The organism is Arthrobacter sp. NyZ413, assembly GCF_049390645.1.
Taxonomy (GTDB): domain Bacteria; phylum Actinomycetota; class Actinomycetes; order Actinomycetales; family Micrococcaceae; genus Arthrobacter.
Window position 1 is genome coordinate 4,341,136 of sequence record NZ_CP155434.1, and the last position, 98,801, is coordinate 4,439,936.

The window sequence follows — 98,801 nt, forward strand, 5'->3', positions numbered from 1 at the left end:
GGCTCCTGATCGACGCCAATGAGACCCGCAACGCGGCTTCCGGCCGGGTCCGCCGCAAAATCAGCGACTTGCGCGAGTTGCGGATCATCGCGGGGTCGGCGCTGAGCGTGTCCGCCGTCGAACCCGCCATCCCCGCTGACGCGCCCGATGACCCGCCCGCGAATGCCACGCAGGCCGAGCCCGTCAACGTAGTGTTCGCGACGGAGTCCGGCAACGCTGAACTAGTCGCCGAAGAACTCGCAACGCACCTAGAGAGAACGCATGACGTCCGCATCGTCGACCTCTCGGATGTCGAAGCGGCAGCAATTGACTCCTCACGGTTCACGATCATCGTCTGCTCAACATATGGAGACGGCGAGCTCCCCACCCGCGCCCGCCGCTTCCATGAAGACTTGCTTTCGGCCCGCCCCGACCTCTCTGGACTCCGCTACGCATTGTTCGGCCTCGGCGACCGCAGTTACGCGCAGACTTACTCCCGTGGCAGCGAAATCCTCGACGAAACCTTGCAGTCCCTCGGCGCCTCACGTATCGGCGACGTCGGCCGGCACGATGCCGCCGGACGTGGCCTGGCCCCGGCAGTCGCCATCGACTGGATCCAGAAGGTGTTCGAAGCCGTGCCGGCGTCGGGTGGACCCCGATAGCCTCTACTTAATCCGTCGGCCGAGGACCGGGCCCGGAGTGCCGTCCGGGGTTCCCTTCGCCAGAATCTGTTCGTAGAGGCTGATGTGGTCAGCGACCATGCGTGCCGCGCTGAAGTTCCGCTCGACGGCGGCGCGGCACGCCTTCCGGTCCAGCGCAGTGGCGCGAGGCACCATGCCCGGCAGTTCGTCCACGGACCCCAGGTAGCCGGTGACGCCGTCGGAAATGATCTCCGGTGCCGCGCCGACCGGCGTGCCCACCACGGGAGTTCCCGTGGCCAGAGCCTCGATCATGACCAGCCCGAAAGGCTCGGCCCACCGTATCGGATTGAGGAATACGCTCGCCTCCCCCATCAGCGCGTACTTGTCCGCGTCGCTGATCTCCCCGACCAATTCCTCATTGCTTCCCAACAGCGGTTGTATGACTTCCTTGAAGTAGCGCTTCTCGTCGGGCGCGCGCATTTTCACGGCAATCTTCAGGGGAATCCCGGCTTCCCGGGCGATCGCGATCGCCTCTTCAACGCCCTTGTCGGGAGACATCCGCCCGACGAAGCAGGCATACCCGCCCGTCCCGCTTCCCTCGGGAACGCCGGAGAGATCCATGCCGTGATGGATGATCCTCGCAACCGGAAGCTCCGGAACACGGCTGACCTGGTCACGGGAAATGGCCACGATGCTGGCCGTTTCCGCCGCGGCCCGGTAAACATCGATCGCGTCCGGAGATAGAAGCGAATGAATGGTGGTCACAACGGGCGCCGGGACCAAACGGCTCCCGTAAAGGGGCCCCGCGAGGGTGTGGTCGTGGATGAGATCAACCCCGCCCATCCCACGATACGCACGCACCACATGGCTCAACTCGGAAAGGGTGAAACCTAGCTCTGACGGCTCCGCGGCCCTCATCCCGGGAGCCCGGGGCACCGGGCATTCGCTGTCCGACGGGGTGGCCAGCAGAACCTCGTGCCCGGCCGCGACCAGTCCCCTGGCCAGGCTGTCGACAACCCTCTCCGTGCCCCCGTAAGTAACCGGCGGAACCGTGATCCACGGCCCTGCAATAAGCCCTATGCGCATCCTCGCCCTCCACGGAACGTCAGGACCGCCAGCGGTCCCTCCGTTGATCCTCGCCCCCGATTGCTCCGATAGGCACGAGTGACGACTACTCGGTTTGCCTTCGCGGTGGCGGGCGGGGCCGCCGGTGGGGTGTCGACGGCGGTGCTCCCGACGGCGGGTTCTGCCGCCGATGGGGGTGTCGACGGCGGTGCTGCCGTTGACCGGGCTCCTTGCACGGGCCTAAATTGACGATCAAGATAGCTCATCATTTCGCTTCAGGGCGGAGCGACCGACCTCTCAGCAGACAAGCGAGGACACCGGTGAAGCAGTCCCACATCTCCGACGACGGCGTCGCGGACAACAGCACGCGGAAGCTCACGATCGACCAACTACTACTTGAGAGCCGGGCCGGGCTCGAGCGTGTTCAGCCGGCAGACCTGGAACGTGAGATGTCAGCCGGCGCCCTTGTTGTTGACACACGACCGGCCGAACAGCGCGAACGTGACGGCGATCTACCAGGGGCAGTCGTCATCGACCGGAACGTTCTCGAATGGCGGCTCGATCCATCCAGCCCCCACCGGCTCCCGATCGCCGGCGACCCCGCTCGGCGGATCGTGATCGTCTGCAATGAGGGCTACAGCTCCAGCCTCGCTGCGCACACCTTGCAACGGCTAGGGCTGACCCGGGCAACGGACCTCATCGGCGGCTTCCAAGCCTGGGCGGCGCTGCGCAATAGGCCACACCAGCGTAACGAGTCCCACTGAGTCGGTTGCCTGTCCAGGGTCGCCGACAATCCGCGGCCCCGGGCATCGTGGCCGAATTCCGTTGATTATCAGCATGCTTGCCAATAGGTTGAAGGCATGTCGACAACCATGAACGTCGAATGGGACCCGGGCTTGGAGGCCTACAAGGGGCGGGACACCACAACTTATGTGGCGGTCGCCGCGGCCACAGCCACCGCATGCGCCCAGTGCCGTCAACCTCTATCTGCACAAGGTCCCTTGTCCCTGTCGGTTCACGTCACCGGAGGTCCGGATCGCGACGGCACAGAATATTTCACCTTTGCCCCGGAAATCTGCCACCGCTCCTGCCGCGAGCCCTCTCTCATGTTCACCGCGAAACATGGCGAACCGGTCGAGTTCACCCCGCATGCGGCCAGGCTCCTCCTCGAGGACCGGGCGGCCGCCACCACCATGGCGGTCATCGTCTTTACCTATAAGCCGACAATGTCCTTCCGGGAGCCCGGCGGGGAGATGGCCTCCGCACTCGTCACTGGCCTGATCTCCCAAGGCTTTCAGTTGTCCATGAGCGCTGATATCGGCGAAATCCTCAGCGGTTCAGGACCAGTTGCCGACAGTTTCACATGCAGGATGACCCGCGAGGGGCTACTGACGCTGAACGCGGGCGGGGCAATCGCGTTCCAAGAGCGACTCGATCCGGCCGACCTGGACGAGGCCGCATGGCTGGGGGTGGCGGGGAATGGCACGGTGCTGGTGGTGGGCGGAGACAATCTCACCATCAATGACACGAACATATACCTGGCACCTGCCGCGCTGCTCGGCACCCTCGTCGCGGGGCTGGTTTCCGTAGACGTCCTTCCGTAACGGTCGCGCCCGGACAAAAAGCGGTGCCGCCAGGGCTGGTCAGCCCGCGACGATGACGTCCTCGGCCTTCCCTGGGCTTGCCCCGCGCCCGTATCCTGGGCGGGTGTTCCGCCCACAACGGCTGCACCGCCTCGGTGGGCGCGCGGTTTGAGTACGATGTGCGACGACGGTCCCTACGATATCCACGTCTTCATGGTCGCCGGCGAAAACAGCGGCCACCCCGGCTTGCCCCCGATCACCCTCTACGGTGGTGCCATGCGTGCCCGCTCGGAAGGTTCCGTCACCCTGAACGCCAACCTGGACGTCGTCAATCCGGTCATCGACCACCGCTACGGAACCGACCCCGCCGGCTACGACCGCACCGTCCTCTCCGAGGCCCTCGCGCTACTCGAATCCATGGTCGCCCAGCCCGAACTCGCCGCCGTCCTCGGGGACCGGGTCCCCGGGAAAAACGCACCACTGGACGACATCGTGAACTACTGCCACCCGGCCGGTAGCTGCAAGATGGGACCCGCCACGGACCGCACGGCCGTCGTCGGCCCTGACGGCAATGTCCACGGAATCTCGGGCCTCTACGTTGCGGACGCCTCGATCATGCCCACCATCACCCGCGGCAACATCAACCTCCCGACCGCGATGATCGGCGCACGGATTGCCGCCGGACTTCTCGGCATCGAGCCCCGGGCGCTGACCGCGACCAGCACCGTGTAAGCCGAAGGCCCGGCTCCCCCTTCGGAATATCACCCGCGGCAACGCCCGGTGTCCCTCACCACCGACGGGACGCCGGGCACTGTCGCGCCCGCCCGCCACTCATTGACGCCGCACCATCCCGCGCCCACTCTTGGAAGATGGCCACCAAACTGTCCGAGGTGATTGTCGGGACCTTCGCGCAATTGCGCTACGAACCCACGCCCAAACGGATCCGTGCGAGCGTTGGCGGGAACGCCGTCGTCGACACCCTGCACGCCTGGCTGGTCTGGGAGCCGAAGCGCATTACGCCGGTTTATGCGGTACCGGAGGAAGAAATGCTGGTGGAACTCCGTCCCGCGGGTGCCCCAGCGACCGACGTCCCCGAGGTCGCCGTGAGGCTTTCCGCGGGCGCGCCTCAGTCGTTTGATCCGCGCACCGGATTCGGCCGGCACACCGCTGCGGGCGAGCCGCTTGACGTCGTAACGGGAACGACGGCGGTGCCCGGCGCCGCGTTCCGGCCTGATGATCCGGATCTGGCCGGGTATGTCGTGCTGGACTTCGCGGCCTTCGAATGGCGGGAGGATGACGAGGAGATCCTCGCGCATCCCCGCGACCCGTTCCACCGGGTGGACATCCGGGCGTCGTCGCAGGGGGTGACGGCCTCCCTCGACGGCGTCACGCTCGCGAGCACGAATAGTGCGCAACTCCTGTATGAGACGCTGCTTCCCGTCCGTTACTACTTCCCGCCCGAGGATGTACGGCTGGACCTCATGGAAGAGAGTGCCAAACAGACCGCTTGCGCGTACAAGGGGAAAGCCAGCTACTGGACGTATCCCGGTAGCGAGGGTGGCAAGGACATCGCGTGGAGCTATAAAAGGCCTTTACGCGACGCCGCGCAAATCCACGGCCTCGTGAGCTTCTTCAATGAAAGGCTGGACGTGACCGTCGACGGCGTCCTGCAGCCACGGCCGGTGACGCCTTGGTCGCGCCCGCAGGACCGTCGGGAATGAATGCGCGCAGCTGTGGAAAGTACTTTGTATGAGGATTGAACTTCTGTACATCAACGAGTGCCCGAATTCGGACGAAGCAGCCCGACGCCTCGACGAGGCGTTGATTGCATTGGGGCACCAACGCGGGGAATTCGACCTGCGCCTGATCGATACCCCGGCAGACACCGTCGGCACCGCCTTCGCCGGATCCCCGACGATCACCCTCGACGGTGCAGATATTTTCCCCGGCGGAGCGGCAACCGGCGACCTCGCCTGCCGGATCTACCAAACCCCGGGCGGCCTGGCGGGCCTGCCGACCGTCGACCAAATCAAGCAGGCACTCACGGGCCGCGGCGTTTGATTCGTCCAAAAGCTGGCGGTCACCTGTTCGGTCGAAGTGTTCCCCCTGAATAATGGTGGTCCCAAAATCCCAGGCTTCGAAATTGCTGGTATCAGTCAGGACCGCGGATCGCCGGAATGATTCCGTTCACATTCCTCAGCTGCGAAGAGATGGCGCCCTGTGTTGAGCCGTAATCTTCGGGGGTCGAATGGCTGACGTCTTTTGTAATACTTAGTGTTGACGCTGTCACAAACCGGATTCTTCGAAGCCGAAAGCCTGTACTGAGGCGGCCAGGTAGACCACAGGTTAACCCTTTGCAACCACCCCGCCCCAGCCTTGCCGCGGACAAGCCGCGAATGATAATGTCACGCTGGCTACAGGTATGGAATTTCGGCAATTTATCGCATGACAATTAAATCCGTCACCATTAGGTGAATTTCGTAATTTGTTCAGGGGGACAAATGAAAAGATCCATTGCAGCACTTGCCCTTGCGGGAACAATCCTATTTGCTGGCACCGCCCCAGCCATGGCAGACAGCTACCCGGCTCCCGGGAATGAATGGGGAACCGTTTCCGACGGCACGATTAACCGCGGCGCATCCGTCACCTTCTCCGGCAGCGGATATGTTCCGGGCGAAACCGTCAACATCACATTCGAAAAGACCGGCGGTCCGAAAGGCTCCGCACCGGCAGCCCTCAGCGTTACCGCCGGCTCCAGCGGCGCTTTCTCTACCAACATCACCTTCCCGAACGCCGGCAATTACATGATCACCGCCGTCGGGGCCACTTCCGGCAATACCCGTTCCGCACGCGTCTCCGTGAATAACGGCAACCACACGGGCGAGAACAACGGCAATAACAATCCCGGGAACGGCAAAGGCAAGGGCAATTCCAATCTCGTCTCGGTCTCCAGCATCACCGATGCCGGAGCAGCAACAAGTCAGGCGAACAGCACGGCCGATTCGAACATTGTCTTGTGGGGGCTGACAGGCGCGGGCGTGCTGGCAGCGTGCACGGTCTCAGCAGCCGTGATCCGCCGTCGCCGGGTCGGGTTCCCGGCCGGTCAGTGTTTTGAAGATGGTCCAGCCGACGGCGGTGATCGGGACTGCGAGCAACGCCCCGATCACGCCGGCCAGTAGCGTCCCTGCGGCCAAGGCCAGCAGGATTGCCAAGCCATGGATACTCAGCACTTTGCCCATCAGGACCGGTTGCAGGAAATGGTGCTCCAACTGGTTCACTCCAACGATGACGGCCAGAACGATCACCGCCGTCACCGGCCCGTTGGAGATCAGAGCCACCGCAACCGCAACGGTGCCGGCGGCAGTCGAGCCGACAATCGGTATGAAACCGCCAATGAACACGAACACGCCCAACGGCAAGGCCAGCGGGACACCCAGAACCAGGAGTGCGACCGTCACGATGAGGCCGTTGGTGCCCGCGACAAGCGCTGTTCCGCGGACGTATCCACCTAAGACAACTGCGCTGCGGTCTGCCGCCAGGTGAGCCTTGGCACGGTGGTTGGCGGGCAGGAAGCCGATGAGGAAGCCCCTGATCATTGCTCCGTCTTTCAGGAGAAAGAACAAGGTGACGGCCATGAGGACCGTCGCAACCAGGATGTCCCCGACGGTCCGGACTCCATTGAGTGCCTCGGTTCCGAAGGCAGCAGACGTGAAAAACCGTTGCACCGACTCGCGCGCGGCGTTGAGCTGCTGATCGCTTACCGGAAAGGGCCCGTTGTTAAGGAAGTCGTGCAGTTGGTCGATGCCGGCAACAGCTTTCATCCTCAAATCCGTCCACTGGCTACGGATGAGGAACACGACGCCGGTAACGACTCCGCCGAAGACTGCCAGGATGGCCAAAAAGGAAACCGCGACGGCCAAGGCCCTTGGCAGACCGCGGCTGGCGAGCCATCGCACCGCGGGCGCAATAGCCGCAGACAGGATGACGGCGATCGTGGCAGGGATGACCACCAGCGGCACCCTGGTCAGGGCCCAGAGAACAGCCCAAGCGAACGCGGCAACGGTCAGGGCCTGGACGGATCGGATGCTGGCCCGGCCAAATCCATCAGCCCAGATGGCGGGCAGCCCTGCCCGGGGATCAGGTCGTTTCACGGGATCGGGACATCGGTAGACCTCTCCTTCTTGGAACGCACGGATTTCCTGCTCACACCGTTTCGTACCAACAGGCTAAAACCCGCCAGGCGGGAAAGGTCAACCCTTCTCCCGGCACTTTCGCGCACGGACGACGGAAGAAACATGGCCTCCCCCTGCCGCCCGGTCTTAGACTCACCCCATGCGAACAGGGGACTTCGCCTTGCTGACGCCGCTCCATGTCGCTTCCATGGTGGTGTTTGGGCTGACGATGGCTTACTGGGGCCGGTACAGGTTTCCCATGCTCAAAGCAGGAGGAGCGGCCGACGAACGGCTCGGAAAGATCAACGCGGGACTTGTGGCGGCACAGGGCATCCTTACCGCTGTGCTGCCCTTGGTGAACGGCGGGAGGGGCTATCCCCTGCTCGCCGCGTCGGCGTCCGAACTCCTGCTCGCGGCTGTGGCGATGTATGGCGTAAAGCGGCCCGACGTCCGCCTTTTCGGGTACGCGGGCACGGGTCGCCACGCCGATCAGGAAGCCCCGCGCCGCCTGACCACACGCTGGCCCTACACACTCGCTTACATGCTCGGATACCTCGCCTGGTTCGGCTACCTCTTCACACTCGGCGTCCGATAACTCCCAGCGTCGGATGAGGCACGGCGTCCCCGCGGGAGTAACCAGCCTAGAACCCGCCGCCCGTTTCGCCCGCCATGTTCGCAAACCGCGAGTAGTGGCCTTGGAAGGCAACCACGATGTCCTTTGTGGGGCCGTTGCGGTGCTTCGCCACGAGGATGTCGGCTTCGCCTGCGCGGGGCGATTCCTTGTCGTAGACGTCTTCGCGGTGGAGCAGGATCACCATGTCCGCGTCCTGCTCGATGGATCCCGATTCACGGAGGTCGGAAACCATGGGGCGCTTGTCTTGGCGCTGTTCGGAACCACGGTTCAACTGGGAGAGCGCGATGACCGGAACCTGGAGTTCTTTGGCCAGCAGTTTGAGTGCACGGGAGAACTCGGAAACTTCCTGCTGGCGCGACTCCACTTTCTTTCCTGAACTCATGAGCTGGAGGTAGTCGAGGATCACCAGTTTGAGGTCGTGCTGCTGCTTGAGGCGGCGGCATTTGGCCCGGATTTCCATGAGGGACATGTTCGGGCTGTCGTCGATAAACAGGGGGGCATCGTTCATGCGGCCCATGGTGGTGGCGATCTTGGACCATTGCTCGTCCTTGATGGTGCCCTTCCGGAGGTCCTGGAGGCCGATGGTTGCCTCCGCGGACAGGAGGCGCATGGCGATCTCGTTCCGACCCATTTCGAGGGAGAACATCACCGTGGAGAGGTTGTTCTTGATGGCGGCCGAGCGGGCGAAGTCCAGCGCGAAGGTGGACTTACCGACGGCGGGGCGCGCGGCAATGACGATCATCTGGCCCGGGTGCAACCCATGCGTAAGCTCATCGAGCTCATAGAATCCCGTGGGAACACCCGTCATGCCTTCGCCGCGGTGGCCCGACGCCTCGATTTCGTCCACCGTGGACTCCATGACGTCCTTGAGCGCCACATAGTCTTCCGCGGTGCGGCGTTCGGCAACGGCGTAGACCTCGGCCTGGGCCTGGTTGACGAGGTCTTCCACCTCGCCGTCCTGGCCGTACCCCATCTGCACGATCTTTGTGCCAGCGTTGACGAGACGGCGAAGGACAGCGCGCTCGGCAACGATCTCGGCGTAGTAGCCCGCGTTGGCTGCCGTCGGCACGGTCTGGATGAGCTCGTGCAGGTAAGCGGGACCGCCGATCCGGTTAATCTCGCCGCGCTTGGTCAGCTCGTCGGACACCGTGACGGCGTCCGCGGGTTCTCCACGTCCGTAGAGATCGATGATCGACTCGTAAATGGTCTCGTGGGCCGGGCGGTAGAAATCGTGGCCTCGCACAATCTCCACGACGTCGGCAATCGCATCCTTGGACAGCATCATGCCGCCGAGGACCGACTGTTCGGCAGGGATGTCCTGAGGAGGCTTCCGGCTCGCTTCCGATGCGCGGCCGCCCTCAATCGAATCCAAGTGCGTAACTGACAAGCCGACCTCCATGTGTACCGCGGCAGATATCTATTCCCGGCAGTGCGTCAGCCCCGGCCTAGACGTGGCTGGGTCCTTCGCACGATGATTGCCGGCTGGTCCAAGTTTGGGGTGGAGTACCGACAAAATAAGGATTTCCCCGTTTTCCACAAGTTATCCACAGACCGCCTCGCGAGGGCGTCGCTGATCGTCAACGCGGTGGCGTCGAACTAGTGAAAATAAGGTTTTCCAGGTACCTGAAGTAGGTACCCAGATACGTTATCCCCGCTTTTCCTCCCCACAAAGCCGGGCCTGTGGATAAACTGTGGAATACACACCGCTACTTGTGCACAGTCTGTGCACTTCCCTGTGGAAAGGGAATTTCTTTTCGCCAGAACGTGCCTCTGAGCTGGGAAAACATTCTCCACCCCATGTGGAACAAAAGTATTTTTACCCTTGGCTCATCCACAGGAGCCGGCACGGATACTGCACGCAAGAGCCCATTCATCCCGCGAATATTCCAAAAGCAAGCCGAAAAAGTGATGCCGACCACAAATGCGCGCCGAATTTGACACCGCGCTCTCAGAAGCTATCCTTCCGCAGGAATGTGCTGTGGATAACTACGTTCTGGCATAAGCTCTAAGTATGGGTTTCACTATGGGGGATGTGCTACTGGTGGCAACACCCGTTGTCATCCTTATAGCGGTTTTGTGGGCCCTGACGGCGGCACTCAAACCGCGCAACTCAGGACTGTCCGACGCCGAACGCTACCAGCGCGAGCTCGCTGCCCGTTCGGCCGCGCACCAAGCGGCGCAGGTCCAGCAGGCCACCGCCGCACGGGCCAGCGTCTACGCCGCGACCAAGCCGAAACAGAATGTCCAGCAGCCCCCGCCGGTCGGCCATCAAGCCGGGATCATTCCTGGCAGCGGCATGGCCGGCTACAACGGTCCCATCCTTCCCAACGGACAGTTGAATCCTCAGCTCGCCCTGCAGCTCCAGGGCATGGTCCGTAACGGGCAGAAGATCCAGGCCATCAAGCTACTCCGGCAGCAAACCCATATGGACCTATCGACCGCCAAGAACTACGTAGATCGGCTTTAACGCATGCAATCCCTACTCGTCCCGGTCCTCATCCTGCTGGCCGTGGTTGCCTGCGTGCTGCTGGTCAGCCGCATGCTGTCGCGGCGGGCAAACGAACGGCGCGACAATGCGGCCTCCGCCAGAACGCCTGTGGATCCAGTGGAGCTGGCCCGTGAGGCCGCGGCGAAGCTGAGCGAGGACCAGCACCGCCAACTGTATTCCCTGATCGCCCAGGGACAGGCCATGGCGGCCATCAAGCTGTACCTCGGCGCTACCGGGGAGGGACTGCGCGCCTCGCGTGACGCCGTCGGCGCCCTCGCCGCGCACCCGCAACCCTTCCGGCGGCCCGAGCCCGCCCCGCAGGACCTTGTGCCCGACGACGACGAGCCGGAGCACTTTTCGTACCGGTACCGGGCCATCGCCAGCAAGGGAGACGTAACGCGCGAGGTAAGCAGCAACATGCTCAATGACGAGATCTACGGGCGGATCCGCACTTTGGCCAAGAGCGGCGACATCGAGGGAGCCGCCCTGGCCCTGACCAAGCATTCAGATATCAGCATGAAACAGGCACGCGAGTTCCTCGAGCTCCTGGACGACTAGGGCCCGCGGCTGGGTACGCCTAGCGCCCCGCCGTGATTCCCGCGAGGAGCTGCTCAAAAGGCAAGGATTCCATCGGGTCGGCCTTGCGGTGCGGCTGCTCTCCGCGCAAGAGCTGGGCGAGTTCGCCAGCCGCCCGGTCCACGCGCACCGACAAGGCGGATCCGCCGTCGTCAGTGTTTCCCCAGTCCTGGGGACCGGCAAAAACGGAAGTCTGCGTCATGCGGGTCCGCAGGTAGGTGAAAAGCGGCCGCATGGCGTAATCGAGCACCATTTGGTGCCGGTCCGTTCCGCCGGTAGCGGCGAGCAGCACCGCCTTGCCGTCAAGCGACTTGGGGTCGAGGACGTCGATGAAGGACTTGAACAACCCGCTGTATGAGGCGCTGAAAACCGGCGTGACGGCGATGATCCCATCGGAGTCCTCGACGCCGGCGATCACTTCAGCGAGGCGCGGCGCGGCATAACCGGTCACGAAATTGTTGGCGATATCCACTGCCAGGTCCCGGAGCTCAACAATGTCCACGCGCACCTCGTAGCCGGCCTCGCCCAAGTGGCGCTTCGCGGCCGCGGCGAGCTGGTCGGCAAGGAGCCTGCTCGACGACGGAACGCCAAGTCCGGCGGAAAGAACGGTAATGCGGCGGGTCTCCATGGCGATCTCCTCTTGATCGACGACTCTGGGCTTCACCCCCAGAGTACATGCATTTGCATCTATATCCACAAACCGCGGGACACGGGGGTTTATTCCGGCACTGCACAGATGGCCGGTGAGGAAGGACCCCAGCGACGACGATGGGGCTCAGCGGTAGACGGATAACCTGGGTCGATCCAAGCGATAGACGCTGACGCCTTCCCAATCACCGTACATTTTGCGCCCGCTGCCGTCCTTGCTGATGACCCACACGATTTTCGAATCCGGAGACTTGGCGTCTATCTCGCCCAGGTACGCGGGCCGGTTCGGAAGCTGCACCTCAACGTCGACTCCGACTTCAAGCCCGGTCCAGTCCCGGGGCGCATGCTCCGGGGGCGCCTGTCCTGCCTCGCCTCGCTTCCGGCGCGACCTTCTCATACGCCGCTTCCTTGGTGACCGCCTATGCCATGGATGCTCCAGGCAGCTTCGTGAACATCACCAGGCGGAAGCAGCACAAGGTTCTCCTCCGAGTTGAAGGCGTTGGGCGGGCAGGACATGGGTTCCGCAGCCAGGCCGAGGCGGTGCCGTTCGGGTATGTGGTGGTCCGCGGTATGCAACTGGACCCAGCCGCAGGCAGCATCCCACGACATTGCGACGCCGGTTCCGCTCGGATCCGTCAGCCGGAGGTGCGCCCTGCCATCCGGCCCAAATTCGAGCTCGGTGAAGGCATTGTCAATCCGTACCTCGCCCAGCGGGCGCGGAGTTCGGAAGTCGAAGGCCGAGCCTGCCACCGGGACCCTGCGGATGGGTATCAGGCGGTCAGGCGTGACATCGAGGAACGATCCGGCATTCAGTTCGAGGATCCAGTCGCTCAAGGGCGACGGGCCGGCGACCAGGTAAGGGTGCGGGCAAACTCCGTAAGGTGCCGCGTGGGACCCCGTGTTTGTTGCCACGACCGCCGTGTGGAAGCCCACCTCGTCGATCCAGTATTTGACATGGAGGAGTACCGAGAACGGATAGCCGCGACTGGGCTGCAGGTGATAGCGCAAGCATAAGCTCGCGTCTTCCCGGTACAGCAAAGTCCACGGACTGTGGGACACCAGCCCGTGCAGGGCGGCCCCTCTGGCCGGCTCGTTGATGGGCACTTGGAGATCCACCCCCCTGAAGCGGTAACGGCCGTCTGGAATTCGGTTTGGCCATGGAGCTACCAGGGCGCCGCGGTAATCCGGCATGGACTCTCCCTGCGCGAAGGGGACAATCAGGTCGCGGCGATTGAACGTCAGGCTTCGGACAGCGGCCCCGCTTTCCGTAATGACGGCGGTGTAGCCCGAAGCGGAGATTGCATGCTCGCCCAATGGGTTGAATTCGCCGGCATTCACAGAGCTGCCGCTTTCGGGATGGAAATGAGTTCCAACATGTCGCGAACCAGGGCGGTTACCTCGCCGCGGGCAGGGGCCAGGTACTTGCGCGGATCGACCAAGCCGGGATCCGCGAGGCTTTCCCGCACTGCCCGGGTGAACGCGACGTTGACGATGGTCCCCACGTTGACCTTGGTGATTCCCCCCGCAATGGCAGACCTCAGCTCTTCGTCAGGCACACCGGACGAGCCATGCAACACCAGAGGGACTGGAACTGCGGCATGGATGCGAGCAAGCAACTCGTGGTCCAAGTGCGCGGTCCGTGAAGTCATCGCATGCGAACTGCCGATCGCGATGGCCAATGAGTCGACGCCGGCCTCCGCGACAAAGCGCTCAGCGTCGAATGGATCAGTCCTGGCTCCGGGCGCGTGCGCGCCATCCTTGCCCCCCACTTCCCCGAGCTCCGCTTCTACGTGCCAACCCTGCCCATGCGCCCATTGTCCGATCGCGCGGGATGCGGCGACGTTTGCTTCGAAAGGGAGCTTGGAAGCGTCGAACATGGCGGAGGTAACCGAGGTGCCTGCCGCTTGGCGAAGCAATTCCTCATCTTCAATATGGTCCAGGTGAAGTGACACTCGCACCGAACTCGTCGAGGCCAGTGCCCCGAGCCCGGTGACCAGCGGAACCAGGTTTCCACGGTGGAACCTGATGCAGTTCTCGCTGACCTGGAGAACCGCAGGCAGTTGCGCTTGCTCGGCGGCCTCAACGATTGCTTCGCCAAGTTCCAGGCTGACGACATTAAAGGCTCCGAGCCCGGTGCCGTTTTGGGCTGCTTCCCGCAAGAGATCCCCGGTGTGGGCCAAAGGCATATCTGACACTCCTTGTTTGCTCTGTGGTGTGGGGACCGCCAAGGCGATCACATTGTGAGCTTGACAACATCTCCAATGAAACACAACAATATCCAATAGATTCCAATCAACCAAGAAGAAGGAGGTGTGAAAGTGCTTCTGATGGGACTGGATGTCGGAACGACTTCCATCAAGGCGGTCCTCTTCGACGACGAAGGCCGGGCACTGGCCGAGGGCCGCGCCGACACCCCTTGGATGGTCACTGCAATGGGAGTCCAGTTGGATGCCGCCGAACTCGTAGTTGCGGCGAAATCCGCCCTGGCCGGGGCACTGGATCGCCGGCCTGGAGGCAGCGTGGCGGCACTGGGCATCACGAGCATGGGCGAGTCCGGCGTCTTGTTGGACTCCGCAAACGTTCCCCTCGCTCCTGTGATCGCCTGGCATGACACTCGGGACGCCTCCGAACTGGACTACCTCCGCTCAGCTGTCCCGGACGACGCCTTCGCGGTGAAGACGGGCCTGCCCCTCCGCGCGCAGTGGTCACTCACCAAGCACAAGTGGCTGATGCGCCATGTTCCGGAATCCCGCGGTGCAGTCATGAGGCTGAACATGGCCGAATGGATCGCGTTCTCGCTCGGGGCAGCCCCGGTATCCGAGCTTTCCCTGGCATCGCGGACCGGTTGGTTCGACCTTTCCGGACGCACGTGGTGGGACGAAGCCCTCGAATGGTCCGGTGCGAACAAAGGCCTCATGCCGGAACTGGTTACGGCCGGTTCCGACCTCGGCGTGGTTTCCCCGCAAGCCGGGCTCTCCCGTTTGGAAGGGGCCGTCATCACGGTGGCCGGTCACGACCACCAGGCAGCCGTGGCAGGCACCGGCGCTTTCCGGCCCGGGGATGCGTTGGACTCCTGCGGCACTGCGGAGGCCCTTGTCCGGATTATCGATCCGAGGCTCGATGCAGCAACGCTCGTTGAGCTGACCCGAGCCGGAATTACGGCAGGCTGGTCTGTCTTCGAAAACAAATGGACACTGCTCGGCGGGACGCAAGGCGGCTTGACGCTCCAAAGCATTCTGTCTTTGCTCGGCTCAGGTAGCGGTGACGTCGCCAGGCTCGACGCGGCAAGAGGACGCGTAAACCCCAACGAAATCCAAGTCGAGACCGATGACAAGGGGTCTACGACTATTAAAGGCATCACCCCTTCAGCGGAGCCGGCAGATGTCTGGCAGGCGGCGTTGGAAGAAGTGACCCGTGAAGCCAAGGAAATAGACGATGCCATGGTCCGGGCCGCAGGTGGCCACTCACGGTTCGTCGTAACGGGTGGCTGGTCCCGCAGCGCCGGTCTCCTTCGGACAAAGGAACGCGTTTTCGGACCCCTGGACCTGACACCGGTGAGCGAAGCCGGAGCCCGGGGTGCCGCCCTCTTTGGCGGCCTGGCCGCGGGCATCTACTCCTCCGTCTACGACTTCCCCGGCTACGCCGGTCTCGTCCGAGCAGAATCCGGACTCGACAGGCTGGAAAGGAAAGCCTCATGACTGCCTCCTCGGAACGGATCGATGTGCGCCCCGACAACCGCGCGCCCTATCCGGAACAGCGCCGCGAGCTCATCCTTTCCCGGCTGCGTTCGGAAGGCCGCGCTGATTCCGCGGCGATAGCCGGTGAACTCGGCGTCACGAATGAAACGGTCCGCAAGGACCTCATGGCCTTGGACCAACTGGGCCTGCTCCGGCGTGTCCATGGCGGGGCGGTGCCGGTCGGGCGCATGGTTTATGAGCCGGCGGTATCCACCCGCACTGACCACAGCGAAGAGAAAACCCGCATCGCGAGGGCCGCCTTGCGGCATCTGCCCCGCGCTGGTTCGGTCTTGTTCGACGCCGGCTCAACCACCGCCCGCCTGGCCGAACTCTTCCCCCACGATCGCGAGTTGACCGTGTACACGAACACCCTCAGCATCGCCCTTACGTTGTTGGACCGTCCACTCGTGACTGTGTACACCTTGGGAGGCCGGGTCCGCCCCTTGACTGTCGCCGAAGTCGACGATTGGGCAGCACGCGCCTTGGCCGACATCAACGTAGATGTCGCATTCCTCGGAGCTAGTGCAATATCCGTGGAAAGGGGCCTGACCACTCCGGACCCCGCAGAGGCGGCCATCAAGCGGCTCATGCTGGCAAGCGCAAGGCAGAGGATCCTCCTGACCGACCACACCAAATTCGGATCCGTCAGCAACACCAAACATGCCGACCTCGCGGACATCGACCTGGTCATTACCGACTCCGGGATCGACGAGCAGGCCTGCGAAGCAATACGTGGCGCCGGGGTCGAGGTGGAGCTGGCATGATCATCACCGTCTCACCCAACCCGAGCGTGGACCGCACGCTTTGCATCGAGGCCCTGCCGCACGGCGGAGTAATCCGCAGTTCCCGCGGCTACAGCGAGCCAAGCGGCAAAGGCGTCAATGTCGCCGTCGCGCTCCACGCCCATGGACTGGACGTGCTCACAATCCTGCCGGCGGGTGGCATGGCCGGGCAACAGATCACCGGGATGCTCTCGACCCTCGATGTCCCGCACGTGACAGTTCCGATCGCCCAGGAAATCCGCAACAACGTCAGCCTGGTGGAACCGGACGCAACCGTCACGAAAATCAACGAGATCGGCCCGGTCCTGGACAACGCCGAAGCCACGGCGTTGGTCGAAGCCGCATTGTCGCGAGTCAAAGCGGGCGACTGGCTGGTCCTGTGCGGAACGCTCCCGGACGGCGATGTCGAAAACCTGTTCATCGATTTGGTCATCGGGGCCCGAAGGCTGAACGCCCGGGTTGCCGTGGACACCTCAGGGGAGGCCTTGCGCAGCGTGCTGCCCTACGGGCCTGACCTGGTCAAGCCCAATGCCGGAGAGCTGGCGGAGCTCACCGGAAGATCGCTGGAAACGCTCGGTGACGTCGTCGACGCCGCTTCCGAGCTCCGGCGTCAAGGGGCCGGGGCCGTACTGGCCAGCCTCGGATCGGACGGAGCAATCCTCCTCGACGGTTCGGGCTGCTACTTCGGACATGCTCCGGTTGAACGCGTTGTCAGCGCAGTTGGCGCGGGTGACGCAATGCTTGCCGGCTTCCTTGCCGGCGGTGCCAAAGGAACCCATGCCCTTCGGGAAGGCATGGCCTGGGCGGCAGCGTCCGTCCAAAATGAGGGCACTCTTTACCGCGGCCCGAGGAGCCGCATAGAGGTGGACATCAGCGACGATCTCGACCGTGACCGAGCCCTCTTGGAACCTTGCGAAGTACCCGGAAGTCCCGTAGTAATCCGCACCTAGAACCCCTCCGCCTCCCACAGCCAAACCAGGGCCGGGTCCCTGTCTGGCTACACCCTACCCATTTTCAAGGAGCACCATGTCTACAAAGCGAACAGCGCGGCTCGCTCTCGTTTCGGCATTTTCTGTCGGAGCACTCTTTCTGACCACCGGCTGCGGGGGTTCGGCAACCTCCGCCACGTCGGCGTCAGGAAATGAAAAAGGCCTGATCGGCATCTCAATGCGGTTCATCGCCGGAAACTCCTGGCTGAGCACGATGTCCGAGGGAGCGGTCAAGTCGGGCACCTCCAAGGGATGGACCATGGAAGCCGTCGATGCGCAGGGAAGCGCCCAGACGCAAATCCAGCAAATGCGCACGTTCATCAACAAAGGAGCGAAAGCGATCATCATCGAGCCGGTCGGCGACCGCAACGTGGCCGGCGGGATAGAAGCGGCCAAGGCCGCCGGGATCCCCGTGATCGTCGTCAACGACCGTGTCTCGGAGGAACTCGCGAAAAAGGTCACCTGCAACCTGCACGACGACGGCGAAGCCACCGCCGCACTGGTCGGCGAGAAAGCGGCTGCCGCCGCAGTCGCGAAGAAGGGCGAAAACTCAACCATCAACCTCTACATCCAGGCGCTGTTCCCCCAGGAACTCGTGACGCAAAGCCGCGAGGACGGGTTCATGAAGGGCTGGAACGACTACATGGCGAAACACCCCGGCGTGAAAACGAAGCGGATCCCCAACAATTACGGCGAAGCCCTCCCGGACAAGACCCTGACCGCAATGCGGAATGTCCTGGCCGGAAACCCGGACGTCGACGTTGTCTTCAACCAGACCGACGTCGTGATGCCCGCAGTGACGGAGGCCCTCAAGGGCGCCGGACTGATGGACCAGAGCGGCAAGACCAACGTCATCATCGCCGGTTTCGACGGCGGCATGGACGTGATCAAGGCAATGGCCGCCAATCCGTCGTCGAACGTCGTCGCCGATGGCCTGAACCAGCCGGCGCTGCAGGCCGCCTATGCCGTGGACGAGGCGATCGCCGCCGTCAACGGCCAGTCGACCGGCAAGTGCACCGGAAGCCCGGCCACCAGGATCCTGCCCCCGCTCGCGGTAACCCCGTCCGACGCCGGCAAGTACGTCACCGACAACCTCGCCTTCGCTGGCGCCGAGTAAGCGGATCCGCCATGACTGCGCCCGCTGAGCTAACCCTCCGCCCACTGATTTCGGTCTCGGGAGTCTCCAAGTCCTATCCCGGCACCAAGGCTTTGAGCGGAATCGATCTCGACATCATGCCAGGAGAAATCCACGGCATCGCAGGACAGAACGGTGCGGGGAAGTCCACCCTGGTTCGAATCCTTTCCGGTGTGGAGAAACCGGATGCAGGCACCGTTCTCATCGACGGAAACCCGGTCAGCCTGGACAGCCCGCAGGCAGCCCAGCGGGCCAGGATCATGACGGTCCACCAGGAACTGAGCCTTGTCCCGCACTTGTCCGTTGCTGAAAACGTCTATGTGGGCGACCTTCCACGAACGGCCGCCGGCACCGTCAACTGGCGCAAAGTACGTGAGCAGGCAGCCACGCAGTTGCAGCGGCTCGGTTTCGACATCGACGTCCGTGCCACTGTGGCATCGTTGCCGATTGCGCACCGCCAGGCGGTGGAGATCGCCAAGGCCATGAGCCGGGATGCCCGCATCCTCATCCTCGACGAACCCACGGCCACCCTCCCCCGCCACGACGTCCGGCAACTGTTCGCGCTATTGACACAGCTGAAGGCACTGGGCATCGCGATCATTTACATCTCCCACCATTTCGACGAGATGTACGAGATCTGCGACAAGATCTCTGTCTTCCGCGACGGCAAGCGGGTAGGCCTCTACGACGCCGACGAGGGCCAGCACTCCGTCATCCTTCAGGCCATGCTCGGCGGGGTCAGCGCGGAAAAGTCCAAAAAGCTCCAATTCGGCGGCGACCATGCCCGCCTTGGCGTCGGGCGCACGGGCGGCCAGGCCGCCGTCGAGGTCGCCGGCCTTCGGGACGGACGGGACCTTCATGGCGTCGACCTGACCCTGCACAAGGGCGAGGTGCTGGGCGTTGCCGGGCTCTCCGGCAATGGCCAAAGCCAGTTGGCAGCAGCCTTGTTCGGCTCACAGAGAGCGCAGGCGGACGTCTTCAAGGTCAACGGCCGGAACCGGCGGCGGCAAGATCCTGCACATTCGATCGCCCTCGGGCTTGGCCTGCTCCCGGAAGAACGCAAGACCCAAGGCCTAGTGTTGGCGATGTCCGTGACCCGGAACATCACCATGGCGTCACTTCCCAAGTTCTCACCGGGGTTCTTCCTCAGCAAGGCCAGGGAACTCAACGCCGCCCTGAAGATGCGCGACGCCCTGGCCATCAAGGTGGCCCATGTCGGCCAGCCCGTCGGGAACCTCAGCGGCGGCAACCAGCAGAAGGTGGCGTTGGCCAAATGGCTCGTCAGCGGCGTCCAGACCCTCATCATCGTCGAACCAACCAGGGGTGTGGATGTTGGCGCGAAGCTCGAGATTTATGAGCTGATCAGGGGCTTCGTCGAAGGCGGCGGCAGCGTCATCGTCATCACGTCCGAAATCGACGAGGCGCTCATGTGCGACCGTGTGCTGATCCTCAGCCGTGGCCGCATCACAGGCTCCGTCGACCGAGCCGAAATCGAAGAGCGCGGTGAAGCCGCCATCCTCGACCGATTCAACTGACCGTACCGCATCCGCAACAACAATGGAGTTCAAATCCATGGCACTCAACACAAGCTCGCGGCCGCAGACCGGAAAACAATTGCCAGGCCTGCCGACCGCGCTCAACTCAGTCAGCACGATCTTCACTTCCCTTGGTTCCAAGGGCTACCTGCTCGCCGTCGGCGCCATTGTCCTGCTGATCGGCAGCGCACTGTCCCAGCACTTCTTCACTTCCCGGAACCTCGTCTCCGTCTTGATCACGGCATCGGTGGTTTCCGTCCTGGCCGTTGGCCAGTACCTGGTAATCGTTACCGGGGGCATCGACCTGTCTGTCGGCGCCGTGGCCGCCGTGTCTTCCGTGCTGGCAGGGCTGGCCCTGCAGCAAGGCGCTTCCTGGCCCATGGCCCTCGTCCTGGCGCTGCTCGCCGCGGGCCTGATCGGCGTCTTCAACGGCCTGGTGATTGTCTACGGCGGAATCACACCGTTCATCGTCACGCTGGCCATGATGAGCATCGCCCGGGGCGTCGCGTACATCCTGCAAACCGGCCGGCAAGTGGCCATTGAGGACGAGGCATTCCTAGCAGCCTTCACCGCCAACATCGGCCCATTGCCGGCTCCGGTGATGATCGCCCTGATCGTAACCATCGTCTTCGCAATCGTGATGTCCCATACCCGCTTCGGCCGCAGGCTCTATGCCCTCGGCGGAAACGCTGAAGCTGCGCGGTTGTCCGGCCTCCCCGTCAAGCGCGACATCGTCGGAGCGTACGTCCTCTCCTCACTGCTGGCCGGCCTGGGCGGCGTGATGATCGCAGCGCAACTCACCGAAGGAAGCGCCATCATCGGTGATGGATACGAACTGAACGCGATTGCCGCCGTCGTGGTCGGTGGTGCCTCGCTCTTCGGCGGCACCGGTGACCCTATCAGCGCTGTACTCGGCGGCCTGATCATTGCCGTGATCCTGAACATCATGGACCTCCTGGGCATCCAGGCGCAGCCTCAGCTGATCGTCAAGGGTGCAGTGATCCTGCTGGCGGTGCTGTTCACCAGCGGCGTCGGCAACAAGCTCCCCGGGGCCCTCAGAAAGCTGATCTTCCAGCGATCCGCCGGCCGCGGCAGTTTGACGCAGGAGGTGCAGCCGGATGCCGACCGCAAGTGAAACGACCGCAACCCACTGGGCCTTCTTCAGCCACGCTGAGGCTGAGACCGTCGAGGCGGTCTGCGAACGGATTTTCCCCAGCGACGACGGCAAGCCCGGCGCCCGGGATATCAGGGTGGTCACCTTCATCGACAAGGCGACGGCGGAGGAAGACGTGGCACTGCGTCGATGCTACCGGGACGGCGTCAAGGCCCTTAACAACCTCTGCGTCGAGCTCTACAGCCAGGAGTTCGCGGCGCTTTCGCCGGAGCAGCAGGACAGCGTGCTGGAACGCATCGACGCTTCCAGCGAAGCAGATCACGCCCGTGCCGACGACCTTTTGGCCACGTTCTTCGCACTCGTCTGGGAACACACCATCCAAGGGCTCTTCTGCGATCCCGGCTACGGCGGAAACCACGACGCGCTCGGCTGGAAGCTGGTCGGTTTTCCCGGCGCTCAATGGGGCTACAACGCCGCGCAGATGAAGCCCGGCTTCGACTCCACCACCATCCCCATCAAAACCTTGGATGACCTACGCAGAGAATTGAGGCGGCATGACTGAGGGAGCAGAGGCCATCGTCGTCGGCTTGGAAGCCTCCGGCGGCATCATCGCAGAGCAACTTGCCAAAGCCGGCGTACGCGTCCTCGCCTTCGACAAGGGCCCCGTGCACACAACGGACGAATTCACCTTCAAGCAGGACGAGGTGAAGTACTACTCCCGCGGCTCCTTGGTGCCACAGCTATCCACCGACCCCGTCACATGGCGTCCCAACGAGTCAACGACGGCGGAACTTCTTCCTTGGGCTGCAGGCGTCCGCGGAAACAGCGAGCCCTTGCACCTGCCGCCGTCGATCGGTCCCGGTGGTGGAACACTCCACTGGGGCGGTGCCTCATGGCGCCACCGCGACGCCGACTTCAAGATGAAATCCCTGATCGAGGAGCGCTTCGGACCTGAAGCGCTCGACTCCGACTCCACCATGGTGGACTGGCCGATCGGCTATGACGACCTGGAGCCCTACTACGACCGGGTGGAATGGGAACTTGGCGTCTCCGGACAAGCCGGCAACGTCAAGGGCGCGCCGGATCCGGCCGGAAACCCGTACGAGTCCACGCGCGAACGCGGCTTCCCGATGCCTCCGCTGCGCACTGCACCGGCAGATGAGCGGTTCAAGGCTGCCTGCCAGCGGCTCGGCTACAAGCCGTTCCAACAGCCAGCGGCCGTGGCATCCACCGATTACAAGTCCTTGAAAGGTTGCGAGTACTGCGGCTTCTGCCATGGCTACCTCTGCCACGTCAACGCGAAACAGTCCAGCCGCATCACCTCCGTTGAGGCGGCGCTGAAGACCGGAAACCTGGAAATTCGTGCGTCCTCCCGTGTCTTCCGCCTCGACCGCGACCCCTCAGGGCAGCGGATCACAGGCGTCTCCTATTTCGACGCGGACGGCAAGGAGCACCAGGTCCAATCCGAACTCGTGGTGGTGGCGTGCTACGCCCTGGAGAACAGCCGCCTCCTGCTCGCGTCCGGTATCAACGCCAACGGGCAGGTGGGACGGAACTTCATGACCCACAGCTTCGGGTGGTGCACAGTTGTCCTTCCGGAATTCAGCAACCCGTTCATGGCTCCGCTGGTTGCCGCGAGCGTTGTGGACGACCTGAACTGCGACGGCGTGCCGGACAACGACGAGGGAGTGATGTGGGGTTCCGTCCTCACGAGCATTCCCGGAGACCTGCAACCAATCGAAGCGGCGCACAACCTCCCTCCCGGGATGCGCCGGTGGGGCGGGGGCTTCAAGTCCTGGTTCACCGAGAACTACCGCCGGCTCATGGGAATCCACAACCAAGTCCCGAGCTTCCCCAGCAAGAAGTACTACGTGGACCTCGACCCCAAGGTCAAGGACAAGTTCGGCCAGCCCGCCCTCCGCATCACCCACGACTGGTCCGCGCACGACCTCGCCGCGCTGAAGTATTTCGAGAAGGTCAAGCGCGGCATTGCTGAAGAAATGGGTGCAACCCAGTTCTGGTCCGAACCGACCCCTCCCGCATACCACCTTTCAACCCATGAAGTGGGTACCCACCGCATGGGTGAAAACCCCGAGGACTCCGTAGTGGACATCTACGGCGAGTCCCATGAGTGCAAGGGCCTGTACGTCGTGGGAGGTGGCCAATTCCCCACATTGTCCGGCTATAACCCGACCCAAACCCTGCAGGCGCTGGCCTACCTCACCGCCGACAAGATCCTCGAAAGGGTCTGATCGGGGAAGGTCCGAGCCCCCAAAACCATCCGAAAACCCCACTGCCGGCCTGGAACCCAGTCCGGCGACCGCAACAAGAAAGAGAAACAATAATGGTTGACCCATACGCCATCGTGGCGCTGTCCAACACTGTCCACACGATCAAAAAGCGTGAGGATGCCGTCGAGAACACCAAGCGGATCTGCGACTTCATGGACCCCGCCGTCATGGTCGCGGCCACCGACGGTGCTCCCGTCAAGCTCGTTGTCCTGCCGGAAATGGCCATCCAGGGCATGTTGCCCGATTTCAAGGCCGGCAACCGTGAGGCACATGAAGCGTTTGCCATGACCATCCCCGGCCCGGAAACCGAGATCCTCGGCCAGAAGGCCCGTGAGCTCAACACCTACATCGCCGCCGAGCTCTACCTGGTCCGCGACGACGACTTCCCGGGCCACCTGTTCAACGTCGCCTTCATCATCGACCCGAACGGTGACGTGGTCTACAAGCGCTACAAGTCGACGTCGGACGCTTATGAAGGTGGCGCCCTGGGCACCACCAATCCGCACGACATCTGGGACGAATTCATCCAGAAGCGCGGCAACGGCAGCCTCCTGGATGCATTCTTCCCCGTGGCCAAGACCGAGATCGGCAACATCGGCTACATCATTTGCCACGAGGGCGCGTACCCGGAGACCTCGCGCGGCCTGGCGATGAACGGTGCCGAACTCATCATCCGCGGCACGCTGATTGAGCCCCAGGTGGGCCTGGGCATGTGGGAACTGCAGAACCGCGCCCACGCCATGTTCAACCAGGTCGTGGTCGTGGCGCCGAACCTTGGTCCGCAGCGCAACGACGACGGCAGCCTGTTCGACCTCTTCGGCGGGCAGTCGATGATCGTTGACCACAAGGGACGCGTCCTCGTGAAGAACGAAGGCGTCAGCGGCGGCGATTCGTTCGTCAGCAGCGTCGTGGACCTTGAGGCGCTGCGCCGCTCGCGCGCCGCGAATGGTGTCACCAACTGGTTCAAAGATCTGCGGACCGAGATGTACGCCGGAATCTACGAGCAGCCGATCTACGAAAAGAACCAGTACATCGACACCCTCCCCGCCGAGGGCTGGCTTGCCCGTGAGGCAAAGCGCCGCGGCATGAACATCCAAAAGCTCATCGAGCGCGGCCTCCTGACCGCTCCGTCGAGCAACTAACCCGTCCCCGGGGCGGTTCCCGCCAGGGATCCCCCCGGGACGGTCCTCGCCCCACGGCCGAAAACGCGGGTGTCCGGCCTTCTCCCCCGGCCGGACACCCGCCCCTTCGCCACAGAACCACCAGAACCTGCACATCCGAAAGGAAACCGCATGTACGCCGCAGTGCTCCGAGCCCCCGGCCCCATCGAGCGCCAACCGCTGGACTACAGTGAGGTTCCCGAACCAGCTCCCGGCCCCGGTGAAGTCTCCATCAGCGTCCTGGCGTGTGGTGTATGCCGCTCGAACCTGCACATGGTTGAAGGAGACTGGATGCCGAATACCCCGGCGTCCTTGCCGATCATCCCGGGCCACGAAGTCATCGGTCGGGTGAAAGCCCTGGGACCGGGCGTCAGCAACCTGGCAATCGGTGACAGGGTGGGCGTCCAGCCCATCTGGTCTACCTGCGGCCAGTGCGAACACTGCATCGGCGGCCACGAACATCGTTGCCGCAGGCGGCAGATCACAGGAGAAACCCGCGACGGCGGTTACGCGGAGGTCATAGTGGCGCATGCAGCCTTTGCCTGCAAAATCCCCGATTCCCTGTCCGACACGGAAGCTGCCCCACTGTTTTGTCCAGGCATCACGGCGTACGGCGCAGTTAAGAAGGCCATGCTCCGGCCCGGGCAAAGCGTGGCGGTCCTGGGAATCGGAGGGGTGGGCCATTTGGCCCTGCAGATGGCGGCGCTTACCGGCGCCAACGCCAATGCGGTCTCACGGAGTCCGGAGGCCCGGACGCTGGCCGAGCAGTTGGGGGCACGCGGCGCGTACGCCCCGGCCGGTAATGACCACGGCTACGTCCTTCGGGACGGATCCCAGGATGCCGCCATCGTTTTTGCCCCTTCCGATCAGGCTGTCGCCGAGGCGTTGCGTGTCATCAAGCCGGGCGGCCGCGTTGTCCTCGGGGTCGCGCAATCCGTTGGGGCCATGGACATCGGAGATGAAAAGACCGTGCTGGGCACCGTCCTCGGGACCCGGCAGGACATGGCCGACGTCCTGGGTTTGGCAGTTGACGGCAAACTCCATGCTGTCCACCAGGACTTCCCGCTGAGCCAGGCCAACCAGGCCCTGCAGCAACTGAAGGCCGGGAAACTGCGGGGCCGCGCCGTCCTGGTTCCAGGCGCATGACCGTGGCAGCGTCCGGACCCCTCCGGTTTCTCATGGTCGGAAGGGGCTGGCGGGCCGACTTCTATTTCAGGCTGGCACGTAGCTTGCCGGACCATTTCGCTTGCGTCGGAGCCGTCACTCGAACGGCTGAGGCGGCAAGCGAGATCGAGTCCACGTGGCAGGTCCCCACCTATCGGAGCATCGACGACGCCGTCGCGCGGCAACGGCCCGACGTTGCGGTGACGTGCGTTCCCCGCGAGGCAAACCCGGAGATCCTTCGCGCCCTCGTCAGCCTCGGCGTACCGGTCCTTTCGGAAACCCCGCCGGCCGCCAACCTCGCAGCCCTGCATGAGCTCTGGGAAGCGGTGGGGTCCACAGGCCTGGTCCAAGTCGCCGAACAACACCCCAGCCTTCCCGCCTTCAGCGCGGTCTTGAGCTTGATAGCCGACGGCGTCTTCGGCGATGTCAGTTCCGCTTCGGTGTCCTGGACCCACGACTACCACACGGTGTCCATGCTGCGCCTGCTGCTCTCCGTAGGGCACGGTCCGGTACGCATCCGTGCAACCCGGACCTACGGTCAGCTCATGAACGGTCCCGGCAGGGAGGGGCCTCCATCCGTCCGCCGGATTGAGCGGGTGGCCCAAACGCACGCATTGTTGGCTTGGGACGGAAGTACTGGATTCTACGACTTCACGGACACCCAATGGTTCAACCCGCTGCGTGGCCGCCATCTCCAAGTTCGCGGCAGCATCGCCGAACTCACGGGAACGCGCCTGACGCAGCTGTCCCCCGACGGCGACCCAGTCGCCGTCACGATCGAACGTCGCCAGCTCGGTCTCGACGGCAACCTCGAGGGTGCCGGGCTGGATACCCTCAGTGCCGCCGGCAACGTCCTGTACCGCAACCCCTTTCCCGGCGTACCCCTGTCGGACGAAGAAATCGCCATCGCCACATGCCTGCGCAATTCACGGCCGGCGGACAGCTCCAAGGGCTATTCGCTGGCGGACGGCTGCCAGGACCACTATCTCTCCCTCCTGATCCACGAAGCGGCTGAAACGGGACAACCAGTCAGCTCCGTGCCTCAACCCTGGCACAGTCCGGGCAACTCCTAGCCAAGCACCTCGACATAGAAGGAACACCCGCATGAAGAATCGCACCCTCGGCCGCACCGGTTTGTCTGTTTCGCCGGTCTGCGTCGGAACCAGTGCCCTCGGCAGCCATCCCACCCAGTACGGCTATGAGGTGGACACCGAAACAGGAGTGGCAACGATCCGCCGCGTCTTGGAAGGCCCGTTCAACTTCATCGACACCTCCAACGAATACGGCCATGGCGGCGACAGCGAACGCCGAATCGGCAGCGCCCTAAGGGAAGCGGGAGGCTTGCCGAAAGACGTCGTCGTTGCAACGAAAGTGGATCCGATCGTCGGGACAACGGACTTCTCCGGGGACCGCGTCCGCAGATCGGTTGAAGAAAGCCTCGAACGCCTTGGACTGGACCGGCTCCAATTGGTCTACTTCCACGACCCCGAGAAGATCACCTTCGAAGAAGGCACCGCGCCGGGCGGTCCGCTTGAAGCACTCATTGAGCTGCGCGACCAGGGCGTGATTGAGCATTTGGGCGTGGCTGGCGGCCCGATTGACCTCGAACTGAAATACCTCGCCACCGACGCATTCGATGTTGTCATCAGCCACAACCGGTACACACTCGTTGACCAAAGCGCGGAGCGGCTTATCCAGGATGCCCAGGCCAGGCAGGTGGCATTCGTGAACGCGGCGCCGTTTGGCGGCGGGATGCTCGTCAAGGGGCCCGACGCCGTCCCGAACTATTGCTACCGCGCTGCAAGCGAGTCGATCATCGCCCGGGTGAAGAAAATGGAACAGCTGTGCCGGGAATACGGCGTGCCGTTGGCCGCCGCCGCCCTCCAGTTCTCCACGCGGGACCCTCGGGTCGCCTCGACCATCGTCGGCATGTCCGATCCGGCTCGGGTGGACCAGACGGTCGAGTTGGCCGAATGGGACATATCGGCCGAATTGTGGGACGGACTGCTTCCCCTGGCCCACGCAGGTTCGGGCGAATTGGACTGACACTCCGGAATTCCGCATCCTAAGCCCGCCCCGCGAGGCAAACGCGATCGCCCCTGCCGGTACCGAACATGAATTCCGGCGGGGGCGATCGCGTTTATTCGACGACGACCGGGGCTGGAGACGGCGGGCTTCTCATCAGGGCGCACTTCGTGACACCGTTGGGGCAGAACAATTGACCCCGGACGCCGTTTGAGGAGCATCCATGACACCCGCCGCTGACCCGGCCGCCACGCGCCTACCCTACCCGGACGAGAGGCGGGAACTCATCCTGGCCAAGCTTCGCGCCGAAGGGCGGGCAGATGCCACGGCCGTTGCCGCTGAACTCGGGGTCACTAACGAAACCGTCCGCAAGGACCTCGTCGCACTGGAACAGTTGGGCCTCCTGCGCCGCGTCCACGGGGGTGCGGTGGCCGCCGGGCGCATCAGCTACGAACCGCCGATAAGTGCGCGTACGGACTTCGCGGACGAAAAGGCCCGCATCGCCCGGGCTGCGCTCCACCATCTCCCTACGGACGGAGCGATCCTCCTCGACGCCGGTTCGACGACTTCGAAGTTGGCTGAACTCCTGCCCAGGGACCGGGTCATAAGGGTCTACACTAACAGCCTGCCCATAGCTATGTCCTTGGCCGACGCTCCCCTCTTGACGGTCTACACCCTGGGCGGCCGGGTGCGGCGGGACAGCGCGGCCGAAGTCGATGATTGGGCCGCCCGCTCACTGGCAGACATCAACGTCGACGTCGCATTCCTGTCGGCAACCGCAGTTTCGCTTGAGCGCGGCCTAACTACGCCCGACGCCTCGGAAGCGGCAGTCAAGCGGCTCATGGGCGCTAGCGCCCGCCGTCGGATCCTGCTCGCCGACCACAGCAAATTCGACAGGGTCAGCACGTGCAGGCATGCCGAGCTATCCGAGATGGACGTCGTGATTACCGATGCCAGCATCGAACCAAAGCTGCTGCAGTCCATGCGTTCGTCGGGTGTTTACGTGGAGATTGCCTGAACTGCACGACCAGGAAGTGGCCCAGTCACCGCCAAGCCACTGGCAGTCACGACGCCATTATGGATGGCGAACGCGGTCATCGCCCGGACCGGGGTCCGTAGGTCGAACGACCAAGCCGGAAAAGTTCCCGACACTACGTTGGAACGTACCTTGACCGCATCGAGGTCATGGTCTGATTGCCAATTGCCGCGGAAATCGTAGGTAAAGATCCTCAGGGGCTTCCCGGTTTGGAACTCAAGGCAGCAGTGGCGCATGCCACCCCCAGCACCTTGGGGCACCTCCACACCAATGATGAAGTTTCCGGTACCGGGCAGCTCACCGCGGTAGTGCAGCTCAAGGACGTACTCGTGATCGCGCCGCGCCAGCGTGGCTTGGAGCAGCAACGGGTTATAAGCATGGACGGGGCGTGAGAACTCGCTGCACATCCTGCCTCCTGTGCGCGTGACGGGACGCCGCAAGCCACAGGGCGCGGGTCGGTTATCGGGTAGGGGATTCCGGCCCGCCACTGCCCCCGTCACCGTTGAGCTGAAATCGCCTGAAACCTATCATCGAGCCAAGTCCTCCTCCGGCGGTTTTTCGCAAATTCCTCGCGAAAGCTTCATCCAGCGCCAAAATACCGTTCCGCGGCATCACGCCGTGCAATGCTGAGCGATCGCTGCAGCCCGGTGAGGCTTTGCCTCGCGAGTTCCTCGTGCTGGAGCAACTCCCTCGTGGTTAGACCGGTGGAGTCCTTCAAAGCACGGCGGAGGTTCTGGACGTCGGAAAAGCCACTCGCCCGCGCGATTTCCGCAAACGGCACGTGGCGCGCATGCGGCTCAAGCAGGAGCCGAAGCGCCTCGCTTGCCCTGATAGTCCGTAGGTAGGCGCCCATCGGCAATTGCTCGCGCTCAAAGAGATGGAACAAGGAACGACGCGACATGTTGAACCGCTCCGCCACGGAATCCGGGCCCAAACCGAGGTTCCGGTAATTTGCCCTGAGGTACTTCCTGATCGCCTGACGCTTTGCGGGACCAAGTGCTGTTTCGTCGGCCGGGACGCTGAGCAGTGAACTGACCAGAGACGCCACGATGGATTTGAAGATGCTCGCAACCCCTGGGGCTTCGCGGTCGATTTCTTCGTGTCGCCAATTCATCAGGGCCGGCACCACGAAGCCGGCCACCAGCGGATGGCTGCTGAGGTTCGGCAAGCGGAGCAGGCGTGAGTGGGACGCGTCGTCCAGCTCCAGGCTTGACCGGCTGACGTTGACTTGAACGGCATGCAATCCGGAAGGCGCGTGGAAACCACCGCTGTGCGAGACATCCAGGAACCTGACACAACCCGAGTCCACCGGTTCGGTTACTCCGGCCAGGCAGAAGGTTACTTTCGGGGCCCTTCGGAAGTAGACGAGCCGCAGATCTTCGGAATCAGGATTGCTTTTCCAAGACGCGGCAACAGGCTCGTTATGTACTTCGATGAGGCTGAAGTCCGCGCTGGCAAAAGTGACGGCCCGCGGGCTGAATTCGGGAGATACGCGGTTCTCTGTCCGTTCAAGCCTCATGGGGGTTTCCACGGCGCTGCCGTACCAATTGCGCCAGTGTTCGAATTTCTCCTCCGGGCGCAGTTCAGGCGGGACCCGGTATTGACGAAGTTGGGCAGTCAAGGTTGGGAATGCCTCCATATTGCTTGCCAAACGATTCTAGCCGACCGCCTGGCGGCACCCAAAAGCAGGACTCTCACCAAATCACCACAAATGTAAGAAGACCCCGTCACCGAGGTCCGGGACGGGGTCTTCATTTACAGTCAGAGACTGTTTGGGCTGCTAGCGCGCCTTACTTTCCTGCGACGACCTCGAGGTCGATCACGGCGGAAACGTCCTCGTGCAGGCGAACGTTGGCCTGGTACGAACCAACAGACTTGATGTGGTTCGGCAGTTCGACGTTGCGCTTGTCGATGGCGCCGAGGCCGGCAGCCTCAACAGCAGCAGCGACGTCGGCCGGCTTGACCGTGCCGAAGAGACGACCGGTTTCGCCGGCCTTCACTACGAGCTTGACCTTCTTGGAGGACAGAGCCGAAGCCTGTGCCTGTGCAGCTTCGATCGAAGCGTGGGCGCGAGCGGCGCGGGCAGCCTTGATGGACTCAACCTGCTTCTCGCCACCCTTGGTCCAAGTCAGGGCGAAGCCGCGGGGCAGGAGGTAGTTACGTGCGTAACCGTCCTTGACCTCGACAACATCGCCAGCAGCACCGAGACCGGTTACTTCGTGGGTCAGAATGAGCTTTGCCATGTTAGTTAATCCCTTCCTTAGCCGCGGCCAGCGCCGGAGTAAGGCAGCAGAGCAACTTCGCGGGCGTTCTTGATTGCCTGGGCGATCTTGCGCTGTTCCTGCACCGTGACGCCAGTGACGCGACGGGCGCGGATCTTTCCGCGGTCGGAGATGAACTTGCGCAGCAATGCTACGTCCTTGTAGTCGATGACAGTGATGTCAGCGGCCTTCAAGGGGTTGGACTTTGGTTTGGGCTTACGGAGTTCAGCCTTAGCCATCGTGGAGCTCCTTTTCTATGGAGCCCGTGGAGTTGATCCACGGGATGGTGGTGTTCGACGGCGGCAACCACCCGATTGCCTCGCGGCAGTTTCCGGCGGGTCCCGGCGTCGAACTTTAGTGAATGTTTAGAAGGGAGGTTCGGAATCCGGGCCGTTGCCCCATCCGCCCGCGTTGCTGACGCCCGGGGTAGACCAGGGGTCGTCCTGCGGTGCGGACTGGCCGCCGCCCCAATTTCCGCCGGAGTTGCCGCCCTGGTTTCCACCAGAACCGCCTCCAAAGCCACCGCTGTTGCCGCCGCCGAAGCCACCTTGGCCACCCCCGCCGGAGCGCTGGGTGCGGTTGACCTTTGCGTTGGCGTAACGCAGGCTCGGGCCGATTTCATCAACCTCGAGCTCGATAACGGTGCGCTTCTCGCCTTCCTTGGTTTCGTAAGAACGGCTCTTCAAGCGGCCGGAAACGATCACGCGCATGCCCTTGGTGAGGGATTCGGCGACGTTTTCAGCTGCTTCCCGCCATACCGATGCGCGGAGGAACAGGGTTTCCCCGTCCTTCCACTCATTCGACTGGCGGTCGAAGGTCCGGGGAGTAGAAGCGATGGTGAAGTTCGCTACTGCCGAGCCTGACGGTGTGAACCGCAACTCGGGGTCATTGGTGAGATTACCGATGACCGTGATAGTGGTCTCGCCTGCCATCTACTGCCTCCTTGTTCGTTCCTGCGTGGATAAAGAGTGAAAGCTTGGAGCTGAAATTACTCAGCAACAACCTTCTGGTCTTCGGGGCGGATGATCTTGGTGCGCATGATGGTCTCGTTGAGACCCAACTGGCGGTCAAGTTCCTTGGCGGTTTCCGGCTTGGCGGTGAAGTTCACCACGGCGTAGATACCTTCGGACTTCTTCTTGATGTCGTAAGCCAGGCGACGACGGCCCCAGATGTCAACCTTTTCGATGGTTCCACCATCGTTGGTGATGACGTTGAGGAACTTCTGAAGCGACGGCTCAACGGTACGCTCTTCGACCTCGGGGTCGATGATTACCATCAATTCGTAAGGACGCATATGTGAACCCACCTCCTTTGGGCTAAGCGGTTACGGCATTTCCGTAACAGGAGGTTCATTTGCGATGAACAGTGCGCGCGTCCCGTTCCCGAATCGGAAGCAGGACGCAGCACAGACTTCAATATCTTAGTGCATTCCCCGCGACTAAGCCTATTCGGCGTGTCGACCAGGCGGTACGCCGGACTTGGCGTATGTGGATAACATGACCATCCTCAAATCCGTTGCCCTCTTCGTGCTCGCGGCCGTCGCCGAGATCGGCGGGGCCTGGCTCGTGTGGCAATCGGTCAGGGAAGCCAAACCGTGGTGGTGGGCAGGGCTGGGGATCGCGGCCCTCGGGATTTACGGTTTCGTCGCGGCATTTCAGCCGGATGCGCACTTCGGCCGCATCCTCGCCGCATATGGAGGAGTGTTCATCGCAGGGTCCCTCGCCTGGGGAATGCTACTGGACGGCTTCCGGCCGGACCGCTGGGACGTCGTCGGCGCCATGATCTGCCTCCTGGGCGTCGCCATCATCATGTTCGCACCGCGCCAAGGCGCCTAGGGAGCGTAGCCCGCCAAAGCGGCCGTCACGTCGGACACTCTCCTGGACCGTCCGACGTCGGGATCCCCCGGTTTTCCCTGGATGCGCGACGTTCCAAGCGCCAAAAACCTGCGTGGCGTGACGCCGGGGACAGCCGCCAAGCGTGCCATGATCGGACTATGAACGCCGCCGCAAAGAAGAACGAAAGTCACAAGTCGGCCCGTGCAAAGCGCGCGCAAGTGCGGTTCCTGGTGATGATTGCCGCCGGAATCGCGACGGCGGTTGCCACCGGAATCTGGGGCGAGTGGATCTATGCTCCGGCGGCCGGTTGGGCTGTGGCCGCCGCGGTCTACAGCGTTTCCGTGTGGACCGCGATCACGCCCATGAAGGCCGATGAGACAGCCAGCCACGCGACCGAAGAAGATCCCCGGCGCCCCACCTCCGATCTGCTCATCCTGCTGGCCGCAATCGGCTCCCTCGCGGCCTTCGTCCTGGTGATGTTCGGCGCCAAGGACGCCCACGGGATCGACAAATTCATGCTCGCCCTGCTGGCCCTCGTCGGCGCATCGGCTTCATGGCTTCTGGTGCACACCCTGTTCACCTTGCGCTACGCCGAGATCTACTACACCCAAACCCCGCCCGCCGGGATTAGTTTCAACCAGGACCAGCCGCCGCAGTACACCGATTTTGCCTACATGGCGTTCAGCCTGGGCATGACGTACCAGGTTTCGGACACGTCGATCACTACCCGTGAAATGCGTTCCGCGGCCCTGCGCCACAGCCTGCTCGCCTACGTCTTCGGCGTCGGGATCCTGGCAACCACCATCAACCTCGTGGTGAGCCTCGCGAGCTAAACAGCAGCGCGGGCTAAACAGCCGCTCGGAAGAACACCTCCGCCACCGTGGCCAGGCGCTGCGGATCGTCCACGCCGCACAATTCACGCGCCGAGTGCATGGACAAGAGCGGCACCCCGACGTCGACCGTCCGGATCCCCAGGCGCGTCGCCGTGAGCGGTCCAATGGTGGAGCCGCACGGGACGTCGTTGTTGGAGACGAACTCCTGGTACGGCACGTCAGCATCGCCGCAAAGTCGCGCCCAAAACGCGGCACCGGTTGCGTCCGTGGCGTAGCGCTGGTTGGCATTGATCTTCAGGAGCGGACCGCCGTTGAGGATGGGGCGGTTGGCGGGATCATGCCGTTCGGGGTAGTTGGGGTGGATCGCGTGGCCGGCGTCCGCGGAAACGCAGAACGACGCCGACAGGGCCTGCCGCCGCGCGCTCACGGTTGCGCCGAGGCCGTCTGAGATCCGGGTCAGGATGTCTTCAAGGATGGGTCCGCATGCGCCCGAGCGGGAAGCGGAGCCGATTTCCTCATGGTCGAAGGCGGCAAGCACCGCGATGGGTCCGGCAACCGGGGCGCTGGCATGCGCGATCAACGCGGTCAGTCCGGCATGCGTGGACGAGAGGTTGTCGAGCCGTCCCGAGGCGAAAAACTCGCCGTTTGCACCGAAAATCTCCGGCGCCTGGGTGTCCGCCACCACGATGTCGTAGCCGCCAATCCCGGCCGGATCCACGGAAGCGCCCGGGACGGAGGCGGCCAGGATTCCCAGGACGTCCGAAGATTCAGGGGCGCCGAGGCCGAACACCGGATTCATGTGGTGTTGCTTGTCCAGCGTGAGGCCATCGTTGACGGCCCGGTCCAAGTGGATGGCCAGCTGGGGGAAGCGCAGGAGCGGGCCCGTGGCGGTGAGGTGCTGGGTTCCGTCGAGCATCACCAGGCGTCCGGCCAGGCGGAGTTCGCGGTCCAGCCAGGAGTTCAGCAAGGGGCCGCCGTAGACTTCCACCCCTGCTTGGAGCCAACCGAACTTCCCGGTAGTGGGCTTGGGCTTGAGCTTGAACGACGGCGAATCGGTATGTGCGCCAAGGATGTTGAAGCCGGTGGCCGGGGTTGCGCCTTCGGGGGTCACCCACGCGATCAAGGCGCCATCACGGATGACGTAGAAGCTGCCAGCCCCGCCATCCCACGGCTCAAGCTCGTCCAGCGCGGTGAAGCCGGCCGCGTCGAGCCGCCGCGCGGCCTCGTGCACGGCGTGGAAGCTCGACGGCGACGCGCTCACGTACGCGCCGAGGTCCTGGATGTGTTCTACAGCGGAGTTCGAAGGCATGGCTCCGAGTCTAGTAGTCCGGATTACTCGGAATCACGAGCCCCGTTTCGTACGCATAGACCACCACTTGCACGCGGTCGCGCAAATGAAGTTTGGTGAGGATCCGCCGGACGTGTGTTTTCACGGTGGCCTCGGACAGGAAGAACTTGTGCGCGATCTCGGCGTTGGATAGCCCGCCGGCAATCGCTTCCAGGATCTCGGTTTCGCGGGGGGTGAGTTCTTCGAGCAAGGGATCGCGCGCGGGAGCCGGGACATGGCCCGGCACCTTGCCGCCACGCACATAGGTCTCCAGGAGCCGCTGCGTGACCCGCGGAGCCACGACGGCGTCGCCGCTCGCGACGAGCCGGACGCCGTGGACCAATTCCGACGGCGCGACGTCCTTGAGCAGGAACGCCGAAGCGCCCGCTTGAAGTCCGGAGAAGGCGTACTCGTCGAGGTCGAATGTGGTGAGGATGATGATCCTGGCGCCGGATTCAGAGGCCGTGATGCGCCGGGTTGCTTCGATGCCGTCCATCGCGGGCATCCGGACGTCCATGAGGACAACGTCGGGCTGGAGTTCTGCGACCTTCGCCACCGCTTCGGCGCCGTCCGAGGCTTCGCCCACCACCTCGAGGTCTTCTTCCCCTTCGAGGATGAGCCGGAATCCCATGCGCAGCAGGGGCTGGTCGTCCACCAGCAGGACCTTGATCGTTGCGTTGCCTGTCACGTCTTCACCTTGTCGCCGTTCCATGTCAGCTCCGCGCGGACCCGCCAACCGCCCTTGGGGCCCGGGCCTGCGTCCACCGAACCAGCATAGATTCCCGCCCGCTCGCGCATCCCCGCGATGCCTTGTCCGGTACCCAAAGCCGATTGGTCGGTGCCCGGCTCGAGCGAGCCTTTGCCGTCGTCGCGCACTTCGATGGTGACCTGGTCACCCTCGCGGACGATCTGCACATCCACTTGCCCCAACGACCTCCCGTACCGCAGCACGTTGGTGAGGGACTCCTGGACAATGCGGTAGACGGTTAGTTGGAAGGCGGTGTCTTCCGGAAGCGCCGGACCGGTGTGCGAATAGTGCACCGGCAGCCCGGCCGTCCGGAATCCGTCCAGCAGCTTGCTCAAGTCATGGGCGGAAACCGTGGGCTCCAAAGGTGCAGGTCCGCCCGAATCGTCCCGCAGCACGCCGAGGACGCGCCGCATGTCCGCCAACGCCGTCCTGCCGGTCCGCGAGAGTTCCCCCAACACCTCGCCTGCGCGGGCTGGATCCTTCTTGACCACGACGGCGGCACCGTCCGAAAGGCTGACCATTACGGTGAGCGAGTGGGCAACGACGTCGTGCATTTCCCGGGCGATCCGGTTCCGTTCCGTGACGGAACCCAGGCGGGCGGTGCGTGCGGCCCACGCCCGGATTTCACTTTCGTGCTCGCGGCGCTGCCGCACCGAAATACCGATGCCGGTGGCGATCAGGTTGGACAAAACTATGCTGACGGCGGCCGTGATGTTGCTGATGAGGTGGAAATTTTCCGGAACCTGCTCTGTTCCGGTCGGCGCTACCGGGCTGATCCACATGAACAGGTACACCAAGGTCAAGGGCAGGCTAGCGGCGCCAAGAATGGTCAGCGCGAAAGTCCGCGTCCGCGACACCGCTACCGCGTAGAGCGCGAACCACAAGCCGGCGGAGACGTTCGAGCCCCATGGATACAGCAAGGTCACGGCAACTTCGAGGACGGCTACCGCAGCGGTAACGCTCAGCTGGAACCGGTGCCGGAAGAAAAGGATGGCCGCAATGGCCACAAGCAGGACGGACGCGAGCCACTTGCCGTCCGAGATGGATCCCACGAACGTGGGCAGCGCCAGGAGCGAATAGCAAAGCACCACCACGGCGTCCATGGCCCGCGGATGTTCGAACAGGTAGCGGCGGATCCTGCCGCGGCGGCGCAGGGTGATTTCAGCAAAGGACGCATCGGCCACGTGGGCCGATGCGTCCTGCGCTGGCAACTCTTCACTCATGGATTGAGCCTAGTGCGGCCGTACCGGGGTCGGCTGGCCACGGCGGCTGATCAGACGTCGCGCTTCTTGAGCACAATGAGGGCCGGAACCATGAACAGGATGATGTATCCAAGGAACACGAGTCCGCCCGCCCAGGGGTCCAGGGTGCCGTCCACGTGGCCGATCGACAGGAATCGTCCGGCTGCCTCGCTGGGCAGGTACTGGGGGACGTATTTCCAGAAGTCACCGGGCGCGAAGGCCAGGAACTGGCCAGCGAAGGGAAGCACGAACATGATGCCGACCAGGATCGTGATCCCGCCTGCCGGGTTCTTCAGCAAGGTTCCCAGCGAAAGTCCGATCAACGCGACGCCGGAGACATACAGGCCGCCCGTGAAAACGCTGTAGATGACGCCGTCAGTGTTCCAGCCCAGGCCGAGATCGAAGTTGGCGAACATGGGCGATGCCAGCAAGAAGGTCACGACGCCGCCCACGATGGACAGCACGTAGGACACAACAACCAGGACCAGCGCCTTGGCACCGAACGTGGACAGCCGGTCCGGAGCTGCGTTCATGGTGGAGCGGATCATGCCCGTGGCGTACTCGGAGGCAATGAACAGCACGGCCAGGGATCCCATGATCAGGATGCCGATGTTGAGGCCTGCGTTCGGCAGGTTGTAGAGATCGAATCCCGATCCTGCCGGGAAGGACTGGATTGCCTGCTGCGCCGATTCCTTGTGCCCCTGGCGGCCCACAGTTACCATCTGGTTGATGAAGTTCCAGCGGACCAGCGCGGACAGGAAGCCGATGCCGACAATCGCCACGAACGTCAGGCACAGCAGGAGCTTGGTGCTCATGAGGGTCCGGAACTTGATGGACTCGGAGTTCAGGACGCGGAAGAAATTGACGCCGGGGGTCCCGGCCGAGGGGCCCGCATGCTTCTTGCTGATGGTAGCGGTGCTCATGACTGGATGCCTTCCATGGTGGCGGAGGAATTGGCGGCGACTCCGGCAGGGCTTGCCCCGCCTTGGACGGCCGGCGCGCCGGGACCACCCGGAGCTGCGGGTCCGCCGCTGATGTGCGAGTGGTACTCGACCTCGTCCTTGGTGAGCTGGAAGTAGGCCTCTTCCAGGGAGGACGTGAGCGGAGTGAGTTCGTAGACCAGGACCCGGTTGTCGAGCGCGAGCTGGCCGATGCGGAGCGGCTCCACGCCATAGACCTCGAGGGTTTCGCGTTCGTTCTGCTCGACGCGGACGCCGTCGCGGGCCAAGAGCTCGGACAGGCGCGTGGTCTCGGAGGTGCGCACCAAGGTGCGCTTGCGGGACTGGCTTTCGATCAGCGAATCCACCGAGGTATCGGCGATGATCTTGCCGCGCCCGATGACGATGAGGTGGTCCGCGGTCTGGGCCATCTCGGACATGAGGTGGCTCGAAATGAAGATCGTCTTGCCTTGGCCGGCGAGGTACCGTGCGAGGTTCCTGACCCACTGCACGCCTTCGGGATCGAGCCCGTTGACCGGTTCGTCGAGGATGAGCGTCTGGGGATCGCCGAGGAGCGCGTTGGCGATGCCGAGGCGCTGGCCCATGCCGAGGGAGAACCCTCCGGCCTTCTTCTTGGCAACTGCGGTGAGCCCGGTCATTTCGATGACTTCGTCCACGCGGGCGTTGGGGATGCCGTGCGTCGCGGCCATGGCGCGCAAATGGTTGTAGGCGCTGCGGCTCGTGTGGACTGCTTTCGCGTCGAGCAGTGCCCCTACCTGGTGCAAGGGCGCCTTGTGCTGGGAGTAGTGGAGGCCATTGACGGTGACGTCGCCCGACGTGGGGCGGTCGAGGCCCATGATCATGCGCATTGTGGTGGATTTGCCGGCGCCGTTCGGGCCAAGGAAGCCCGTGACCTTTCCGGGCTGTACGGTGAAGCTGATTCCGTCCACGGCTGTCTTTGCGCCGTAGACCTTCCTCAAGCCTTTTGCTTCAATCATGGAAGCGTTCCCTCCGCTTGCTGCAGCTAAGTGTTGACTGTACGTACAACGCTAACCATCGGCGCAGGCGAATTCGCCGGTCTCAGGGATGATTCAGGGTCCGGTCAGGGTAATCCCTCCGGATGATTCCGCCGGAATCCAGCTCAATAATGCGCCCGAAAACGGGCTCAGGAGAGAGGCGAGTAGACCCGTAGCGCCCGACGCCGGACGCTGAACTCGGCGGTCCGCACACCTGCCAGCGGCTCGCCGTCGACCGCCACCACCAGCGGTTCACCATCCGTCTCGATGCTGAGCCGCACGGCCTCGCTGAGGTGGGTCACCTTGGAGGTGCCCGTGGTCCCCGTGAAGACCGCCCACAGCAGCCGAAGCCGGGCGAATGGCTCGTCGGCGGTGACCATGCGGATGTCCAGGACGCCGTCGTCGAGGACCGGGCGCGTGAGAGGTGCGACGTCGCGCGGATAGAAGCGTCCCCGGCCCAGGTAGAGGATCCAGAGTTTGTGGGGGACGTTGTTGATCCGGAGCGTCGTGGGGGTTGCCGCGCCGAAAGTGCGCAGCCCGGCGATGATTCCCGCAAGCGGCTTCCCCAGGGCGTGCTCGAGGTGTTCACGCCGGCGCACCAGGTTGGGGTAGACGCCGATGCTCGCCGTATTGAGCATGGTGAGTTCAGTGACCTCATGCGTGCCGTCCAGGCCGCGGCCCGCGGTCACGTGGCCCAAATCGGTCCATGCGGCGGTGCCCGCCTTGGCGGCGTTGACCGCTTCATCGAGGACCCGGGTGTCGATGTCCCGGGCGAAGTGGTTGAGCGTTCCTCCCGGAAGGACCAAAAGCGGTAATGAGTGCTCGACGGCGGCAGCCGCGGCCGTGCCGACCGTACCGTCGCCGCCCCACACGCCCAAGGCCTTGGTTCCGGGCTTTCGGGCTGCGGCGCGGATTTCCTCCTCGACGTCATCGTCGCCCGCTATGACCTTAATATGCGCCTTGGGGAATATTTCCCGCAACTGGGTTTCCGTCTCCGGCGAGTAGGACCCGCCGAGGGCGTTGACAGCGATACTGAGCCCCGCGCCGTCGTCGATCGCGGGGGCGTCCGCCGGCGTGCGCTCCGGTACCGGGACCGGGGGCCGGACCGGCCACCACTTCCGGGTGAGGAACGCTGCACCCGCGCCGATCGCCGATCCGAGCACGACGTCGGAAGGCCAGTGCGCGCCGGTGTGGACGCGGGAATACGCCACGCCCGCGGCAAGCGGAGCAAGCGCCGCACCGAGGCCGGGATGCACCATCGCCACGCCGAGCGTGAAGGCGACGGCAGACGCCGAATGCCCCGAAGGCATGGATGAGCTGGTGGGCTGCGGGTGGACGAAGCGGAATGCGGGAAGGTGCTCGGGGAGCGGCCGCGTTCGCGGGAGGAGTGTCTTGAAACCCAGGTTGGTCACTGCCGAAGCGACGCCAAGGGCCATGAGGCCGTGGATCGCGGCGTTGCGGGGCTTGCCCGGAATTGTCCCCAGGACTCCCGCGAAGGCGAACCAAAGCTTGCCCTTTGTGGCAGCGGCGGAAAGGTTCCTGAGGATCGCGTCATGGCGGCCTTCCGGCAAGCGCGACACGGCACGAACGGCTGCCCGATCGAGTTGCGCTACGCTAGTTAGGCCCCCTCGGCCCAATCGCAGCTTGCTTAGCATCCCATAAGCCTATCTCCAGCCTGCGTGTCACACTGGGTAAACCATCAGCTTTCACTCGGCGTGTTCCAAGCGAACCACCATAGTGTTCGGGGCATGTTATCAAAGCCTCAACTCATCAACAGCGGCATCGGGGTGGCCGTTGTCGGCATTGCCGCCGGCGCCTTCTTCGTGCTGAACGGCGCTCCGCAGACTGCCTCCGACACCACAGCCCGAACCGTCGCGGTGAGCGCGGCCGACCTGAGTGCTGTGTCCACGGCGAGCGGCAACGTCTCCCCCGCAAGCACCACCGTCATCAACGCACAGAACTGCACTGGCCCGATCGCCAGTGTGTCCGCAGTGATCGGACAGCAAGTCACTGCCGGCCAGGTTCTCGTCACTATCGATCCCACCAACGCCCAGAACGCCCTGTCCGTCGCCCAGGCCCAATTGGATTCGGCGGCCGCGCAGGCGAACCAGCAGGCAGCGTCGGCAAGCAACCAGGTGGCATCCGCCCGGCAAAGCCTGGCCAACGCCCAGCAAACCTCCGACCTCGATGCCAGCCAGCAGGCCAACGCGGTCTCGGCCGCCCAAACGGCGGTCAATAACGACACCGCTACGGTCACGGCCGCGCAGGCAACGGCAAGTGCTCAGCCCACCAGCCAGCCGGCACAGACGGCCCTCAACGCCGCCCAGGCCCAGCTGGCCAAGGACAACCAGGCCTTGAGCCAGGCAGCGAACGCCCAGGCAAGCTCGGCCCTCAAGGACAAGGAACAGCTCGCTTCGGCCCAAACAGCGCTCAACTCAGCGCAAAACGCCGGAGGAGCGACGTCCAACACCACTTCGGCCCAGATCGCCGTGGATACCGCCAACAAGAACCTGGCCTCCTGCTCCCTCGCCGCCCCCGTGGCGGGCACCGTCACGGCCGTCAACGCCGTCGTCGGAGGCAACGCGGGCACCGGCTCGGGTTCCTCGGGTTCCAGCTCGACGGGCTCTACCGGGGCATCCGGCTCCTCAAGCGGCAGCTCCTCGAGCAGCGCAAGCGGGTCGTCGTCGGGACTCATCACGATCAGCGACACCGCGCACCTGCAGGTTGTGGCCAACTTCGCGGAGTCCGATATCGCTGCCATGAAGGTCGGCGACGCGGCCACGTTTACCTTCCCGGCACTGAAGACCGACGCTTCGGCAGCCCCTGTGACCGGCACCATCGCGGCGATCGCCCAGAACGCCACCACCACCAACAACGTGGTCAGCTACCCGGTCACCATCTCCATCACGAACCCCCCGGCGGCACTTCGCCTCGGGCAGAGCGCCAACATCTCCGTCACGACGGCCACAGCCAAGAATGCGCTCAACGTGCCTTCGCTGGCGATCACCACCACCGGAACCAAGCAAACGGTGAACGTCCTCAAGAACGGAACGTCAACGCCGGTGACCATCACCACGGGAATCACGGACAACGGCCGGACCCAGGTCCTCACCGGACTCAGCGCGGGCGACCAGATTGAACTTCCCGCGGTTTCCTCGACCTTGGACACCAGCACCACAACCGGTCGGACCGGGACAGGCTTCGGTGGCGGAACCGGTGGCGGGGCCGGCGGATTCGGCGGCGCGGGCGGCGCAGGCGGCGGCGCGTTCAGCGGCACACGTGGAAACGGCGGGTAACCAGCCGTGAACAACGCTGTCATCCACCTGGACTCCGTCAGCAAGATCTACGGCAAGGAAGAAGCCGAAGTCCGCGCTTTGGACTCCGTCAGCATTTCGATTGAGCGCGGCGACTTCGTTGCCATCATCGGCGCTTCCGGTTCTGGAAAGTCCACCATGATGAACATCATCGGCTGCCTTGATGGAGCCACGGAGGGCACCTACCACCTGGACGGGATCGACACCGGAACGCTGGACGAATACCAGCTGGCCCAGATCCGTAACCGGAAAATCGGCTTCGTGTTCCAGAACTTCAACCTGATTCCGCGAACCCGCGCCGTGGACAACGTCGCCATGCCACTCGCCTACGCCGGCGTGCATCGCAAGGAGCGCCGTGAGCGCGCCTTGGAAGTGCTGGATTCCGTGGGCCTCGCTGCCCGCGCGGACCACAAGCCTTCACAGCTTTCCGGTGGCCAGCAGCAACGCGTAGCCATTGCGCGGGCCCTCGTCACCAACCCTGTCCTGCTCCTCGCCGACGAACCGACGGGCGCACTGGACACGAAGTCGTCCCACGAAATCCTGGACCTTTTCGAGTCCCTTCACGCCAACGGCCGGACCATCGTCATGATCACGCACGAGTCCGACGTCGCCGCGCGGGCCAACCGCGTGGTGCGCTTCCAGGACGGCCACATCATCGAGGACCACCGGCTCCGCGACGTCAATGCGCACCCGCTCGCGACGGCGGTGCCGCTATGATGATCGCCGAATCCATCCGCTTCGCCCTCTCGGGGGTCATGGCCAACAAGATGCGCTCGATCCTCACCACTTTGGGCATCCTGATCGGCATCGCGTCCGTCATCATCCTGCTGGCCGTCGGCGCCGGCACGTCCAACGCGATCAAGGCGCAGATCGGCAAGCTCGGCACCAACGTGCTCACCGTGAGCCGGCAGACGACGGCGGGCGGCCGGTCCGCGGGCGGCGGCCAGGCCGTTACGGGTACCCGTTCCCGCAGCACCAACCTGACGCTCCAGGATATGGCCGCGTTGACCGATCCCGTCATGGCGCCCGACGTCGCCAGCACGGCTCCCGTTGTCACCGCCCAGAACGTCACGGCAACCTTCCAGGACGCGACCCACGCGGTCGCGACGTTCGTAGGGACCACGCCGTCGTACTTCTCGATCTCCAATGACGCCCTCTCGGCAGGCTCCTACTTCAGCGACGGCGACGCGACCAACGGCACTGAGGTGGCGGTGATCGGCAACACCGTGGCGCAGGACCTCGTGGGCAACCAGGTGAATTCCGCCGTCGGGCAAACGATCGCGCTCAACGGGCAGAACTTCGTGGTTTCCGGCGTGCTCGCCTCCAAAGGTTCCTCGGGCCTGAACGATCCCGACGACATCGTGGTGATCCCCTACAGCGCCGCGCAGGACAAGTTCACCGGCTACTCGCCGTCGCTCTCGTCCATCACGGTCCAGGCGAAATCCGCCGACGTCATGAACCAGGCGCAGAACGAGATCCAGATGATCCTCGACGCACGGCACAACGTAACGTCCGCCAACCGCGACTACCAGGTGCGGAACCAGGCGCAGATCCTCACCACCGCAACCACGACGACGGCCACCCTGACCATCCTCTTGGGAGCCGTGGCCGGCATCTCGCTCCTCGTCGGCGGCATCGGCGTCATGAACATCATGCTCGTCACGGTCACCGAAAGGACCCGCGAAATCGGCATCCGCAAGGCGATCGGCGCCTCACGGGGCAGCATCGTGAGCCAGTTCCTCATCGAGTCGCTCATCATTTCGCTCATCGGCGGGCTTTTGGGCATCGCCGGAGGATACATCGGCAGCGCGTTCCCCGTCCTCGGCACCCAGCCCGAAGTGCAGTGGTGGACCGTGTGGCTCTCGTTCCTCGTTTCCGCCGCCATCGGCTTGATCTTCGGAATCTACCCCGCGAACAAGGCGGCGAAACTCCGCCCGATCGACGCCTTGCGCTACGAATAGCCCCCTCAACTCAACGAAACCCCAAACAGGAGATTCACATGTCCTACTCCGCACCGGAACCCGGTTCGTCCAACCCCACCGAGCCGCTGCCGTCTTACGGCGGACAGCCGACAACCGTCCTGAACTCCGCTGGACCCGAACCCGCCCCAGCCGAACAGGGCTGGGGACGGCCGCAGGCTACGCAGTCGTTCGGTCAATCGCCGGAGCCGTTCGTGCCCAAGAAGCGCTTCAAGATGGGCCGGCTGACGCAGATCCTCGTGGCCGTGCTGCTGCTTGTGGTCGGGTTCTTCGCCGGCGTCGGCGTCACCAAAGCCATGGACGCCCGGCCCACCCGTCCTGGCCGCGGCCAGTTCCAGAACTTCAACGGACAAAACGGCCAAGGCCGGAACCGGCCGAGCGGCGCCGCCACCAACGGTGTCTCGCCGAGCAACATTCCCTCGGCACCGGCTACGTCCGCGCCGTAGGCCCCTTAGTCACCGGCTGGCTCGCGGTTGTCGCTTTGGGGCGACGGCTGCGGGTCAGTTCTCTTTAACGAGCGGCTTCGCGGCGCCGGCCAACCACAAGGCGATCAGGATCGGAACGCCGATGGCCAGCAAAGCCATGTGGATTCCGGTGTGGTCACCCAGGTATCCGAGGAGCGGCGGACCGGCGAGGAACGCGATGTAGCCGATGGTGGAAACAACCGAGACACGCGCGGCAGCGTGCTTCGGGTCGTCGGCTGCAGCGGACATGCCCATCGGGAACGCCAGGGCAGCCCCGATCCCCCACAGCGCGGCACCCAACGCCGCGACAACCATGTTGCCCGCAAAGACGAAGAGCGCGAGCCCAACGGCCGCAGCCGCCATGCTGGATCGAAGCACCGCGACCCGCCCGAAGCGGTCGATAGCGCGCCCACCGAGGAACCGCATCAAAGTCATCGCGGCCACGAACAGCGCGAACAAGAGGGCTCCCGTCGATTCGGAAGCATCCAGGCCGTCCACCGTCGCCTTGGCGATCCAGTCGTTCCCCGCGCCTTCCGTAAGGGTCGCGCCGAGGACAACGACGCCGATAAGCAGCGTGCGGGAGTCCCGCCAGGCCGAGGGGCCCTTGGAGGCCGCCATGCCGCCGTCGGACGCCGCAGCGTGGACCACATGGGGCATGAAGTAGCGCGGCGCGATCAGCATCAGCACCACAACGACGCCGGCGACCACCAGCAGGTGCTCCGGCAGCCCGACGCCGATTTCCGAAAGCCACGCACCGATCAAGGCGCCCACAAAGGCGCCCCCGCTGAAAGCCGCGTGGAACTGCGGCATGATGGTGCGCCCGAGCCGGTGTTCGACGTCGGCCCCTTCGATGTTCTGCGAGACATCCCACAATCCGATTCCCACACCGAAGAAGAACAGCGCCAAAGCGGTCCCCGCGACCGAACCGGCCATGAGCGAGAAGGCGACGGCTGTGCCCGCGACGGCAACGAGCATCCCGGCGGAACGAATGGTGTGCGCCGTGCCGATCCTGGCGACCACCCAACCGGCGGACGGCAGCGCCACAAGGGACCCGACGGCGGTGCACAGCAACAGTGTGCCCATCTGCCCCGAGCCGAGGCTCAAGGCCTCCATCACGGCAGGAATGCGGGCTGCCCAGCTGGCAAACACCAGTCCGTTCATGCCGAAAACCAAGAAAGTGGCGATTGCGGCGGCGTTCACCTTTTGGACGGTTTGGGTGCTGGTGGTCATACGGTCACAACTTCCACAGAGGTATTCACGTCGGGCTCGGTTCTTTGGTTTCCCGTGCGGGACGGGCTTCGATCGGGGTGGTGATGCGGGCAACGGCCTCGACGGCGGTAGCCCTGTGGTGCGGTTCGGTGTCAAGGGCGGCGTGGATGAAGAGTCCCTCAATCAAGGCATCGAGCATCCTGCACGTCTCCGGGTCGAAATGCAGCCCGAGAGCCCTCCTGCTCCGGGCCATCCAGTCCCGGGTGATCTGGCGGAACACCGGCTTCCTCGCGGCGAGCGTATAGAGCTCATGCGTCAGGACCAGGTCCCGCTGCGAATCCAGCAAATCGAGGTGGATCAAGTCCACCACAGCCTGCCGGGCGCCGTCGACGTCCGCGGCTTCACCCAGCTGCTGGTCGAAGCGGTCGGCGATCGAGTTCGCGAAGCGCCTGAACGCCTCCGTCAGGAGCTCGTCCATGCTGACGAAATGGTACGTCATCGAACCCAGCGGAACTCCCGCGTGCTCGGCGATCTTGCGGTGCGAAGCGCCCGCGACGCCTTGGGCCGCGATCACGTCCAGGGCGGCGTCGATGATCCTGTCCCTGCGTTCCGGATCGAAGCGCCGGGAAGCCACGGTCAAATCTCCCGGATGACGCGGGCCGGATTCCCTACAGCGAGCGAGTTGGCGGGAATGTCCTTGGCCACCACGGCGCCCGCGCCAATCACCGAGTTGTCCCCGATGCTCACTCCCGGAAGGACGATCGCTCCGCCGCCGAGCCAGACGTTGTCTCCGATGGTGATCGGTTCCGCCGCTTCCAGCCGGTCCCGGCGGGGCTGCGGTTCCACGGGATGGGTCGGTGTGAGGAGCTGGACGTTCGGACCGATCTGGCAATCTTCCCCGATGGTGATCGGGGCGACGTCCAGGGCAGTCAGGTTGTAGTTGATGAAGGTTCGCGCGCCCACTGTGATGTAGGTGCCGTAGTCGACGTAGAGCGGAGGCTTGATGTGGGCTTCGTCGCCGAGGCTCCCCAGGAGCTCTTCGAGGATGGGCCGGGCGCCATCCGGATCCTCGACGTAGGCGGCGGCATACTTCGACTGGAGGACCACAGCGCGCTGCGATTCCTTGGCGCTTTCGGGATCGTCGGAGATGTAGAGGTCCCCTGCGAGCATTCGTTCACGGTTCGTGCGGGGGTCGCCTGCGAAGTAATCAGCCATGCGTACGATCGTACACATCGTGGCGCCGCGGGGGAAGTGCCGCTCCGGCGATCGCTACCGGGACTTAGCGCGCCCTCTCCACCCGGGACTCGTCCCAGACGGGTTCGGCGGATTCGTAGACCTTGCCGTCTGAGCCGAAGACGAGGAAGCGGTCGAACGATTTCGCGAACCAGCGGTCGTGCGTGACTGCGAGTACCGTTCCCTCAAACGCATCGATGGCGCGTTCCAAGGCCTCGCCCGAGTGGAGGTCCAGGTTGTCCGTCGGCTCGTCCAGCAGCAGGAGCGTCGCGCCGGAAAGCTGCAGGAGCAGGATCTGGAAGCGGGCTTGCTGGCCGCCGGAAAGGGACTCGTACTTTTGCTCGGCAGAGCCGACGAGCCCGTAGGAATCGAGCGCGCCGGACGCAGCTTCGCGGCCCAGTCCCGAACGGTGTTCGTCGCCGCGGTGCAGGATGTCCAGGAGGGTCCGGCCCATCAGGTCAGGGCGCGAGTGGGTCTGCGCGAAGAAGCCCGGACGGATCCTGGCTCCGAGTTTCACTGTGCCTTCGTGCGGCACTTCGGCGATCTCGACGTCGGAAACAGGCAGGTGCTCCCGCTCCGGATCGGTTCCCCCGGACGCCAGCAAACGCAAGAAGTGGCTCTTTCCCGAGCCGTTCGAGCCCAGCACGCCCACGCGGTCTCCGAACCAGATTTCGGTCGAAAACGGCTTCATGAGACCGGTGAGTTCGAGCTTTTCGGCAACCACTGCACGCTTCGCCGTCCGGCCGCCGCGTAGCCGCATGTTGACGTTTTGCTCGAGCGGCAGCGCCTCGGGCGGACCGGCTTCCAGGAACTTGGCGAGGCGGGTCTGCGCGGCCTGGTATTTGTTGGCCATGTCGGACCGGAATGCGGCTTTGGTCTTGTACATATTGACGAGTTCCTTGAGCTTCACGTGCTCCTCGTCCCAACGCTTGCGCAGTTCCTCGAAGCGCGCGTTGCGGTCAGCGCGGGCGTCAACATAGGTGCCGAATCCGCCACCGTGCACCCAGGCGCCGGCGCCGTTGATTCCGGGTTCCAGCGTCACGATGCGCCCCGCGGCGTTGTTGAGCAGCTCGCGGTCGTGGCTGATGAAGAACACCGTCTTCCTGGATTCATTGAGCTTGTTTTCAAGCCAGCGCTTGCCCGGAACGTCGAGGTAGTTGTCCGGTTCGTCGAGGAGCAGGAGTTCATCCGGTCCGGAGAACAGCGCCTCAAGTACCAGGCGCTTTTGCTCGCCGCCGGAAAGGCTCGACGCCGGGCGGTGCTGTGCGCGGTCGAACGGGAGGCCCAGCGCTGCCATGCACACCTCGTCCCAGACGGTCTCGACGTCGTAACCGCCTGCGTCACCCCAGTCCACGATCGCTTGGGCGTACCGCATTTGGGTGGGCTCGTCGTCGTACTCCATCATGGCGAGTTCGGCGTCGTCCACCGCCTTGGCGGCCGCGGCGAGGGCGGGTGGCGCGGCGGAGACCAGGAGGTCGCGCACAGTGGATTCGTCGCGGACCTGGCCCACGAACTGGCGCATGATGCCCATGGTGCCGGAGCGGCCAATGACGCCTTCATCAGGCGTGATGTCGCCCGCGATGATCTTGAAAAGGGTCGTCTTTCCCGTTCCGTTAGGCCCGATCAGCGCGGTTTTGCTGCCATCCGGGACCTTGAAGGTCACACCGTTGAGCAGCTGGGTGCCGTCGGAGAGGAAGTAGTCGATGCCGGAAATATCAATGTGGGCCACACGTTCAATCTTCCCATGGACCGCGGGCAGGTTGCCCGCGGCGGCTCACTCGCGAGGATCGTGCGCAGTGCCTACCGGACCGGTGAGGTAGCGCTGTATTGTCGGCGCCAAGGCATGGACTACGACGGCGTGCGGCGCCGAAGCGAGCGGCTCCAGCTTGATGAGGTATCGGGTCAGGATGAGTCCGGAAAGCTGCGACGCCACGAGGTTTCCACGCCAGGCGGCTTCGTCCGCGGGCACGCCCAAACCCGACAGGAGTGGACTGATGGCCCGGTTGACGATGAACTCGCGGACAAGCGACGCGCTCCACTCGTGTTGCATGGCCGTGCGCAAGACCGCGACGCCGGCCTTGCCCGCCGATGAGTCCCACACCGTCAGGAAGCGGGTCAGCAATCGTTCGCCGATCCCGTTCGAGGGACCGTCAAGGATGGCCAGGACATGTTCCTTCGGGTCGACTGGCAACTCGAGGGCAGCCATGAACAACTGTTCCTTGGTCCCGAAATGGTGGTTGATCATGGACGGATCCACCCCGGCCTGGGCAGCGATGGCCCGGACCGTGGCGGCGTCGTATCCTTTGCGGCTGAATTCTTCGCGGGCTGCGCGCAGGACGGCGTCGCGGCTACTCGCCTGGCCGGGCCGGCGTCCCCTGGTCACGCCGGGTTTCCGCTCGAAGGGGCCTTCCTGCGCGCAAATTCAGGTGCGTGCTCCGGACGCGGCCCGAAGGCGATCATGAGCGCCGGAAGTTTCGAAAGCCATGGCATGCGGCTGACGACGGACAACAACCGGCTCGGCGGAGCCGCCAATTGGCCCTTGACGGCCGGCCCAAAGACCACCTTTTGAATGAGCAGTTGGACGCCCTGGATCACAACCGTGGGGAACCAGCGGCGCTTTTGGACCAAAGCAAGATCGGCCTCGCCCAGAGTGCCCCGAAGGAGCGGGCCGGCGATGCGCTGGGCAGCGGCGACCGCGTCTTGGATGGCCAAGTTGATCCCGACGCCACCGGCCGGGGACATGGCGTGGGCTGCGTCGCCGATGAGGAGGAGGCCTGGTTTGTGCCAACGGCCGATCCGGTTGAGCTTGACGTCCAGCATGTGGAGATCGTCCATGGACTCGATTTCGTCGACGCGGTCGGCAAGGTCCGGACGGATCCGGGCGACGCGGGCGCGGAAGCTCTCCACTCCTTCAGCCCGCAATTGGGCGTCCTTGCCTTTCTCCGCAATGTAGGCGATTTGGTAGTAGTCCTTGCGGGTGAGGCTCAAGAGCACATCGCTGCCAGAGAATCGTGGCGTGATGGAGGCCAGTTGCGCTTGTTCGTTGCGGTTCCGGGAAACCCTGAACCACCACGTATCGAACGGCACCGGAAATTCGCGGGGAACAAGCCCCGCCTTCTGCCGGAGCACGGAGCTGCGGCCGTCGCACGCTACTGTCAGCCGGGCACGCAGCTCTCCCGTTCCCGTCTCGGCTCCGGTTGCCGCGTCCCGGGTTCGGTACACGACGCCGGCGACCTCGCCGCCGTCGTACACCAGGTCCGTGGCCTCGGTGTTCAGGCGGAGGGTGAATTGCGGCTCGTGGCGGGCGGCGTCCACCAGGAAATTGAGGAGGTCCCATTGCGGCACCATGGCGACGTAGTCGTACGGTGGCTTGAGGCGTCCGAAGTCGGCCAGCGTGACTTCTCCCCCAGCTGTGGGCAGCCTGAAATTCCCGAGCTTGCTTTGGGGCAGGGCCCGGAATCCTTCGCCAAGCCCCAATTCGTCCAGGAGCCGGATAGTGGACGCGTGGACGGTGTCGCCGCGAAAATCGCGCAGGAAGTCGGCGTGTTTCTCAAGGACGGTGACCTCGACGCCGGCCCGGGCCAGCAAGAGTCCGAGCATCACTCCGGCCGGGCCGCCGCCCGCAATGACGCATGTGGTGCTTTCGAACTGCTCCATGGCAACTCCCGAAACTAATTCAACAGGCGTTGAATTAAGTGTGCACCCGGCGGGAACCCTTGTCTAGGTCAGCCGGCCGCCGTCAGGAACGACTTGAGCAGGGGTCCGCTGGTTGTCGCTCCCAGTCCGCCGTCCTCCACGAACACCGCCACCGCCAGGTCGCCATGCACAGCGACAATCCAGGCGTGTGTCTTGGGCGGGTTGTCCTGCCCGAATTCCGCCGTGCCTGTCTTCGCGCCCACTGGAGCGCCCGGAACGTTCGCGAGGAACCCGGCGTGGCCCGACGTCACGACGGCGCGCATCATGTCGCCGAGGGCGCCCGCCTCGGCGGCCGTGATCGGTTTGTCCGACGCCGGGGCCACGGTGGAAGAGGGAGCCGACGACGGCGAATCGGACGCCGTGGCTGGATCGCCGGCCGCTGGACTCGCCGAAGCCGAGGCACTCGACGTTGCCGAGCCCGTGCCCGGATTCAACACAAGCTGTGGTGAGACGGGCGCGCCATGTGCCACCGAACCTGCCATGACCGCCGCGGCGAGCGGAGAAAGCAGCACTTTGCCTTGGCCGATCATGGACGCTGCGTGTTCGGTGCCGTCGGCGTTACCGGGCACGGAACCCAGAAACGCGTTGGCGCCGAGCTTCGGGGCCTCGACCGCCACACCCAGCGATGTTGCCGCGGATTCAAGCTGGGCCTGGCTGACTTGGTCGCGCATGCTGATGAACGCCGTATTGCAGGAATGCGCGAAGGCGTCCCGCAACGTCACGGAGCCCAAAGAGGACGCCGGGTAGCCTTCGGCGTTCTTGAAGGTCCTGCCGTCCACAGTGATGGTCGGAGTGCATTCGACTTTCGAGTCCGGCGTCATGCCGTTGCGGAACATGGCGAGGGAATCGATCATCTTGAACGTCGAACCCGGAGCGTATTGGCCCAGCATGGCAGTGTTGTAGCCGTTGCTGCCCGGGCCTGAGGCCGCCGCGAGCACAGCGCCGGTGGACGGGCGGAGCGCCACGATTGCCGACGCCGGACCGACCCCCGCCAAGGTGTCCTCGGCAAGTTGCTGGAGGTGCGGATCAAGGGTGGTCTTGAGCGGTTCCCCGGCCTTGGTGTCGACGGCGAAAAGCCGGCGTCGCGGGTCCGGCGTGGCGGCCTTGAGCTGCTCGTCGGTCATGCCTTGCGGCCGGGTTTGGATGGTAACCCCGTCTTGTCCGCGGAGCTGGGCGTCGTATTGTTCCTGCAGGCCGCCGCTCCCGACGACGTCACCTGCCTTGAGCACGCCCCCTGCCTTCTCGATTTGCTCGGCGCTTGCCTCGGCCGCGGTGCCTAGGAGGGCGCGGGCAAACGTGCGCGACGGCGCAAGCGGCAAGGTATCGGGAACACCGCGGGCACCTGGGATTGCCGCGATCTGCTGGTCAGTGATGGTCCGGCCGTCCTCGCGCAGCGTGATGGCGCTGACGAATGCCTGCGGACCTGCCGCCTGGACCTGCTTGACGTAGGCGGCTTCGTCCACGCCGACCAGTTGGGCCACCTTTGACGCGGAAGCGGCAGGGTCCGCCGATCCGAGCTGGGTCTTGTCCACCCCGACGTAAACCACCGGACGGTACGTGACCAGCTTGGCATCGCCAGCGCCGAGGATATCCGCCCGGGACGGCGAAGTGACCGTCTTTTCCAGGATTTCGCCGTCCTTCAGTTCCGGCTCCAAGAGCGCCGGAGCCCACTGCACGGCCCATTTGTCCCCGGACTTTTTCAGGCTGGCTTCCGCGGTGTACTTCCATTCCGCGGTACCGATCTTCCAGGTGTAATTGAGCGGAACGGTGGCCTTGTCCCCGTCGAGCTTCACCGCTCCGCTTTCGACGGCGGGCTTCGCCGGATCCAGCGCGGCAAACACGGCTTTGAGCTGCTCATTCGCCGCGGCAGCGTCCTTGCCCTCCACGGCGAGGGTCCCGACGTCGAGCGCTGCGAGGGACGACGCTAACTGCTTCGCCGCCCCCTCGGCTCCGGCTCGGCCGTCATCGCAAGCGGACAATGAAACGGCGATCAACAGGGCCGCGAGCCCCACGACAATATTCTTGGTTTTCCCCACCCGCGCCATTATGCCCTCTCGGGCGGCAACTAGCGCGAGACGTCTTCCCAGGCTCCTGCGCGGCTTGAGCGTTCCGCGGCGTCCTGGCTCGTTTCGGACGATGCCATGCCACCGGCCGGCACGGAAGTCCTCGTTCCCCCGCGCCTGGTGGTCCGGCGCTCAACCCGGCGCTGGCGCGTTTCCTAGGCTTCCGGGATCACCATCGCGAATCGTTCGGGACGCGCCACATCAGGGTCGGGTCCGTTGCGCACACCGGTGTCCAAAGCGTCGATCGCGGCGAGTTCGTCGGCGCTGAGCTCGAAGCCGAAGACGTCGAAGTTCTCGGCGATACGCGCGGGATTCGTGGACTTCGGAATCGCGGAGCGGCCCTGCTGGAGGTGCCAGCGCAGCATCACTTGGGCGGGTGACTTGCCCTGGGACTGCGCGACGGCGGCAATCGCCGGATCTTCCATGACGTTGCGCCGGTTCTCGCCCCAGCCCGGGTAGAAGGTGATGCCGCCGATCGGTGACCACGCTTGGGTCAGGATGCCGTGTTCGGAGTCCTTCGCCTGGACGTCACGCTGGGCGAAGTAGGGGTGGACCTCGACTTGGTTCACGGCCGGGACAATCGTGGTTTCGGCAAGTAGTTGCTCCAGGTGATGGGGCATGAAATTGCTGACGCCGATGGCCCGCACACGCCCGTCCTCAAGTAACGACTCCATGGCCTTGTACGCGGCAATGGTCTTGTCGAACCGGTCGGGGGCGGGTTGGTGGAGGATGAAGAGGTCAAGATAATCTGTGCCCAGCTTGCCGGTGGCCTTGTCCCAAGCGTGCAGGGCGTTCTCGTAGCCGTAATCGCTCACCCAGACCTTGGTCTCGATGAACACCTCGGATCGGTCCACTCCGGCTTGGCGGATTCCTTCGCCGACTTCCTTCTCATTGCCATAGGCCGCGGCAGTGTCGATGTGCCGATAGCCAGTATCGAGCGCGGCCCGGACGGCCGCCGTCGTCTCTTCGGGTGGACTCTGGAAGACGCCCAAGCCGAGGGCGGGCATGGTGACGCCGTTATTAAGGATCAGTTCCGTAACCATGCCATTCACGGTATTCGGGATTGCCAGCCGGTGGGAGGGTGCGCGGGTACCCCCTCTGGAGGGTGGAGTGTTCAATTTTTTGAACATCGCCTAAATATCTCCAAATGCCCGCAAAGAAGCCGAACTGACACAACAGGATCTGGCGGAACGACTGAAGGTGGCTCGCGGCACAATCGTCCGCTTGGAAGCGGGCGAAGCGGTATCCATGGTGGTGGCCATGCAGGCGATCAGAGCGCTGGGTAGGGATGTCGCTCTTATTCCTCGGTTTTCCAAGCTGCAGGTTCGGCCATGAGCGCCCAGAATTGGCGCCCCTTTACGATGTAACACCTACGCTGCTGCTGTACGCACCAAGCAACAATGCCGGCCACGCTATCGCCGGCCAGATCAGGCTGGGCTACATCACTCTTGAACACTTAGTCCGCGAGGGGTCAGCCTGGGGCATGGACTTGGACGACGCGAGGCAGACTGCCGCAACGGCACTTGAATCGGTGGCGGCGGCAGCGGCAAGGATCCAAGCCCCGGAGCCGCTGGGCTTTCTCCAACAGCTCGTCCCTGCCCGCGCCGAGGACCTGCTCAAAGGAAATACCGCCCGTAGATCACTGTGAGGCGTGGTGGCGACGCCCGCGGCGTCAGGCAGCCCGTCCGGCCCCGAGGGTACGGGGATCTCCAATGCGGGACGGCAGGATGGCGACGGTATCGTCCGCCGGCGCGTATTCGACCCTGACTGGAAGCTCGTGGATCCTGGCGTAGCCTTCCAGTTGTTCGAGCGCGTCCGGATCAACGAGGGCGCGGGAAAGGTCAACTTCGATGCCGAGGCCGTCCGCAAGGCGGCTGGTGCGCTGCACAATGGGGTACAGCCCTTGAAGGCTTGACGAGGTCACGTGACCCGTCGCTGCTATCTGGATCTGTTCGCCGTCGAGGTCGACTCGAACAACCACGGAGAGCCTGTCGCTGGCCAATACGCTGCCTTTCATCGGTTCGCTGCCACGCTGCAGCCTCCCCAGCATAGGCAGCTAATGTGACCTGCGCAACATTTGTCTCGGAATTCACGTTCGTCACACCTGTCACACACGTCCCTCGCTAAGCGGCGGCCGCAAGCTCACGAGGCCGCCAAGGTTCCGCCTTTCAAACAAGCAATAAAGTCATCCGCCGCCGGGTGCCTCCCCGGGCCGCGAGCTACGTGGAGCTCGGTCTGCGGCCTTCCCAGCAGTGGCCGCGTTGTCACTCCCGGCATGTTGAACCTCCGTACCGATTCCGGCAGCACCGAGATCCCCAAGCCGGCCGCGACAAGGCCGAGGACGGTTTCCTGGTGGATGGCCTGCTGAACCACAGTGGGCGGCGTCGTAAGCGGCTCGAAGACGCGGAGGACCCGCGAGACGAAACCTGGCATGAGCCGGTAGGGGAAGAGGATCATCGGCTCCCCCTCGAGGTCTTGCGGGCGGATTTCCGCGGAACCTGCCAGGGGGTGCGCTTCCGGGAGGACCACCACCAGGTCTTCAGTGCTGAGCAGTTCGATGTCCAAGCCCGGGATATCACCCGGGTCGCGGACAAGCCCCAAGTCCAGGTTCCCATCCAACAGTTGCTCAATCTGTTCACCGCTCGTGAGGGGATTCAGGACCAAGTCCACGCGTGGTCGCTGCTGCCGGAACGTGCGGATGGCTTCGGGAACCGTGGTGTAACTCGCCGAACTGACGAACCCGACCCTGATCTTGCCGCTCCGCCCGGCGGCGACGTCGGCAACCTCCCCGGCAGCGCCGTCGAGATACGCGACGGCGGACTGGATGCGGTCCCTGAAAGCGTGACCGGCGGGGGTCAGCGACACGCGGCGCGTAGTGCGGTCGAAAAGCTGTACGCCGAGCTCGTGCTCGAGCCTACGGACCGCGACGGTCAAGGGTGGCTGGGTGATGTGCAGGCGTTCGGCGGCGCGGCCGAAATGCAGTTCTTCCGCGACCACCAGGAAGTAGCGGAGCTGACGGAGTTCCACGATGATCCTTCCGGATTATTTCGCTCGATAGTAATAATTGACCATCAAATGATATCCGCCCAGCAGAAAGCCGCCCTTCCCCTGGCAGGGATAAAAAGCCACCATAGAGGGAGGAAAAGCCGCCCGTTCTAAGTCGAGGAACAATGGCTGAGGTTTTGGCGCAGGCGACCGCTTTCAAGCGGCTCTTTATGTGGAGGATGGTTTTTGTCCTCGCTGGGGGGATGTTCCTGGATGGCTACATCCTCGGGATCGTCGGTCCAGTAGCCGGTAGCCTGACAGCCGATCTGGGCTTGTCGACGGTCTGGGAAGGGTTGATCGCAGCCGGCCCGTTGTTCGGGATTTTCTTCGGTTCCCCGGTTGGCGGGTGGGCCGCCGACAAGTTCGGGCGCAAGCCGCTGTTCCTGATGGACATGGCGCTTTTCGTGATCGCCTCGGGCATGCAGTTCTTCGTAGATTCGCCTGGCCTGCTGTTCGTGGTGCGGCTATTGATGGGGGTCGCCATCGGCATGGAGTACTCCGTTGGCTGGCCGCTAATGTCAGAGTTCGCCCCGGCCAATCTGCGCGGCCGGTTGATGGGCGTCACCCTGGTTGCCTGGTACGCGGGCTTCATGATTGCGTATGCGCTGGGCTACTGGCTGGTCAACGCCACGAGCCTCGGATGGCGCACCATTCTGGGCACGAGCACATTGCTCGCGGTGGTCTTGTTCCTGACCCGGTTCGGCCTTCCCGAGTCGCCGCGCTGGCTGTGGAACCAGGGTCGCGCGGACGAGGCCAAGGCGATCGCACACAAGTACATGCAACATGCTGCGGAAATGTCCGACGTCGAGCACGAAGACACCCGCAAAGGCACGTTCGGGATGCTGTTCTCGAGCCAATACTGGCGGGCGACGCTCTTTGTCTCGATGTTCTGGTTCTGCGCCGTCGCGCCATATTTTGCGATCGCCACTTTCGCCGATACCGTGCTCCAGCAGTACGGATTGAGCGGCGGCTTGGCCGGCGGGGTGGGTCTCTCCGCGGTTGCCCTCGCGGCGGTGGTGCTCACGGTCCTGCTAATCGACAAGGTCGGACGCCGCGTGCTGACCGTACCGCCGCAATGGGTGTGCGCTGCGCTGCTCGCGGTCATCGGGCTGTGGGGCGGGGCACCGCCGGTCGTCGTTCTGGTTTTGTTCCTCGCTTTCTCGTTCTTCAACGCCATGTACAACACGTTGACGGGCGTCTACCCGGGCGAGGTCTTCCCCACCGAGGTCCGGTGCGTCGGCACCGGATTCGCGGCCGCGGTGAGCCGGATCGGCGCGGGGACGGGTACGTTCTTGTTGCCATGGGCGATGGCGAACCTCGGCCCCGCGGTGTCCATGCTGATCGCTTCCGGCATCGCCTTGGTGGGCGCCGCCCTCTCGCAATGGCTGGCCCCCGAGACCAAGGGGAAGAGCCTCACGGAAACCGCCGCCGGGCTTTCCCACTAGCGGGGACCCACGAGGTAGGGCAGAGGCAAGTGGCTGGCGTCGGCTGACCAGGACGTTGCTAAGCACAATGACCCGATCCCGATGAGCCGGTCCCGGATGGGTCAGGATGAAGACGCCGGCCCCTGCGGCAAGCGCCGCGCATCGTTCATGAGGCGGGCGGCTGGGAACGGGTTTAATGAGCGTATATTCAATGCGTATAACCTAAAGCGGTATTTTGCGGCTAAGGTTATTTGACATGTAACCCCGCCTAGGTTTAACGGGAAGGTTTCCGGCATGGAACAACACACTGTCCTGTCGCAGGCCATGCTTCTGCTGCATCAGGCAGAGGTCCGTATTTCCGGAGGCAACCTTGACGCGCTCTCTTTGACCCTGCCGGACCGCAGCACTCAGGAAGTGAAGGTCTGGATCGCCGACACTCCTCCGACGCCCAGCAAGCTCGTTGCCATCCTCGAGCGCAAAGTCCGAACTCTCATCGTGACATCTCACCCTACCCGTGCCCTCTCCCAGGCCGCCTCCCAGGACAGGATCGACCTGATCACCGTGGACCCGGCTTCGGTCATGATCGGAGGCGTGCAGCGTCTGCAACTGCGCCAGGAACGTGATGCTCCGACTGAGAAGACCCGCGGGCGCACACCGTGGGGTCGTTGGGCCCTCCTGCGCGCACTCGCCCTTGCAGACGGTCCTTGGACGCAGCACGGGCTGGCGGTCGCCGTCGGCATCAGTCAGCCCGCGGTGAACAAACACCTGAAGCTTCTAACTCCATTTGTCGACCGGGACGAATCCGGCTGGAAGGCCCACGATGTTTCCGCCATCGTGTCCTGGCTGACCCGCAACTACCCGGGCCCACGTGGCGTTTCCTCATATTGGTACAGCTTGAAGTCCCCGACCGAGCAGGCGGAGAAGGCGGCAGCGTTTGCCAAAGAGATTGGCGCCGCGCCGCTGATCTCGGGTGACGCCGCTGCGGACATCTATGCACCCTGGCGGCTTCCGGACAGCGTGCTCGTGTACCTGCGCGAAGCTGTTGACTTCACGGACGCAGGCTTCAGCCCGGCCAGCAAAGAAGAGGCCACCTTGATCACGACAGTCCCGGAGGACCCGACCCTGTGGGCGACTGCTCTGCTGGTGCACATGTCTGCCAACATCCCTCTTGCTGACCCGATCGTGACCCTGCGTGATGTCCTGGCCGACGACGCCGTCGACAGCGACGAAGCCGCAGAGCACTTGCGTGAAGCCATCCTCGCCGGGACCGCCCGGTGACAGCCATCAACGTCATTTCAATGTCCAATGCGGCAGACTTGGGCTACCGCGCGCTGGCCGACGTCGCTGCGGCGTCCGAAAGTATCCCGCTCACGGACTACCGGATCGTCGGCGGCCACGTGGTCCAGATGCTCATCCACGTGTATCCCACCCCTGCGGCAACAGAACGAAGCACGGCCGACGCGGATGCCGGCATAAGAAAAGCCGTGGCGACAGGGCAGACCATCCACCGCCAGCTCCTGGGGCGCGGGTATGAGGCCGTCAAGGGCAACCATTACATCCGCACCGATGAAAAAGGCGCCAGGATCAAGGTGGATCTGCTAATCCCGCACACCGGCGTCGGCAGGCCAATGACACGCTCCACAGAAGTCAACGGCCGCGGATTCGATGGCATTCCAGGCCTCGGGTTCGCCCTGAACGCAATGCCGCTGCTGATTGACGTGAAAGTTCTACTCCTTGGAGGCAAGGAAGACCTGACGTTCACAGTCCCCGTGCCCGACGTTGAGGCTGCCCTTATCCTCAAGGCTCTCGCGTGGAAATCGCGCACATCGGATAAGGACCTCGCGGACATCTCCTCCCTCATGGAGATCGTCCAGATACACAAGCACTCCCTGGCCACCTGGGGTTTCGAGAACCCACGTCTGGCTGCCATGGGGCAGCGGCTGGACGCTGCCAGGGCGCTGTATCAGCTTGTTGACTTGGCCGACCGAGGCCGCATCAAGCCCCTGAGGGGGCTTCAGTCACCGGCGAGGTTCGCGGCCCTGCTGCGGGAGCACGTCCCGGCGCCGTCCCGGTAACGGCCGTCCACCATCCAACGAAAGGGTGAGCTACAGGTTCGTTAGTGACGTGCCGCGTATTCCGGTGTGGCTTGCCCGGCATCGCGACGAACCTCCTGTCGGCGTCCCCGTCCTGGCGGGCGCCCTCACTCGGCTCTACCAATAGGACCGAGCCCCGCATTCCCGCGCAGGAACGGAACCAACTCTTCAAGCACTGGTCCGGCCGGCGAAAGCGTTGAAGCGTGGGAACGCCCCGGGAGTTCTACAAAGCGGGCATTGGGCATGAACTCCGCGGCGCGCTTCGATTGCTCGAACCGCTGCGGGTCTTCCGTCCCGGCGAAAGGAGTGCCGGCAGCGCGAGTTGCGCGAGCACCGCCTCCGGCAGCCCTTCCCCCGCCTCGGTGGCCTCGAAATACGCAGCCAGCGCACCGGCGTCGTTCGCGAGGAACGCCGCGCGGCTCGCCGGATCCAGGACGTTCCCGGCTGCCGCGAAGCCGTCCGCGAACGCGGTCATGCCACCCGAGCGGATCGCGTCCAGGTACCCGGGAAAGAACACCTTTTCGACCTCGCCCCGCTGCGATCGGTAGGTGCCGCCAAGCGTCGCGAGGCTTGCGATCCGCCCCGGTGCGGCCGCCGCGAGGGCAAACGCGACGCGCGCCCCGAACGAATACCCGACGACGTGTGCCCGCTCGGCGCCTACGGCATCCATCACCGTAAGGACGTCCTCGACGACGAGGGGCATTCGATACGACTCCGGGTCATAGGGCTTGCCGCTCCGGCCGTGGCCCCGAAGATCCACCCGCACCACTGTAAAACCGTCGAGGGCCTGGACGTACCCGAGTCCGCGCCAGATCGCGCGCGAAAGCGCCGAACCGTGGAGGAGTACGACGGCGGGACCTTCACCCGCCGCGTCGAAGGCGATGGGAGTTCCGTCGGTTGGATTGCTCGTAGTGCTCACGCAGAAACCTTATCGAAGCCGACGAAGCTCAAGTTCCCGCGATTCGCCGCAGTGGGAAACCTTTTACACCGCCGAAATATCGGGGTCTTGACGAACGAAGAATAAAACGCGAAACTTTTCTCATATGTGATTGCCGTCTCAAGACGTCAACCCCTCCGGAACCCCGGACCAAGCAAAGGTGGAACAATGGCAACGACCCTCGAACTCACAGTCCGCAAGGCAGAGTGGACCCGGCCGCCGCGGGAACTCGTCCGCGCGTTCGAGGCCTTCCCGGTGGCCAACATCGGGGACGCCATGGAACGCCTCGGCCTCGTGGACGGCAACATCAACCCTGTCTGGGCGGGAGCGCACTGCGTCGGCTCGGCCCTGACGGTCCTGGGGGCGGCCGGCGACAACGCCGCGGTCATCGAAGCACTGAACTACATCGAGCCCGGCGACATCGTGGTCATCAACGGCTTCGGCCACGAGCACCGCGCACTGGTCGGCGAACAGCTTTCGCAGCGTTTCGAGGCTGCCGGAGCCACCGGCGCGGTCATCGACGGCTACATCCGGGACCGCGCAACCATCACTTCCATCAAATTCCCCGTCTTCGCACGCGGCACCACCCCGGCGGGACCCTTCAAGAACGGCCCCGGCGTGATCGGTGAGCCCGTCGCAATCGGCGGGATCGTGTGCGCCGCCGGTGACATCGTCGCCGCCGACGATGACGGCGTCGTGGTCATCCCCCAGGCCCGTGCGGCCGAAATCCTTGAACTCGTGAAGGCCGTGGCGATCCACGAAGCCGAAATGACCGCCGAGATCACCCGCGAGTACAGCTAACCCCCACCTTCCATCCCCAACAGCGGGACCTAAACTGAGAGAACCACCCAATGTCTAATTCATCGACGGAATCAGTGAACCTGAACACCGCACAGATAAAGGTCGTCACCGCCGACGGCAAGATGGTGCGCAAGGCGACGTTTGCCGGCACCATGGGCTCCTTCGTGGAGTGGTACGACTACGGCATTTACGGGCTCCTGACCACGTACCTTGCCGTGAACATCATGGGCTCCAAAGATGTCGGATCCCTCCTGCTGACCAACGTCGGCTTCCTGGTCAGCTTCCTGGCCCGGCCCTTCGGCGGCGTCATCTGCGGCTTCCTCGGCGACAGGCTGGGCCGCAAGAACCTGCTCGCCGTGCTCTTGCTCCTCATCTCCGCCTCCACGGCTTGCATCGGCCTGATTCCCTCGTCCTCGGTGATCAGCTGGGCCGCCCCGGCCCTGTTGATCCTGTTCCGCATCCTGCAGGGCTTCTCCGCGGGCGGCGAGGTTGCCGGCGCAATGGCGTTCGTGGGCGAATACGCCAACAACCGCCACCGCAACTTCGCGCAGAGCTTCATTGCGGTCGGCTCGTTCTTCGCCCTGTTCTTCGGCAGCACCCTCTCGGCGATCCTCATCACCACCCTCGGCGACGCGAACATGAGCGGCTGGGGCTGGCGGATTCCGTTCATGGTCGCGCTGCCACTGGGCTACATCGGCTTCTACATCCGATCCAAGATGGAGGACACCCCCCACTTCAACGCCCTCCGTGAGCGCAACGTCGTCGAGCGCAATCCCCTCAAGACCGTTTTCACCTCGAAGAAGCACCTCGCCGCCATCGCGCTGACCATTTTCCTCCCCGCGGTCAACGGACCCGGCTACTACCTGCTCTTCGCCTACATGCCGACGTACCTCAAGACCTCCCTCGGTGCGAACAACTTCACGATGCTCGGCGCCCTCGTCGTCACCGCGGCCAGCCTCGTTGCCATTATCATCGCCATCCCGATCATGGCCCGGCTCTCGGACCGCTACGGCCGCAAGCCCATCCTCGCCTTGTCCGCGATCGGCACGGCGGTGCTCTCCTACCCGTCCTTCCTCATGATCACCACAGGCAACATGGCCCTTGCCTCCATCGGCGCGGTCATGATGGCACTGGCCTTCTCGGGCCACGCCGCCGTGGTCCACACCGTGCTTACCGAACTGTTCCCGACGACGGTCCGTTACAGCGCCTACAGCATCGGTTTCAACGTGAGCACGATCATCTTCGGCGGCAGCGCACCGCTCGTCATGACCGCAATCATCAGCGCCACCAAGAACTCGATGGTTCCCGGGTACTTCTCGATCGCAGCGTCGGTCATCACCCTCGCGACCGTCTTCTTCCTGAAGGAAACCAAGGGCCTGCCGCTGCAGACCCACTAATAAAACGCGCACGACGGCGGCCTGCCGCCCTTGCCGGTTGGCCGCCGTCGTCGGAGCATAGCAACCACACCAAGAACCCTGGGAGCCATTGTGAGCATCAACTCAGTCGCCGTCGTCGCGGACCTCGGCGAAAGCTACGGAAACTACACCATCGGCGACGACGACGCCTTGCTGGGCCTGGTCACCGCCTCCAACATCGCTTGCGGCTTCCACGCCGGAGACCCCCGCGTCATGGACTCCACGGTCAAGGCGTGCGTCGAGCGCGGCATCGAACTGGGCGCGCACCCCGGCTACCCGGACCTCGTGGGCTTCGGACGCCGCCTCATCGAGGCCAGCGAAGAGGAAATCCGCACGGACGTCCTCTACCAGATCGGCGCGTTGGACGCCTTTGCCCGGATCCACGGCGGCAAGATCAGCCACGTAGCCCCGCACGGCCGCATGGGCAGCATCGCCCAGACCGATGCCAAGCACGCCCGCGCCATCACGGACGCCATCAAGGCCTACGATCCTTCCTACATCGTGATTTGCCAGAACGGCTTGCTCGCAGACGAATCCCGCAAGCGCGGCCTCCAGGTGGGCTACGTATTCCTCGCGGACCGTGGCTACGGCGAGGACGGCATGCCCGTCTCGCGCAACACCGAAGGCGCCCTCCTGCACGACCCCGAGGAAATCGGCCGCCGCGTGGTTCAGGTGGTCACCGAAGGAACGGTTCGCGCCGTCACGGGCAAGGTTGTCCCGCTCGGCCACGATGCCGACGTCGTACTCCTCCACGGTGACCACCCGCAGGTCCTCCAGAACGGCACCGCCCTCCGCGCCGCTTTGGAAAAAGCCGGCGTCAAGGCGACCGGCCTGCAGGATGTCCTGGCCGAAAAGGCCCGCCTGGCCACCGTCTAGGCAGCCCCCATCCACCGTCCAGCACAACGAGCCCAAGGAACCATGAGTACGCAACCAGCGCCCGGACAGCCCCGGCAACCGCTCGACGTCAAGGCAGTCCCGTTCGGTGACTCGGCGCTCATGGTCAGCGTGGCCGCGGACGACGACGAGGCGCGCCAGGCCGGCAGCCGAAGGTTGCATGAAATCCTCCTCGAAGTGCAGCCGCACGGGCTGCTGGATGTGGTGGCCGGCGTAGATTCGATCCTGGTGGAGTTCGATTGCCTCGCAATCAGCCATGACCAGTTGGCCCAAACCGTCCGGCTCGCCGCAGCGGGCAGCGGCGCCGGGAACGCCGGACACGCCCACGGCGGAGAGCATTTCGCGATCCCCATGGTGGTCAACGAGGCCTTTGCGCCGGATCTTCCGGATGTGGCAACCGAACTGGGCATCAGCCCGGAGGCCGTGCTGGGCCACTTGGAAGCTTCGGTGCTCTCGATCAACCTGCTTGCCTCGGCCATGGCTCCCATGATGGGCCGGGTGCAGTTTCCTGGCCAGGTCAGCCGTTGCCGGGAGCCCCGGACCAACGTGGATGCCGGTTCCGTGATGGTGGCCGGAACCAACGCCATCATCCAACCCTTCCCGGGACCTACAGGGTGGAAGGTCATCGGGCGCACCCCCCTGACCATCTGCGATATCCGGGAGAATCCGCCCACCTCCTACAAACCCGGAGACACGGTGCAATTCAAGGTGGTTCCCGAAGGCGAGTGGGAAAAACTGCAGGGGCAGTTCCTCCGCGCGGCCCGCGGGCAGTCCGCGGCAGCGCCGGCGTCGTCCGCAACCGCCACCGAAAGGGAAGACTGATGTCCGCCGCTGAACACAGCGTCACGCTGGAGGTCCGCGAGAATGCGTGGCTGGCCACGTTCCAGGACCTTGGCAGGGAACGGTCCGAGGCCCTCGGCGTTCCCTGTGGCGGAGCGGCGGACCAGCACTCTGCGTCCGTCGCCAACATCCTGGTGGGCAATCCGCGCACGGCCACGAGCATCGAATTGATGGGCGGACGGTTCGCCTTCACCGCCTCCCAACCGGTACTGATCGCGGTCACGGGAGCACCTGCCGATGTGACGGTCAATGGCAACCAAGTGCCGATGTGGGAACCGGTGTGCGTCCCGGCGAACGCGCGAGTGATCATCGGCAACGCCCGGCACGGGATGCGCAACTACTTGGCGTTCGGTGGAACGCTGGTCACCGAGCGTTTCATGGGAAGTGCCGCCCCGGAGGCACGCATGGGCTTTCCACAGCAGGTATCGGTCGGCCAGCGCCTCGAGCTGCTGACCCGCTACACCGGTTTTGAGCATCCCTTCCTCACACAGCCTCTTTTCCGGTTGCCGGTCCCGATCCCTTCGTTCGAGCAGCCCGTGAGGACCGTGGACATCGTGGAGGGTCCGGAAACGGACGCCGCGCCGGGGATCCGGGAACTGCTTGCCTCCCGCGAATACACGGTGACGGCGAAGTCGAACCACGTTGGCCTGCGCTTGGACGGGCCAGTGGTGCATCCCGAGGGCCTGGGCGAAATCGTCTCGCACGGGGTTCCGATCGGGGCTTTCGAGATCCCCCACGGCGACGAGCTCATTATTTTGGGGCGTTACCGAACCCTGACGGCCGGTTACCCGATCGTCGCGTTCGCGACCAAGGCGTCCTTGCCCATGCTGGGCCAGGCGCGGCCGGGCCAGCGGATGGCCTTCCGGTGGGTAGCCAACGACGATGCCGTGGAGAGCCATCACGAGGCCCAACGGCAGCTCCATACCTTGGAACAGCGGGTGCAGAGCCTGTTCGGCGCGCTCGACCTGCCGCACGGCGCCATCCCGGTTCCGGCCCCCGCCGCGGCTTGAACCACGGGCGCAAAAACACTTGACCAGCACGTCAAACAAATGAGAAACTTTTCGCATATGTGAAGCGAATCTCACAATCTACGAAACTCCAGGAACGGAACCATGGGACTTCTTGAAGGCAAAGTCGCCGTCATCACCGGCGCGGGAACGGGTATGGGGCGCTCCACGGCGTCGCTTCTGGCGTCCGAGGGAGCGCACGTCGTCCTGGTCGGTCGCCGCCTCGCCGTCCTGGAAGAACTCGCCGCGGAGATCAATAACGACGGCGGTACGGCCTACGCGCGCAGCGCGGACGTCTCGTCAAAGGACGACGTCGACGCCTTGGTCGCGTGGATCGGTGACACTTTGGGGCCGGTGGACATCCTGGTGAACAACGCAGGCAGCGCCAGCAAGGTCCTCAACGTCAGGTGGATCAGCCAGGAAGAGTGGAACCAGGTCCTGGACGTCAACCTCAATGCCGTCTACCTGCTCACGCAGGCTGTCCTTCCGGGAATGCTCGCCCGCAACACAGGCACCATCATCACCGTATCGTCGCTGGCAGCCGTCAATCCCAACCTGCTGGGCGGCGCCGCATACGGAGCCGCGAAGGCCGCAGTCCGGAACTTCATGACCTACTTGCACAACACCTTCCGCAACGAAGGCTTGCGCGCCATCACCATCCTCCCGGGCGAAACCGCCACCCCTATCCTGGACAACCGCGCCCGGCCACCGCGGGCCGAAGAACGCGACGCAATGGTCCAGCCCGAAGACATTGCGCGCGCCATCCACCTCGTGGCGACCCTGCCGCAGCGGGCCGTGGTCCAGGAACTCGTGATCGCACCCACCATCCAACGGGACACCTCGGGTGACCTCGAAATCAGCCGCTGGGCCGGCGCTCCCGCAGAGGACCGGCCATGAAACCCCGGCATCTCTACAGGTCTTCCAGCGGCGCCCCCGTCCACCCCCCTACCCGAAGCAGGACTGTCATGACCCTCGAACCCTCCACCGCCGTCGCCACCTTCCAGCCTTCCGAGGCCGTGCTGCGGGTCCAGCGGACATCCCTCCGCGTCCAACAGCCGCAATCCAAAGGCGACCTCGTTTCCCTTGCGATGGGCGAACCGGACTTCGACACACCCCAGCAAGTGCGCGCAGCCGCTGCCCGCGCACTTGAAGAGGGGTACACCCACTACTCGCCGTTGCTCGGCGAGCTGGTGCTTCGCGAGGAGCTGGCTGCCCGTATCGGCCGGCTCCTCGGCGGAGTGGCCAGCCCCGGCGACGTGCTCATCACCCAAGGCGGCACCGCCGGCCTTTCCGCGGCAATCCTCGGAATCGTGAACCCGGGCGACAAAGTTGTCATCCCGGACCCCACCTACTCCCTTTACGCGGACCTTGTCAGCATGGCGGGCGGCACCATCGTGCCCGTTCCCCTCGCTGACGACCTCCACTGGGACCTTGAAGCGCTTGCCAACGCCCTGGACGGTGCGAAGATGTTCGTCTTCTGCAACCCGTCCAACCCCACCGGAATCGTCCACTCCCGGCGCGAGCTGGAAGCCCTCGCGGACATGGTGGCCGGCACGGACACCCTGGTCCTTTCCGATGAGGCTTACAGCGACCTCGTCTACACGCCCGAGCCCTTCACCTCCGCCCTTGAAATCGAAGGACTGGCCGGCAGGACCATCTACTGCCAAACCTTCTCGAAGAGCTACGCCATGACCGGCTGGCGTGTCGGCTACTTGTGGGGTCCTTCAGACGTTATTGCCTCGGCGGCCCGCGTCCACAACACGTTCAACGGGTCCATGAACACCGCCGTCCAGCTCGCAGCGCTGACCGCGCTCAAGACCTGTGGACCGGACATCGAACGCATGCACGCCTCTTACGCTGTCCGCCGCGAGCTCATGGTCGAGGGGCTCAGCCGGATTCCCGGCCTCACCGTCAGCTCCCCGGAAGGCGCGTTCTACCTCTTCCCGAAGTACGACGTCGATATGCCCGCGGCGCAGATGGTGGCGCACCTGCGCGAGTTCGGAGTGGCCGTTCGCCCCGGCAGCGAATTCGGACGGCACGGCGAACATCACCTTCGGCTCTCCTACGCGGCAAGCGCGGAGGCGATCGGGCTCGGTGTCGAGCGGATCGCGGCCGGCCTCGCTGCCTTGGCGTAGCCCGCATGACCCTCGCCGATGCCCCGGCCGGGCTGCGGGTGGACATGAAACGCAACAGGTCACTTTTGGTATCTGCCGCCGGCCGGCTCTTCGGAGCCGGCCGTTCGGCCACCATGTCCGACGTCGCGTCCGCCGCGGGAATCTCGACGGCGACCGCCTACCGTCATTTCGCGTCAGTGGACGACATTCTCGCTGCTTACCGCTTCGAAGTCGGCCGCGAACTCCTCGAATTCACCAAGGCCCAGGAAAGCTGCGGACTCGAGCTACTTAAGGCCGTCTGCAGGAAATGGGTTGAACTCGTGGTCCAACATGGTGAATCCATGGTCCACACCCGCTCGGCCGAGGGATACCTAGCCCGCGTTCGCGGCGGCGCCTACTACCTCACGGTGCAAGCGGAAGCCCTCGAGCGGCCGTTGGAAGAGGCCTGCAAAGCGCTTGGCATCCCCTACCCCGGAGACGAAGCCCTTTTCCTGTGGAACGGGTTCTTCGACCCCCGGGAAGTCTTCGATCTCATTCGGAGCCTGGGACTGTCCGTGGAGCAAGCATCTGCCCGGCTGGTGCGGACCCTGACAGCGGCCTTGGCAGGGTGGTCCGGGTCCAGGATCTAAGCTAGGAGGTGAAGAAAGGGTGCCATCAATGCGTAGTGACACACAGCGCAACCGCCGGGAACTGGTCAAGGCCGCGGGACATCTTTTTGCGTCCCGTCGGGGACCGATCAGCATGACCGAGGTCGCCAAGCAGGCGGAAATTTCTTCCGCTACGGCGTACCGGCATTTCGCTTCAGTAGAGGACATCCTGGCTGAATACCGCTTCGGCGTCGGCGAAAAGCTGCGCGACTTCAGCTTGAAGCAGGACGCCTCCGGCGTGGAACTGCTGACGATCGTGAGCCGCAAATGGGTTGACCTGGTGACCCGTCACGGCGGGGCCATGCTGTACACCCGTTCCGGCGAAGGCTACCTGGCCCGCCTGCGGAAAGGCGCTTTCTATCTGACGGTCCAGGCCGACGCCTTGGAGCGCCCCTTGCGCGAAGCCTGCGAAGAATTAGGATTGCCGCCTATTGGCGACGAAGCGATGTTCCTCTGGAACATCTTGTTCGACCCCCGTGAAATCCTCGACCTGATCAATACCGTGGGCCTCAACAAGGACCAAGTGACAAGCAGGCTGGTTTCAGCCCTGAAGGGTGCCCTCAGCGGGTGGAGCGAGGACCGGAACCGGGCCTAGGACCCGTCGCGGGCCGGATAAGCTCGCGGACCCGTTCAGCGGGCAGCGACGTCAGTGCCGCGATCCTGAAAACATCCATGAGGCCCGATTGAAGGCCTTTCAACGCGTCGCCGCGCAAGCGCTGCAAGCACGACTCTTTGTGTTCCAGCGCTTCGTCCATCTGACGGACTATAGCGGCCAAGCGCGCGAGGTGGACCGCGGGCTCGGCTGCTGGGTAGTCGTGGTCCCGGTACGCCCCGCCGAGGCGCTTGACGTCGGCCGCCCGCATTCCAACCACAGTGGAAATGGCGGACAAGGAAACCTTGTCCGCCAGGGCTGCGGCGATCGTTTCGTTGCGCTGATTGAGGAGGCTACGGACAAGGCTGTCCGCGCGGGCACGTGAAGCCCTTGATTCCGCGAGCCTTAGCTCGAGCGGAGTGAGTCGGCGCTTGGCCGGGACCGTTTCGCGCCGCGGCCGCCCTTCAGCGACGTAGGTCATTGCGCCTGACGCCCGCGACCAACTGCCAGATCACCGCCGCACTGCGGTGGGTTGGCATGATGCTGCCTTCCAACACCCGCACATCGGCGTCACTCTCCCCCGCCGGAGCCCAGATACCGCTGACGGGACAATGGCTCCCCGTCCCCGCAACAAGCCGACCCTTGAGGCTATGGACATCGAACAGCGTGGTCTCCATCGGAATCCCTTCATCGCAGCATGCGGAGCCGCCCAGGCCTCGCTGCCGGGCGCCGAAACTTCTGGATTAAGCCTAGGATCGACGGATGGAAAAATCAAGAAACTTTTCTCATTTGATTTATTGTTCTCAAATCTTGGAGCAGGGTTGGGTCGCCGCGAGAAAAGAACGAGCGGGAACGCTCCCCGGTGGAGCATAGGTCCGTGCTCGGCCGGAATCCACCACAGCTCACTCGCCCAGCCCCCTAATGATCCGACGCTGGGTGGCCGCCGCAATTGCCGCCGTCCGGTTGTCCACGCCCAACTTGGCGTATATATGCACCAGATGCGTCTTGACCGTCGCCTCAGAGATGAACAATTGCCGCGCAATCGCCCGATTGCTCATACCGGTGGCGAGGAGCTCCACGAGCTGGACTTCACGACCGCTCAGTACGGGCATCGGATTCCGGATCCGCCCCATGAGCCGCGCGGCCACCTCGGGCGCCAGGGCCGTCTGGCCAGCGGCCGCGGACACCACGGCCTGGCGGATCTGGTCCGGCGGTGCATCCTTGAGCATGTAGCCGCTCGCACCCGCTTCAATTGCGGCGAGGATATCGGCGTCGTTGTCGTAGGTGGTAAGGATCAGTACGGGTGGCGGGGGAATACCTGCTTCACCTGCCTCGATCTTCGCTGTCGCGGTCACACCGTCCATGCCTGACCCCATCTGAAGGTCCATAAGAACCAGGTCCACGGGTTCACCCAGGATATGTAGCTTCGACAACTCCACCAAGGCCGCACCGCCGTCGGACGCTTCTCCCACAACGTCGATGCCGGGGAAGCCGGCGAGCATCGCCCGGAGCCCGGCCCGCACCACAGGATGGTCGTCCACCAAGAGGACCCTAATATTCACTGGATGCCTCCGGCGCCGAACCGCGTTCGGGAGCGACCAGGAGCGGGAGCCGGACGGCCACCACGGTCCCCTCCCCCGGCGCCGACTCCACATCCAGCGTTCCTTCCAAGGCCGCAAGCCGCTCGCCCAGGCTCGCGAGCCCGACGCCGGTTCCGTCACCCCGGGATTCCGCAGCCGCGGTTCCAGCCGGATCGAAGCCCCTGCCGTCGTCGAACACGTCCATGGTCACCTCGGATTCCAAGAATGACAGGGTAACGACGGCGGTACTTGCGTGGGCGTGGGCCCACACGTTCGCGAGCAGGGACTGTGCAGCGCGCAGCAGCGTGGCCTGGTGCGGATTAGGGAGCGGAACCGGCGTGCCTTGGAGTTCAAAACGGCAACGCAGCGCCGCTCCACGTGCGGCAGCCTCTGCCTCGGTCTTCGCGCAAAGCCGCTGCAAAGCGTCCGTCAGGCCCGAGTCGACAAGGTCCGGAGAGCGAAGTCCGCGGACGAAGTTCCGCGCCTCCGCCAAGTTGCTCGCGGCGGTTTCCTGGACAGTCCGGAGGCGGTCGCGCGCCGCCGTGTTGTCTCCAGCGTTGAGTGCCTGCTCGGCCGAGCGGCCCATGAGGATGATGCTTGAGAAACCCTGGGCCAACGTGTCATGGATCTCGCGGGCGAGGCGTTCACGCTCGGCCAGCATTCCGGCGTCGTGCTGGCTACGCGCCAACTCGGCGCGGGTGCTCCGCAACTCCTCGGCGGCGAGTCTCTGGTTGTCCGCCTCGACGTAAAGCGCCCTGTATGCCAATCCTGTGACTACCGCGAACGCGGCTCCAAGCACAGGCCCAAGAACTGTGGGAACCTGCAACGCGTCCGCCCCGGCGCCGCGGTTATGGAACCACAGGGCTCCGATCAGGAGTGCCGTGCTGGCGGCGATTGCGGGCAAGGCGAGGCGCCGCGGCAACACATGGAGCTGAAGGAAGAACAACGGAAAGGCGGTCCACGCGAAATCCGGGCTGATAAGCACCAAAACGAGCCACAAGCCACACACCGTGGCGAGCCACCACCACGCGTACGGCTTCGGATCAAAGCGCTCGGGGTTGAGGGCATGCCTTTTCTCGAGGACGGTCCCCACCAAATACACGGCGGCAAGCAGAACCGCGCCGGCCAAGCCGGCACCGGTGGCAAGCGGGGAGAGACCCGCCATCGCAAGCCTGAGGACCGCGACCAGCAGAAGGACTGCAAAGCCGACGTGCAGGCTGACGCGCAGGACACGCAGGATGGTGGAGGAGCCACTGGGCATGATCCCCAGCCTAATCCTGCTGAGTGACGGAATTGCCCGGATTCGCCCTGGCCCGCGAGGTAATCAACCAAAAGGTTGATCCACGGGTCAACCAAGGCGCGCCGACGGATCCACCTCCTCCCCGATGTGGCGATTACGGCGTGCCAGGAGAGTTGGAACAAGACCACAAACCGAACCAAAGGACCCCCATGTTTCTCGCCGTGCGCGATATCCGCTTCGCCAAGGGGCGCTTTGCCCTCATGGGGAGCGTCGTCGCCCTCATCACGCTCCTCCTGGTCATGCTCTCCGGACTGACGGCCGGGCTCGGCAACCAATCAACCTCCGCCATCGCCGCTCTTCCGGCACAACAGATCGTCTTCGGCGCACCGGCTGGCGGAGTGGCCAAGGCGTCCTATACGGAATCGGAAGTCTCAGGGGAACAGCTCGAAACCTGGCGAAACCGCCCCGGGGTTGCTTCGGCCGAAGCGCTTGGCATCACGCAGACGCGTTTACAGTCCCTCGACTCTTCCGGCAGCGCAGCGGGTACCGCCAATGTTGCCGTCTTCGGCGCCGACGGCGGCATCCCACCTGTTCATGTCGCAGAAGGCGAAGTGGCGGTCGGGGAGTCCATCGCGCGGGAACTCTCGCTGGTTGCCGGGAGCAAAGTGACCATCGGGGGCGCTGTCTTGATTGTCTCCGCGATCGTCGAAGACGAGTGGTACTCGCACACCGGGGTGGTCTGGACGTCCCGTGCCACCTGGCAAAAGCTCACACATATTCCTTCCGGAGAATCTATTGGAACAGTCCTCGCGGTAACGTTCGACGCCGGATCCTCCGTTGACGTCAACGGTGCCAATGCGGTGGCAGGCACAGTCAGCGCCACCCCGGGCGGATCCTTCCAAGCGCTCGGCTCCTATAAGAGTGAAAGCGGATCCCTCCTGCTGATGCAGGCATTCCTCTACGGCATCTCGGCGCTCGTCATAGTCGCCTTCCTGACAGTGTGGACTGTGCAGCGCACCCGCGATATCGCCGTGCTCAAGGCAATGGGTGCATCATCGGCTTACATCATCCGGGACGCGCTGGTCCAAGCCGGAATCGTCCTCCTGTCGGGTGCAGGATTGGGCGGCGGAATAGGCGTAATCGGTGGCATCTTCGCTGCCCAAGCCGCCCCGTTCACAGTGAACACGCTGACTACGCTTGTGCCGATCGCCGGGATTGTGGCTTTGGGACTTGCCGGCGCGGCGCTTGCCGTCCGGGGTGTCATCCGGGTGGATCCGCTCATCGCCCTTGGCGGCAACTAAACCTGCATCACGCGTGCGCTAAGAATTCCTTGAAAGGTATATAAATGATCCCGGCCCTGCATCTCGTCAACGTCACCCTCGAATATCCGGATGGAGAGTCCACCCTAAAGGCCCTGGACACGGTAAACCTGCGCGTAGATCCGGGTTCCTTCTGCGGTCTCGCAGGTCCATCGGGTTCCGGAAAATCCTCGCTACTGGCGGTCGCAGCCACGCTTGTGCGGCCCGGTTCCGGGATCGTCTCCATCGACGGCACGGATACAACGGGACTCACCGACACCGAGCTCACCTCCCTCCGTCGAGAAAAGATTGGCATTGTCTTCCAGCAACCGAACCTCCTTGCGTCGCTGACCGCCGCCGAGCAATTGATCATTAGCCATCACTTCAGCGGGAAGCCAGCCTCAGCAGCGCGCAAGCATGCCGCTGAACTGCTCGACGTCGTCGGACTCGGCACTTCGCTCAACAAGCGACCACATCAGCTATCCGGGGGCCAGCGCCAGCGGGTCAACATTGCCCGCGCACTCATGGGTCAACCGCGGGTGCTGCTAGTCGACGAACCCACCGCGGCCCTGGATCACGAGCGGAGCGAAGAGATCGTGCAGCTCCTACGACACGTCACTGACGAGTTTTCGACGGCGACGGTGATGGTCACGCACGACACGGAGTTCCTGCCACTCACGGATTCCGTGGCAAGCATGCGGGATGGCCGTCTTGGCGTGGAGCTTGGCCTCGGGGCGCCGAGTCAGTCACCCAGCAACTCGGCGTCCTGGGCGTCGTCGTAGGCATCCCGGGCTTCGAGAATGGTAGGGACGTGGTCCTCGGCCCATTGGCGCAGCAAGGTAAGCGGTTCCAGGAGGGACGCGCCCAATTCACTCAACTCGTAGTCCACGCGCGGCGGCACTTGGGCGTAGACGGTGCGCGTGATGAGCCCGTCGCGCTCGAGGGTCCGCAGCGTTTGGGTCAGGACCTTGGGAGTGACCACATGGACCATCTTGCGAAGCTCGGAGAAACGAACCGGTCCCGCAGCCAGGACCTGGACGACGAGCGAAGCCCACTTGTCTCCTATGCGCTGGAAGATGACCCGGGACGGGCAATCGGGATCCAGGATGTTTGCCGGTACCGCATTGGTTTCCATGAAGTAACTAAGTTCCTTTGAAGCTATCAGTATCAAATAGATACCGTCTTGTATTACAAGGATAGCAACCCAAAGGAGAGTCATGAAAATCGCAGTTTACGGCGCAACGGGCATGGTCGGCAGCCAGATCGTCAACGAATCCCTCACTCGGGGTCATGAGGTCACCGCCATCTCCCGGAGCGGCACTGAGATCGCCGGAACCACGTCCGTGGCAGCCAACCAGTCGGACGCTGCAACTTTCGCCCTCGTCGCGAAAGAGCACGACGCCGTCATCCTCGCTACCGGGCCCAGCCGCACCGGGGGAGACCACGCGGAGTGGCTCGCCGCGATGGATGTCGCCTACAGCAACGCCGAAGGCACGCGCCTTATGATCGTCGGCGGCGCCGGCACCTTGGAAATCGACGGCGTCCGTCTCCTCGACTCCCCTGATTTCCCCGAAGCGTACAAGGCCGAAGCCACCACGGCCGCCAAGGCGTTCGCCACCGTCAAGAACGCTCCGGAGTCCCTGGACTGGACCGTCTTCGCCCCGGCTCCCCTCATCCAGCCGGGCGAACGCACGGGCAAGTACACCACTGCGAAGGACACCCCCGCGGGCAACAGCATCTCCAGCCAGGACTACGCAGTCGCCATGCTCGACGAAATCGAGTCCCCTGCCTACCGCCGCACCCGCTTCACGGCAGCGAACTAACCCCGCCCCACGCCCCCGGGCTAAGGAATCAAGCCGAGCTCGGGTACCTCAAGGCCGAATATGTCCCTCAAGGCATATTTCGCGGCGTGGTATCCGGGCATTCCGGTCACGCCTGGCCCGGGCGGCGTGGATGACGAGCACAAATACACGCCCGGAAGAGGCGTCCGCCATGGCACACCGGAAATCACAGGCCGCTGGATCAGTCCTCGAACGTCCAAGAGGCCGGCTCCGAAGTCGCCACCCTGATAGTTCTGGTTGTATTCGGCCAGGTCGGTTGCGGTAGTCGTCTTCCAGCCGACCACGACGTCCCGGAATCCCGGCGCGAATTCCTCAATCCGCGAGATCACGGCTTCAGCCATGTCAACGTTCGAGCCCCTAGGCACGTGGCAATAGGTCCAGAGAATGTGGCGACCGGTAGGGGCACGCCCGGGATCCACGATGGAAGGCTGGGCCGCAAGTACATAGGGCTTCTTCGGATGGCGCCCGGCGGCAACAAGGTTTTCGGCTTCTGCCATGTCTGCGCGGGTGCCGCCGACGTGCACCGTCCCGGCACGCCCCAGCCCCGGAGCGGCCCACGGCACTGGTTCCGACAGGATGAAATCCACCTTGCACGCTGCATTCCCGAAACGGAATGTTTCCAGGGAGCGCCTGTACCGATCGGGAAGGGTTGCTCCGGCAATGCGAACAAGCGACGGGGGAGCGACATCCAGCAAGGTGGCCTTTGCCGGATGCAACTGGTCCAGGGAGTCGATTGTCACTCCGGTCTCGATGATCCCGCCATGCGCTTCGATGTCCTTGGCCATGGCCTCGGCGATCGCAGCAGAGCCGCCTACCGGAATTGGCCAGCCGCCAACGTGGGCGAGCGTTCCCAGCAGGAGCCCGGCGCCCGCAGCGGCGAGTGACGGAAGAGGCGACACGGCGTGTGCCGCAACACCTGTCAGGAGGGCTGGCGCCTCTTCACCCTTGAATCGTCGGTTCCACCATGGAGAACCCTGCTCGAGGGTTGCCATTCCGAGCCGAAGCGCAGCCAAGGGATCCGCAGGGATCCGCAAGAGCTGGTTCTGGGAAACATCGAGGATTCCTTCCAAACGCTCCACCAGCGGCCCCATGAGGCGCGCGAAGGCAGCTCCGTCCGGCCCAAGCCCCGCCGCTGTCTGTTCAAGCGAGCGATACGCGACGGCGGACCTGCCGCCGTCGAGCGGTGTCCCGTATTGCACCTCCGGCAGGCGCAGTTCCACTCGCCGTTCGAGTTCAAAATCACGGAAGAACCGCGACGCAAGAGCCATCGGGTGTACGGCCGAGCAGACGTCATAGAGGTGGCCCGGTTCGAGCAATTCAGCGGTACGTGTTCCCCCGCCGATGGTGGCGGCGGCCTCGTACACGTGAACCTTCAGTCCCGCGCGGGCCATAACAACCGCGGCCGCGAGGCCGTTCGGACCGGAGCCGACGACGGCGGCATCAGCCATCGCGATTTTCCTCACCTTGAGCGGCGCTCACCGTCGGTCGCCACGGCAATACAGACGCAGACGGATTCGCGAGATCCACTCGAAGCCAATCCGCGGTGCCATCGAATCCACCGCCATGCGGATCGTCCACCCCTTGGATCCGGATCGGATCCATGTCCGGTTCCCAAATGTCCCAAGCAACCCGCAGCATCAAATATGCCGTCGCAGCCATATGTAGCAGGACGGCCATGACGTAATACGGCATATCTATGTTGTTCTGCGCCGGTCCGCCGCTGGTGGTCTGCCCCAAGTACATCCACGTCGCAGTCCAGTGCAGCGCTTCGGCGGCCTGCCATAGGAGGAAGTCCCGCCAACGTGGCCGCGCCAAGGCGAGCAGCGGAATGAGCCACAACACGTATTGGGGTGAATAGACTTTGTTGCTCAGGATGAACGCGGCCACAACCAGGAACGTCAGCTGCGCGAGCCTCGGGCGTCGCGGCGCGGTCATGGCCAAGGCAGCAATCAAAATGCATGCCACAAGGAACATATTCATGGCCAGGGCATTGACGGCCTCTGGGCTGAGGGGCGTTAGTCGAAGCCGGTCCGCTACGAGGTCGTACGAAAACCACAACGAGCCATAGCCGGCCGGACGGTCCTGCGTGAAATCAAAGAAGTATCGCCAGCCACCAGGGTTTATGGCCGCAATAGGGACGTTGACGGCCAACCAGGAGACAACGGCAGAAATCGCGGTGACGAAGAAGATCCGGAGCCTGCCGCTTCGCAGGGCCAGCAGGAAGGCAGCGCCGAGGATCAGCACCGGGTATAACTTGGTCGCCGTACCGAGGCCTATGAATATTCCGGCAAGGACCAGTCGCTCTTTCGCGAAGAAGTACATTGCCACAGCCAGGAAGGCTACGGCCCACATGTCCCAATTGATGACTCCGGCCAGCACGATTCCGGGGGCCAGCGCAACCATTGCCGCGTCCCAGGGCCGGCTTCGATTGATCCGTACCGTGGCCAAGACCACCACGATCCACAGTGCCGCGATGAAGGTCGCGTTCACATCGAAATAGCCGACAATCCGTTCGCTGCTGGCACCATGACCGGGAACCAGCCAAGCAGTGAGTCCGGCAATCAGTCCTGTGATGACCGGATACTCAAAAGAGACCTGCTGGTCGAAGAACGGGAACTGGTCATTGGCAAGTCCGCGGGTTGCGAAGAGGTCGGGGAAGTCCGAATAGCAGGTAGCGTAAAACTCTTGGGGACTGTGCCAGCCATTGACGCGGCAGTACCCCTTGAACAGTATCGACAGCAGCGCGGCAATGAGCGTGAGGATCACCAGGACCCGTTCAACTGTGAAGAGGCCGGGGGAGACGGACCCGGGGGAGGAGTACCGTCCCAGCGGGCCCCCGATCAGCTCCGTGAACTTGCCGAGCAAGGAGTCACTTCGGCTCGGGACAACGAAGCGCGCCCGCTTCTGCTGGATCTGTGGCTTCGTCTCCTGCATGAATTCGAGCTTAGCGTCAAAGCTCCGCGCTGGTGCCGCCGCGCAGCCCTGCCCCGCACTCATTAAAAGGCGGAAGCCCACGCGCAGCCGCGTGGGCTTCCGAGGCGGATGTTCCGATGTCTGCCATCAGTCCCTCCTCTTGTGTTGGGGCCAAGGGTGGGGGCGTTCAGCGGATGACACCCATCTGGTGCAGGACAACGAAGACGTCTTCCCTGCGCTGGTCCAGCAACTGTCCGTTGAACAGTGTCCTGTCTTTCTCGACGGGCCTGCCGTTGAACACCAACAGGTCTTTGAGGCGCTTGGCCAAGATTTCACCCCCTTCCTGGTTGAAGAAATTGCCGGAATTTAGGCATGACAATTAAGCCCCGAAATTTCGAAAGGCAAAATAGGGCAAGGAAATGCCCGGCAATTAATGGCTGGTTAGGCGGATTTCACGAAAGAGGCGGAAAATACCGAAGCATAAGGCGTCCGCCGTCCATGAGGCAGACGTCCCCAACAAGAAGCTGGTTCCGAACTATGAGGAAGCTACGCACCGCGTCGATTGCGTGATACCGCTCGGTGAAAGGCGACTGGAGCGCCCGAGTGCACGTCGTTCCGCCCCTTCACTGAAGGGGCGGAAGCGCAATCCGGGAAAGGCTAGGCCTGAAAACGGCGTCGAGCAGCGAAGGCCGGGGTGCCAGCATTGGTCATCTTCCATCCGCTAGTCAAAGTAATCATTTTCCCAACCTCCTTTTCTGCTCGGGCACTACCGCGGTTAACCAACCCGGCAACGCACGCCTTGATCCTAAGAGTCAGGATCCTAAAAGATCGATCCCCTAATTTTCGGGGAACAGGAATAAAGCTACACCATGAATCGCAGTTTTGACCAGCAAATTATGGCGAATTTAGAAACTAATTTCCTCAGAGTCCCCAACGAAGAACAACGGGAGTCCGTTTGTCCCATCCCAGGGTGCAGACTTTGGCCGTTCCAAGGAGGAAGTGCTGCCCCTCGATGGCATCCAATTCAAGCCAGCGGGCGGTGAGCACGCGGGAGAAGTGGCCGTGGGCCACAATCAGCACGTTATCCATTTCGGATTCGAGGACGCGTGCGATGATCTTGTCCGCCCGGGCTGCCACGGACTCAAGGGTCTCCCCGTTGGGGACGCCGTCTGTCCAGATGCGGTAGTTCGGGTTGTCCTTGCGGATCAAGTCCGAGCTGATGCCTTCATAGTCGCCGTAATCCCATTCCACAGCCAACGGTTCGTGGACGGCATCGGGAAAGCCGGCTAGTTCCGCGGTGCGCCGGGCGCGCCGCAGCGGCGAGGTCAGGACGAGATCGAAATCGATGCCCTCAAGGACCTTCCGTGCTTCCACGGCCTGCTGTTCGCCCTCCACTGTCAGCGGAAGGTCGGTCAGTCCCGTGTATTGACCGCTCTTGGACCATTCGGTCTCTCCGTGACGCATGATCCAGAGCTGTGGCCGTGCGTGCGTGCTTGGTAGGTTCACCTAGGACTCCTCTGGTTCGGGGGTGCCGCCGGTGGCGTCGGCGGCCGGTTCGGTTGAAAGTTCGACGGCGGACCCGGTTTGCGTAGCCCACCACGCCAAGAGCTTGGATTCGGCGTCCTCGCGGGACAGCGGACCGTGCTCCATGCGTTCTTCGAGCAGGAACTTGTAGGCCCGGCCAACCACGGGCCCAGGCTTGAGGTCCAGCAATGCCATGATCTGGGCGCCGTCCAAGTCGGGTCGGATGGCGTTGAGCGATTCCTGTTCGGCCAAGGCGGCTATCCGTTGCTCCAGGTCATCGTAGGCAAAGGAAAGCCGTTCGGCTTTGCGCTGGTTGCGCGTGGTGACGTCGGACCGGGTCAGCCTGTGGAGGCGTTCCAGCAGGGGACCGGCATCCGTGACGTAGCGGCGGACCGCGGAGTCGGTCCAGCCTGCGTCTCCGTATCCGTAGAAACGCATGTGCAATTCCACGAGCCGGGCCACGGCCTTGGTGGTGTCGTTATCGAAGCGCAAGGCCTTCATGCGTTTCGCGGTCAGTTTCGAACCCACCATGTCGTGGTGGCGGAAGCTCACCGCGCCGCCCGGTTCGAATCGGCGCGTCGCCGGCTTCCCGACGTCGTGCATCAAAGCGGCGAAACGCAACACGAAATCCGGGCCCGGCACCGGACCATCCGGACCGGTCTCAAGCGACGCCGCCTGCTCAAGCACCTGCAGGGAATGCTGGTAGACGTCCTTGTGCCGGTGGTGTTCATCGGATTCAAGGCGCAGCGCGGAAACCTCGGGCAGGACGAATTCAGCCAAGCCCGTGTCCACGAGGAGGTCGATGCCGGCCCGCGGGTGTGCACCGTTGATGAGCTTGACGAGTTCTTCCCGCACGCGTTCGGCGGAAATGATCTTGATCCTCTCCGCCATTTCGGACATGGCGAGCCGGACGTCGTCGTGCACTGCGACGCCGAGCTGTGCGGCGAAGCGCGCCGCGCGCATCATGCGCAGGGGATCGTCCGAGAAGGATGCTTCCGGGGCTCCGGGGGTCGCCAGGACGGCCGCGTGGAGGTCCCGCACGCCGCCGAAGGGATCGACAAGTTCGAGGGTCGGCAGCCGGAGTGCCATCGCGTTGATGGTGAAGTCGCGGCGGAGGAGGTCGTCCATGAGCGAGGAGCCGAAGGCCACAACCGGTTTGCGCGAATCGTCGTCGTAGGCTTCCGCACGATAGGTGGTGATCTCGATCTGGAAGCCTGACTTCTTCATCCCGATGGTGCCGAAGGCGCGCCCGATCTCCCAATAATTGTCGGCCCACCTCTTAATGACGGAGAGCGTCTGGTCCGGAGTGGCGTCCGTGGTGAAATCGAGGTCGGGGGAGACGCGTCCAAGGAAGAGGTCCCGGACGGGACCACCGACGAGTGACAGTTCGAATCCGGCGTCCACAAACCGCTGACCGAGGTCCAAGACCACCGGGTCCATCTGGAAATTGACCGAAGAACTGTCCAATACTTGCGCCATAGTTCCTTAAGCTTGTCAGATTTCAGGGCGCCATCACACCGGATCCCCGTCATGAGGACGATCACAGCACCGGGATCACGCCAACACGCCATCCGCAGGTCACCGTGAGTCCATGTCCCGGTCATCACCAACGGGCAAGAGTCGTTAGAGTGGACTTCATGGCCAACCCGATTCCGAGTGCTCCTGGCAGGAGGACGAACGCACCGTTGCCGTCGGCAATCGGTGCCCACGTCGCGCCCGCTCCGCACCCGGTACAGGCCGCGCTGCCCACGGTTGAAGAGGTCTCCGCGGGCGGCGTCGTAGTAGACACGTCCGACGGCGAACTGAGGGTTGCGATCATCGCCCGCCTTAATAGGGGTGGCCGGCTCGAGTGGTGCCTGCCGAAGGGTCATCCCGAGGGCAAGGAAAACAACGAGGAAGCCGCCGTTCGGGAGATCGCCGAAGAAACCGGAATCGAAGGCAATGTCCTGGCACCCCTTGGCAGCATCGACTATTGGTTCACCGTAAGCGGGCATCGCGTCCACAAAACCGTGCACCATTTCCTGCTGCAGGCAACGGGCGGGAAGCTGACCATCGAGAACGATCCCGACCAAGAAGCGATCGACGCCGCGTGGGTTCCACTCCAGGACCTGGCCCGCAAGTTGTCGTTTCCTAATGAACGCCGGATCGCCGATCTCGCCCGCGAAGTCCTGCCCGAACACCTCTGACGCGTCCCCGGCCATCGCCTTGACGCAACAGAAGGCCCTGCTCATGGGACGATAATGACAATGTCTGCCGCCAAATCAACCCAGCCAGCCCCCTCCGGAGAGGCCCGTTCCAGCGCCGTCATGGCCGCGGGAACGCTCGTCTCCCGGTTCCTCGGCTTCGCCAAGACCTGGATGCTCGGCACTGCCCTCGGCTTGGGATCGACCGTCAATGACACGTTCATCAACGCCAACAACCTGCCTAACCTGATCTTCCTGCTCGTGGCCGGCGGTGTGTTCAACGCCGTCCTCGTGCCGCAGATCATCAAGGCCAGCAAGGGACCGGACCGCGGCGCGGACTACATCAGCCGGCTCCTGACTTTGGCGGTCATCGTCCTCTTGGCGCTGACGGCCCTCGTGACCATCGCGGCGCCGATCGTCATCGACCTCACCACCCAGGACTATTCGCCGCAACAGAAATTCCTGGCCGTCACGTTCGCGTTCTATTGCCTGCCGCAGATCTTCTTCTACGGCCTCTACGCCCTCTTGACCCAGGTTCTCAACGCAAACGGCGCTTTCGGCCCCGCCATGTGGGCGCCGATCCTGAACAACGTAGTGGCGATCGTCGGCCTGGGCATGTTCATCTGGATCCTCGGCGCCAACAACACCAACCCCCACACCTTGGACAACTGGGGGCCGTTCCAGACCTTCCTCGTGGCCGGCTTCTCCACGATCGGCGTCGTCGCCCAAACGGCGATCCTCCTCGTCCCCGTTCTCCGGCTACGGCTCGGCCTCCGGCCGCGTTTCGGTTGGAGGGGCGTCGGACTGGGCCAGGCCGCAAAGCTGAGCGCTTGGACGCTCATGACTGCCGCCGTCGGGCAACTCGCGTTCCTCTATGTCATGAGGATCGCCACCATTCCCGGTTCGGAGCGGCTCCGCCTTGCGCAGGCGCAGGACCCCGCCGCTGCCACCCTTCCCGGTAACGCGGTCCTCGAAGTCGCCAGCCAGCTCTACTTGCTGCCCCATTCCATCATCGCGTTGTCGCTCGCTACGGTCCTGTTCAACCGGATGGCCCGTGCCTCCCAGGCCGGGAACAAAGCCGAACTCCGCGAGGCGTTGTCCCACGGCCTGCGAACGATGGCCGTTGCGACGGTTTTCGGCGCCCTGGCGCTTTTCGCCTTGGCGGGACCAATGGGCATGTTCTTCTCGGGCGGCAAACCCCAGGACGGCGTCATGCTGGCCCAGACGCTCACGATCCTCGCCCTAAGCACCCCGTTCATGAGCGCCAACTTCATGATGTCCCGCGTTTTCTACGCCAACGAGGACGCGCGCACTCCGTTCTACATCCAGCTCATGCTTGCCCTCTTGAACGTCGTGGGCGCCTTCATCATCCAGTTCCTTCCCGTGGACAAGATCATCTTCGCGATCGCCGTCCTGTACACGCTTGGCAACATCCTTTCTGTGGTCATCAGTGTCTGGTTCCTCCGGCGCCTCCTCGGCCACGTGGACGGGCCCCGGATCGCGAACTCCTACATCCGCATGGGCTACGCGGCCTTGGGGTCAGCGATTGCCGGCGCCTTGGCCCTGTGGCTCCTCGGCAGTTACAACGCCAACGGTTTCGCCTGGAGCAGCCGGCTCGCCGCTTTGGTGACCTTGGTCGTCGTCGGGCCCGTCATGCTTGTGGCCTATCTCTTGCTATTGCGCGTCTTCCACGTCACCGAGTTGCGCGACCTCTTGAGGCCGCTGCTCGGCCGGTTGGGTCGCGGCGCAGCGCCGGCGCCCGCGGCTGCCGGAAGCAATCCGACGACGACGGCACGCGCTACCGTGTCCGATGACACCGGCCTCATTCCGCGCATCTCGGGCGAGTTCGACGCCGCGTCGTTCCGCGCCGGACCCGCCTTGGAGACCGTTCCGGCCGACGACGGATCATGGGACGTCGCGCACGCTCAGGGCGGCGGCAATGACCACGTATCGGTGGACGCCTGGTCCGACGTGGAGAAGACGTACCTGCCGGACGAAGAGCTTCCCAGCACTGCGAAGGGCAGCGCCAGCCGACCGGGCATCCCGTTGCCGGGCCGCAGGACCTATCAGGGCACGCTGGGAAACAACCCGTATTTCCGTGGTGGAAGCCACAGAAAAAGATGAGGTGTCCGCGCAAACCGGGGGTCCGAACGGCCCTATCCGATAGGATCAGAAAGTAATACAGGTAGTTGCAGACCACGGGTCACCCGGCTGGCCGGATCCCGTATACAGGACCCGCAGCTTCCGGACAGTCTAGGAGGAACCCGTGTCCCACCCGATCGATGTCGGATCAGTACTTGGTGGCCGCTACAAAGTCACAGCCAATGTGTTGACTTCGCACGACCAAGATCTGGTGCTCGATGGCGTGGACCAGGTCCTCAACAGGCCCGTCAGCATCCTTGTGGCAGGCCCGGGAAACGCCGACCAGGTGGCCCAGAGCGCCCGTGAGGTGGCTACAGGCGAGCGGCCCGGCCACGTCCAGATCCTCGATCTCGGCGTGAGCGACAGCACCACATACCTCATCACCAACCACAGCAGCGCTCCAGACCTCCTGGACCTCGTTGTGGCCACCCACCAGCCGTACGTGGAACCGTTCTTCACGGACACGCTGGGCAGCGAGATCTTCGGGCACGCCCGTTCACATGAACCCGAAACCTACGACGGCTTGTATGACGAAGACGAGCACGAGGCCGAATACATCACCTACGACGATTCCCACGTCGAGGACGAGCATCCTGCTCCCGCGCCCGCTCGCGACTCCCGCCGACCGGTGGTTCCTCCCGTGCCGCCCGCGCGTCCGACGTCGGCACCTGGCATTGGTTCCCGCCTCGCCGCTGCTGCAGCAGGGGCCGGGGCTGCAGCCGCAGCGGCTGCCGCGGCTGTGAAGGGCACAGGCAAATCAAACGCCGAGGACGGGCAAGCTTCGTCGCCGGCTGCGAACGCGGCCGCGAACGCTCCTACGCAAGCTTCTCCCCGGGTTCCGGCAGAGCCTGTGTCCCGCCAAGAGCCGAGCAACACGGCACCCCAGCAGATCCAGGACGGACCGGCGACGCAGGCGGTCAAGGCATCTCCGGTGGTTCCGCCGTCTTCGCAGCCCGCGGAACAGACCCACGAGGCCGCGGCGAACCCTGGATACGGTGCTCCCCAGGAGTCCAAGGTCTCGCTCTGGTCCGAAGAAGACTATGGCTTTGTCAACGAAGGCGCTGGGCACAGTGGCGCGACCGGCGGCGCAGCTGGCGGATACAGCCGGAACGCGTCCAACTTTCCGAGCACTGCCCGCACGCAGGCGGACCCCCTCGACGAGGACGAATACTACGATGATGAGCCGGTCCGTGAACCAAAGTCTTTCCGCTGGCTCGTGGGTGGCGTCCTGGCCGCGGTCCTCATCGTTGGTTTGATTTTGGCTGTGACCAACCTCGGCAACCTCATTCCCGGGGGAGCGCCCGCGGCCAAGCAAACCGTAGCGGGTCCACAGACAAATTCCGCGGCGCCGAGCAGCTCCGCATCAGCAGCTCCTGTCGCCGCTCCCCCTGTCATCGATAACGTCACCCGCTTGGGCAACTTCGATTTCGCCGCTACCTATGACAAGGACCTGGTCAAGGCTTACGACGGCAATGCCGCGAGCTATTGGTCGGACATGGAATTCGCTACGCCTGACTGGGGTGGACTCGCGCCCGATGGCGTTTCCCTCCTCGTCAAGCTCAAGTCAGCTGCCCAGGTCAAGTCCGTCACGCTGAACCAATTGGGCGCTTCTGGCGGAAACATCAGCGTTTACACCAGCAATCAACCGTCATTGGATGGTGCACAGCTAGTGGGAACGAACAGCTTCACCTCGCAGGAACTCACCATGCCATTGAGCACTCCGGCCAATGCCCAGTACGTAATCATTTCCATCAAGGCCTTGCCCAAGCTGACCGCGCCCAAGACCCGTTACGGTTACGGACTGCGCCTTGCCGAGATCACGGTTCAGTAGTCACCTATCGTCAACTCGGGTAACGGAGCCTTCCTCCTGCGATACCCTGCGCCGCCAGACGGTACCCTGAATGGTGGTGGATATTAGGGTCCCCGGAAACGCCGGAATATTCGACGCCGCCATGGGGTTGTGCCATGTGGCCGGCCGCGACAATCCGGTGCATCGACTAAGGAAGAGGTTCACCCAACAGTGAGCAACGCAGAAAACACCGCGTCCCAGGTACGTGATGTCATTATCGTAGGCTCCGGGCCTGCCGGTTACACGGCCGCTGTCTACACGGCACGCGCCAACATGAACCCGCTGCTCATCGCCGGTTCTGTGACTGCCGGTGGCGAACTGATGAACACAACGGATGTCGAAAACTTCCCGGGGTTCCCCGAAGGCATCATGGGACCGGATCTCATGGAGAACTTCGAAAAGCAGGCGGCGCGCTTCGGGACCGAGATCCAGTTCGAGGACGTCACCAGCCTCGACCTCGAGGGCGATATCAAGACCGTCACCATCGCGACGGGGGAGTCCTTCAAGGCACGCGCGGTGATCCTGTCGACGGGGTCTGCTTACCGCGAGCTCGGCCTGGCGAACGAGAAGCGTCTTTCTGGCCACGGCGTGAGCTGGTGTGCAACCTGTGATGGTTTCTTCTTCAAGGACCAGGACATCGCGGTTATTGGTGGCGGTGATTCGGCCATGGAAGAAGCACTCTTCCTCACCAAGTTCGCCAAGTCCGTAACGGTTGTCCACCGACGCGACACCCTTAAGGCTTCCAAGATCATGGGCGATCGTGCCCAAGCCCACGAGAAGATCAACTTCGTCTGGAACTCGGCAGTCGATGACGTCATCGGCGGGGACAAGGTGACCGGTCTGAAGCTGAAGAACCTGGTTGATGGTTCAGTATCTGAACTCGCTGTCACTGGAGTCTTTGTGGCCATCGGCAATGATCCCCGCACTGATCTTGTGAAGGACAAGCTGGAGCTGACTCCGGAAGGCACCATTGCGGTCCAAGGCCGGAGCTCCAAGACGAGCATCAAGGGCGTTTTCGCAGCCGGCGATGTTGTCGACCCGACTTACCGTCAGGCCATCACAGCTGCCGGCTCAGGATGCGTCGCGGCCTTGGACGTTGAACACTACCTCGCAGACTTGCACGCCTGATCGGCACAATCGCCATCCATTCGAAGGGAAAGAACTATGAGCAACGCTAAAGACGTAACCGACGCCAGTTTCAGCACCGACGTCCTTGCCGCTGAGAAGCCGGTCATCGTGGACTTTTGGGCAGAGTGGTGCGGCCCGTGCCGCAAGCTGGGTCCCATCCTGGACGAAATCTCCGTCGAGTACGGTGACAAAGTGGACGTCGTGAAACTCAATGTTGACGACAACCCTGCAATCGCTGCCGAGTACGGCATCACGTCGATTCCTGCTGTCTACCTGTTCAGCGGGGGAGAAGTAAAGAGCACCGTGATCGGCGCGAAGCCGAAGCAGTTCTTCGAGAAAGAATTCGAGTCTGTCCTCTCCTAGGGGAAGAAGAGTGCCCCTCGCTTGAACTTGCGGGCGCCATTCGTGACTCTTAGCCGGTGGTCGCTGCAGCTTAAGCAGCGGCCGCCGGCTTTTCGTTTTCCGGCTGGCCTTTGACAGGGCATCATCGAGCTTGCTCTTGGCTCGAGAGCAAACTTGCTGACGCAGGACGTCAGGAGTGATCGCTGTTTCACGTGAAACGGTCGCTCGGCTGTTTCACGTGAAACATGATCCGATGCGTGATCCGGGGGCCAAGCTTGAAACAGTGACAGGCACCTGGAGAGCCTTGGCTTCGGCGCGGATCGTCTCTAGCTCTGTTGGCGATAGCACATCGACTCGGTGGTACGTTCCCCTGGAGTCTTCCCGATAGCTGAGTTTCTGAAGGCATATCGGAACCTCGGCTAGCGCAGAGATGGCGTAGACGATGCGCCTACCGGTTGGACCTGGCCGTTGAGAAATGACCTGAACTGAAGTTTCGTCGCCCGCGGTGCGACATCTCTCTTCCTTGAGGAAGAACGAATCCCGTCGGCCGTTGTCTTTCATAACACTCCCTTTGCAGACCAGCGACGCAATCGATGGCGCCGGACACGGCGGGATGTTTCACGTGAAACAGGGCAGCCCGGCGGACGTACCAGCTTGGAATGACCGCGACCGCCTCGGAACTGCATGACCAGATCTGGCAATTCATGAGGCCACCCGCCACACAGGACGTGGCGGCAACATCGGGACCACCCCCTTTCCAAACGCTGCAACTCCTCGCCCATTAGGGAAGAAGCAACATCCGGAATCCGTCACCCAGGGGAGCATGCTCATCGTTCACCGCTTCCGCCGAGCATGCCCGCATATCTCCCCGTGCAGGGAGCATGCTCATCCTTCACCGCTTCCAACCGCGCATGTCCATTCCCTTCGCGCCGAGCACGCCCATTCGCTGGCACCCATGAGTATCATGCCCATTCGCCTGGTTCCTCACGGAGCATGCTCATCCTTATCCGCGACGTAAGGATTTCCATCGGAGCCTTTCAACGAGGATCGTGTCCACGGGGTACTCGATCAAAACATGCTAGTCAGTTTCCCCATCAGCCGGCATATGGCAAGCCAGTAACCAGAGGTGCAGCCCCACCACTCAATAGGTAGGCTGCCGACCGTCCGAACTCAGACCATCGCACACGGATAGGGGAGCACACTCCGTGGAAGCTTCGATAGTGGTGGATCCACTGGCGCTGAGTTCGGTGCCCATCTAGGGAGCTTCCGGCACGGTGGCAGGTGCCCCAAAAGCTGTCCTCACCCCCCGGAATAGATCTACTTACGCAAAGCCCATGGCAACCAATTGATAGTAAACTATTAGTAATTGCCGCTGCTTCAGCGTAACGTGAAATCCCAAAGGTCCGGGAAATGTAATGTTGGAGGTCTATCGGACCGGGTGCGACGTGACGTATCCGAAACTAAATACCGCTCAAATCAAGCTGGGAGATTCCGTAGCTCACCGACGTGAAGTGTGGTGCGAATAGGATGCGAGTCTTGATCATCAAGAAGGCCCAGTCCATATTCCACAATTCGATGGCAACATGTATCTCGGCAGCAATCAGGGCCAGCTGAAGCTGGATCGACCCGGCGCCCCACACGAAGCGGAAGTGCAACCCTGACGAACTGAGCCCACGACGATCTTCAATCGATTGCGCTGCGTCTGGTACAACAGCCGTAGACCTCGTGGGCGGAGTACCAATTGGGCTAAGTTAGGCATCGCCTTATGAGAAAGGGGCGTTGGGAAGCCCGGTAGCGCGCGACGGAAAGTCTCGCTAGTGGCAAAGTAACCGAGTCCATGGCCCGGTGGTCGGCAGAACAATTGCGGCAAACATAAGTGGATTGCAGAAAAGCAAGCGCTGCATACTGTTTCCACGGCGACATGCAACTTTGCCATCACCAAAGCACTGCCACAGCCAACAGGGCTTCCTGTTCTCATCATTCAGCCGCACGGCCGTAGACGCTTGCACCGCCGTAGCCCCTTGCCAGCAGTCTCAGTCGGCACTTCTACAGCGTCCTCGACCAGGACAACGCTGGATCGATCGCTTCGTACATTTTCCACCGTGGTTGGGAACAGCGGAGACACAGGCGGCATCGGATACAGGCGATAGATCCGCGAGTCGCATCGACCGGGTCCCACTAACTCAAAGACCATCCCGCGGACAATGTCACGTCAGCTCCGATAGTGCCTCGAGGCGTGGTTGCATCTTAGTGCCCGATTCACCTTAGCGCGCCGCGCCAACCGGCTCCGTCAGGACCGACCCTCAGTGAGAACGAGGACATCTATTTCCACGCAGCCTGCGTCGCTTGTGCTCGGGGCTAGTTCCTCGAGTCAATCAGGCCGGAACCACACGGCGTTCGCTCAATGGCCCTCACCTGCGAGTATCGCGGTGAAGTACCCGCCGGCACACATTTGCCGACGCACCGGACCAGACGATCTGGCAATTGGTCGTCCAGTCTAGAGAAGCGGCCCCAGCCAGGGCATGCTGTCGCAACACGCATTCCATTTGCTCAAGAGGAAAGCCCATGAATGACCAGCAACTGATGAAGCCGGGCACCTACGGTGCGCAACCCGTTCGGCCGCAACTAAGCGTAGAGGAGTGGCGGCCGGGACGACCGCGGCAAACCTTGAACCGGCTCCAGTCTCTGAGAAGCAGGGCAGAACCAAGACGACACTACGCGGTCCGTTTCACGTGAAACGTCATCTCCTCGATCATCAGAGATCGTGTAGGGAAGGGGATGCAGGGCAAGTACGTAAAGGTACGAGCAGATTTTGACGGTCTGCCCCGAACGTTGCAACGCACTGTGAGCAAGTCATGAGGCACTTCACACAAACGTTATCCACTGGCGCAAGGAGAGTTATTCACAAAGTTATCCACAGCGATATCCACCGATGAAGCTGACGGCAACTTGCCTCACGCCGCCCGGAAACCCTGCCGGCAATCTGCGCGCAAATGAAGGGGCAGAACAGGCAGACCGGGCGGCCGGGCTGCTAACGGCAGAAGGGCGCACTAAAGGGCCGAATTCCGCAATCTGCAGCGTAAAATCGCCCAAATCCGGCCTCCGACATACGTTCTTCCCGTTTCACGTGAAACATTGGGCTGGGATGCGCGAGATCCTCCTATGATGAGGCGAGGCCACTCCCGTGTGTTGGAATAGGCCCCGAACCGAGTAGTGGGAAGCGCATCGTTATCAACAAAGTTATCCACAGCGATATCCACCGGCGGTCCCCAAAGTTATCCACAGCTGGATCCACCGTGCTCTGCGATACAGATTCCTGTAGAACGTCGTTCTTCCCCGTCAACGAAACATCAAAAAGCTATAGCGACGACTAGCGCTCGGATAGTTCAACTACCCACACGGTGACGATCTATCGGCGTCTCGTCATCCCGCAATGCTGGTAGCGAGGATCTAGCATTCATCCAATTCGGGAACAGCAGAATGCGGATTACACAGCGTCGGCTGAACTTCTACGTTCGAGGGAATGGAAGCAGAAGCGCCTAAGTTCGATTTCGGACCGCAAGCCACTTCAACAGAACGAACAATGATCAACCACCCCAAAGAGCACAGCTCCGTTTGTTTACCGCATCTACCGGTCGGCTGCCCACCATGGGGGATATCAAGACTGATGAAGTCGGAACCTCATCGATAGCTCGATAGAGTATTCCAAGGGCGTCCGGCCAAACAGCGGCCGAACGGAAATCCGGGAAGCCCCTGTCCGCTGGCTACCCGAAGAATCTGTGATCATTCCGGAGGAAAGGATCGTGCACGTCGATGTCGCGACGACGACGGCACATCGATGGAATGTGTCGAGTAGGGGGAATCCATTGTGACTCAACAGCATGGCCATGGCTGCGCCACCCACCTCTGTGGATGCGCGGGATAAAGACCTTCTGTACCCCGGTGTCGTAGTAAGAGCTCAACGGGGCGAACTCCACGCCGAGTCTAAGCGCCCATCGAGCACCGTACATGTACAGTTCCACGACTGAACATCAGCAGACTGATGTAGAGAGACCAGGCCATAGGTAGCATCAGTTCAGCACGAGTCCACAATACTGGGGGAGCTAGTGGTTCGTCAGACTACCTCCCAGCGTAGAGCGGTCAGCGAGCCATCTTGGCTCGGCGTGTACCAGGAAGGGGCGCCCACAATCTTCAACCCACCATTTCATGTCGACAGCGCTTTCGAATGGCATCACTAGTCTTTCCCGTGAAGCGACTCATGCACACAGATCACTCTTCAAAATGAGCGATGGCAAAAGCTTCGGTGAGCGTGTATCTCGGATGCTAGTTCAAGGTCCGAGACCAGTGTCACTTCACGCCGTCAGCCCGCCCGAAGGTGGAGGCAGGTAAGCATCTGACCAACAATCCGATCGTGTATCGGCCTCCGCACCCCAACAAGTATTTGGAAGTTCACTCTCAATCTTTGCGACTATGGCACCTGATGCGGTTACTAAGGACTGGCTTGCCCCATCAAGGAGAAAGGGCAACCAGTGTGTGAACACGAGCATGTAACTACCGAGAACAATATGCAGCGCAGCGAAGAGCGGCTTCCACTGAGAAGAAAACAGTGCTTGTCTGCAGCACCAGGGGCGTCGAACAGGGCATATCCCTTTCGTTTCACGTGAAACACTCGCATCGGTGGCGGCATGAGAACACAACTGCTTCTTATGCCGGCGAGAGTGATCTGACACCATTCCGGTGTTCGTGCAGTCGTCCCGAACATTCAACCATTGCTCTAAAAATGGCGGAGCTAGCGGTCGATCTATGAGTGGATGAATAGATCGAAGTGCAAGCGTCTTGTTTCACGTGAAACGTCACCACCCTGAGCTGATAGACGGACTCAGACAACAATCGGTGATGTTGCGCGGGCGCCCCTGGACTATCTCGCCTGTACCGCATCACTCAATCAGTTCTTAGGATCGCTAACCACACGACGAACCCCGCGGAAGTTTGCCGTATTCAGCGCGAAAGAACCCAAAGACCCACCTACGAGTTGAGGCATTGACCCACCGGCGCCCCTCGAAGATCCGCGGGCTCCTCACTTTTACTCCAAAGACCCCAGTTCGACTTCCAATTTCGCAATGCAATGACAAGAAGCTACAGGCCTTCACACCAAACCTCTAATAGCCGACCCAACCGACATTGCGATTGCCGCCCACATCTTCACGCGTTTCACGTGAAACATGCGTGGACGGACGAGAGTAACAGCAGACGGGATCAACGACACGCACCTGAAGCGCCCAGATCCTGAGTGATATCGACTGCAGACGGTCTACGCCCGGCCCAACCATACGAGTGCGCCCGGACAGCCATAAGGCGGCGAGGCCGACAGCGATTTAGACGCTGATGCGAAACATAAGGCAGAAGAAGGCATCCACGAAACTAATGCTCACAGGGAATGACCAGGACAAACCCTAACCGTCGCACTCTCAGTACTTCCGCTTAGCAGATTTGCCTTCGGCTAACACCGGCAACAACCAACCCATCAGCGTGAAGCACCAATTCATACAAATCAGCCCACGGTATATGCCAGAACCCATGAGTACGAACACCATCGGGTGAGGGCAGTTCAAGCCTCAAAGCCAGTGCGCCGGCAAACACGGACGTATTCACCAACGATGATGCCCACGAAAATTGGAGCAATGCACCGAACACCACACTCCATAAACAATCCGTGGTCACTGCACTCAGCGGACAATCCTACGGCACAACCCATTTATCGAGGCTGACAGCCGTCGAAACAAGAAGCCAGTTCCCGAGCACTGCCCAATCCGGCCCAACAAAAGACCCGCCGCATCAGGCCAACCTCACAGTACGAGCGAAACAAAAAAGGGGTCTGCTTCCCATCAGGAAGCAGACCCCTTCAAAACTCGGTACTCGAATCTAACCTTCCACGCCCGGTGACAGTACGCCCATGATCCGGTTCAAGTCTTCGACACTCGCGAACTCGATGCTGACGCGTCCCTTGCGCGCGCCCAAAGTGATCTTCACGTTGGTATCCAGGCGATCCGAAAGCGAGGAAGCAAGGTAGTCCAAACGCTCATGCCGTGCGTTCGGACGCGGAATGCTGTTCTTCGGCGGAGCACCTGAATCCTGGTACAAAGCCACAGCTTCCTCCGTTGCACGAACGGACATACCTTCAGCAACAATCTTCTGCGCAAGACGTTCCATAGCTGCAGCGTCCGGAAGTGCAAGCAAAGCACGTGCATGGCCGGCCGAGAGTACGCTGGCTGCCACACGTCGCTGAACAAGCGGAGGAAGCTTGAGCAAACGCAGGGTATTCGAAACCTGCGGCCGCGATCGACCAATCCGATCAGCGAGCTGCTCATGGGTAGTACCAAAGTCCTCCAGGAGCTGCTGGTACGCAGCGGCCTCTTCCAAGGGATTCAGCTGGCTTCGGTGCAGGTTCTCAAGCAGGGCATCGCGCAGAAGGTCGTCATCATTGGTATCTCGGACGATCGCGGGGATGGTTTCGAGGCCTGCGGCCTGAACTGCCCTCCACCGGCGTTCACCCATGACCAGTTCGTAAGGTTCTCCACCCTCTTCGGTTGAAGTACGAACCACAATTGGCTGGAGAACGCCGATTTCCTTGACGGAGTGAACCAGCTCCGCCATGTCGTCCTCATCGAAGACACTTCGCGGCTGCTTGCGGTTGGGGTGAATGTCCGTAACCGCAATTTCCGCAAAGCGGGCGCCCGGAACCTCAACCAACTCAACCGCAGGCATCTCCGTCTGGGCATCATCGGAAACGGTGTCACTATCCCCGGCATCCGCAACGGCGCTCGGCGGAGTATCTGCCCCGGGTGTCACCGGACCGCTCGGCTTGGAACCATTCGACTTCGACCCAGTCTTCGTTGCAACCCGCTTGGGCGAAACGACGTCGTGGACAACCTCCGAAGGTGCCGTCGACGCAGGAGTCTTTTCCGCCGTCGTCGTTTTTGCGGAAGCGGCGCGTGAAGGTGCGCCGGTGATCATGTTGGTGCCGGAGGCGTCCGGCGCGTCCGTCGATTTTCGCGCCTCAGGGAAAAACAAGTCCACCGGACGCGATGGCGAAGCCGCATTGCCAGATGCGCCCGTCGAAGCGGAGCTGGGAATGAGAGCCCCAAGACCCCTACCCAGGCCTCGTCGCTTTTCACTCATGAGTATGTCCCTCCGATGGAATGGCAAGAGTCGAGTCCGCCAAGGATGTTGCAGTGATTCAGAAAGTCTAGCGTTCTGCGATTTCCGCAGCGGCTTCCATGTAGGACAACGCGCCGCTGGATGACGGGTCGTAAGTCATGACCGTCTGTTGATAACTCGGGGCTTCGGAAATGCGTACGGAACGCGGAACCACGGCACTGAGGACCTGGTTGGGGAAATGGTGACGGACTTCAGATGCCACTTGCGCGGCCAGGTTGGTTCGGCCGTCGTACATGGTCAGCAAGATCGTCGAGACAACCAGCTCAGCGTTGAGGTGCTTCTGGATCATCTCGATATTCTTAAGCAACTGGCTGAGGCCTTCCAATGCGTAGTACTCGCACTGGATCGGGATGAGCACCTCGCTCGCGGCGCAGAACGCATTGACGGTCAACAAGCCGAGGCTCGGCGGGCAGTCGATGAAAATGAAGTCGAGCCGGCCTTCGCCGTTCTTCTCGCGTTCCTTCGCGTACACATCGATGGCACGGCGCAAACGCTGCTCGCGGGCGACCAAGGAAACAAGTTCGATCTCAGCGCCGGCGAGGTGGATGGTGGCTGGTGCGCAAATGAGGTTCGGGATGTCCGGGCAGGGTGCTACGACGTCGCCCAACGGAAGGTCGTTGATCAGAACGTCGTAGATGCTGTCTACGTCGGCATGGTGTTCGATGCCCAACGCTGTAGAGGCATTGCCCTGCGGGTCGATGTCGATCACCAGAACGTTGAGCCCCGCAGACGCCAAAGCTGCCGCGATGTTCACCGTAGTGGTGGTCTTTCCAACCCCGCCCTTCTGGTTGGAAACAGTGAAGATCCGGGTCTTCTGGGGTTTGGGCAGCTCGCGCCCCACCAAGCGCTCACGGCGCCGTGTTTCGTTCGCGAGCTGACGGGCAATCGGGCTGGAATCGTCAATGGAGTCCATGACGTTATCGCTTTCCACGATCAACGTTTCACGTGAAACGGCCGAGTTTGTAACCGAATTAGTGCGCATAAGCGCGGACTCAAATGACGCCGAAGGCGCAGCCATTGCCCGCGCGGACCCCAGGGAAATAAATGGCGGGATCCGGTGCGTGGAGGTTTCGCTACTGCCCACTGTCAACTCTCACTCTCATTCGGCTCTAGCTGCCGTTCTCTAGCTTAACCGCTCCGCCGCGGACACGCGGGACACAGCGCCGAGGCTAAGCGATCTTGCCCTGCTTGTTGACGACAATACGCACTACCGTGGTAGGTTCCTCCAACAGTTCCTGCCCACACACAACAACCGATGTTTCCACCCCGCCGAGCTTGCGAATGACCTTGGCTGCCTTCTCAATCTCCTCGGCCGCACTGCGACCCTTGATGGCAACCACTTCACCCTTGCCGTTGAGCAACGGAATGGTCAATCCTGCAAGCTTGGTCAGCGCGGAGACAGCACGCGCGGTCACGACGTCGGCGTTCACCATGCCCACGGCCAGCTCGGCGCGCGTGCGCATGACGGTCACGTTATCCAGGCCGAGATCGTCCACCACTTCCTGGAGCCAGATGACCCGGCGTTCGAGCGGCTCGATAAGCGTTAGCTCAAGGTCCGGGCGGGCGATCGCCAAGCACAGGCCCGGCAGTCCTGCCCCCGAGCCGACGTCGGCCACATGGCTCCCATGGGCGATGGCCGATTCGATGACGGCACAGTTGAGTACGTGCCGGCTCCAGAGGCGCGGGATTTCGCGGGGACCGATCAGGCCGCGCTCGGTCCCTGACGTCGCCAGGTGCTCGACATACCGCTGGGCAAGGTCCAGGCGGTCGCCGAATATCTTCTCTGCCGCCTGCAGTTCGGCTGGAGTGATGTCGACCATGATCCGTTAGTCGGCCGAGACCACGATGTGGCGGCCAGCGCCCTCACCTTCGGACTCCGAAACGAAGCCGAGGTCCGCAACGGCGTCGTGCACGATCTTGCGCTCATACGCGCTCATCGGTTCGAGGGAAACCGAAGCGCCGGTCTCCTTCACCTTTGCGACGGCGCCTTCGGCGATCTGCTGGAGGTCGCCCGCGCGCTCCTTGCGGTAGCCATTGATGTCCAGGACAAGCCGCGAGCGGTTCTCGGTGGCCGAAAGGACGGACAAGCGGGCCAGTTCCTGAAGGGCTTCGAGGACTTCGCCGTCGCGCCCGACCAGGCTCTCAAGTCCTTCGGAATCGTCTTCGGCCGCGATGGAAATGTAGGTGCGCCCGTTACGGATTTCGATGTCGATATCGCCATCGATGTCGGCAATGTCCAGCAGCTCTTCGAGGTAGTCCGCGGCGACGTCGCCCTCTTCCTCAAGGCGGCTCACAGAGGAGCTCTTTGCTCCCGACTGTTCCGCGGCGTGGGTTTCAGCCGCGGCCACTTCCTCGCTGGCGCCAGCGGCTGTTGCCTCTTCAGTGCTTTCAACAGACATTACTTCTTCTTCCTGTTCTTACGTTGTGGCTGAATGCGCTGGGTCTTGAGCTCGATGGCGGCGACCTCGCCGGCAACGTCCTCGTCTTTCTTGCCGCCCAGAAGCGGGAGGGAAGGCAGACCCTTCGCCGCGCGACGCTCGGCGAGTGCTTTCGCAGCGGGGGATCCCGGCGTCGGCATGCGGCGGATGACAAAGAACTGCTGGCCCATGGTCCACAAGTTGGTGGTGGTCCAGTAAATGAGGACACCAATCGGGAAGTTGATGCCACCAACGCCGAAGATTACCGGCAGTACGTAGAGCATCATCTTCTGCTGGCGCATGAACGGGCTGGCCATGGCTTCTTCGGACATGTTCTTCGCCATGATCTGCTTCTGCGTGATGAACTGCGAAGCGGTCATGGCGAGGATCATCACGATCGACAGGACCGAGACGACCACCTGGTCAGTGCCTGCAGGGCCGCCATGGAGCAACGATGCGGAAAGCGGAGCGCCGAAAATGCTGGACTCGTCGAACTGCACCACTTGCTCGTGGCTCAACGCTCCGATGCCCTGCCCCGCCTGGCGTGCCTGGGTGATACCGGAAAGCACCTGGAACAGGGCGAAGAAGAACGGCATCTGGATCAGCATGGGCAAGCACGCGGAGAACGGGTTGGTGCCGTGCTTCTTGTACAGGGCCATCTGCTCCTGGGCCATTGCCTGGCGCGAGAGCTGGTCCGTTTTGCCCTTGTACTTCTGCTGCATCTTCTTCAGGTCGGGCTGAAGCAACTGCATGCCACGCTGCGCCTTGATCTGCTTGACGAACACAGGAATCAGGGCGGCGCGGATCACCAACACCAGTCCAATGATGGACAGCGTCCAGGTCCAACCGTTCTCCGGAGGCAGGCCAATGAAGCTCAGGCCGTCGTGGAACCCCAGCATGATGGCCGATACTAGCCACTTGAACGGGGCCAGAATTGTTCCAAAGATGTCCATACGTATTCCCTATTTCCTCAGGCCGCCGTCGGGCGGCCGTCCTCATCAGACCGCACAGCCAGGAACAGGTCCGGGTTGTTCAGCACAACAATCATGGGCGTCTGGCCTTCGGGCCAGTGGCGATGTCCGGCGGGGACGTGGTCCACGCCGCCGGCGTTCCAGGGGTGGCAGCGGGCGAGGCGCCGCATTGCCAGCCAGCTTCCCTTGACGGCGCCGTGCACCGTCACCGCTTCGAGGGCATAAGCCGAGCAGGAGGGGAAGAAACGGCACACCTGGCCGTACAAGGGAGAAATGATGCGACGGTACGTCTTCAACAGGATGATGAGGACGTTCCGGGGCAGCCCCCAGAGAAATGTTCCGAGAATCCTCGGGGCGGTTCGAAAGAAGAGGACGACGGCGGAGCTCAGCTCATGCACGCGGTGTCCCTTCCGTTGTGGTGGCCTTGGTCGGCGAAGCCGCCGGGGGAAAGGATCCGCCAAGCCGCTTCGTCGTCACCGCCAATGCGGCGTTGTAATCCGTCAGCAGTTGGTCCCAGCTGGCTGTCGCGGCCGCAGGCAAGGCCCGGACAACTACAGCAAGTCCCGTGCCATGCCTTTTAAGGGACAAAGCACCTGCTTCTCTCAGTCTCCTCTTAACGAGGTTCCTGGTCACGGCGTTCCCGACGGCTTTGGAAACAATGAAGCCAATGCGGCTCGGTTCCCCGGCACCGATAGATGCCGTATATAACACTAAGTTCCGGCGTCCATTGCGGACGCCGGAACGTACAGTTGTTGAAAAGTCGGTTGAAGTCCTAAGACGGTTTTGGGTGGCTAGCACCTAGAGACTCGCTTGAGAGACTGGCCGACGAGTCAGGTAATTAGGCCGACAGTGCGGCGCGGCCCTTGCCACGGCGGGCGGCCAGGATGGCGCGGCCGGCACGGGTGCGCATACGAAGGCGGAAGCCGTGCTTCTTGGCCCGACGGCGGTTATTCGGCTGAAAAGTCCGCTTGCTCACGTTAGTTACTCCAGTGGATCAAAGGTGCGCCCACCCGATCAAAAGGGGAAGAACTGGCCGACGCTAAGTTTATTTGTGTATCTGCTGCCACCCGACGCCGGTTGAACCGGAGGTGCGAATGGCCGAAAAGCGGACACATAGGACTTCACAACGTTAGGGCAAAAAGAGCCTCCGGGTCAAACCGGGAAACACTCCGACCGCTATCCCCAACTGTGGCTAAGTGCCGTTGGCAGCCTGTGGATGAAGTGGCTCACAAGTCCGGATCCAGAACCACAACGGTGTAATTATCCACAACCTTCTTCCCAGCTATCTTCTGGGGAATCCATACCCTAGAGTGGCTCAGTAGCCGATTATCCACGGACTGTGCATAACCCTGTGGATTCGGTTCGGAATCCACTTCTGGTTTGGACCCTTCGGCTGCCGTAGTCCAGGCAAGCAAGCACCCGAGGGAACCAATTG

At 63.2% G+C, this 98,801-nt stretch carries 99 protein-coding genes (1 of these 99 running past the window's edge); 51 read left to right on the plus strand and 48 right to left on the minus strand.

The annotated features are described in order from the left end of the window. Positions 1–641 carry the 3' portion of a cytochrome P450 gene (locus ABCW42_RS20260; protein WP_423182873.1) on the plus strand. It extends 2,356 nt beyond the left edge of the window, so the window shows 641 of its 2,997 coding nt (coding positions 2,357–2,997); the start codon falls outside the window, past its left edge; the stop codon is at positions 639–641. Positions 642–644: 3 nt separating this feature from the next. Here ABCW42_RS20260 and ABCW42_RS20265 read toward each other — a convergent pair whose 3' ends face one another. Beyond that, complete coding sequence (locus tag ABCW42_RS20265) at positions 645–1,706, minus strand: glycosyltransferase family 4 protein (protein WP_423182874.1); 1,062 nt, start codon at positions 1,704–1,706, stop codon at positions 645–647. A 299-nt stretch (positions 1,707–2,005) separates the two neighbouring features. On the opposite strand from ABCW42_RS20265, the gene ABCW42_RS20270 reads away from it, so the two are divergent. The 6 genes from ABCW42_RS20270 (at position 2,006) to ABCW42_RS20295 (ending at position 6,447) form a co-directional block, all read left to right on the plus strand. Beyond that, positions 2,006–2,449: a rhodanese-like domain-containing protein gene (locus tag ABCW42_RS20270; protein WP_423182875.1), complete on the plus strand. Its 444-nt coding sequence runs from the start codon at positions 2,006–2,008 to the stop codon at positions 2,447–2,449. Positions 2,450–2,545: 96 nt separating this feature from the next. Next, positions 2,546–3,289 (plus strand): hypothetical protein, encoded by a 744-nt coding sequence (locus ABCW42_RS20275; RefSeq protein WP_423182876.1) that lies wholly within the window; start codon positions 2,546–2,548, stop codon positions 3,287–3,289. 156 nt (positions 3,290–3,445) lie between these two features. Beyond that, complete coding sequence (locus ABCW42_RS20280) at positions 3,446–4,000, plus strand: GMC oxidoreductase (protein ID WP_423184960.1); 555 nt, start codon at positions 3,446–3,448, stop codon at positions 3,998–4,000. A 137-nt stretch (positions 4,001–4,137) separates the two neighbouring features. Then, a complete protein-coding gene (locus ABCW42_RS20285) occupies positions 4,138–4,989 on the plus strand; it encodes a DUF427 domain-containing protein (protein ID WP_423182877.1) in 852 nt (283 codons plus the stop codon). Positions 4,990–5,017: 28 nt separating this feature from the next. Further along, entirely contained in the window at positions 5,018–5,329 is a 312-nt protein-coding gene (locus ABCW42_RS20290; RefSeq protein WP_423182878.1) for a thioredoxin family protein, read from the plus strand. Between the two features lie 440 nt (positions 5,330–5,769). Continuing rightward, on the plus strand, positions 5,770–6,447 hold the full coding sequence (locus tag ABCW42_RS20295; RefSeq protein ID WP_423182879.1) for a hypothetical protein: 678 nt from the start codon (positions 5,770–5,772) through the stop codon (positions 6,445–6,447). Here the strand turns inward: ABCW42_RS20295 and ABCW42_RS20300 are convergent. Further along, positions 6,328–7,419 carry an AI-2E family transporter gene (locus ABCW42_RS20300; protein WP_423182880.1) on the minus strand — a complete coding sequence of 364 codons (1,092 nt, stop codon included), beginning with the start codon at positions 7,417–7,419 and terminating at the stop codon, positions 6,328–6,330. The genes ABCW42_RS20295 and ABCW42_RS20300 overlap by 120 nt on opposite strands. 181 nt (positions 7,420–7,600) lie before the next feature. On the opposite strand from ABCW42_RS20300, the gene ABCW42_RS20305 reads away from it, so the two are divergent. Continuing rightward, entirely contained in the window at positions 7,601–8,035 is a 435-nt protein-coding gene (locus ABCW42_RS20305) for a hypothetical protein (RefSeq protein ID WP_423182881.1), read from the plus strand. 46 nt (positions 8,036–8,081) lie between these two features. On the opposite strand, the gene dnaB is transcribed toward ABCW42_RS20305, so the two are convergent. Continuing rightward, positions 8,082–9,461 carry a replicative DNA helicase gene (gene dnaB / locus ABCW42_RS20310; RefSeq protein WP_423182882.1) on the minus strand — a complete coding sequence of 460 codons (1,380 nt, stop codon included), beginning with the start codon at positions 9,459–9,461 and terminating at the stop codon, positions 8,082–8,084. A gap of 624 nt (positions 9,462–10,085) precedes the next feature. Here dnaB and ABCW42_RS20315 point away from each other — a divergent pair. Both ABCW42_RS20315 and ABCW42_RS20320 read left to right on the plus strand, forming a co-directional pair. After that, entirely contained in the window at positions 10,086–10,541 is a 456-nt protein-coding gene (locus ABCW42_RS20315) for a hypothetical protein (protein ID WP_423182883.1), read from the plus strand. 3 nt (positions 10,542–10,544) lie between these two features. Continuing rightward, positions 10,545–11,120, plus strand: a complete 576-nt coding sequence (locus ABCW42_RS20320; protein WP_423182884.1) for a hypothetical protein — start codon at positions 10,545–10,547, stop codon at positions 11,118–11,120. A 19-nt stretch (positions 11,121–11,139) separates the two neighbouring features. Here ABCW42_RS20320 and ABCW42_RS20325 read toward each other — a convergent pair whose 3' ends face one another. The 4 genes from ABCW42_RS20325 to ABCW42_RS20340 all read right to left on the minus strand — a co-directional run bounded on the left by ABCW42_RS20325 (position 11,140) and on the right by ABCW42_RS20340 (position 13,972). Beyond that, complete coding sequence (locus tag ABCW42_RS20325; RefSeq protein ID WP_423182885.1) at positions 11,140–11,766, minus strand: FMN reductase; 627 nt, start codon at positions 11,764–11,766, stop codon at positions 11,140–11,142. A gap of 147 nt (positions 11,767–11,913) precedes the next feature. Continuing rightward, positions 11,914–12,183, minus strand: coding sequence for a hypothetical protein (locus ABCW42_RS20330; RefSeq protein ID WP_423182886.1), 270 nt, complete (start codon positions 12,181–12,183; stop codon positions 11,914–11,916). After that, positions 12,180–13,124 carry an aldose 1-epimerase family protein gene (locus ABCW42_RS20335; RefSeq protein WP_423182887.1) on the minus strand — a complete coding sequence of 315 codons (945 nt, stop codon included), beginning with the start codon at positions 13,122–13,124 and terminating at the stop codon, positions 12,180–12,182. The genes ABCW42_RS20330 and ABCW42_RS20335 overlap by 4 nt, the downstream gene beginning before the upstream one ends. Further along, on the minus strand, positions 13,121–13,972 hold the full coding sequence (locus tag ABCW42_RS20340; RefSeq protein ID WP_423182888.1) for a class II fructose-bisphosphate aldolase: 852 nt from the start codon (positions 13,970–13,972) through the stop codon (positions 13,121–13,123). The genes ABCW42_RS20335 and ABCW42_RS20340 overlap by 4 nt, the downstream gene beginning before the upstream one ends. Before the next feature lie 126 nt (positions 13,973–14,098). Between ABCW42_RS20340 and ABCW42_RS20345 the strand changes: the two genes are divergently transcribed. From ABCW42_RS20345 to ABCW42_RS20405, 13 genes are all read left to right on the plus strand, one after another. After that, positions 14,099–15,484, plus strand: coding sequence for an FGGY-family carbohydrate kinase (locus tag ABCW42_RS20345; RefSeq protein ID WP_423182889.1), 1,386 nt, complete (start codon positions 14,099–14,101; stop codon positions 15,482–15,484). Further along, complete coding sequence (locus ABCW42_RS20350) at positions 15,481–16,287, plus strand: DeoR/GlpR family DNA-binding transcription regulator (RefSeq protein ID WP_423182890.1); 807 nt, start codon at positions 15,481–15,483, stop codon at positions 16,285–16,287. Before ABCW42_RS20345 ends, ABCW42_RS20350 begins: the two co-directional genes overlap by 4 nt. After that, complete coding sequence (locus ABCW42_RS20355) at positions 16,284–17,255, plus strand: 1-phosphofructokinase family hexose kinase (protein ID WP_423182891.1); 972 nt, start codon at positions 16,284–16,286, stop codon at positions 17,253–17,255. The genes ABCW42_RS20350 and ABCW42_RS20355 overlap by 4 nt, the downstream gene beginning before the upstream one ends. A 76-nt stretch (positions 17,256–17,331) precedes the next feature. Further along, positions 17,332–18,411, plus strand: a complete 1,080-nt coding sequence (locus tag ABCW42_RS20360) for a sugar ABC transporter substrate-binding protein (RefSeq protein ID WP_423182892.1) — start codon at positions 17,332–17,334, stop codon at positions 18,409–18,411. Between the two features lie 11 nt (positions 18,412–18,422). Then, positions 18,423–19,964 carry a sugar ABC transporter ATP-binding protein gene (locus tag ABCW42_RS20365; protein WP_423182893.1) on the plus strand — a complete coding sequence of 514 codons (1,542 nt, stop codon included), beginning with the start codon at positions 18,423–18,425 and terminating at the stop codon, positions 19,962–19,964. Positions 19,965–20,001: 37 nt separating this feature from the next. Beyond that, positions 20,002–21,099 (plus strand): ABC transporter permease, encoded by a 1,098-nt coding sequence (locus tag ABCW42_RS20370; RefSeq protein WP_423182894.1) that lies wholly within the window; start codon positions 20,002–20,004, stop codon positions 21,097–21,099. Beyond that, the gene (locus ABCW42_RS20375) at positions 21,083–21,640 is read left to right on the plus strand and encodes a gluconate 2-dehydrogenase subunit 3 family protein (RefSeq protein ID WP_423182895.1); all 558 of its coding nucleotides are present in this window, start codon (positions 21,083–21,085) and stop codon (positions 21,638–21,640) included. The genes ABCW42_RS20370 and ABCW42_RS20375 overlap by 17 nt, the downstream gene beginning before the upstream one ends. After that, positions 21,633–23,330 carry a GMC family oxidoreductase gene (locus ABCW42_RS20380; protein WP_423182896.1) on the plus strand — a complete coding sequence of 566 codons (1,698 nt, stop codon included), beginning with the start codon at positions 21,633–21,635 and terminating at the stop codon, positions 23,328–23,330. The genes ABCW42_RS20375 and ABCW42_RS20380 overlap by 8 nt, the downstream gene beginning before the upstream one ends. Positions 23,331–23,422: 92 nt before the next feature. Next, positions 23,423–24,511 carry a nitrilase-related carbon-nitrogen hydrolase gene (locus tag ABCW42_RS20385; protein WP_423182897.1) on the plus strand — a complete coding sequence of 363 codons (1,089 nt, stop codon included), beginning with the start codon at positions 23,423–23,425 and terminating at the stop codon, positions 24,509–24,511. A 150-nt stretch (positions 24,512–24,661) separates the two neighbouring features. Continuing rightward, positions 24,662–25,675 carry a zinc-dependent alcohol dehydrogenase family protein gene (locus tag ABCW42_RS20390; RefSeq protein ID WP_423182898.1) on the plus strand — a complete coding sequence of 338 codons (1,014 nt, stop codon included), beginning with the start codon at positions 24,662–24,664 and terminating at the stop codon, positions 25,673–25,675. Continuing rightward, positions 25,672–26,766 (plus strand): Gfo/Idh/MocA family protein, encoded by a 1,095-nt coding sequence (locus ABCW42_RS20395; RefSeq protein ID WP_423182899.1) that lies wholly within the window; start codon positions 25,672–25,674, stop codon positions 26,764–26,766. Before ABCW42_RS20390 ends, ABCW42_RS20395 begins: the two co-directional genes overlap by 4 nt. Positions 26,767–26,797: 31 nt before the next feature. Then, positions 26,798–27,739, plus strand: a complete 942-nt coding sequence (locus ABCW42_RS20400; RefSeq protein WP_423182900.1) for an aldo/keto reductase — start codon at positions 26,798–26,800, stop codon at positions 27,737–27,739. A gap of 202 nt (positions 27,740–27,941) precedes the next feature. Beyond that, positions 27,942–28,736, plus strand: coding sequence for a DeoR/GlpR family DNA-binding transcription regulator (locus tag ABCW42_RS20405; protein ID WP_423182901.1), 795 nt, complete (start codon positions 27,942–27,944; stop codon positions 28,734–28,736). Here the strand turns inward: ABCW42_RS20405 and ABCW42_RS20410 are convergent. From ABCW42_RS20410 to rpsF, 6 genes are all read right to left on the minus strand, one after another. Continuing rightward, the gene (locus ABCW42_RS20410; protein WP_423182902.1) at positions 28,718–29,161 is read right to left on the minus strand and encodes a hypothetical protein; all 444 of its coding nucleotides are present in this window, start codon (positions 29,159–29,161) and stop codon (positions 28,718–28,720) included. The two genes, ABCW42_RS20405 and ABCW42_RS20410, sit on opposite strands and share 19 nt — an antisense overlap. A gap of 173 nt (positions 29,162–29,334) precedes the next feature. Next, complete coding sequence (locus ABCW42_RS20415; RefSeq protein WP_423182903.1) at positions 29,335–30,375, minus strand: helix-turn-helix domain-containing protein; 1,041 nt, start codon at positions 30,373–30,375, stop codon at positions 29,335–29,337. Positions 30,376–30,544: 169 nt separating this feature from the next. Further along, the gene (gene rplI, locus ABCW42_RS20420; protein WP_133203712.1) at positions 30,545–30,997 is read right to left on the minus strand and encodes a 50S ribosomal protein L9; all 453 of its coding nucleotides are present in this window, start codon (positions 30,995–30,997) and stop codon (positions 30,545–30,547) included. Positions 30,998–31,014: 17 nt separating this feature from the next. Further along, a complete protein-coding gene (gene rpsR, locus ABCW42_RS20425) occupies positions 31,015–31,254 on the minus strand; it encodes a 30S ribosomal protein S18 (protein ID WP_003800144.1) in 240 nt (79 codons plus the stop codon). Positions 31,255–31,380: 126 nt separating this feature from the next. Then, complete coding sequence (locus tag ABCW42_RS20430; protein ID WP_133203713.1) at positions 31,381–31,947, minus strand: single-stranded DNA-binding protein; 567 nt, start codon at positions 31,945–31,947, stop codon at positions 31,381–31,383. A 56-nt stretch (positions 31,948–32,003) separates the two neighbouring features. After that, a complete protein-coding gene (gene rpsF / locus ABCW42_RS20435) occupies positions 32,004–32,309 on the minus strand; it encodes a 30S ribosomal protein S6 (protein WP_133203714.1) in 306 nt (101 codons plus the stop codon). Between the two features lie 202 nt (positions 32,310–32,511). Here rpsF and ABCW42_RS20440 point away from each other — a divergent pair, with 202 nt between their 5' ends. After that, positions 32,512–32,850, plus strand: coding sequence for a YnfA family protein (locus ABCW42_RS20440; RefSeq protein ID WP_423182904.1), 339 nt, complete (start codon positions 32,512–32,514; stop codon positions 32,848–32,850). On the opposite strand, the gene ABCW42_RS20445 is transcribed toward ABCW42_RS20440, so the two are convergent. Then, a complete protein-coding gene (locus ABCW42_RS20445) occupies positions 32,847–32,999 on the minus strand; it encodes a hypothetical protein (protein ID WP_423182905.1) in 153 nt (50 codons plus the stop codon). The two genes, ABCW42_RS20440 and ABCW42_RS20445, sit on opposite strands and share 4 nt — an antisense overlap. Positions 33,000–33,008: 9 nt before the next feature. On the opposite strand from ABCW42_RS20445, the gene ABCW42_RS20450 reads away from it, so the two are divergent. Further along, positions 33,009–33,683, plus strand: a complete 675-nt coding sequence (locus tag ABCW42_RS20450; protein WP_423182906.1) for a DUF1345 domain-containing protein — start codon at positions 33,009–33,011, stop codon at positions 33,681–33,683. Positions 33,684–33,696: 13 nt separating this feature from the next. On the opposite strand, the gene ABCW42_RS20455 is transcribed toward ABCW42_RS20450, so the two are convergent. The 6 genes from ABCW42_RS20455 to ABCW42_RS20480 all read right to left on the minus strand — a co-directional run bounded on the left by ABCW42_RS20455 (position 33,697) and on the right by ABCW42_RS20480 (position 40,608). Continuing rightward, entirely contained in the window at positions 33,697–34,992 is a 1,296-nt protein-coding gene (locus tag ABCW42_RS20455; RefSeq protein ID WP_423182907.1) for a M18 family aminopeptidase, read from the minus strand. Between the two features lie 10 nt (positions 34,993–35,002). Further along, positions 35,003–35,722 carry a response regulator gene (locus ABCW42_RS20460; protein WP_423182908.1) on the minus strand — a complete coding sequence of 240 codons (720 nt, stop codon included), beginning with the start codon at positions 35,720–35,722 and terminating at the stop codon, positions 35,003–35,005. Further along, positions 35,695–36,981: a sensor histidine kinase gene (locus ABCW42_RS20465; protein WP_423182909.1), complete on the minus strand. Its 1,287-nt coding sequence runs from the start codon at positions 36,979–36,981 to the stop codon at positions 35,695–35,697. The genes ABCW42_RS20460 and ABCW42_RS20465 overlap by 28 nt, the downstream gene beginning before the upstream one ends. Positions 36,982–37,031: 50 nt before the next feature. Next, positions 37,032–37,922, minus strand: coding sequence for an ABC transporter permease (locus tag ABCW42_RS20470; protein WP_423182910.1), 891 nt, complete (start codon positions 37,920–37,922; stop codon positions 37,032–37,034). Continuing rightward, positions 37,919–38,935 (minus strand): ABC transporter ATP-binding protein, encoded by a 1,017-nt coding sequence (locus ABCW42_RS20475; RefSeq protein WP_423182911.1) that lies wholly within the window; start codon positions 38,933–38,935, stop codon positions 37,919–37,921. Before ABCW42_RS20475 ends, ABCW42_RS20470 begins: the two co-directional genes overlap by 4 nt. Positions 38,936–39,102: 167 nt before the next feature. Continuing rightward, positions 39,103–40,608: a bifunctional phosphatase PAP2/diacylglycerol kinase family protein gene (locus ABCW42_RS20480; protein ID WP_423182912.1), complete on the minus strand. Its 1,506-nt coding sequence runs from the start codon at positions 40,606–40,608 to the stop codon at positions 39,103–39,105. Positions 40,609–40,701: 93 nt separating this feature from the next. On the opposite strand from ABCW42_RS20480, the gene ABCW42_RS20485 reads away from it, so the two are divergent. From ABCW42_RS20485 to ABCW42_RS20500, 4 genes are read left to right on the plus strand one after another with little or no spacing between them, the layout of a single operon-like run. Continuing rightward, positions 40,702–42,249 carry an efflux RND transporter periplasmic adaptor subunit gene (locus ABCW42_RS20485; protein ID WP_423182913.1) on the plus strand — a complete coding sequence of 516 codons (1,548 nt, stop codon included), beginning with the start codon at positions 40,702–40,704 and terminating at the stop codon, positions 42,247–42,249. Between the two features lie 6 nt (positions 42,250–42,255). Continuing rightward, positions 42,256–42,984 carry an ABC transporter ATP-binding protein gene (locus ABCW42_RS20490; RefSeq protein WP_423182914.1) on the plus strand — a complete coding sequence of 243 codons (729 nt, stop codon included), beginning with the start codon at positions 42,256–42,258 and terminating at the stop codon, positions 42,982–42,984. Beyond that, a complete protein-coding gene (locus ABCW42_RS20495) occupies positions 42,981–44,228 on the plus strand; it encodes an ABC transporter permease (protein ID WP_423182915.1) in 1,248 nt (415 codons plus the stop codon). Before ABCW42_RS20490 ends, ABCW42_RS20495 begins: the two co-directional genes overlap by 4 nt. Before the next feature lie 38 nt (positions 44,229–44,266). Further along, positions 44,267–44,692 carry a hypothetical protein gene (locus tag ABCW42_RS20500; protein WP_423182916.1) on the plus strand — a complete coding sequence of 142 codons (426 nt, stop codon included), beginning with the start codon at positions 44,267–44,269 and terminating at the stop codon, positions 44,690–44,692. A gap of 54 nt (positions 44,693–44,746) precedes the next feature. On the opposite strand, the gene ABCW42_RS20505 is transcribed toward ABCW42_RS20500, so the two are convergent. From ABCW42_RS20505 to ABCW42_RS20540, 8 genes are all read right to left on the minus strand, one after another. Beyond that, entirely contained in the window at positions 44,747–45,940 is a 1,194-nt protein-coding gene (locus ABCW42_RS20505) for an MFS transporter (protein WP_423182917.1), read from the minus strand. A 25-nt stretch (positions 45,941–45,965) separates the two neighbouring features. Further along, the gene (locus ABCW42_RS20510) at positions 45,966–46,553 is read right to left on the minus strand and encodes a TetR/AcrR family transcriptional regulator (protein WP_423182918.1); all 588 of its coding nucleotides are present in this window, start codon (positions 46,551–46,553) and stop codon (positions 45,966–45,968) included. Between the two features lie 2 nt (positions 46,554–46,555). Beyond that, entirely contained in the window at positions 46,556–47,134 is a 579-nt protein-coding gene (locus ABCW42_RS20515) for a sugar O-acetyltransferase (protein WP_423182919.1), read from the minus strand. Between the two features lie 64 nt (positions 47,135–47,198). Continuing rightward, positions 47,199–48,881, minus strand: coding sequence for an ABC-F family ATP-binding cassette domain-containing protein (locus tag ABCW42_RS20520; RefSeq protein ID WP_423182920.1), 1,683 nt, complete (start codon positions 48,879–48,881; stop codon positions 47,199–47,201). 45 nt (positions 48,882–48,926) lie between these two features. After that, positions 48,927–49,535, minus strand: coding sequence for a TetR/AcrR family transcriptional regulator (locus tag ABCW42_RS20525; protein WP_423182921.1), 609 nt, complete (start codon positions 49,533–49,535; stop codon positions 48,927–48,929). Next, positions 49,532–50,809: an FAD-dependent oxidoreductase gene (locus ABCW42_RS20530; protein ID WP_423182922.1), complete on the minus strand. Its 1,278-nt coding sequence runs from the start codon at positions 50,807–50,809 to the stop codon at positions 49,532–49,534. Before ABCW42_RS20530 ends, ABCW42_RS20525 begins: the two co-directional genes overlap by 4 nt. A 68-nt stretch (positions 50,810–50,877) precedes the next feature. Continuing rightward, on the minus strand, positions 50,878–52,893 hold the full coding sequence (locus ABCW42_RS20535; RefSeq protein ID WP_423182923.1) for a penicillin-binding transpeptidase domain-containing protein: 2,016 nt from the start codon (positions 52,891–52,893) through the stop codon (positions 50,878–50,880). A 173-nt stretch (positions 52,894–53,066) separates the two neighbouring features. Next, on the minus strand, positions 53,067–53,954 hold the full coding sequence (locus ABCW42_RS20540) for an aldo/keto reductase (protein WP_423182924.1): 888 nt from the start codon (positions 53,952–53,954) through the stop codon (positions 53,067–53,069). Between the two features lie 157 nt (positions 53,955–54,111). Here ABCW42_RS20540 and ABCW42_RS20545 point away from each other — a divergent pair, with 157 nt between their 5' ends. Continuing rightward, entirely contained in the window at positions 54,112–54,246 is a 135-nt protein-coding gene (locus tag ABCW42_RS20545) for a hypothetical protein (RefSeq protein WP_423182925.1), read from the plus strand. 10 nt (positions 54,247–54,256) lie between these two features. Beyond that, on the plus strand, positions 54,257–54,559 hold the full coding sequence (locus ABCW42_RS20550; RefSeq protein WP_423182926.1) for a hypothetical protein: 303 nt from the start codon (positions 54,257–54,259) through the stop codon (positions 54,557–54,559). Between the two features lie 24 nt (positions 54,560–54,583). Here ABCW42_RS20550 and ABCW42_RS20555 read toward each other — a convergent pair whose 3' ends face one another. Both ABCW42_RS20555 and ABCW42_RS20560 read right to left on the minus strand, forming a co-directional pair. Then, a complete protein-coding gene (locus ABCW42_RS20555; protein ID WP_423182927.1) occupies positions 54,584–54,928 on the minus strand; it encodes a hypothetical protein in 345 nt (114 codons plus the stop codon). 125 nt (positions 54,929–55,053) lie between these two features. Further along, positions 55,054–55,938 carry a LysR family transcriptional regulator gene (locus ABCW42_RS20560; protein WP_423182928.1) on the minus strand — a complete coding sequence of 295 codons (885 nt, stop codon included), beginning with the start codon at positions 55,936–55,938 and terminating at the stop codon, positions 55,054–55,056. 143 nt (positions 55,939–56,081) lie between these two features. On the opposite strand from ABCW42_RS20560, the gene ABCW42_RS20565 reads away from it, so the two are divergent. The 3 genes from ABCW42_RS20565 to ABCW42_RS20575 all read left to right on the plus strand — a co-directional run bounded on the left by ABCW42_RS20565 (position 56,082) and on the right by ABCW42_RS20575 (position 59,455). Continuing rightward, complete coding sequence (locus tag ABCW42_RS20565; protein WP_423182929.1) at positions 56,082–57,401, plus strand: MFS transporter; 1,320 nt, start codon at positions 56,082–56,084, stop codon at positions 57,399–57,401. A 273-nt stretch (positions 57,402–57,674) separates the two neighbouring features. Further along, positions 57,675–58,658 carry a hypothetical protein gene (locus ABCW42_RS20570; protein ID WP_423182930.1) on the plus strand — a complete coding sequence of 328 codons (984 nt, stop codon included), beginning with the start codon at positions 57,675–57,677 and terminating at the stop codon, positions 58,656–58,658. A gap of 20 nt (positions 58,659–58,678) precedes the next feature. Continuing rightward, positions 58,679–59,455, plus strand: coding sequence for a hypothetical protein (locus ABCW42_RS20575; protein WP_423182931.1), 777 nt, complete (start codon positions 58,679–58,681; stop codon positions 59,453–59,455). Positions 59,456–59,696: 241 nt separating this feature from the next. On the opposite strand, the gene ABCW42_RS20580 is transcribed toward ABCW42_RS20575, so the two are convergent. Next, positions 59,697–60,392, minus strand: a complete 696-nt coding sequence (locus tag ABCW42_RS20580; RefSeq protein WP_423182932.1) for an alpha/beta fold hydrolase — start codon at positions 60,390–60,392, stop codon at positions 59,697–59,699. A gap of 186 nt (positions 60,393–60,578) precedes the next feature. Here ABCW42_RS20580 and ABCW42_RS20585 point away from each other — a divergent pair, with 186 nt between their 5' ends. From ABCW42_RS20585 to ABCW42_RS20625, 9 genes are all read left to right on the plus strand, one after another. Further along, positions 60,579–61,211 carry an RraA family protein gene (locus ABCW42_RS20585; protein WP_133203742.1) on the plus strand — a complete coding sequence of 211 codons (633 nt, stop codon included), beginning with the start codon at positions 60,579–60,581 and terminating at the stop codon, positions 61,209–61,211. Between the two features lie 50 nt (positions 61,212–61,261). Next, positions 61,262–62,608 (plus strand): MFS transporter, encoded by a 1,347-nt coding sequence (locus ABCW42_RS20590; RefSeq protein ID WP_423182933.1) that lies wholly within the window; start codon positions 61,262–61,264, stop codon positions 62,606–62,608. Between the two features lie 90 nt (positions 62,609–62,698). Beyond that, the gene (locus tag ABCW42_RS20595; protein WP_423182934.1) at positions 62,699–63,502 is read left to right on the plus strand and encodes a LamB/YcsF family protein; all 804 of its coding nucleotides are present in this window, start codon (positions 62,699–62,701) and stop codon (positions 63,500–63,502) included. Positions 63,503–63,544: 42 nt separating this feature from the next. Then, the gene (locus tag ABCW42_RS20600) at positions 63,545–64,342 is read left to right on the plus strand and encodes a 5-oxoprolinase subunit B family protein (protein WP_423182935.1); all 798 of its coding nucleotides are present in this window, start codon (positions 63,545–63,547) and stop codon (positions 64,340–64,342) included. Further along, positions 64,342–65,370: a biotin-dependent carboxyltransferase family protein gene (locus tag ABCW42_RS20605; protein ID WP_423182936.1), complete on the plus strand. Its 1,029-nt coding sequence runs from the start codon at positions 64,342–64,344 to the stop codon at positions 65,368–65,370. Before ABCW42_RS20600 ends, ABCW42_RS20605 begins: the two co-directional genes overlap by 1 nt. Positions 65,371–65,472: 102 nt before the next feature. After that, a complete protein-coding gene (locus ABCW42_RS20610; protein WP_423182937.1) occupies positions 65,473–66,264 on the plus strand; it encodes an SDR family oxidoreductase in 792 nt (263 codons plus the stop codon). A gap of 68 nt (positions 66,265–66,332) precedes the next feature. Then, positions 66,333–67,502 (plus strand): pyridoxal phosphate-dependent aminotransferase, encoded by a 1,170-nt coding sequence (locus ABCW42_RS20615; RefSeq protein WP_423182938.1) that lies wholly within the window; start codon positions 66,333–66,335, stop codon positions 67,500–67,502. Between the two features lie 5 nt (positions 67,503–67,507). Beyond that, positions 67,508–68,110 carry a TetR/AcrR family transcriptional regulator gene (locus ABCW42_RS20620; protein WP_423182939.1) on the plus strand — a complete coding sequence of 201 codons (603 nt, stop codon included), beginning with the start codon at positions 67,508–67,510 and terminating at the stop codon, positions 68,108–68,110. Positions 68,111–68,138: 28 nt separating this feature from the next. Beyond that, a complete protein-coding gene (locus ABCW42_RS20625) occupies positions 68,139–68,723 on the plus strand; it encodes a TetR/AcrR family transcriptional regulator (protein WP_423182940.1) in 585 nt (194 codons plus the stop codon). Here ABCW42_RS20625 and ABCW42_RS20630 read toward each other — a convergent pair. The 3 genes from ABCW42_RS20630 to ABCW42_RS20640 all read right to left on the minus strand — a co-directional run bounded on the left by ABCW42_RS20630 (position 68,689) and on the right by ABCW42_RS20640 (position 71,561). After that, entirely contained in the window at positions 68,689–69,201 is a 513-nt protein-coding gene (locus ABCW42_RS20630) for a hypothetical protein (RefSeq protein ID WP_423182941.1), read from the minus strand. The genes ABCW42_RS20625 and ABCW42_RS20630 overlap by 35 nt on opposite strands. A gap of 421 nt (positions 69,202–69,622) precedes the next feature. Then, on the minus strand, positions 69,623–70,222 hold the full coding sequence (locus ABCW42_RS20635) for a LuxR C-terminal-related transcriptional regulator (RefSeq protein WP_423184961.1): 600 nt from the start codon (positions 70,220–70,222) through the stop codon (positions 69,623–69,625). Between the two features lie 49 nt (positions 70,223–70,271). Further along, the gene (locus ABCW42_RS20640; protein ID WP_423182942.1) at positions 70,272–71,561 is read right to left on the minus strand and encodes a sensor histidine kinase; all 1,290 of its coding nucleotides are present in this window, start codon (positions 71,559–71,561) and stop codon (positions 70,272–70,274) included. 188 nt (positions 71,562–71,749) lie between these two features. Between ABCW42_RS20640 and ABCW42_RS20645 the strand changes: the two genes are divergently transcribed. Together ABCW42_RS20645 and ABCW42_RS20650 are read left to right on the plus strand one after the other, a co-directional pair. Continuing rightward, positions 71,750–72,841 (plus strand): ABC transporter permease, encoded by a 1,092-nt coding sequence (locus ABCW42_RS20645; protein ID WP_423182943.1) that lies wholly within the window; start codon positions 71,750–71,752, stop codon positions 72,839–72,841. Between the two features lie 44 nt (positions 72,842–72,885). Further along, the gene (locus ABCW42_RS20650) at positions 72,886–73,620 is read left to right on the plus strand and encodes an ABC transporter ATP-binding protein (protein ID WP_423182944.1); all 735 of its coding nucleotides are present in this window, start codon (positions 72,886–72,888) and stop codon (positions 73,618–73,620) included. On the opposite strand, the gene ABCW42_RS20655 is transcribed toward ABCW42_RS20650, so the two are convergent. Continuing rightward, the gene (locus ABCW42_RS20655) at positions 73,581–73,973 is read right to left on the minus strand and encodes a winged helix-turn-helix transcriptional regulator (protein WP_423182945.1); all 393 of its coding nucleotides are present in this window, start codon (positions 73,971–73,973) and stop codon (positions 73,581–73,583) included. The two genes, ABCW42_RS20650 and ABCW42_RS20655, sit on opposite strands and share 40 nt — an antisense overlap. An 82-nt stretch (positions 73,974–74,055) precedes the next feature. On the opposite strand from ABCW42_RS20655, the gene ABCW42_RS20660 reads away from it, so the two are divergent. Further along, on the plus strand, positions 74,056–74,661 hold the full coding sequence (locus ABCW42_RS20660) for an NAD(P)-dependent oxidoreductase (RefSeq protein WP_423182946.1): 606 nt from the start codon (positions 74,056–74,058) through the stop codon (positions 74,659–74,661). A gap of 20 nt (positions 74,662–74,681) precedes the next feature. On the opposite strand, the gene ABCW42_RS20665 is transcribed toward ABCW42_RS20660, so the two are convergent. The 5 genes from ABCW42_RS20665 to ABCW42_RS20685 form a co-directional block, all read right to left on the minus strand. Then, the gene (locus tag ABCW42_RS20665) at positions 74,682–76,127 is read right to left on the minus strand and encodes a phytoene desaturase family protein (RefSeq protein WP_423182947.1); all 1,446 of its coding nucleotides are present in this window, start codon (positions 76,125–76,127) and stop codon (positions 74,682–74,684) included. Further along, positions 76,120–77,613: a glycosyltransferase family 87 protein gene (locus tag ABCW42_RS20670; protein ID WP_423182948.1), complete on the minus strand. Its 1,494-nt coding sequence runs from the start codon at positions 77,611–77,613 to the stop codon at positions 76,120–76,122. Before ABCW42_RS20670 ends, ABCW42_RS20665 begins: the two co-directional genes overlap by 8 nt. Before the next feature lie 166 nt (positions 77,614–77,779). Beyond that, a complete protein-coding gene (locus ABCW42_RS20675; RefSeq protein WP_423182949.1) occupies positions 77,780–77,920 on the minus strand; it encodes a hypothetical protein in 141 nt (46 codons plus the stop codon). Between the two features lie 593 nt (positions 77,921–78,513). Then, the gene (locus tag ABCW42_RS20680; RefSeq protein WP_423184962.1) at positions 78,514–79,056 is read right to left on the minus strand and encodes a histidine phosphatase family protein; all 543 of its coding nucleotides are present in this window, start codon (positions 79,054–79,056) and stop codon (positions 78,514–78,516) included. Between the two features lie 42 nt (positions 79,057–79,098). After that, positions 79,099–80,595, minus strand: a complete 1,497-nt coding sequence (locus tag ABCW42_RS20685; protein ID WP_423182950.1) for a CCA tRNA nucleotidyltransferase — start codon at positions 80,593–80,595, stop codon at positions 79,099–79,101. Between the two features lie 206 nt (positions 80,596–80,801). Here ABCW42_RS20685 and ABCW42_RS20690 point away from each other — a divergent pair, with 206 nt between their 5' ends. The 5 genes from ABCW42_RS20690 to trxA all read left to right on the plus strand — a co-directional run bounded on the left by ABCW42_RS20690 (position 80,802) and on the right by trxA (position 86,781). Next, positions 80,802–81,302 (plus strand): NUDIX hydrolase, encoded by a 501-nt coding sequence (locus ABCW42_RS20690; protein WP_133203865.1) that lies wholly within the window; start codon positions 80,802–80,804, stop codon positions 81,300–81,302. A gap of 60 nt (positions 81,303–81,362) precedes the next feature. Further along, a complete protein-coding gene (gene murJ, locus ABCW42_RS20695) occupies positions 81,363–83,423 on the plus strand; it encodes a murein biosynthesis integral membrane protein MurJ (protein WP_423184963.1) in 2,061 nt (686 codons plus the stop codon). 142 nt (positions 83,424–83,565) lie between these two features. Then, on the plus strand, positions 83,566–85,272 hold the full coding sequence (locus tag ABCW42_RS20700) for an ABC transporter substrate-binding protein (RefSeq protein ID WP_423182951.1): 1,707 nt from the start codon (positions 83,566–83,568) through the stop codon (positions 85,270–85,272). 189 nt (positions 85,273–85,461) lie between these two features. Beyond that, positions 85,462–86,418 (plus strand): thioredoxin-disulfide reductase, encoded by a 957-nt coding sequence (gene trxB / locus ABCW42_RS20705; RefSeq protein ID WP_423182952.1) that lies wholly within the window; start codon positions 85,462–85,464, stop codon positions 86,416–86,418. A gap of 36 nt (positions 86,419–86,454) precedes the next feature. Further along, the gene (trxA, locus tag ABCW42_RS20710; RefSeq protein ID WP_133203770.1) at positions 86,455–86,781 is read left to right on the plus strand and encodes a thioredoxin; all 327 of its coding nucleotides are present in this window, start codon (positions 86,455–86,457) and stop codon (positions 86,779–86,781) included. Between the two features lie 5,901 nt (positions 86,782–92,682). On the opposite strand, the gene ABCW42_RS20715 is transcribed toward trxA, so the two are convergent. The 8 genes from ABCW42_RS20715 to rpmH form a co-directional block, all read right to left on the minus strand. Continuing rightward, positions 92,683–93,939 carry a ParB/RepB/Spo0J family partition protein gene (locus tag ABCW42_RS20715; protein WP_423182953.1) on the minus strand — a complete coding sequence of 419 codons (1,257 nt, stop codon included), beginning with the start codon at positions 93,937–93,939 and terminating at the stop codon, positions 92,683–92,685. Between the two features lie 67 nt (positions 93,940–94,006). Next, positions 94,007–95,062: a ParA family protein gene (locus tag ABCW42_RS20720; protein ID WP_423182954.1), complete on the minus strand. Its 1,056-nt coding sequence runs from the start codon at positions 95,060–95,062 to the stop codon at positions 94,007–94,009. Between the two features lie 85 nt (positions 95,063–95,147). Continuing rightward, positions 95,148–95,798, minus strand: coding sequence for a 16S rRNA (guanine(527)-N(7))-methyltransferase RsmG (rsmG, locus tag ABCW42_RS20725; RefSeq protein ID WP_133203772.1), 651 nt, complete (start codon positions 95,796–95,798; stop codon positions 95,148–95,150). Positions 95,799–95,804: 6 nt separating this feature from the next. Then, entirely contained in the window at positions 95,805–96,377 is a 573-nt protein-coding gene (locus tag ABCW42_RS20730) for a protein jag (RefSeq protein ID WP_423182955.1), read from the minus strand. After that, positions 96,377–97,348, minus strand: a complete 972-nt coding sequence (gene yidC, locus ABCW42_RS20735; protein ID WP_423182956.1) for a membrane protein insertase YidC — start codon at positions 97,346–97,348, stop codon at positions 96,377–96,379. The genes ABCW42_RS20730 and yidC overlap by 1 nt, the downstream gene beginning before the upstream one ends. Before the next feature lie 17 nt (positions 97,349–97,365). Continuing rightward, the gene (yidD, locus tag ABCW42_RS20740) at positions 97,366–97,755 is read right to left on the minus strand and encodes a membrane protein insertion efficiency factor YidD (RefSeq protein ID WP_423184964.1); all 390 of its coding nucleotides are present in this window, start codon (positions 97,753–97,755) and stop codon (positions 97,366–97,368) included. A gap of 1 nt (position 97,756) precedes the next feature. After that, complete coding sequence (gene rnpA, locus ABCW42_RS20745) at positions 97,757–98,164, minus strand: ribonuclease P protein component (protein ID WP_423182957.1); 408 nt, start codon at positions 98,162–98,164, stop codon at positions 97,757–97,759. Positions 98,165–98,204: 40 nt separating this feature from the next. Further along, complete coding sequence (gene rpmH / locus ABCW42_RS20750; RefSeq protein ID WP_133203777.1) at positions 98,205–98,342, minus strand: 50S ribosomal protein L34; 138 nt, start codon at positions 98,340–98,342, stop codon at positions 98,205–98,207. Positions 98,343–98,801 lie beyond the last annotated feature (459 nt).

Bases quoted from the DNA above. Each gene is read 5' to 3' on its own strand.
- murJ (WP_423184963.1), top strand. From the start codon at position 81,363: ATGTCTGCCGCCAAATCAACCCAGCCAGCCCCCTCCGGAGAGGCCCGT.
- ABCW42_RS20570 (WP_423182930.1), top strand. From the start codon at position 57,675: ATGGAACAACACACTGTCCTGTCGCAGGCCATGCTTCTGCTGCATCAG.
- ABCW42_RS20505 (WP_423182917.1), bottom strand. From the start codon at position 45,940: ATGACCACCAGCACCCAAACCGTCCAAAAGGTGAACGCCGCCGCAATC.
- ABCW42_RS20440 (WP_423182904.1), top strand. From the start codon at position 32,512: ATGACCATCCTCAAATCCGTTGCCCTCTTCGTGCTCGCGGCCGTCGCC.
- ABCW42_RS20405 (WP_423182901.1), top strand. From the start codon at position 27,942: ATGACACCCGCCGCTGACCCGGCCGCCACGCGCCTACCCTACCCGGAC.
- ABCW42_RS20680 (WP_423184962.1), bottom strand. From the start codon at position 79,056: ATGCGTCACGGAGAGACCGAATGGTCCAAGAGCGGTCAATACACGGGA.
- ABCW42_RS20410 (WP_423182902.1), bottom strand. From the start codon at position 29,161: ATGTGCAGCGAGTTCTCACGCCCCGTCCATGCTTATAACCCGTTGCTG.
- yidC (WP_423182956.1), bottom strand. From the start codon at position 97,348: ATGGACATCTTTGGAACAATTCTGGCCCCGTTCAAGTGGCTAGTATCG.
- ABCW42_RS20730 (WP_423182955.1), bottom strand. From the start codon at position 96,377: ATGTCTGTTGAAAGCACTGAAGAGGCAACAGCCGCTGGCGCCAGCGAG.
- ABCW42_RS20590 (WP_423182933.1), top strand. From the start codon at position 61,262: ATGTCTAATTCATCGACGGAATCAGTGAACCTGAACACCGCACAGATA.
- ABCW42_RS20500 (WP_423182916.1), top strand. From the start codon at position 44,267: ATGTCCTACTCCGCACCGGAACCCGGTTCGTCCAACCCCACCGAGCCG.
- ABCW42_RS20495 (WP_423182915.1), top strand. From the start codon at position 42,981: ATGATGATCGCCGAATCCATCCGCTTCGCCCTCTCGGGGGTCATGGCC.
- ABCW42_RS20280 (WP_423184960.1), top strand. From the start codon at position 3,446: ATGTGCGACGACGGTCCCTACGATATCCACGTCTTCATGGTCGCCGGC.
- ABCW42_RS20640 (WP_423182942.1), bottom strand. From the start codon at position 71,561: ATGCCCAGTGGCTCCTCCACCATCCTGCGTGTCCTGCGCGTCAGCCTG.
- ABCW42_RS20665 (WP_423182947.1), bottom strand. From the start codon at position 76,127: ATGGCTGATGCCGCCGTCGTCGGCTCCGGTCCGAACGGCCTCGCGGCC.
- rplI (WP_133203712.1), bottom strand. From the start codon at position 30,997: ATGGCAAAGCTCATTCTGACCCACGAAGTAACCGGTCTCGGTGCTGCT.
- trxA (WP_133203770.1), top strand. From the start codon at position 86,455: ATGAGCAACGCTAAAGACGTAACCGACGCCAGTTTCAGCACCGACGTC.
- ABCW42_RS20715 (WP_423182953.1), bottom strand. From the start codon at position 93,939: ATGAGTGAAAAGCGACGAGGCCTGGGTAGGGGTCTTGGGGCTCTCATT.
- ABCW42_RS20395 (WP_423182899.1), top strand. From the start codon at position 25,672: ATGACCGTGGCAGCGTCCGGACCCCTCCGGTTTCTCATGGTCGGAAGG.
- ABCW42_RS20585 (WP_133203742.1), top strand. From the start codon at position 60,579: ATGGCAACGACCCTCGAACTCACAGTCCGCAAGGCAGAGTGGACCCGG.
- ABCW42_RS20365 (WP_423182893.1), top strand. From the start codon at position 18,423: ATGACTGCGCCCGCTGAGCTAACCCTCCGCCCACTGATTTCGGTCTCG.
- ABCW42_RS20460 (WP_423182908.1), bottom strand. From the start codon at position 35,722: ATGGAACGGCGACAAGGTGAAGACGTGACAGGCAACGCAACGATCAAG.
- ABCW42_RS20455 (WP_423182907.1), bottom strand. From the start codon at position 34,992: ATGCCTTCGAACTCCGCTGTAGAACACATCCAGGACCTCGGCGCGTAC.
- ABCW42_RS20290 (WP_423182878.1), top strand. From the start codon at position 5,018: ATGAGGATTGAACTTCTGTACATCAACGAGTGCCCGAATTCGGACGAA.
- ABCW42_RS20430 (WP_133203713.1), bottom strand. From the start codon at position 31,947: ATGGCAGGCGAGACCACTATCACGGTCATCGGTAATCTCACCAATGAC.
- ABCW42_RS20655 (WP_423182945.1), bottom strand. From the start codon at position 73,973: ATGGAAACCAATGCGGTACCGGCAAACATCCTGGATCCCGATTGCCCG.
- ABCW42_RS20610 (WP_423182937.1), top strand. From the start codon at position 65,473: ATGGGACTTCTTGAAGGCAAAGTCGCCGTCATCACCGGCGCGGGAACG.
- ABCW42_RS20685 (WP_423182950.1), bottom strand. From the start codon at position 80,595: ATGGCGCAAGTATTGGACAGTTCTTCGGTCAATTTCCAGATGGACCCG.
- ABCW42_RS20330 (WP_423182886.1), bottom strand. From the start codon at position 12,183: ATGAGAAGGTCGCGCCGGAAGCGAGGCGAGGCAGGACAGGCGCCCCCG.
- ABCW42_RS20450 (WP_423182906.1), top strand. From the start codon at position 33,009: ATGAACGCCGCCGCAAAGAAGAACGAAAGTCACAAGTCGGCCCGTGCA.
- ABCW42_RS20275 (WP_423182876.1), top strand. From the start codon at position 2,546: ATGTCGACAACCATGAACGTCGAATGGGACCCGGGCTTGGAGGCCTAC.
- ABCW42_RS20370 (WP_423182894.1), top strand. From the start codon at position 20,002: ATGGCACTCAACACAAGCTCGCGGCCGCAGACCGGAAAACAATTGCCA.
- ABCW42_RS20650 (WP_423182944.1), top strand. From the start codon at position 72,886: ATGATCCCGGCCCTGCATCTCGTCAACGTCACCCTCGAATATCCGGAT.
- ABCW42_RS20615 (WP_423182938.1), top strand. From the start codon at position 66,333: ATGACCCTCGAACCCTCCACCGCCGTCGCCACCTTCCAGCCTTCCGAG.
- ABCW42_RS20390 (WP_423182898.1), top strand. From the start codon at position 24,662: ATGTACGCCGCAGTGCTCCGAGCCCCCGGCCCCATCGAGCGCCAACCG.
- rpsF (WP_133203714.1), bottom strand. From the start codon at position 32,309: ATGCGTCCTTACGAATTGATGGTAATCATCGACCCCGAGGTCGAAGAG.
- ABCW42_RS20465 (WP_423182909.1), bottom strand. From the start codon at position 36,981: ATGAGTGAAGAGTTGCCAGCGCAGGACGCATCGGCCCACGTGGCCGAT.
- ABCW42_RS20635 (WP_423184961.1), bottom strand. From the start codon at position 70,222: ATGCTCGCCGGCTTCCCCGGCATCGACGTTGTGGGAGAAGCGTCCGAC.
- ABCW42_RS20340 (WP_423182888.1), bottom strand. From the start codon at position 13,972: ATGCCTTTGGCCCACACCGGGGATCTCTTGCGGGAAGCAGCCCAAAAC.
- ABCW42_RS20515 (WP_423182919.1), bottom strand. From the start codon at position 47,134: ATGGCTGATTACTTCGCAGGCGACCCCCGCACGAACCGTGAACGAATG.
- ABCW42_RS20620 (WP_423182939.1), top strand. From the start codon at position 67,508: ATGACCCTCGCCGATGCCCCGGCCGGGCTGCGGGTGGACATGAAACGC.
- ABCW42_RS20380 (WP_423182896.1), top strand. From the start codon at position 21,633: ATGACTGAGGGAGCAGAGGCCATCGTCGTCGGCTTGGAAGCCTCCGGC.
- ABCW42_RS20485 (WP_423182913.1), top strand. From the start codon at position 40,702: ATGTTATCAAAGCCTCAACTCATCAACAGCGGCATCGGGGTGGCCGTT.
- ABCW42_RS20480 (WP_423182912.1), bottom strand. From the start codon at position 40,608: ATGCTAAGCAAGCTGCGATTGGGCCGAGGGGGCCTAACTAGCGTAGCG.
- ABCW42_RS20565 (WP_423182929.1), top strand. From the start codon at position 56,082: ATGGCTGAGGTTTTGGCGCAGGCGACCGCTTTCAAGCGGCTCTTTATG.
- ABCW42_RS20285 (WP_423182877.1), top strand. From the start codon at position 4,138: ATGGCCACCAAACTGTCCGAGGTGATTGTCGGGACCTTCGCGCAATTG.
- ABCW42_RS20385 (WP_423182897.1), top strand. From the start codon at position 23,423: ATGGTTGACCCATACGCCATCGTGGCGCTGTCCAACACTGTCCACACG.
- rsmG (WP_133203772.1), bottom strand. From the start codon at position 95,798: ATGGTCGACATCACTCCAGCCGAACTGCAGGCGGCAGAGAAGATATTC.
- ABCW42_RS20445 (WP_423182905.1), bottom strand. From the start codon at position 32,999: ATGGCACGCTTGGCGGCTGTCCCCGGCGTCACGCCACGCAGGTTTTTG.
- ABCW42_RS20375 (WP_423182895.1), top strand. From the start codon at position 21,083: ATGCCGACCGCAAGTGAAACGACCGCAACCCACTGGGCCTTCTTCAGC.
- rpsR (WP_003800144.1), bottom strand. From the start codon at position 31,254: ATGGCTAAGGCTGAACTCCGTAAGCCCAAACCAAAGTCCAACCCCTTG.
- ABCW42_RS20660 (WP_423182946.1), top strand. From the start codon at position 74,056: ATGAAAATCGCAGTTTACGGCGCAACGGGCATGGTCGGCAGCCAGATC.
- ABCW42_RS20265 (WP_423182874.1), bottom strand. From the start codon at position 1,706: ATGCGCATAGGGCTTATTGCAGGGCCGTGGATCACGGTTCCGCCGGTT.
- ABCW42_RS20400 (WP_423182900.1), top strand. From the start codon at position 26,798: ATGAAGAATCGCACCCTCGGCCGCACCGGTTTGTCTGTTTCGCCGGTC.
- ABCW42_RS20575 (WP_423182931.1), top strand. From the start codon at position 58,679: ATGTCCAATGCGGCAGACTTGGGCTACCGCGCGCTGGCCGACGTCGCT.
- ABCW42_RS20295 (WP_423182879.1), top strand. From the start codon at position 5,770: ATGAAAAGATCCATTGCAGCACTTGCCCTTGCGGGAACAATCCTATTT.
- ABCW42_RS20605 (WP_423182936.1), top strand. From the start codon at position 64,342: ATGTCCGCCGCTGAACACAGCGTCACGCTGGAGGTCCGCGAGAATGCG.
- ABCW42_RS20630 (WP_423182941.1), bottom strand. From the start codon at position 69,201: ATGACCTACGTCGCTGAAGGGCGGCCGCGGCGCGAAACGGTCCCGGCC.
- ABCW42_RS20320 (WP_423182884.1), top strand. From the start codon at position 10,545: ATGCAATCCCTACTCGTCCCGGTCCTCATCCTGCTGGCCGTGGTTGCC.
- ABCW42_RS20535 (WP_423182923.1), bottom strand. From the start codon at position 52,893: ATGGCGCGGGTGGGGAAAACCAAGAATATTGTCGTGGGGCTCGCGGCC.
- ABCW42_RS20360 (WP_423182892.1), top strand. From the start codon at position 17,332: ATGTCTACAAAGCGAACAGCGCGGCTCGCTCTCGTTTCGGCATTTTCT.
- ABCW42_RS20355 (WP_423182891.1), top strand. From the start codon at position 16,284: ATGATCATCACCGTCTCACCCAACCCGAGCGTGGACCGCACGCTTTGC.
- ABCW42_RS20600 (WP_423182935.1), top strand. From the start codon at position 63,545: ATGAGTACGCAACCAGCGCCCGGACAGCCCCGGCAACCGCTCGACGTC.
- ABCW42_RS20670 (WP_423182948.1), bottom strand. From the start codon at position 77,613: ATGCAGGAGACGAAGCCACAGATCCAGCAGAAGCGGGCGCGCTTCGTT.
- ABCW42_RS20645 (WP_423182943.1), top strand. From the start codon at position 71,750: ATGTTTCTCGCCGTGCGCGATATCCGCTTCGCCAAGGGGCGCTTTGCC.
- ABCW42_RS20325 (WP_423182885.1), bottom strand. From the start codon at position 11,766: ATGGAGACCCGCCGCATTACCGTTCTTTCCGCCGGACTTGGCGTTCCG.
- ABCW42_RS20305 (WP_423182881.1), top strand. From the start codon at position 7,601: ATGCGAACAGGGGACTTCGCCTTGCTGACGCCGCTCCATGTCGCTTCC.
- ABCW42_RS20475 (WP_423182911.1), bottom strand. From the start codon at position 38,935: ATGATTGAAGCAAAAGGCTTGAGGAAGGTCTACGGCGCAAAGACAGCC.
- ABCW42_RS20530 (WP_423182922.1), bottom strand. From the start codon at position 50,809: ATGGAGCAGTTCGAAAGCACCACATGCGTCATTGCGGGCGGCGGCCCG.
- ABCW42_RS20350 (WP_423182890.1), top strand. From the start codon at position 15,481: ATGACTGCCTCCTCGGAACGGATCGATGTGCGCCCCGACAACCGCGCG.
- ABCW42_RS20555 (WP_423182927.1), bottom strand. From the start codon at position 54,928: ATGAAAGGCAGCGTATTGGCCAGCGACAGGCTCTCCGTGGTTGTTCGA.
- ABCW42_RS20625 (WP_423182940.1), top strand. From the start codon at position 68,139: ATGCGTAGTGACACACAGCGCAACCGCCGGGAACTGGTCAAGGCCGCG.
- ABCW42_RS20470 (WP_423182910.1), bottom strand. From the start codon at position 37,922: ATGAGCACCGCTACCATCAGCAAGAAGCATGCGGGCCCCTCGGCCGGG.
- ABCW42_RS20540 (WP_423182924.1), bottom strand. From the start codon at position 53,954: ATGGTTACGGAACTGATCCTTAATAACGGCGTCACCATGCCCGCCCTC.
- ABCW42_RS20315 (WP_423182883.1), top strand. From the start codon at position 10,086: ATGGGTTTCACTATGGGGGATGTGCTACTGGTGGCAACACCCGTTGTC.